Annotated in this window: 117 protein-coding genes, 1 tRNA gene and 1 pseudogene (2 of these 119 cut by a window edge); 45 read left to right on the top strand and 74 right to left on the bottom strand. The window is 57.6% G+C overall.

Going from position 1 to position 112259, the window contains the following annotated elements; translation table 11 throughout:
* The 3 genes from QZW03_RS06555 to QZW03_RS06565 form a co-directional block, all read right to left on the bottom strand.
* Positions 1–75, bottom strand: partial view of a PEP-CTERM sorting domain-containing protein gene (locus QZW03_RS06555; protein ID WP_296509174.1) — the beginning only. 513 nt of this gene lie to the left of the window's left edge; only the first 75 of its 588 coding nucleotides appear in the window; it begins with the start codon at positions 73–75; its stop codon lies off the left edge, out of view.
* Between the two features lie 155 nt (positions 76–230).
* Positions 231–1679, bottom strand: a complete 1449-nt coding sequence (locus QZW03_RS06560; protein WP_296509175.1) for a mannose-1-phosphate guanylyltransferase/mannose-6-phosphate isomerase — start codon at positions 1677–1679, stop codon at positions 231–233.
* 24 nt (positions 1680–1703) lie between these two features.
* Complete coding sequence (locus tag QZW03_RS06565) at positions 1704–2807, bottom strand: NDP-sugar synthase (RefSeq protein WP_296509176.1); 1104 nt, start codon at positions 2805–2807, stop codon at positions 1704–1706.
* Between the two features lie 318 nt (positions 2808–3125).
* Between QZW03_RS06565 and epsA the strand changes: the two genes are divergently transcribed.
* From epsA to QZW03_RS06675, 22 genes are all read left to right on the top strand, one after another.
* On the top strand, positions 3126–3929 hold the full coding sequence (epsA, locus tag QZW03_RS06570; protein ID WP_296509177.1) for an XrtB/PEP-CTERM-associated transcriptional regulator EpsA: 804 nt from the start codon (positions 3126–3128) through the stop codon (positions 3927–3929).
* The gene (locus tag QZW03_RS06575; RefSeq protein WP_296509178.1) at positions 3922–5343 is read left to right on the top strand and encodes an undecaprenyl-phosphate glucose phosphotransferase; all 1422 of its coding nucleotides are present in this window, start codon (positions 3922–3924) and stop codon (positions 5341–5343) included. The genes epsA and QZW03_RS06575 overlap by 8 nt, the downstream gene beginning before the upstream one ends.
* 3 nt (positions 5344–5346) lie before the next feature.
* Entirely contained in the window at positions 5347–6546 is a 1200-nt protein-coding gene (epsL, locus tag QZW03_RS06580; protein ID WP_296509179.1) for an XrtB/PEP-CTERM-associated polysaccharide biosynthesis outer membrane protein EpsL, read from the top strand.
* Positions 6547–6558: 12 nt separating this feature from the next.
* Positions 6559–7512 (top strand): EpsD family peptidyl-prolyl cis-trans isomerase, encoded by a 954-nt coding sequence (locus tag QZW03_RS06585; RefSeq protein WP_296509180.1) that lies wholly within the window; start codon positions 6559–6561, stop codon positions 7510–7512.
* 35 nt (positions 7513–7547) lie between these two features.
* Positions 7548–8351: a polysaccharide export protein EpsE gene (epsE, locus tag QZW03_RS06590; protein ID WP_296509181.1), complete on the top strand. Its 804-nt coding sequence runs from the start codon at positions 7548–7550 to the stop codon at positions 8349–8351.
* 16 nt (positions 8352–8367) lie between these two features.
* Positions 8368–9744, top strand: coding sequence for a chain length determinant protein EpsF (gene epsF / locus QZW03_RS06595; protein ID WP_296509182.1), 1377 nt, complete (start codon positions 8368–8370; stop codon positions 9742–9744).
* Complete coding sequence (gene epsG / locus QZW03_RS06600) at positions 9741–10592, top strand: chain length determinant protein tyrosine kinase EpsG (protein WP_296509183.1); 852 nt, start codon at positions 9741–9743, stop codon at positions 10590–10592. The genes epsF and epsG overlap by 4 nt, the downstream gene beginning before the upstream one ends.
* Positions 10589–11497 carry an exosortase B gene (gene xrtB / locus QZW03_RS06605; RefSeq protein WP_296509184.1) on the top strand — a complete coding sequence of 303 codons (909 nt, stop codon included), beginning with the start codon at positions 10589–10591 and terminating at the stop codon, positions 11495–11497. The genes epsG and xrtB overlap by 4 nt, the downstream gene beginning before the upstream one ends.
* Complete coding sequence (gene epsI, locus QZW03_RS06610; RefSeq protein ID WP_296509185.1) at positions 11494–12171, top strand: exosortase-associated protein EpsI, B-type; 678 nt, start codon at positions 11494–11496, stop codon at positions 12169–12171. The genes xrtB and epsI overlap by 4 nt, the downstream gene beginning before the upstream one ends.
* A 9-nt stretch (positions 12172–12180) precedes the next feature.
* The gene (gmd, locus tag QZW03_RS06615) at positions 12181–13296 is read left to right on the top strand and encodes a GDP-mannose 4,6-dehydratase (protein WP_296509186.1); all 1116 of its coding nucleotides are present in this window, start codon (positions 12181–12183) and stop codon (positions 13294–13296) included.
* Between the two features lie 11 nt (positions 13297–13307).
* Positions 13308–14291 carry a GDP-L-fucose synthase gene (locus QZW03_RS06620; RefSeq protein ID WP_296509187.1) on the top strand — a complete coding sequence of 328 codons (984 nt, stop codon included), beginning with the start codon at positions 13308–13310 and terminating at the stop codon, positions 14289–14291.
* On the top strand, positions 14242–15825 hold the full coding sequence (locus QZW03_RS06625; RefSeq protein ID WP_296509188.1) for a lipopolysaccharide biosynthesis protein: 1584 nt from the start codon (positions 14242–14244) through the stop codon (positions 15823–15825). Before QZW03_RS06620 ends, QZW03_RS06625 begins: the two co-directional genes overlap by 50 nt.
* Positions 15826–15840: 15 nt before the next feature.
* Positions 15841–17253: an O-antigen ligase family protein gene (locus tag QZW03_RS06630; protein WP_296509189.1), complete on the top strand. Its 1413-nt coding sequence runs from the start codon at positions 15841–15843 to the stop codon at positions 17251–17253.
* A gap of 9 nt (positions 17254–17262) precedes the next feature.
* Positions 17263–18009 carry a glycosyltransferase family 2 protein gene (locus tag QZW03_RS06635; protein WP_296509190.1) on the top strand — a complete coding sequence of 249 codons (747 nt, stop codon included), beginning with the start codon at positions 17263–17265 and terminating at the stop codon, positions 18007–18009.
* Between the two features lie 25 nt (positions 18010–18034).
* A complete protein-coding gene (locus tag QZW03_RS06640) occupies positions 18035–18892 on the top strand; it encodes a glycosyltransferase family A protein (protein ID WP_296509191.1) in 858 nt (285 codons plus the stop codon).
* Complete coding sequence (locus QZW03_RS06645) at positions 18889–20037, top strand: glycosyl hydrolase (RefSeq protein ID WP_296509192.1); 1149 nt, start codon at positions 18889–18891, stop codon at positions 20035–20037. The genes QZW03_RS06640 and QZW03_RS06645 overlap by 4 nt, the downstream gene beginning before the upstream one ends.
* 71 nt (positions 20038–20108) lie before the next feature.
* A complete protein-coding gene (locus tag QZW03_RS06650) occupies positions 20109–21239 on the top strand; it encodes a glycosyltransferase family 4 protein (protein ID WP_296509193.1) in 1131 nt (376 codons plus the stop codon).
* Positions 21240–21276: 37 nt separating this feature from the next.
* Complete coding sequence (locus QZW03_RS06655; RefSeq protein WP_296509194.1) at positions 21277–21990, top strand: WecB/TagA/CpsF family glycosyltransferase; 714 nt, start codon at positions 21277–21279, stop codon at positions 21988–21990.
* Positions 21980–22459: an NUDIX domain-containing protein gene (locus QZW03_RS06660; RefSeq protein ID WP_296509195.1), complete on the top strand. Its 480-nt coding sequence runs from the start codon at positions 21980–21982 to the stop codon at positions 22457–22459. Before QZW03_RS06655 ends, QZW03_RS06660 begins: the two co-directional genes overlap by 11 nt.
* 64 nt (positions 22460–22523) lie before the next feature.
* Positions 22524–23846 (top strand): UDP-glucose/GDP-mannose dehydrogenase family protein, encoded by a 1323-nt coding sequence (locus tag QZW03_RS06665; RefSeq protein ID WP_296509196.1) that lies wholly within the window; start codon positions 22524–22526, stop codon positions 23844–23846.
* Positions 23847–23850: 4 nt separating this feature from the next.
* Entirely contained in the window at positions 23851–25293 is a 1443-nt protein-coding gene (locus tag QZW03_RS06670) for a phosphomannomutase (RefSeq protein ID WP_296509197.1), read from the top strand.
* 109 nt (positions 25294–25402) lie between these two features.
* Positions 25403–25888 carry an FxDxF family PEP-CTERM protein gene (locus tag QZW03_RS06675; protein ID WP_296509198.1) on the top strand — a complete coding sequence of 162 codons (486 nt, stop codon included), beginning with the start codon at positions 25403–25405 and terminating at the stop codon, positions 25886–25888.
* Positions 25889–25967: 79 nt separating this feature from the next.
* Here QZW03_RS06675 and QZW03_RS06680 read toward each other — a convergent pair whose 3' ends face one another.
* On the bottom strand, positions 25968–26612 hold the full coding sequence (locus QZW03_RS06680) for an FxDxF family PEP-CTERM protein (RefSeq protein WP_296509199.1): 645 nt from the start codon (positions 26610–26612) through the stop codon (positions 25968–25970).
* 23 nt (positions 26613–26635) lie between these two features.
* Positions 26636–27031 (bottom strand): type IV pilin protein, encoded by a 396-nt coding sequence (locus tag QZW03_RS06685; RefSeq protein ID WP_296509200.1) that lies wholly within the window; start codon positions 27029–27031, stop codon positions 26636–26638.
* A gap of 160 nt (positions 27032–27191) precedes the next feature.
* On the opposite strand from QZW03_RS06685, the gene rfbB reads away from it, so the two are divergent.
* From rfbB to QZW03_RS06735, 10 genes are all read left to right on the top strand, one after another.
* Positions 27192–28286: a dTDP-glucose 4,6-dehydratase gene (gene rfbB / locus QZW03_RS06690; RefSeq protein WP_296509201.1), complete on the top strand. Its 1095-nt coding sequence runs from the start codon at positions 27192–27194 to the stop codon at positions 28284–28286.
* A complete protein-coding gene (rfbD, locus tag QZW03_RS06695; protein ID WP_296509202.1) occupies positions 28283–29191 on the top strand; it encodes a dTDP-4-dehydrorhamnose reductase in 909 nt (302 codons plus the stop codon). Before rfbB ends, rfbD begins: the two co-directional genes overlap by 4 nt.
* A complete protein-coding gene (gene rfbA / locus QZW03_RS06700) occupies positions 29191–30102 on the top strand; it encodes a glucose-1-phosphate thymidylyltransferase RfbA (protein ID WP_296509203.1) in 912 nt (303 codons plus the stop codon). Before rfbD ends, rfbA begins: the two co-directional genes overlap by 1 nt.
* Positions 30102–30653, top strand: a complete 552-nt coding sequence (gene rfbC / locus QZW03_RS06705; protein ID WP_296509204.1) for a dTDP-4-dehydrorhamnose 3,5-epimerase — start codon at positions 30102–30104, stop codon at positions 30651–30653. Before rfbA ends, rfbC begins: the two co-directional genes overlap by 1 nt.
* Before the next feature lie 103 nt (positions 30654–30756).
* Positions 30757–32490: a type IV-A pilus assembly ATPase PilB gene (gene pilB, locus QZW03_RS06710; protein WP_296509205.1), complete on the top strand. Its 1734-nt coding sequence runs from the start codon at positions 30757–30759 to the stop codon at positions 32488–32490.
* Between the two features lie 20 nt (positions 32491–32510).
* On the top strand, positions 32511–33728 hold the full coding sequence (locus QZW03_RS06715) for a type II secretion system F family protein (protein ID WP_296509206.1): 1218 nt from the start codon (positions 32511–32513) through the stop codon (positions 33726–33728).
* Positions 33728–34576 carry an A24 family peptidase gene (locus QZW03_RS06720; RefSeq protein ID WP_296509207.1) on the top strand — a complete coding sequence of 283 codons (849 nt, stop codon included), beginning with the start codon at positions 33728–33730 and terminating at the stop codon, positions 34574–34576. Before QZW03_RS06715 ends, QZW03_RS06720 begins: the two co-directional genes overlap by 1 nt.
* A 14-nt stretch (positions 34577–34590) precedes the next feature.
* Positions 34591–35187, top strand: coding sequence for a dephospho-CoA kinase (coaE, locus tag QZW03_RS06725; RefSeq protein WP_296509208.1), 597 nt, complete (start codon positions 34591–34593; stop codon positions 35185–35187).
* A gap of 22 nt (positions 35188–35209) precedes the next feature.
* Complete coding sequence (gene zapD, locus QZW03_RS06730; protein ID WP_296509308.1) at positions 35210–35965, top strand: cell division protein ZapD; 756 nt, start codon at positions 35210–35212, stop codon at positions 35963–35965.
* 19 nt (positions 35966–35984) lie between these two features.
* Positions 35985–36188: a DNA gyrase inhibitor YacG gene (locus tag QZW03_RS06735; RefSeq protein ID WP_296509209.1), complete on the top strand. Its 204-nt coding sequence runs from the start codon at positions 35985–35987 to the stop codon at positions 36186–36188.
* Between the two features lie 32 nt (positions 36189–36220).
* Here the strand turns inward: QZW03_RS06735 and QZW03_RS06740 are convergent, their stop codons facing one another.
* The 5 genes from QZW03_RS06740 to QZW03_RS06760 form a co-directional block, all read right to left on the bottom strand.
* Complete coding sequence (locus tag QZW03_RS06740) at positions 36221–36694, bottom strand: NUDIX domain-containing protein (protein WP_296509210.1); 474 nt, start codon at positions 36692–36694, stop codon at positions 36221–36223.
* Positions 36691–37569, bottom strand: a complete 879-nt coding sequence (locus QZW03_RS06745; RefSeq protein WP_296509211.1) for an ATP-binding protein — start codon at positions 37567–37569, stop codon at positions 36691–36693. Before QZW03_RS06745 ends, QZW03_RS06740 begins: the two co-directional genes overlap by 4 nt.
* A 12-nt stretch (positions 37570–37581) precedes the next feature.
* A complete protein-coding gene (gene argJ, locus QZW03_RS06750; protein ID WP_296509212.1) occupies positions 37582–38808 on the bottom strand; it encodes a bifunctional glutamate N-acetyltransferase/amino-acid acetyltransferase ArgJ in 1227 nt (408 codons plus the stop codon).
* Between the two features lie 10 nt (positions 38809–38818).
* Positions 38819–41572, bottom strand: a complete 2754-nt coding sequence (secA, locus tag QZW03_RS06755; RefSeq protein WP_296509213.1) for a preprotein translocase subunit SecA — start codon at positions 41570–41572, stop codon at positions 38819–38821.
* 142 nt (positions 41573–41714) lie between these two features.
* The gene (locus QZW03_RS06760) at positions 41715–42671 is read right to left on the bottom strand and encodes a M23 family metallopeptidase (RefSeq protein WP_296509214.1); all 957 of its coding nucleotides are present in this window, start codon (positions 42669–42671) and stop codon (positions 41715–41717) included.
* Between the two features lie 30 nt (positions 42672–42701).
* Here QZW03_RS06760 and QZW03_RS06765 point away from each other — a divergent pair, with 30 nt between their 5' ends.
* The gene (locus QZW03_RS06765) at positions 42702–43022 is read left to right on the top strand and encodes a DciA family protein (RefSeq protein ID WP_296509215.1); all 321 of its coding nucleotides are present in this window, start codon (positions 42702–42704) and stop codon (positions 43020–43022) included.
* A 12-nt stretch (positions 43023–43034) separates the two neighbouring features.
* Here the strand turns inward: QZW03_RS06765 and QZW03_RS06770 are convergent.
* The 6 genes from QZW03_RS06770 to petA form a co-directional block, all read right to left on the bottom strand.
* Positions 43035–43110 (bottom strand) — tRNA-Thr (locus QZW03_RS06770).
* 48 nt (positions 43111–43158) lie between these two features.
* Positions 43159–43623 carry a ClpXP protease specificity-enhancing factor gene (locus tag QZW03_RS06775; RefSeq protein ID WP_296509216.1) on the bottom strand — a complete coding sequence of 155 codons (465 nt, stop codon included), beginning with the start codon at positions 43621–43623 and terminating at the stop codon, positions 43159–43161.
* 13 nt (positions 43624–43636) lie between these two features.
* Positions 43637–44248, bottom strand: a complete 612-nt coding sequence (locus tag QZW03_RS06780; RefSeq protein WP_296509217.1) for a glutathione S-transferase N-terminal domain-containing protein — start codon at positions 44246–44248, stop codon at positions 43637–43639.
* A gap of 102 nt (positions 44249–44350) precedes the next feature.
* The gene (locus QZW03_RS06785) at positions 44351–45106 is read right to left on the bottom strand and encodes a cytochrome c1 (protein WP_296509218.1); all 756 of its coding nucleotides are present in this window, start codon (positions 45104–45106) and stop codon (positions 44351–44353) included.
* Between the two features lie 18 nt (positions 45107–45124).
* Positions 45125–46540 (bottom strand): cytochrome bc complex cytochrome b subunit, encoded by a 1416-nt coding sequence (locus tag QZW03_RS06790; protein ID WP_296509219.1) that lies wholly within the window; start codon positions 46538–46540, stop codon positions 45125–45127.
* Between the two features lie 10 nt (positions 46541–46550).
* Positions 46551–47165: a ubiquinol-cytochrome c reductase iron-sulfur subunit gene (petA, locus tag QZW03_RS06795; protein WP_296509220.1), complete on the bottom strand. Its 615-nt coding sequence runs from the start codon at positions 47163–47165 to the stop codon at positions 46551–46553.
* 154 nt (positions 47166–47319) lie between these two features.
* On the opposite strand from petA, the gene mscL reads away from it, so the two are divergent.
* Positions 47320–47754, top strand: coding sequence for a large conductance mechanosensitive channel protein MscL (gene mscL / locus QZW03_RS06800; RefSeq protein ID WP_296509221.1), 435 nt, complete (start codon positions 47320–47322; stop codon positions 47752–47754).
* 66 nt (positions 47755–47820) lie between these two features.
* On the opposite strand, the gene pdxA is transcribed toward mscL, so the two are convergent.
* Positions 47821–48867 carry a 4-hydroxythreonine-4-phosphate dehydrogenase PdxA gene (gene pdxA / locus QZW03_RS06805; RefSeq protein WP_296509222.1) on the bottom strand — a complete coding sequence of 349 codons (1047 nt, stop codon included), beginning with the start codon at positions 48865–48867 and terminating at the stop codon, positions 47821–47823.
* Positions 48864–49616, bottom strand: a complete 753-nt coding sequence (locus QZW03_RS06810; protein ID WP_296509223.1) for a Nif3-like dinuclear metal center hexameric protein — start codon at positions 49614–49616, stop codon at positions 48864–48866. The genes pdxA and QZW03_RS06810 overlap by 4 nt, the downstream gene beginning before the upstream one ends.
* 471 nt (positions 49617–50087) lie before the next feature.
* Here QZW03_RS06810 and QZW03_RS06820 point away from each other — a divergent pair, with 471 nt between their 5' ends.
* Positions 50088–51230: a trypsin-like peptidase domain-containing protein gene (locus tag QZW03_RS06820; protein ID WP_296509225.1), complete on the top strand. Its 1143-nt coding sequence runs from the start codon at positions 50088–50090 to the stop codon at positions 51228–51230.
* Between the two features lie 52 nt (positions 51231–51282).
* Here QZW03_RS06820 and tatC read toward each other — a convergent pair whose 3' ends face one another.
* From tatC to QZW03_RS07025, 41 genes are all read right to left on the bottom strand, one after another.
* Entirely contained in the window at positions 51283–52068 is a 786-nt protein-coding gene (gene tatC, locus QZW03_RS06825; protein WP_296509226.1) for a twin-arginine translocase subunit TatC, read from the bottom strand.
* Positions 52069–52089: 21 nt separating this feature from the next.
* Positions 52090–52533, bottom strand: coding sequence for a Sec-independent protein translocase protein TatB (tatB, locus tag QZW03_RS06830; RefSeq protein WP_296509227.1), 444 nt, complete (start codon positions 52531–52533; stop codon positions 52090–52092).
* An 11-nt stretch (positions 52534–52544) separates the two neighbouring features.
* Entirely contained in the window at positions 52545–52781 is a 237-nt protein-coding gene (gene tatA / locus QZW03_RS06835; RefSeq protein ID WP_296509228.1) for a Sec-independent protein translocase subunit TatA, read from the bottom strand.
* A gap of 48 nt (positions 52782–52829) precedes the next feature.
* Entirely contained in the window at positions 52830–53207 is a 378-nt protein-coding gene (locus QZW03_RS06840; protein ID WP_296509229.1) for a histidine triad nucleotide-binding protein, read from the bottom strand.
* A complete protein-coding gene (locus QZW03_RS06845) occupies positions 53204–53605 on the bottom strand; it encodes a hypothetical protein (RefSeq protein WP_296509230.1) in 402 nt (133 codons plus the stop codon). Before QZW03_RS06845 ends, QZW03_RS06840 begins: the two co-directional genes overlap by 4 nt.
* Before the next feature lie 11 nt (positions 53606–53616).
* The gene (locus QZW03_RS06850) at positions 53617–53997 is read right to left on the bottom strand and encodes a phosphoribosyl-ATP diphosphatase (protein ID WP_296509231.1); all 381 of its coding nucleotides are present in this window, start codon (positions 53995–53997) and stop codon (positions 53617–53619) included.
* Between the two features lie 16 nt (positions 53998–54013).
* Positions 54014–54427 (bottom strand): phosphoribosyl-AMP cyclohydrolase, encoded by a 414-nt coding sequence (hisI, locus tag QZW03_RS06855; protein ID WP_296509232.1) that lies wholly within the window; start codon positions 54425–54427, stop codon positions 54014–54016.
* 59 nt (positions 54428–54486) lie between these two features.
* Positions 54487–55266, bottom strand: a complete 780-nt coding sequence (hisF, locus tag QZW03_RS06860; RefSeq protein WP_296509233.1) for an imidazole glycerol phosphate synthase subunit HisF — start codon at positions 55264–55266, stop codon at positions 54487–54489.
* Positions 55266–56006 (bottom strand): 1-(5-phosphoribosyl)-5-[(5-phosphoribosylamino)methylideneamino]imidazole-4-carboxamide isomerase, encoded by a 741-nt coding sequence (gene hisA, locus QZW03_RS06865; RefSeq protein ID WP_296509234.1) that lies wholly within the window; start codon positions 56004–56006, stop codon positions 55266–55268. The genes hisF and hisA overlap by 1 nt, the downstream gene beginning before the upstream one ends.
* A 68-nt stretch (positions 56007–56074) precedes the next feature.
* The gene (gene hisH / locus QZW03_RS06870; protein WP_296509235.1) at positions 56075–56737 is read right to left on the bottom strand and encodes an imidazole glycerol phosphate synthase subunit HisH; all 663 of its coding nucleotides are present in this window, start codon (positions 56735–56737) and stop codon (positions 56075–56077) included.
* Complete coding sequence (gene hisB / locus QZW03_RS06875) at positions 56737–57351, bottom strand: imidazoleglycerol-phosphate dehydratase HisB (protein ID WP_296509309.1); 615 nt, start codon at positions 57349–57351, stop codon at positions 56737–56739. The genes hisH and hisB overlap by 1 nt, the downstream gene beginning before the upstream one ends.
* A gap of 91 nt (positions 57352–57442) precedes the next feature.
* Positions 57443–58603 (bottom strand): histidinol-phosphate transaminase, encoded by a 1161-nt coding sequence (hisC, locus tag QZW03_RS06880; protein ID WP_296509236.1) that lies wholly within the window; start codon positions 58601–58603, stop codon positions 57443–57445.
* 19 nt (positions 58604–58622) lie between these two features.
* A complete protein-coding gene (locus tag QZW03_RS06885) occupies positions 58623–59087 on the bottom strand; it encodes a PIN domain-containing protein (protein ID WP_296509237.1) in 465 nt (154 codons plus the stop codon).
* Positions 59080–59304, bottom strand: coding sequence for a CopG family transcriptional regulator (locus QZW03_RS06890; protein WP_296509238.1), 225 nt, complete (start codon positions 59302–59304; stop codon positions 59080–59082). Before QZW03_RS06890 ends, QZW03_RS06885 begins: the two co-directional genes overlap by 8 nt.
* A gap of 1020 nt (positions 59305–60324) precedes the next feature.
* Positions 60325–60711, bottom strand: coding sequence for a Rap1a/Tai family immunity protein (locus QZW03_RS06895; protein WP_296509239.1), 387 nt, complete (start codon positions 60709–60711; stop codon positions 60325–60327).
* Between the two features lie 29 nt (positions 60712–60740).
* Entirely contained in the window at positions 60741–62057 is a 1317-nt protein-coding gene (gene hisD, locus QZW03_RS06900; RefSeq protein ID WP_296509240.1) for a histidinol dehydrogenase, read from the bottom strand.
* 19 nt (positions 62058–62076) lie between these two features.
* Positions 62077–62715: an ATP phosphoribosyltransferase gene (hisG, locus tag QZW03_RS06905; protein WP_296509310.1), complete on the bottom strand. Its 639-nt coding sequence runs from the start codon at positions 62713–62715 to the stop codon at positions 62077–62079.
* Positions 62716–62753: 38 nt separating this feature from the next.
* On the bottom strand, positions 62754–62996 hold the full coding sequence (locus QZW03_RS06910) for a BolA family protein (protein WP_296509241.1): 243 nt from the start codon (positions 62994–62996) through the stop codon (positions 62754–62756).
* A gap of 7 nt (positions 62997–63003) precedes the next feature.
* Positions 63004–63759, bottom strand: coding sequence for an ABC transporter permease (locus QZW03_RS06915; protein WP_296509242.1), 756 nt, complete (start codon positions 63757–63759; stop codon positions 63004–63006).
* Positions 63756–64682 carry an ABC transporter ATP-binding protein gene (locus QZW03_RS06920; RefSeq protein WP_296509243.1) on the bottom strand — a complete coding sequence of 309 codons (927 nt, stop codon included), beginning with the start codon at positions 64680–64682 and terminating at the stop codon, positions 63756–63758. The genes QZW03_RS06915 and QZW03_RS06920 overlap by 4 nt, the downstream gene beginning before the upstream one ends.
* Positions 64683–64711: 29 nt before the next feature.
* Complete coding sequence (locus QZW03_RS06925; RefSeq protein ID WP_296509244.1) at positions 64712–64978, bottom strand: STAS domain-containing protein; 267 nt, start codon at positions 64976–64978, stop codon at positions 64712–64714.
* Position 64979: 1 nt separating this feature from the next.
* Positions 64980–65564: a phospholipid-binding protein MlaC gene (locus tag QZW03_RS06930; RefSeq protein WP_296509311.1), complete on the bottom strand. Its 585-nt coding sequence runs from the start codon at positions 65562–65564 to the stop codon at positions 64980–64982.
* A gap of 125 nt (positions 65565–65689) precedes the next feature.
* Positions 65690–66403 (bottom strand): VacJ family lipoprotein, encoded by a 714-nt coding sequence (locus QZW03_RS06935; RefSeq protein ID WP_296509245.1) that lies wholly within the window; start codon positions 66401–66403, stop codon positions 65690–65692.
* On the bottom strand, positions 66400–66879 hold the full coding sequence (mlaD, locus tag QZW03_RS06940) for an outer membrane lipid asymmetry maintenance protein MlaD (protein ID WP_296509246.1): 480 nt from the start codon (positions 66877–66879) through the stop codon (positions 66400–66402). The genes QZW03_RS06935 and mlaD overlap by 4 nt, the downstream gene beginning before the upstream one ends.
* A gap of 10 nt (positions 66880–66889) precedes the next feature.
* Positions 66890–67672, bottom strand: coding sequence for a lipid asymmetry maintenance ABC transporter permease subunit MlaE (gene mlaE / locus QZW03_RS06945; protein WP_296509247.1), 783 nt, complete (start codon positions 67670–67672; stop codon positions 66890–66892).
* Positions 67669–68508, bottom strand: a complete 840-nt coding sequence (locus QZW03_RS06950; protein ID WP_296509248.1) for an ABC transporter ATP-binding protein — start codon at positions 68506–68508, stop codon at positions 67669–67671. The genes mlaE and QZW03_RS06950 overlap by 4 nt, the downstream gene beginning before the upstream one ends.
* Positions 68509–68564: 56 nt before the next feature.
* Complete coding sequence (locus tag QZW03_RS06955; protein ID WP_296509249.1) at positions 68565–70031, bottom strand: glutamate synthase subunit beta; 1467 nt, start codon at positions 70029–70031, stop codon at positions 68565–68567.
* Positions 70032–70065: 34 nt separating this feature from the next.
* Entirely contained in the window at positions 70066–74838 is a 4773-nt protein-coding gene (locus tag QZW03_RS06960; protein WP_296509250.1) for a glutamate synthase-related protein, read from the bottom strand.
* 179 nt (positions 74839–75017) lie between these two features.
* Positions 75018–75674, bottom strand: a complete 657-nt coding sequence (locus QZW03_RS06965) for a transposase (RefSeq protein ID WP_366481432.1) — start codon at positions 75672–75674, stop codon at positions 75018–75020.
* A gap of 73 nt (positions 75675–75747) precedes the next feature.
* Positions 75748–76524 (bottom strand): MBL fold metallo-hydrolase, encoded by a 777-nt coding sequence (locus QZW03_RS06970; protein ID WP_296509252.1) that lies wholly within the window; start codon positions 76522–76524, stop codon positions 75748–75750.
* An 87-nt stretch (positions 76525–76611) separates the two neighbouring features.
* On the bottom strand, positions 76612–77082 hold the full coding sequence (locus tag QZW03_RS06975) for a hypothetical protein (RefSeq protein WP_296509253.1): 471 nt from the start codon (positions 77080–77082) through the stop codon (positions 76612–76614).
* A gap of 46 nt (positions 77083–77128) precedes the next feature.
* The gene (locus QZW03_RS06980; RefSeq protein ID WP_296509254.1) at positions 77129–78043 is read right to left on the bottom strand and encodes an SAM-dependent methyltransferase; all 915 of its coding nucleotides are present in this window, start codon (positions 78041–78043) and stop codon (positions 77129–77131) included.
* A gap of 5 nt (positions 78044–78048) precedes the next feature.
* Complete coding sequence (locus tag QZW03_RS06985; protein WP_296509255.1) at positions 78049–78648, bottom strand: DUF1415 domain-containing protein; 600 nt, start codon at positions 78646–78648, stop codon at positions 78049–78051.
* Entirely contained in the window at positions 78641–79813 is a 1173-nt protein-coding gene (locus QZW03_RS06990) for a deoxyguanosinetriphosphate triphosphohydrolase (protein WP_296509256.1), read from the bottom strand. The genes QZW03_RS06985 and QZW03_RS06990 overlap by 8 nt, the downstream gene beginning before the upstream one ends.
* Before the next feature lie 71 nt (positions 79814–79884).
* A complete protein-coding gene (aroB, locus tag QZW03_RS06995) occupies positions 79885–80982 on the bottom strand; it encodes a 3-dehydroquinate synthase (RefSeq protein ID WP_296509312.1) in 1098 nt (365 codons plus the stop codon).
* 53 nt (positions 80983–81035) lie between these two features.
* Positions 81036–81563 carry a shikimate kinase gene (locus QZW03_RS07000; protein ID WP_296509257.1) on the bottom strand — a complete coding sequence of 176 codons (528 nt, stop codon included), beginning with the start codon at positions 81561–81563 and terminating at the stop codon, positions 81036–81038.
* Between the two features lie 22 nt (positions 81564–81585).
* Positions 81586–83643 carry a type IV pilus secretin PilQ gene (locus QZW03_RS07005; RefSeq protein WP_296509258.1) on the bottom strand — a complete coding sequence of 686 codons (2058 nt, stop codon included), beginning with the start codon at positions 83641–83643 and terminating at the stop codon, positions 81586–81588.
* A gap of 29 nt (positions 83644–83672) precedes the next feature.
* Positions 83673–84215 (bottom strand): pilus assembly protein PilP, encoded by a 543-nt coding sequence (locus QZW03_RS07010; protein WP_296509259.1) that lies wholly within the window; start codon positions 84213–84215, stop codon positions 83673–83675.
* Entirely contained in the window at positions 84212–84877 is a 666-nt protein-coding gene (locus QZW03_RS07015; protein ID WP_296509260.1) for a type 4a pilus biogenesis protein PilO, read from the bottom strand. Before QZW03_RS07015 ends, QZW03_RS07010 begins: the two co-directional genes overlap by 4 nt.
* 11 nt (positions 84878–84888) lie before the next feature.
* Positions 84889–85545 carry a PilN domain-containing protein gene (locus tag QZW03_RS07020; protein WP_296509261.1) on the bottom strand — a complete coding sequence of 219 codons (657 nt, stop codon included), beginning with the start codon at positions 85543–85545 and terminating at the stop codon, positions 84889–84891.
* The gene (locus tag QZW03_RS07025; protein WP_296509262.1) at positions 85542–86621 is read right to left on the bottom strand and encodes a pilus assembly protein PilM; all 1080 of its coding nucleotides are present in this window, start codon (positions 86619–86621) and stop codon (positions 85542–85544) included. The genes QZW03_RS07020 and QZW03_RS07025 overlap by 4 nt, the downstream gene beginning before the upstream one ends.
* A 273-nt stretch (positions 86622–86894) precedes the next feature.
* Here QZW03_RS07025 and QZW03_RS07030 point away from each other — a divergent pair, with 273 nt between their 5' ends.
* Positions 86895–89255, top strand: coding sequence for a penicillin-binding protein 1A (locus QZW03_RS07030; protein ID WP_296509263.1), 2361 nt, complete (start codon positions 86895–86897; stop codon positions 89253–89255).
* Here QZW03_RS07030 and cyaY read toward each other — a convergent pair.
* On the bottom strand, positions 89252–89584 hold the full coding sequence (gene cyaY / locus QZW03_RS07035; protein ID WP_296509264.1) for an iron donor protein CyaY: 333 nt from the start codon (positions 89582–89584) through the stop codon (positions 89252–89254). The two genes, QZW03_RS07030 and cyaY, sit on opposite strands and share 4 nt — an antisense overlap.
* 12 nt (positions 89585–89596) lie before the next feature.
* Between cyaY and QZW03_RS17440 the strand changes: the two genes are divergently transcribed.
* Positions 89597–89779, top strand: a complete 183-nt coding sequence (locus tag QZW03_RS17440) for a lipoprotein (protein ID WP_366481435.1) — start codon at positions 89597–89599, stop codon at positions 89777–89779.
* Complete coding sequence (lysA, locus tag QZW03_RS07040; protein ID WP_296509265.1) at positions 89776–91056, top strand: diaminopimelate decarboxylase; 1281 nt, start codon at positions 89776–89778, stop codon at positions 91054–91056. Before QZW03_RS17440 ends, lysA begins: the two co-directional genes overlap by 4 nt.
* 51 nt (positions 91057–91107) lie before the next feature.
* Here the strand turns inward: lysA and QZW03_RS07045 are convergent, their stop codons facing one another.
* From QZW03_RS07045 to QZW03_RS07065, 5 genes are all read right to left on the bottom strand, one after another.
* On the bottom strand, positions 91108–91704 hold the full coding sequence (locus QZW03_RS07045; RefSeq protein ID WP_296509266.1) for a protein-methionine-sulfoxide reductase heme-binding subunit MsrQ: 597 nt from the start codon (positions 91702–91704) through the stop codon (positions 91108–91110).
* A gap of 17 nt (positions 91705–91721) precedes the next feature.
* The gene (gene msrP / locus QZW03_RS07050) at positions 91722–92729 is read right to left on the bottom strand and encodes a protein-methionine-sulfoxide reductase catalytic subunit MsrP (protein WP_296509267.1); all 1008 of its coding nucleotides are present in this window, start codon (positions 92727–92729) and stop codon (positions 91722–91724) included.
* 46 nt (positions 92730–92775) lie between these two features.
* Positions 92776–94125 carry a c-type cytochrome biogenesis protein CcsB gene (ccsB, locus tag QZW03_RS07055; protein ID WP_296509268.1) on the bottom strand — a complete coding sequence of 450 codons (1350 nt, stop codon included), beginning with the start codon at positions 94123–94125 and terminating at the stop codon, positions 92776–92778.
* Positions 94126–94127: 2 nt separating this feature from the next.
* Positions 94128–96251: a cytochrome c biogenesis protein ResB gene (locus QZW03_RS07060; protein WP_296509269.1), complete on the bottom strand. Its 2124-nt coding sequence runs from the start codon at positions 96249–96251 to the stop codon at positions 94128–94130.
* 101 nt (positions 96252–96352) lie between these two features.
* Positions 96353–96991 carry a c-type cytochrome gene (locus QZW03_RS07065; RefSeq protein WP_296509270.1) on the bottom strand — a complete coding sequence of 213 codons (639 nt, stop codon included), beginning with the start codon at positions 96989–96991 and terminating at the stop codon, positions 96353–96355.
* 70 nt (positions 96992–97061) lie between these two features.
* Between QZW03_RS07065 and yihA the strand changes: the two genes are divergently transcribed.
* Positions 97062–97796, top strand: coding sequence for a ribosome biogenesis GTP-binding protein YihA/YsxC (gene yihA / locus QZW03_RS07070; RefSeq protein ID WP_296509271.1), 735 nt, complete (start codon positions 97062–97064; stop codon positions 97794–97796).
* Here the strand turns inward: yihA and QZW03_RS07075 are convergent.
* Positions 97790–98650, bottom strand: coding sequence for a lipid A biosynthesis acyltransferase (locus tag QZW03_RS07075; RefSeq protein ID WP_296509272.1), 861 nt, complete (start codon positions 98648–98650; stop codon positions 97790–97792). The genes yihA and QZW03_RS07075 overlap by 7 nt on opposite strands.
* Positions 98651–98654: 4 nt before the next feature.
* On the bottom strand, positions 98655–99506 hold the full coding sequence (locus QZW03_RS07080; protein ID WP_296509273.1) for a lysophospholipid acyltransferase family protein: 852 nt from the start codon (positions 99504–99506) through the stop codon (positions 98655–98657).
* Between the two features lie 182 nt (positions 99507–99688).
* Between QZW03_RS07080 and metK the strand changes: the two genes are divergently transcribed.
* The 4 genes from metK to QZW03_RS07100 are packed head-to-tail and all read left to right on the top strand — an operon-like array spanning position 99689 to position 104419.
* Positions 99689–100873 carry a methionine adenosyltransferase gene (metK, locus tag QZW03_RS07085; RefSeq protein WP_296509274.1) on the top strand — a complete coding sequence of 395 codons (1185 nt, stop codon included), beginning with the start codon at positions 99689–99691 and terminating at the stop codon, positions 100871–100873.
* 18 nt (positions 100874–100891) lie between these two features.
* Positions 100892–102133, top strand: a complete 1242-nt coding sequence (locus QZW03_RS07090) for a glycosyltransferase family 9 protein (RefSeq protein ID WP_296509275.1) — start codon at positions 100892–100894, stop codon at positions 102131–102133.
* Entirely contained in the window at positions 102130–102612 is a 483-nt protein-coding gene (locus tag QZW03_RS07095) for a GtrA family protein (protein WP_296509276.1), read from the top strand. The genes QZW03_RS07090 and QZW03_RS07095 overlap by 4 nt, the downstream gene beginning before the upstream one ends.
* Positions 102613–102652: 40 nt before the next feature.
* Positions 102653–104419: a hypothetical protein gene (locus QZW03_RS07100; RefSeq protein WP_296509277.1), complete on the top strand. Its 1767-nt coding sequence runs from the start codon at positions 102653–102655 to the stop codon at positions 104417–104419.
* 40 nt (positions 104420–104459) lie between these two features.
* On the opposite strand, the pseudogene QZW03_RS07105 reads toward QZW03_RS07100, so the two are convergent.
* The 6 genes and pseudogenes from QZW03_RS07105 to QZW03_RS07130 all read right to left on the bottom strand — a co-directional run bounded on the left by QZW03_RS07105 (position 104460) and on the right by QZW03_RS07130 (position 109911).
* Positions 104460–105043: pseudogene (locus tag QZW03_RS07105) on the bottom strand (hypothetical protein).
* A complete protein-coding gene (aroQ, locus tag QZW03_RS07110) occupies positions 105040–105486 on the bottom strand; it encodes a type II 3-dehydroquinate dehydratase (protein ID WP_296509278.1) in 447 nt (148 codons plus the stop codon). Before aroQ ends, QZW03_RS07105 begins: the two are co-directional and overlap by 4 nt.
* 97 nt (positions 105487–105583) lie before the next feature.
* A complete protein-coding gene (ygiD, locus tag QZW03_RS07115) occupies positions 105584–106489 on the bottom strand; it encodes a 4,5-DOPA dioxygenase extradiol (protein WP_296509279.1) in 906 nt (301 codons plus the stop codon).
* Positions 106490–106613: 124 nt separating this feature from the next.
* Positions 106614–107960 (bottom strand): dicarboxylate/amino acid:cation symporter, encoded by a 1347-nt coding sequence (locus QZW03_RS07120; RefSeq protein WP_296509280.1) that lies wholly within the window; start codon positions 107958–107960, stop codon positions 106614–106616.
* A gap of 143 nt (positions 107961–108103) precedes the next feature.
* Entirely contained in the window at positions 108104–108745 is a 642-nt protein-coding gene (locus QZW03_RS07125) for a hypothetical protein (protein WP_296509281.1), read from the bottom strand.
* Positions 108742–109911: a sialidase family protein gene (locus QZW03_RS07130; protein ID WP_296509282.1), complete on the bottom strand. Its 1170-nt coding sequence runs from the start codon at positions 109909–109911 to the stop codon at positions 108742–108744. The genes QZW03_RS07125 and QZW03_RS07130 overlap by 4 nt, the downstream gene beginning before the upstream one ends.
* Positions 109912–109968: 57 nt before the next feature.
* On the opposite strand from QZW03_RS07130, the gene QZW03_RS07135 reads away from it, so the two are divergent.
* Positions 109969–110988, top strand: coding sequence for a pirin family protein (locus tag QZW03_RS07135; RefSeq protein ID WP_296509283.1), 1020 nt, complete (start codon positions 109969–109971; stop codon positions 110986–110988).
* Between the two features lie 23 nt (positions 110989–111011).
* Here the strand turns inward: QZW03_RS07135 and QZW03_RS07140 are convergent, their stop codons facing one another.
* Positions 111012–111758 (bottom strand): ABC transporter substrate-binding protein, encoded by a 747-nt coding sequence (locus tag QZW03_RS07140; protein WP_296509284.1) that lies wholly within the window; start codon positions 111756–111758, stop codon positions 111012–111014.
* A gap of 254 nt (positions 111759–112012) precedes the next feature.
* On the opposite strand from QZW03_RS07140, the gene QZW03_RS07145 reads away from it, so the two are divergent.
* A protein-coding gene (locus QZW03_RS07145) for a fasciclin domain-containing protein (RefSeq protein WP_296509285.1) crosses the window boundary here: on the top strand, positions 112013–112259 show its 5' portion. Its footprint extends 209 nt past the window's final position; the window shows 247 of its 456 coding nt (coding positions 1–247); it begins with the start codon at positions 112013–112015; its stop codon lies beyond the right edge, outside the window.

Genomic DNA, 112259 nt, shown 5'->3' on the forward strand with positions numbered 1-112259 from the left:
GGTGTAAGTTGCAGCATTTGCACCGAAACCAGCCAAAGCGACTGTCGCCGCCAGCAGTGTTTTCTTAAAGATCATGATTTTTCCCTTGAGTTAAAGCGGCCGAGTCTTCAATAAACCCTGCCGCTGTTCTCATTATCAAATTTAGCCCTTCCGACTGGCGATAGTCCGATCTGACTATGAGGCGATCGAAAACGTGAAAAAAGTCACACTTTCTTTGGCCTGCTAAATCATTAACGGCCGTACACATCCTCAAAACGCACGATGTCGTCCTCGCCGAGATAGCTACCCGACTGCACCTCAATCATCTCCAGCGCCAGCTTGCCGGGGTTTTCCAAGCGGTGGGTAGTGCCCAGCGGGATATAGGTTGACTCGTTCTCAGACAGCAATAGCGTTTTCTCACCCACCGTTACCTTGGCAGTGCCGCTCACCACAATCCAATGCTCCGCACGATGGTGGTGCATTTGCAGCGACAACGCGGCCCCTGGCTTGACCACGATGCGCTTCACCTGGAAGCGGTCGCCATGGTCAATGCTGTCGTACCAGCCCCATGGGCGGAACACCTTGCGGTGCGCCTGACCTTCACTGCGGCCTGCCTGCTTGAGGCGGTCCACAATTTTCTTCACGTCTTGGGTTTTGTTTTTATGGGCAACCAGAATCGCATCGGCCGTCTCCACCACAATCAAATCATCCACGCCCACACACGCAATGAGGCGGCCTTCCGAGAGGGCCAAGGTATTGCGACTGTCCTGCATCAACACATCGCCCTGCGCCACATTGCCGTCAGAGTCCTTGGGCAGCACGTTCCACAAAGCCTCCCAAGCACCCACATCCGACCAACCTGCAGACAGGGGAATTACCACACCTGTGGGCAACCCCGCCACCGCAGCCCCACCTTGGCCCGCCAGGCGCTCCATCACGGCATAGTCGATCGAGTCGCTGGGGCAGGCACTGAAAGCCTCCTTGCCCACCCGCACAAACTCAGCATCAGTGCTGCCCTGGCTCCAGGCCGTGTCACAGGCCTTGGCAATGTCAGGACGGCAGCGCTCCATGGCCGCCAGCCACACCGAAGCCTTCATCATGAACAAGCCGCTGTTCCATGAGTAAGTGCCTTCTGCCAGGTACGCCTGTGCGGTCTGCAAATCAGGCTTCTCCACAAAACGGGCAATCTGCTTGGCACCCTCGGCGTCAAACGCATCGCCGGACTGGATGTAGCCATAGCCTGTTTCGGGCGCATCCGGCGTAATGCCAAAAGTCACCACCGCACCCTCGTGCGCCAGGCGGGCACCCTTCACCACCGCAGCGCGGAACGCGGCGCCGTCCATGATCACATGGTCGGCCGGCATCACCAGCAGCACAGGATCTGCTCCGTTTTTAATAGCGGCTCGCGCAGCAATCGTCAGGGCTGGAGCCGTATTTCTCCCCAAAGGCTCTAACACAACCGTGCCCGGCTTGCCCATCAAGCGCATCTGCTCCGCAATCACAAAGCGGTACTCTTCGTTGCACACCACCATGGGCGGCGCTAACTCCACACCCGCAATACCTTCCACACGGCGCACGGTGGCCTGCAGCAAAGAGTCTTCGCCAATCAAAGGCAGCAACTGCTTGGGGTACTTTTCCCGCGACAAAGGCCACAAACGGGTGCCGGAGCCACCGGACAAAACAACAGGTTGAATCAACATAATTGAACTTTCTAAATTAAAAAATCAGGCCCGGGCATCGCCCCAGCGCATGCGGGAGGTGTCATCCCCTGCGTACAGCGTTTCGCCATGCCGATTCACGCAATAGTGACGCGACACAATCATTTCGTGAAAATGCATATCCGGCGCAATGCGGGTGTACTCAAACAAAATGCCGCGGGTAATGCGTGCGCCCGAGCGGATCACGCTCCCATGCCCGATCCAAGCCGGACCAATGATGGTGGCGCCCTCTTCAATCTTTACACTCGAGCCGATGTACACCGGCCCCTCAATCCGCACCTTGTCCCAGGGAATATTAGTGTTGAGCCCCACCCACACACCGGGTTTGACCTCTTTACCGGGCATGGGCATGTTTTCGACCTCGCCCTTGAGCACCCGCTGCAACACAGTCCAGTAGTCGCTCACGCGGCCGATATCAATCCAATTGAAAGGCCGGTTCTGCACAAAAAACGGCGACCCGTCTTCCGCCAGTTGTGGAAACAACTCAGAACCAATGTCGTACACACTCCCCTTGGGCACCTTCTCCAAAATTTCGGGCTCAAAAATGTAAATGCCCGTGCTGGCCAGTGTGGACTTGGCATCCTCCGGCTTGGGCTTTTCTTGAAAAGAGCGAATCCGCCCATCTTCGTCAGCCACCACCATGCCGTAGTTTTGCACCTCTTGGAGGGGCACTTCCAGCGCCACCACACTGGCCAAAGCCCCTTTGGCTTTGTGTTCGGCAATCGCCGCAGTAACGTCCAGGTCGATCAAGGCATCGCCACAAAGCACCAAGGTGGTCTCATCGAAAAAACCGCTGAAATCCTGAATGCGCCGCATGCCACCGGCCGAACCCATAGGCCGCGGCAAAATGTCGCCGTGCTCCCGCACACCTTCATAAGAATAGGCAATCTCCACGCCCCAGCGGCTGCCATCTCCAAAGTACTGCTCAATCCGCTGGTGGTGGTACGCCACGTTGACGATGATCTCGCGGATACCGTGCCGCGCTAGATGCTCAATCAGGTACTCCATGACCGGCTTGCCCAAAATGGGCACCATCGGCTTGGGCAAGTCTTTGGTCAGTGGTCGAACCCGTGTCCCTTGGCCTGCGGCCAAGATCATTCCTTTTGCCATTTTTCCTCCCTTTCCCCTCAATGCCCGGTCATCGCGAGCAAGTTTCAGACAACAAAAGTGTACGCGCACAGGGCATAGCTCCTTGAAACTACGGTTTGTACAAAAACACCCTTGGTGGCACCGGACGTGTCGGCAACACGCCGAATTTGCCTGACAAAAAACGCCTTCAAGTGTGAATTAATTCACACTCCCCACAACGAGTAGTCCAAACGGGCTCAGATTCACCCGTTTGGGGGATGTGCTTGGCTAAATAGACTGTTTACCATCGCGCACTTGTTCAAACACTAGCAGTAACCCTCGGTTATTTTGTTACCCGCCATGCCCCTTCTGCCCTCGCTTTCCATCGAGGATCTCCATCACTACCACCGCGTGGTTACCCACTCGGTGGAAGTGCGCAGCCATTTCGACATGCTGATCTGGTTGCAAGGGGACATGCAAAAGTACCTGCCGCACGACATTCTCATCGCCGCCTGGGGCGACTTCGCCACCGGTCCTGTGCAGCACGACATTATTTCGGCCATGTCCGGCGTGCGCTCCCATGCCGCAGAGGCCGAGTCTGTATCCCCGCTGATGATGAGCCTCTTCAAGCGCTGGGCCGAATTCGGCAAAAAACCCTTCAGCCTGAATGCAGGGCAAACCGGCTTCTCCCTCGACGAACTTGGCCTGAAAAGTGCTTTAAGTGGTGCATTGCTCAAAATGCGCAGCGCCACCATCCACGGGATTTCCGACGAACGCGGCAGCCACGACTGTGTGTATGTCGTATTCAGCGCACGGCAGCAGTACACCGACCGGGAGCGAAACGCCATGGCCATGGTTATGCCTTACATCGACACCGCACTGCGCCAAGTCGAGCACCTGCCCCACCAGGCAGGCACCACAACGCCTCCGCCAGCCCTGACAACAACAGAAACAAAGTTACCGGAACCTGATGTCCTCACCGAGCGTGAGTCCGAAATCCTGAAGTGGGTCGCCCTGGGCAAAACCAACCCCGAAATCGGCAGCATCCTCGACATTAGCGCCTTCACCGTCAAAAACCACATGCAGCGCGTCTTTAAAAAGTTGGATGTCTCCAACCGCGCCCAAGCCGTCGGCAAGTTCAGGGCGTGGGTGAACCATGTCTAAAGCCCACGTCACCTTTTCCGCTGCCGAATTCAACCGCGGCAACGAACATGTCACGCTCGGGCGCGACAACCTGCTGGGCATTTTGGAAACCTGCCTGTGCCCCGCCGCGCTGGTGGGCTCGCTGTGGGTGCTGGCCTATTGGTTCGAAGGCGATATTCCTCCCGCCTATCTGCTGCTGGCTGTGCTGACCTTTGCTCTCACCTTCCCCGGTGAGCCCCGGCTTCAAGCCTCCAAAGCCGGCAGCCTGCTCGATATTTGCCTCAACTGGATCTGGATCTCCGGGCTACTCGGCCTTACCGGCTACGCCACTGGCTATATCAAGCAGTTTGATCTGCAAGCCCTCACCGCTTGGCTATGGGTGGCCCCTGCCACCGAAGTCGCCCTCACACTGGGCTTGCGCCTAGCGGCTCCCGTCATCATCAGCCTGCAAGGCCCCAAGCAGCGCGCCCTGATCGTCGGCATGAACGAGCAAGGCCTGGCCCTGGCCGACAAACTCAAAGACTCTCCGTACTCCCGCCTAGAGCTTGCCGGTTTTGTAGACAGCCGCAGCACCGAGCGCCTGAGCGCCAGCGCCCCCTACCCGCTGCTGGGCAAGCTCGACCAGTTGGCCACGATTGCCAAGCACGACCGCATTCAGGTCATTTACCTGTCGTTGCCCATGGCGTCGCAGCCCCGCATCCTGCACATCCTGGACGAACTCAAAGACACCACCGCATCTATTTACTTTGTGCCCGACATGTTCGTGACCGACCTCATCCAAGGTCAACCCAGCGCGGTGTGCGGCATGCCGGTTATCTCGGTGTGCGAAACCCCGTTCCGTGGCGCCAATGGCGTAGTCAAACGCCTGAGTGACATTGTGTTTTCGCTCGGCATCCTCACGCTCATTGCCCCTGTGCTGCTGGCCATTGCCGCAGCCGTCAAATACACCTCGCCGGGTCCGGTGATCTTCAAGCAACGGCGCTATGGCCTCGATGGCGAAGAAATTCTGGTCTACAAATTCCGCTCCATGAGCGTCACCGAAGACGGCGGTACCGTAACCCAAGCCACCAAAAACGACAGCCGCATCACCCCGCTGGGCGCGTTTTTGCGCAAAACGTCGCTCGACGAGCTCCCCCAGTTCATCAACGTGCTTCAGGGTCGCATGAGCATCGTGGGCCCACGCCCGCACGCCGTTGCCCACAATGAGCTGTATCGCAAGCTCATTAAGGGCTACATGGTGCGCCACAAGGTCAAACCGGGCATTACCGGCTGGGCGCAAGTCAACGGCTACCGCGGCGAAACCGACACACTCGAAAAAATGCAAGGCCGTATCGACTACGACCTGGACTACCTGCGCAACTGGACCCTGCGGCTGGACATTCACATCATCCTGCGCACCGTGCGCCTGGTGGCCAAAGACCAACAGGCCTACTGAAACATGCGCACACTCCATACCCTCTTGCCGGCAGGTCTGGCATTTCTGGCCACGTCTGCCGCACTGGCGCAGCAAGACCCGCTCACCCTGAGCGCCGGCTACACCCTGCAATCGGACAGCAACCTGTTCCGCCTGCCGGCTACCGCCAACGTGCAGGCACTCACCGGGCAAAGCAGCGCTGCAGAAACCATTGGCGTCACCACTTTAGGCCTGGGCTTCAACACCCGCCAAAGCCTGCAGACGCTGGCAGTCAACCTCAACCTGGTGGACTACCGCTACCTGAACTTCAGCTACCTCAGCTTCACTGCCAACAACTACAACGCCGCTTGGCAATGGGCCGTCACCCCACGGGTGACCGGCACTTTCAGCACCGACCGCAAAGAAACGCTCAATAGCTTTTCCGACTTCACAGGCTACCGCCAACGCAACCAACGGCTCGACACCACCACCCGCTTCGACGCCGCCTACCAGCTCGACGGCCCCTGGCGCCTGATTGCCGGCACCAGCACCACCCGCCAAGAAAACCAGCTCACGCAGGTCACAGGTAGCGACTTCACTACCAACGCCGCAGACGCTGGTGTGCGCTACCTGTTTGCCTCCGGCAGCACCCTGAGTTACCAACTGCGCACCAACAACGGCAGCTACTTGAACCGCACTGTGCCCAACACCAGTGCGCTAGACGACCAATTCACCCAACTCGACAACGACCTGCGCCTACGCTGGGCCCTCGGTGGCGGCAGCGCGGTCAACGCCCACCTGACCCACATCAACCGCACCCACCCCCGCTACGGCGAGCGTGACTACAACGGGTTTAACTTCGGCGCCGGTGTCGACTGGGCCCTGAGCGGCAAAACCAGCCTCAGCACCAGCTTCAGCCACACGCTCGATGCCTACGCCGCCAACAACAGCAACTACAGCAGCACCGACAAAATCAGCGTGTCTGCCGGCTGGCAAATCAGCCCCAAAGTTGGTTTGCGCCTGAAAAACGACTGGGCCCAGCGCAGCTACCTGGGCAGCCCCAACACCGCTGTGAGCAGCAACCGTCAAGACATCACCCGCGACACCACCCTCACCATCAACTGGCAGGCCCACGACCAACTGGCCTTGAGCGCCTCGCTACAAAAAGCCAACCGCGGCGTGAACCAAGCCAACCTCGATTACGACAGCACCATGCTGTTCTTTACCGCTCAACTCACTTACTAGCCCCTCATTACCATGAACACCACACGCTTTACCGTCACCCTGCTGGCTGCTGCCATCACCCTGACCCTGGTCGCCTGCGGCGACAAAGAGGGCAAAAAAGTCGCCACCCAAGTTGCAGCCAAAGTCGGCAGTGAAGAAATTTCGGTGCACCAGATCAACCAAGTCCTCAGCCGCACCAACACCGGTGGAGCCAACGCCGAGCAAGTGCAAGCCATGAGCCGCGAAGTGCTGGAAAAACTGATCGACCAGCAACTCGCCGTGGAGCAAGCCACCGAAAACAAGCTCCACCGCTCACCCGACGTCGTGTCCCAAATTGAAGCAGCCCGCCGCGACATTCTGGCCCGCGCCTACATTCAGCAAGTAAGCGCCGGCATTGCCAAGCCCACTGTCGAAGACGCTAAAAAATACTATGCCGAGCACCCCCAGTTGTTCAGCGAGCGCCGCATCTTCAATGTGCAAGAAATCGTGACCCCCAACGTCGCAGGCGTCGCCAACACCCTCAAGGGCCTGGTCGCAGCCGGCAAAAGCGCAGAAGACATCGCCGCTGCGCTCAAGGCCCAAAACATCCAGTTCAACGGCGGCAGCGCCACGCGTGCCGCAGAGCAAATTCCGCTGGACGTGTTGCCCAAAATTCATGCCCTGAAAGACGGCCAGGCCACCGTCATTGAAGCCCCCCAAGCCATCACCATGGTGCGCGTGGTGTCCTCGCAGCAAGCAGCAGTGCCAGAAGCTTCTGCCCTGCCCCGTATTGAGCAGTTTTTGACCAACCAGCGCGCAGGCGAAGCCGTGGCCACCAACCTCAAGCAGCTGCGCAGCAACACCAAAATCAGCTACATGGGCGAATTTGACAAAGGTACCGCCCCCGCAACGGCAGCTGCTGCGGCCCCTGCCGAACCCGTATTGGCCCCAGCAGTCGAAGACAAAACCAAGTCCGTCATCGACAAAGGCGTATCCGGCCTGAAGTGAGCGCCCTTACCGCCCGCCCCAACCAGCACCACACCATGCACAAGTTTTTTCAACTCCTGACCGCCGGCCTGCTCGCCCTAGGCGCACTGACCGCCCACGCTCAAGACGGCAAAGCCGACTACCCCTTGGGCGCGGGCGACACCATCCGCGTGCAGGTTTTCCAGAACCCCGACCTCACCATCGAAACCCGGGTCTCTGAGAGCGGCATCATCACCTACCCGCTGATCGGTGCGGTACCACTGGGCGGGCTGTCTGTAGCCGCCGCCGAAAAGAAAATTGCCGATGCGTTGCAGACCGGCGGCTTTATCCAAAAGCCCCAAGTCAACATTGCACTCATCCAGATCCGCGGCAACCAAGTGTCGGTGCTGGGCCAAGTGGCGCGCCCCGGCCGCTTTCCGCTGGAAACGGTCAACACCCGCCTGAGCGACATGCTGGCTAACGCCGGTGGCGCCACCAACGCGGGCGACGACGTCGTGGTCGTCACCGGCCTGCGCGATGGCAAGCCCTTCCGCAAAGAGATCGATATTCCCTCGATCTTTTTGGCCGACAACGCCAAAGACAACCTGCTGCTCCAAGGCGGCGACACCATTTATGTGCACCGCGCACCGGTGTTCTTTATTTATGGTGAAGTGCAGCGCCCCGGCTCGTTTCGGGTAGAGCGCGACATGACCATCATGCAAGCCCTGGCCCAAGGCGGTGGGCCCAACGCCCGTGGCTCTGAGAAACGCCTGCGCCTGCACCGCAAGCTGCCCAACGGCGGTTTGCAACAAATCGAGCCCCAGCTGACCGACGCTGTGCAAGCCAATGACGTGCTCTACGTCAAAGAAAGCATCTTCTAAACCGGGCCCCCAGACCATGACACTGCAACAATTTCTGCTGATACTGCGCGCCCGCTGGAAGATCGCCCTACTGGCCTTTGCCCTCACCGTGGCCACCACCGTGGCCGTTAGCCTCTACCTGCCCAAGCAATACACCGCCAGCGCTGCGGTGGTGGTGGATGTGAGGTCGCCCGACCCGGTCAGCGGCCTCATGCTGCAAGGCATGATGGCCCCTGGCTACATGGCCACCCAAGTCGACATCATCAATAGCGACCGTGTCGCACAAGCGGTGGTGAAAAACCTGCGCATGGAAAGCAGCCCCGCAGTGCAAGCCCAATGGCAAGAAGCCACCAAAGGCAAAGGCCAGCTGCGCGACTGGCTGGCTACCGCTCTGCAACGCAACCTGGACGTGAAGCCCAGCCGCGAGAGCAACGTCATCAACATCAACTACTCCGGCGCCGACCCCGAGTTTGCCGCTGCGGTAGCCAATGCCTTTGCCCAAGGGTATATGGATGTGAACCTCGACTTGCGCGTCGCCCCCGCCCGCCAGTTTGCAGCGTTTTTTGAAGAGCAAACCAAAACCGCTCGTGGCCGCCTGGAGGCCGCGCAACAAGCCCTGTCTGACTACCAGCAGGCCAACGGCATTACCTCTGCCGACGAGCGCATGGACTTTGAAACCGCCAAGCTCAACGAAACCAGCAGCCAGCTCACCGGTGTGCAAGCCCAGACCACCGACAGCCAAAGCAAACGCCAAAGCGGCAAAGCCGACACCGTGGCAGAGGTCATGCAAAGCCCGCTGCTCAACGGCCTGAAGGCCGATATTGCCCGCCTGGAAGCCCGCATTACCGAGACCAGCGGCAACCTCGGCAAAAACCACCCGCAAATTCAGCGCAGCGAAGCCGAGCTGGCCACCCTCAAGGCCCAGCTCGAGGCCGAGACCCGCAAAATCACCACCTCTATCGACACCACCTACCAGGTGGGCAAGCAGCGCGAGGCGCAATTGCAAGGCGCGCTGGCCGCGCAAAAAGCGCGGGTGTTGCAGCTCAACAAACAGCGCGATGAGCTCAATGTGCTGCGCCGCGACATTGAGTCCGCGCAGCGCGCATTCGAGATCGTGAGCCAACGCGCCTCGCAAACCAACATTGAGAGCCAAACCAACCAAACCAATATTGCGGTGCTCAACCCCGCCAGCCCACCGCAAGACCCCTCCAAGCCTCGAGTGTTTATCAATGTGCTGGTATCCGTGTTTTTGGGCACGCTGCTGGGCGTTGGCTTGGCTTTGTTGCTGGAGCTGATGAACCGCAAGGTTCGCTCCACGGATGACCTGGTAGAGGCCCTCGAGCTACCAGTGCTGGGCGCCATTAGCTCGGCATCGGGCATGTTTAAACGCACGGCCATTGGAGTCCGGGCATGAGCAACAGCACCAAAACCATTGGCGATATTTTGGTGGCCACCGGCCGCCTGAGCGCAGAAGACGCCGCCCGCATTGTGGAGCGCCAGCGCCAAGACCAAGTGCAGTTTGGCGACGCCGCCTTGGCCCTGAAGGTGCTCAGCAAAGACGACATCGACTTTGCCCTGAGCAAACAGTTTGACTACTCGTACCTCAGCGACCAGGACCAAAGCGTCAGCGCCGAGCTGGTAGCAGCCTACAAGCCCTTTAGCCGCGTGGGCGAAAACCTGCGCGCTGTGCGCAGCCAGCTCATGCTGCGCTGGTTTAACACCGACCCCGCCCGCAAGGTTATGGCGATTGTGAGCCCCGGCAACGGAGAAGGCCGCAGCTTTGTGGCCGCCAACTTGGCCATTGTGTTTGCACAGCAAGGCGAGCGCACCCTGCTCATAGACGCCGACATGCGCGCCCAACCCGAGCGGGGCCAACACGCCCTGTTCAAGCTGGGCAAGAGTGCAGGCCTGTCTGCCATCTTGGCCAACCGCGCCGGGCTGGAAGTTGCTCAACTCATCCCAGGCCTGCCCGGCCTGGCCGTGCTGCCCGCAGGCGCCATGCCCCCCAACCCGCAAGAGCTGCTGGGCCGGCCCGCCTTTGGCGACCTGCTGCGCGTGGCCAGCCAGCAGTTTGATGTGATCATCATCGACACCCCCGCAGGCAGCGAGTTTGCCGATGCCGAAATCACCGCCGCCCGCGCAGGCGCGGCCCTGCTGGTAGCCCGCCAAAACGTGAGCCTGGTACCCCGCGCCACCCAGCTGGCCCGCCGACTGCAAGACAGTGGCGTAGCACTGGTCGGCTCCGTGCTGAACGACGCATGAGCACGCCCATGCCCCGCGTCTACCTCGGCAAACCAAGCTGGCTACAGGCAGCCCTGCCGTGGCTGCCTGTCATGCTCGGCTTGGCCGTGTTGTACCTGCCCAGCCTCTACGACTTGTTTACAGGCATCTGGGCTAAAGACGAGCAAATGCACGGCCCCATCGTGCTGGGCATTTCGTGCTGGCTGATTTACCGCAACTGGCCCGCCATGCTGGAGGCCAGCCACGGCGAGCAGCCCAGCCCCTGGGGTTGGCCCGTGTTTGTGTTCGGGCTGCTGCTCTACGCGCTGGGCCGCTCGCAAGACATTTTGATTTTTGAAATCGGCTCGGTCATTTGGCTGCTGATTGCGCTGGCCCTGCTCAACTTCGGGCCCAAAGCGCTCAAGGCCCAATGGTTTGCGCTGTTTTTTATGCTGTTTATGGTGCCCCTACCCGGCGCTGTGGTCGACACCGTCACCATGCCCATGAAGATGGCTGTGTCTTATGTGGCCGAACATGTGCTGTTTTGGGTGGGCTACCCCATTGGCCGCAGTGGCGTTATTTTGCAAATCGGGCAATACATGCTGCTGGTGGCAGACGCTTGCGCGGGACTACACACCTTGCTGACTTTGGAGGCGCTGGGCCTGTTGTACCTGAACCTGGTGCGCCGCGATTCACTGTTTCGTAACGTGGGCTTGGCAATATTGATCGTGCCTATTTCATTCACCGCCAACGTAATCCGTGTCATGGCGCTGAGCCTTATCACCTACCACTTTGGCGACGAAGCGGGCCAAGGCTTTTTGCACGGCTTTGCAGGCATGGTGCTGTTTTTAAGTGCGCTCATGTTGATTATTGGTTTTGACAGCCTGCTGGTTACCTTTGAGCAGCTCAAAAGCAAGCGACTCGCTACTGCAAAGGGCATGGCATGAAACTCCAACTCAAGAGCGTACTCATGTTGGCACTGATGGTATGCGCCGCTTGGATTGCGCACGCCAGCAAGCCCACCGAGCTCATGGCAAAAAACCGTGGCAACCCCAAGCTTGAAGCTATCGTGCCTGCCACCTTCGGACCATGGCGGCAACTGCAGCAGTCTGCGGGGCAAGTGATCAACCCACAGCAAACAGAACTGCTAGAGAGTCTTTACTCTCAAATTTTGACCCGCACCTATGTCAATGCGGATGGCGGAGTCGTCATGTTGTCGATTGCCTATGGTGAAAACCAAAGCGACGGCCTAGCGCTGCACTACCCCGATGTGTGCTACCCCGCCCAGGGCTTCAAGCTCAGTGGCGGCGCCAACAGCGTCATCAACACCAAATATGGCGATATACCCGTGCGGCGCCTGCAAACCGAGCTGGGCCAGCGCAAAGAGCCGCTCACTTATTGGTCCACCATCGGCAATAGAGCGGTGCAGGGTGGAACGGCCCGAAAGCTGGAGCAATTGCGCTATGGCTTCCATGGTCAAATCCCCGACGGTTTAATTTTCAGAGTCTCCAGCATCACGGGCAACACGCCTCTGGCCTATGAATTGCAAGCGCAATTTATCAGCGACCTGCTGGACGCCATTCAACCCCCACAACGTCAATTTTTATCTGGCCTTTTGTAAGCAAACACTATGAAAAAAGTAGCACTCATCACCGGCGTAACCGGCCAAGACGGTTCTTATTTGGCAGAGCTTTTGCTCAAAAAAGGCTACGAAGTGCATGGCATCAAACGCCGGGCATCGAGCTTCAACACCGACCGCATTGACCACCTGTACCAAGACCCCCATGTCTCGGCACGCAACTTCACCCTGCACTACGGCGACCTGACCGACAGCAGTAACCTGATTCGCATCATTCAACAGGTGCAGCCCGACGAGATTTACAACCTGGGCGCCATGAGCCACGTGGCCGTGAGCTTTGAGAGCCCCGAGTACACCGCCGACGCCGATGGCATGGGCACCCTGCGTATTTTGGAAGCCATTCGCATTTTGGGCTTAGAGAAGAAGACCCGGTTTTACCAAGCGTCTACCTCTGAGCTGTATGGCCTGGTGCAAGAAATCCCCCAAAAGGAAACCACTCCCTTTTACCCCCGCAGCCCCTACGCCGTGGCCAAGATGTACGCCTACTGGATCACGGTGAACTACCGCGAGGCCTATGGCATGTATGCCTGCAACGGCATCTTGTTTAACCACGAGAGCCCCCTGCGCGGCGAGACCTTTGTCACCCGCAAAATCACCCGCGCCATCAGCCGCATTGCGCTGGGCCTGCAAGACTGCCTGCACCTGGGCAACATGAGCGCCCTGCGCGACTGGGGCCATGCGCGTGACTATGTAGAAATGCAATGGCTCATGCTGCAGCAAGACAAGGCCGAAGACTTTGTTATTGCCACCGGCGTGCAATACAGCGTGCGCCAGTTTGTGGAGTTTGCCGCTGCCGAGTTGGGTATTCAGCTGGCTTGGACTGGCGAAGCTGAAAACGAAATCGGCACCGTAGTGGCCGTGACCGGCACTGACGCCAAGTGCAAGGTGGGCGATGTGATTGTGAAGGTAGACCCCCGCTACTACCGCCCCACCGAAGTGGAAACCCTGCTGGGCGACCCCACCAAGGCCAAAGAAAAGCTGGGCTGGGTGCCCACCACCAGCCTGCAAGAGCTGGTGTCCGAAATGGTGCAAGCCGACTTTACGGCCGCCAAGCGCGATGCGCTGGTCAAGCTGGCCGGTTTCCAGACCTACGACCACCACGAGTAAGCCACGCCGCCATGGACAAAAACGCAAAAATCTATGTGGCAGGACACCGTGGCTTGGTGGGCTCGGCCATTGTGCGCAACCTGCAAGCTGCGGGTTACACCAACTTGCTGCTGCGCACCCACGCCGAGCTGGACCTGACTAACCAGGTCGCCACCGCCGCTTTCTTTGAAGCCGAGAAACCCGACTACGTCTTTTTGGCAGCCGCCAAGGTGGGCGGCATTGTGGCCAACAACACCTACCCGGCAGAGTTCATTCGCGATAACTTGCTCATTCAGAGCAACATCATCCACGCGGCATATGTGAACCAGGTCAAGCGGCTGCTGTTTTTAGGCTCCAGCTGCATTTACCCCAAGCTGGCGCCCCAGCCCATGCGCGAAGAGCACTTGTTGACCGGCCCCTTGGAGCCCACCAACCGCCCCTACGCCTTGGCCAAAATCGCCGGTGTAGAAATGTGCTGGAGCTACAACCGCCAGTACGGCACCCAATACTTGGCCGCCATGCCTACCAACCTGTATGGCCCGGGCGACAACTACCACCCCGAAAACAGCCACGTGATCCCGGCACTGATCCGTAAGTTTCATGAAGCCAAGGTCAGTGGTGCGCCCACTGTCACGGTGTGGGGTAGCGGCTCACCCAAACGGGAGTTCATGTACAGCGAGGACATGGCTGCCGCATGTCTACACATCATGAATTTTTCCGATGCCGTTTACACAAAACTGCTCGGAAGCGATGAGAGCGTAACCGGCAAATTCGAACCACCGCTGGTCAATATTGGTGTGGGTGAAGACGTCACCATCAAAGAGTTGGCAGAGACAGTGCAAGCTGTGGTGGGGTATCAAGGCAAGATTGTGTTTGACGCTACAAAACCTGACGGGACTCCGCGCAAATTAATGGATGTGACTACATTGCGACGTCATGGATTTGAAGCCACGACAACTCTCTTTGATGGCCTGGAAGCTGCGTACACAGCGTTCAAAAGCGCAATTGATTACTAATGCTCAAGATGGCAATTGTTGCGAGCAAACTGCAGTGAAAGACATTGGCTCTCGTAGTGTAGTGGCGGTGTTCTGGGGCGGTGGGGGTGCAATCGCACGCATCGTATTGCAGTTTGGCACGCAAGTTGTTCTGGCACGCCTACTCGGGCCTGAGCAATATGGCCTCTTCGCTATCGGTGCGATTGTGGTTAGTTTCAGCAATTTCTTTGCTGATATTGGTATTGCTTATGGGTTAATTCAGAAGAGTGAATTAGCGGACGAAGATTTGCGATTCGTCTCTACATGGCAATTTTTGATTGGCGGCACTGTCTCGCTGGTAATTGCCCTGGCGAGCACACATATAGCCACTTTCTTTGGCGACCCGCGTTCCGGCCCAATAGTTCAAGGACTTGCAATCATTTGCCTTGTCAATGCAATGGCTGCACCGTCACTGAATATGCTGAAGCGAAAGCTAGACTTCAAAGCCATACAGGTTGCACAACTCACCGCATACGTAGTGGGATATATGGCAATCGGCATCCCCCTTGCTTTGGTTGGTTGGCAGGTGTGGGCACTTGTAATTGCATGGCTAGCTCAGAGCACTGTACTTCTTGTACTTTTATATGCTTTTGTAAAGCATCCGATTCGGCCATTAATCTGGTTTGCAGATGCGGGCCAGCTTGCAAAATATGGCGCGACAGTTTTGACAACCAACCTTGTGAACTGGCTTATCAACAACGTTGACAAAGTTGTCGTCGGGCGAGTTTTTAACAGTAAAGACATTGGCCTCTACGCAACGTCGTACAACATGCTTTACAACCCGACTTCATCGCTGCTTGGCGTCCTGCAACCAGTTTTTTTCTCTGCATCAGCGAGGCTAAGCGATGAGCAAGCCCGTATCGCCGCAGGTTACCGCTCGTTGGTAGGCGCAATTACTTTGTTTATCTTGCCTGCCTTTGTTGGGCTGGCTGTCGTATCTGAAACTTTTGCGCTGGCTCTTTATGGCAACGCTTGGCAGGACTTGGGACATACGCTTCGACCGTTGGCATTAGCCATGCCGCTTTTTCTGCTTTGGGGCATGACAACGCCGTTGCTATGGGCGGGTGGTGGTGCATCTAGCGAATTCAAATCACAGTTACCACTAGCAATCGTTTGGCTGGGGGTAGCGTGGCTGACGGCCAAAGTCTCGGTGTTGGCTGTTGCTTGGTCAGTATTCGGACTCTTCGCCTGTAGGTTTTTCGTCATCTTGCGCAGCGCCATTCGATTGCTAGATATATCCGGACGTTCCCTTTGGCTGACCGCGCGCGGGGGGGTGCTACTCTCGATACTGGCTGGTGCGGTGCTGTGGGTAGCGGATCAGGTTCAGCGCTTTTTGCTCTGGCCATCAATGGCGCAACTGGCATTCAATGTTGTAGTCGGAGTGATTACGGTTATTGGCACTTTATGGCTTATACCGGCCCTAATTAGTCCAGACCTTCAACCGCTAATCGAAAAAATTGCGGCCAAACTTCCACATCCCATTGCATCACGCTTGCAACGGCTACATAAAAGGTAATTCGCTGTGTCGGGAATGGAAGCTTTTGTAGGTACAGCCTACTTTTCTGTCGTAATTTTTTTAGCGCTCATCTTGGTGATTTTCTTCGGAGCCCTACTGCAACTGGAAAGAAAGCGCGGGCATTGGATGCAAATGGCGCTCTTCCCAATAATTGCAATGGGTATTACTGCCGCCACACTACTCTCTGGAAGGAGTCTGCGAAACGCAGCCTTTGACCTCAGCCTTGGAGTCGACGCCGGTGAATCGGTAGCAGCAAGTGCAACCATCCTGCGCCTGTTGACTTTTGCCTTATTGAGCTTATGCGCAGCCCGCATTGCTGGCCAGTGGCTTAAAAAAAATCATGGCGCCCCAGAAGGTGGAATGAGTCTATTTGTAGCGTTGTTAACCTTGTTCCTTTCTCACAATGTACTGAGCAGTATGTTCGGCACACAACCGGTCTTTATTCATAACCTGTTTTATACGATATTCGCATTTGCTGCCCTCTATGCCGCGCGCAGGGACCCTTTGGAGCCCGTGATCACGACCGTCAAGGTTACGCTCTACGCTTTGATGCTGTTAAGCCTGGTTTTGTGCGTTACGAATCCGGATATGGCACTCCAGCCGGGCTACAAAGGCTGGATCCCAGTTGTCACCGTGCGTTTATGGGGGGTTGGCTCCAATGCAAACAGTATTGGACCGCTTGCACTGCTTGCCTTGCTAATGGAATACATGCAACCCACAAAAATGAGAAGCTGGCGATGGATTTGTATTTCCATGACGCTCGTCGTATTTCTGCTTGCCCAGTCAAAAACAGTATGGTTTGTAAGCATTCTGCTAATCCCTGTGCTTGCGTGGTACCGCGCGCCTCGTCTTGCCCGTGGTATTGATATGCGGTTAGCGCTGGCCATTGTTGTAACCTTAAGTGCAGCTTGTCTGCTCGTTCTAGTTGTTGATCCAATCAGTATTTGGGACAAGCTTTCTACTACTCGGGCAGGATCCGAAGCGATGACGCTTACTGGTCGCAGTCAAATTTGGGCCGTTGCTATAGACGAATGGTCACGCAATCCACTGTTTGGCTACGGTCCGGCGATTTGGGGGCCGGCCTATCGAATGAATATTGGAATGCAATTCGCCTTTAGCGCTCACAACCAATTTCTTCAAAGCTTGAGTGCTGCTGGCGTTATAGGTCTGTTTTCTTTAATGACTTATTTGGGGATCTTAGGACTAGCAGCCTATCGCGGCGCTCCAAAAACACGTGGGGTATCGATGGCGTTTTTCTTAATCATATTGTTCAGATGTCTATCTGAAACCCCGTTAAACCTGAACACTTTATTTAACGGGGACACGTTAGCCCATCTGGTACTGTTTGCAATTGCATTGCGTTCCAATCGCAATAACGATGATCCAAAATATGAACCCATACGAAATTTTTCGCTCAACAAAAAGTAAATTTAGTTAATGAAAATATCTGTCATAACCTGTACCTGGAACAGTGAACCTTTTCTTAAAGAATCTATTGGATCAGTGTTGATGCAGGACTATCCGAATATTGAATATATTTTTGTTGATGGCGGCTCTACGGATGGCACCCTCGAGCGCATAGCAAAAATCCCTCGCTCAGTCGTCGTCATTCCAAATGTTCGCGGAGGGATTTCTCACGCCATGAATGAGGGCTGGAGAGCGGCCTCGGGCGATATTATTGCGCACCTGCATTCAGACGACTACTACCTTGATCCAAAGGTCATTTCGCGAGTAGCTAGGGCCATGTCTAAGGGCGCTGGATGGTCATTTGGTCGTATTGTTCGAGATATCAAGGGACAGAGGAAGCCAGAAAATTTTGTGGCACCCAAGTATTCAAAAAATAAGCTTTTACGCGGTAATTTTATTCCTCACCCTGCAACCTTTGTACGACGAGAGTGGATGGAATTAGCAGGAGGATTCGACGAGTCACTCAAATATGCAATGGACTATGACCTATGGCTTCGGCTGGCAGAGATGGGTGATCCGGCAGTCCTGGACGTACCACTCGCGGCCTTTCGGGAGCACTCAGGCAGCGTGTCCACAAACAATCGTTTGGCCGCTATGGAGGAGGACTACGCTATCCGCAGACAACGGGCGGGCAAAAATCCACTTCTAAAGTTGGAAAACTATGCGCGCTATCTTGTGAGGCGGCGTCGAATAGTTGAGCAATTGGCTACGAGCTGAGACTAAACCGACAAAAGGTCCAATAGTGAATATTTCTTTCATCCTCGCCACTGTTGGCCGGGCAGACGAAGTTGGAAGGTGCCTGCGATCCTTGTCTGCTCAAACTGATAGCAACTTCGAGGTCTTGCTTGTTGACCAGAACAACGACGATCGGCTGCTACCTCATATTCAGCAAGGATTAGCTGATGGCTTAGTCATCAACCACATGCGGATGGCGAAACCAAGCCTCTCTGCCGCTCGGAACTTAGGTATCGCCTCGGCAAAAGGCCAAATCATTGGTTTAACAGATGACGACTGCTGGTACGAACCAAATGCCGTTGCTGGCATCAGGCAAGCGTTTCATGCAGACAAAGACATAGAGGGCATCGTGGCCTGTTGGGTTGAGCAGTCGCTTTTCAGGGGCCAAAAGCAAGCGCACGGTCTATTGCGTAACGAATCGTGGCGCCGCTTCCGAGGTGGTGATGCCAGCTCAATATCACTCTTTTTCAAGAAATCACTATTTGACCAGCTGGGTGGTTTCGATGCCAGATTTGGCGTAGGTCAATGGTATGGCGCTGCTGAAGAAACAGACTTTGTCCTTAGGGCGCTTGCAGCTGGCGCTTTGCTTAAGCATTGTTCGGATGTACGAGTGCATCATCACTTTGGCAACCAACCAGCAACTCCGCTTGCTATTGCCTGCAAACACGCCAGAAACCGCGCGCGCGGTACGGGCGGTATTTATCGGAAGCACAACTTAGATTTACAAGTTGTGCTTCGTGGGTTGATAGCGCCTTTTCTTAACGCCCTAGTTAAATTCAACCTCAAAGACGCAGTTGTGGGTATTTATGTATCACTTGGGCGCCTGGAGGGGTTCATCCGCTGGAAGGACGAGGGTAAGCAATGAAATACTTCGTGGTATTCCTTTGCGCACTTTTTATCAGCACAGTCTCGGCTTCTCCTTTAAAGCCTGATGGCGATAAGGCCCAAAGACAAACTACTGCTGCACTTCCAATTCCACTGCAATATTTTGGTCTCCACATACATCGTGCAGACGCAGGTACTGCATGGCCAAACGTGCCTTTTGGTAGTTGGCGACTCTGGGACGCCTATGTTGGTTGGGCGCAATTAGAACCAAAGCAAGGTGCATGGGACTTCGCCCGCCTTGATCGCTATGTAGCTATCGCAAAACTCACTAAGGTTGATATTCTCTTGCCGCTGGCCATGACCCCAAATTGGGCTTCTGCCCGGCCGGATGAGCCAAGCCCATATAAACCAGGAAATGCTGCCGAACCGCTACGTCTTGATGACTGGACTAACTACGTCGCAACTGTAGGGCTGCGCTACAAAGGGAAGATCACTCACTTTGAGGTGTGGAACGAACCCAGCGACAAATCGCACTATTCGGGAAGCATAGAGGCGTTAGTGCGAATGGCTTGCGAAGCCAAGCGTGTATTGAAAGGCATTGATCCCAGCATTCAGATAGTGTCGCCTGCCTCAGCTGGCGGCGGTAAGCACATTGAGTACTTGGATCGTTTTCTTGCAGCTGGCGGTAAGGACTGCGTTGACGTCGTAGCGCATCACTTTTACGTGTTTAAAACGTCGCCAGAAACACTTGTGCCTCTCATAAGGCAAGTACGTGAGGTGATGAAAAAGAACGGCGTCGCAGATAAGCCACTATGGAATACTGAGACAGGCTGGTGGATTGCCAATGGAGACGGAACACCAGACCACCCAATGGTTGCTAAAGGCGGTTGGAAGAAATTAGCGTTAGAAAAAGAGTCGGGAGACTATTTGGAGCGGGCATTTGTCTTGGCGAGAGCGGAAGGAGTTGAACGTTTCTACTGGTACGCCTGGGATAACCGTTACGGACTCGGCATGATTGAACCAACGAGCGGTGCGCCGAAGCCGATGGTGGAGAGTTGGAGAAAATTGGTCGAAACTTTGCGTGGTGCAACGCAACTCCAATGTTTCAACAAGGATAGAAACTGGCGGTGCACTTTTGTTCGATCAGATGGAACACCCGATCTATTGGATTGGGTCGCGAATTAAATAACTTCAGTTGGCATGTGAGAGCAGATGCTACCGACCGCGAGCCTACAACTTATAGAAACTAGATTTTCATGAAAAAAGTAGTGATATTCCAATACCGCTTGCTGCACTACAGAACCAAGCTTTTTGACATGTTGCGCAGCGCCTGCGAAACAAAAGGTATACAGCTTGAACTAGTGCATGGGCATGCATCCCGCCGGGAGTCTGTCAAAAAGGATGAAGGCTCGCTATCTTGGGCCCACAAAGTAGTCAATAGTTTTTGGGAGGTCGGTCCGCGTGACTTGGTTTGGCAACCGTTTCCAAAGCAGCTCAAGGACGCTGATTTGGTCGTGGTGATGCAAGAGAGCCGCATCCTCTCCAACTACCCGCTGTTGTTGAGCAGGCTGTGGTCCAAGCGCAAAGTGGGCTATTGGGGCCATGGCAAAAACTTTCAGAGCGACGCACCCACAGGTTTGCGCGAGCAGTGGAAAAACTTTTTGATCCGCCGGGTGGACTGGTGGTTTGCCTACACCGGTATGACGGTAGACATATTGGCCAAGGCGGGCTACCCGTCTGCACAAATTACATGCCTGGACAACGCCATTGACACCAGCAGCTTTAAAGCGGACTTGGCTTCTTGGTCCGACTCAGAGGTAAAGGAGGCAAAGCAGGAGCTGGGCATTGCACCCGATGCAGCTGTGGGCGTGTTTTGCGGATCGCTCTACCCCGACAAAAAACTGGGCTTGCTGGTGGCGGCGGCCGATTTGATTCGCCAGCGTATGCCGGACTTTGCGCTGGTAGTGATTGGGGACGGCCCCTCCATGCCCGAAATGCGCGATGCCGCAGCTACCCGCCCTTGGATGCACCTGCTGGGGGTGCGCAAGGGGCGCGAAAAGGCGCTCTACTTCCGCATGGGCGATGTAATGCTGAACCCTGGCTTGGTGGGGTTACACATCGTGGATGCGTTTTGCGCCGGCATGGTGATGATGACGACCCGCACAGCCCGCCACTCCCCCGAAGTGGCCTACCTGCGCGACGGCGATAACGGCGTTTACAGCGACGACACGCCGGCTGCCTACAGCAAAGCGGTGCTGAATGTGATTCAAGACAAAGATCGCTTGGCGCGCATGAAAGCCGCTGCACTGGCGGATAGTGAGCATTACACGCTAGAAAATATGGTGCAACGGTTTGCAGATGGCATTGAGGCTGCAGTCAATGAATGAGCTAAAACTTAGGGTACTAGGCGTTCCTGTAGACACAGTGACTTTTGGCACGGCACAAGACCGCGTAATTGCCTGGGGCCACGCCCGGGAGAGCCGATATGTGGTGCTGGCGAACGTGCATGTGGTGGTTACTGCGTCGCGCGAGTCAGCCTTTGGTGCTGTGGTGGCCGCTGCCGACATGGCCACGCCTGATGGCGCACCTGTGGCCTGGATGCTAGGAAAGGTAGGAAACAAGCCGCAAGAGCGAGTAAGTGGCCCAGACTTGACTTGGGCACTGCTAGGGCGGTGCGAGCGCGAGGCATTGCCTGTCTACTTTTTTGGCAGTTCGAGAGAAACGCTTTCGTTACTGGCTGAGCGCATTACTGCCACCTTTCCAAACCTGCTGGTGGTAGGTTTTGAAGCGCCACCCTTTAGGCCAATTTCAGAACAAGAAGCTAATGAATCCGTTGAGCGCATTAACGCCAGCGGTGCGGGCTTAGTGTTTGTGGGGCTGGGTTGCCCGAAGCAAGAGCATTGGATGCTTGCGCACAGGGGCAGAGTCAATGCGGTCATGCTGGGTGTAGGCGCGGCCTTTGATTTTCATGCTGGCACCGTGTCGCGCGCGCCTGAATGGATGCGCGAGCATGGCTTGGAGTGGCTACACCGCCTGGCATCAGAACCACGCCGCCTCTGGAAGCGCTACTTGGTAACCAACACTTTATTTATTGCGGGCGCTGCCCGCCAACTGCTAACGCGCCGCCATGCTGAGTAAAGACGTTTTTTTGGGCGTGGTAGATGCCGCGCCCCTGGTCGCCATGGACCTGGTGGTGGTGCGCGGCGGCACCGAGATATTGCTAGGCCTGCGCAACAACCGCCCCGCCCAAGGCTTTTGGTTTGTGCCGGGGGGGCGCATTCGTAAAAACGAAACCATGCAGGCCGCCATGGCGCGCGTTGCCCACGACGAGCTGGGCTTGGCGCTGGCCGATTTGCTGGTGCAGCCGCGTCATATGGGTGCCTTTGAGCACTTTTACACTGACTGTTTTGCGGGGGAGGTGGGCGTGTCCACCCACTATGTGGTAATGGGCAACCTGGTTACATTGCCCGCTAGCACCGAGCTTGCTGCGGCCGATGCACAGCACAGCGCCCTGCGCTGGTGGCCGCTGGCCGAGGCACAAGCCGCCGCCGAGGTGCACCGCTTTACCAAAGACTATGTGGATGTCATTTTGCTATCAAAAGAGTAGCTGTTTGCGAAGACTCTACTTGGGCTAGAGGCATATTTTGTTTATATTTGAGAGGGAGTGAGTTATGAAAATTACGGTTATCGGCACTGGCTATGTGGGCTTGGTGTCTGGCGCTTGTTTTGCCGATGTGGGCAACGACGTGCTGTGCCTGGATGTAGACCCCGCCAAGATCAAGATCTTGGAGGATGGCGGCATTCCTATCTATGAGCCGGGCCTGCAAGAGATGGTCAAGCGCAATGTGGCCGCTGGCCGCCTGCACTTCACCACCGATGTAGAAAAAGCTGCCCACTTTGGCACGGTGCAGTTCATTGCGGTGGGCACGCCACCCGATGAAGACGGCTCGGCCGACATGAAATATGTGATTGCCGCCGCCCGCAACATCGGCAAATACATGACCGACTACAAGGTGGTAGTGGACAAGAGCACGGTGCCGGTGGGCACCGCCGACCGCGTGAAGGCCGCTATTGCCGACGAGTTGGCCAAGCGCGGTGTGACCACGCCGTTTAGCGTGGTGAGCAATCCCGAGTTTTTGAAAGAGGGCGCCGCCATTGACGACTTTATGCGGCCCGACCGCATTGTGGTGGGCTGTGAGGACGAGCAAGCCGCACTCAACATGCGCGCGCTGTACGCGCCCATTCAGCGCAACCATGACCGCCTGATCGTGATGGATATTCGCAGCGCCGAGCTGACCAAATACGCCGCCAACGCCATGCTGGCCACCCGCATCAGCTTTATGAACGAGCTGGCCAACCTAGCCGAGAAGCTGGGCGCTGATATTGAAAACGTGCGCAAGGGCATTGGCTCCGACCCACGCATTGGCTACGACTTTTTGTACGCCGGTGCGGGCTACGGCGGCTCGTGCTTTCCCAAAGACGTGCAGGCGCTGGTGAAGACTGCGCAAGACGACGCGGGAATCAACCTGCAGGTGCTGACCGCCGTAGAAGCGGCCAACGATGCCCAAAAGCGGGTGCTGGGCGGCAAGGTAATCAAGCGCTTTGGGGCAGACCTGAAGGGCAAGCACTTTGCACTGTGGGGCCTGGCCTTCAAGGCCAACACCGACGACATGCGCAAAGCCACCAGCCGCGACGTGATTCAAGACCTGCTGGATGCGGGCGCCACGGTCACGGCCTATGACCCAGTGGCCATGAAAGAAGCGCAGCACTGTTTCCCCGACGAGCCGCGCCTGACCTATGCTGATAGCCAAACCGCGGCGCTGGAGGGGGCGGATGCACTCATCATCGTGACCGAGTGGCGCGAGTTCCGCAGCCCGGACTTTGACAACATCAAGGCCAAGCTCAAGCAGCCGGTGATTTTTGATGGCCGCAATCTCTACGACCCCAAGCTAGTGCGCAGCATGGGCATTGAGTACCAGGCGATCGGGCGCTAACGCCATGACAGTCTTAACCCTTCAAGATATGGCCACCCAGTCGGGCGTGGCCTTTGGCACCAGCGGCGCGCGCGGCAAGGTAGCCGACATGACGCCCGGCTTGTGCCACGCCTACACCACTGCCTTTTTGAATGCGGTGGTACCCAAGGCCACCCGCATTGTGCTGGGCCACGATTTGCGCCCCAGCAGCCCCGACATTGCGGCGGCCTGTGCGGCGGCCATTGAGAGCTTGGGCATGGAGGTGGTGTATGGCGGCGCCCTGCCCACTCCGGCCTTGGCTTTGTATGCGGCGCAAATTGGCTCGCCGGCGATTGTGGTCACGGGCAGCCACATTCCGTTTGACCGCAACGGCATCAAGTTTTACCGCGAAGATGGCGAGATCACCAAGGTGGACGAGCAGGCCATGCTCAACTTTTTGGTGGGGCTGCCCAAAAACCTCAAGCTACCCACCCTGCCCGCCCCGGATGCGCGGGTGCTGCAGGCCTACCTGAGCCGCTATATCGACTTTTTTGGCGCCGACGCTTTGGCCGGTGAAACGATTGCCGTGTACGAGCACAGCAGCGTGGCGCGCGATGTGTTGCGCAGTATTTTGGAGGCGCTGGGGGCGGAAGTGATTTCGCTGGGGCGCACCGATGTGTTTGTGCCCATAGACACCGAGGCGGTGCGCCATGAAGACATTGAGCAGGCGCGCGAGTGGGCCGAGTTGCACGATTTTGATGCCCTGGTGTCTACCGACGGCGATGCCGACCGCCCTTTGATTGGCGATGAAAAAGGCGAGTGGTTGCGGGGTGATGTAGTGGGCATTTTGACGGCCCAGTACCTGCACGCCACCGCGGTGGTGACCCCTGTGAGCAGCAACAGTGCGCTGGAGCGCACCCAGAGTTTTGCGCAGGTGGTGCGCACCCGCATTGGCTCGCCTTATGTGATTGAGGGCATGCAGCAGGCCGCCCGTGGCGGTGCGGACTTGGTGGTGGGCTTTGAGGCGAATGGCGGCTTTTTGCTGGGTAGCCAGGTGCTGCGCAATGGCAAACGCTTAGGGCCTTTGCCCACCCGCGATGCCGTGCTGCCCATGCTGGCGCTGTTGTGTGGCGCCAAGGCGCAGGGGCTGAAGATGTCGGAAGTGGGCTACCGCCTACCCAAGCGGTTTACTGCGAGCGACCGGATTCAAAACTTTGCCACGGCCAGCAGCCGCGAACTGATTGCCCGCTTGCGCAACGACCACATAGCCTTGCGCAACCTGATGGCGCCCCAGGCCGGCCCGGTGGAGGGCATTGACGAGACCGATGGGCTGCGGGTGCAGTTTGCGTCGGGCGATATCGTGCACTTGCGCCCCAGCGGCAATGCCCCCGAACTGCGCTGCTACGCCGAGAGCACCAGTGTGCGCAGTGCCAAGCGTTTGTGTGACGACTGTTTGCTACAGGTCTTGAAAACTGCAGCCCCTGTGTAACGATTGAGCGACAACCGGCCCGAACGGACTATGTACAGAGCCGAGGGCTAACCCTAGCATGGAACCAGCTGAAGTGGTTTCAGCTCACAACTGAAATTAAGGGATGTATATGAAAATGAAAACCGCAATCGCGGCCGCCACTTTGGCGTTGTTTGGTGCTGCTGCAAATGCAACTGATGTAGCTTTTGTGGATGGTTTGGCTAACGTTGCCAGCGGCTCGATCACCGGTGCCAAAGGCGTCTCATTCAGCCAAAGCTGGACTTTCAGTGGCCTCACAAGCGGTACCTACAATGTTGAAGGCAGTTTGGCCGGCAATAACATTTCGTTCACCTCCGTGCTCCTGAATGGTGTGGCGTGGGACCTGAGCGGCACCGCAAAAGCGCCAACAGTGTTCAAGTTTGCTGACATCAGCTACACCGGCACCGGACCTTGGACTTTGGTGGCCACTGGCACCAAAACTACTGCTTCAGCAGGTAACTTTTCTGGTTCTTTGAATGTGACCCCCGTGCCTGAACCAGAAACCTACGCCATGCTGCTGGCTGGTTTGGGTGTGATGGGTGCAATCGCCCGCCGCCGCAACAAAACTGCTGCCTGATCCGCAAGGTTTGCTGCAACGGAAAAGGGACTGCAATTGCAGTCCCTTTCTTTATGGGCTTTTCAAGCAGGCGGGGCAATCAGCTCGCTTGGCGTTTGCGGGCTGCAAACCCTAGCAGCCCCAAACCGGCCAACAAGAGTGCGTAGGTTTCAGGCTCTGGCACGGGTGCCATGACGAGGGCTATGTTGTCGACCCCCACATAGCGCGCGTTGTTGGTGCCTGTGCCGCTGAGCTGAATGGACCTGAGGCCGGTAAAGCCATTGAAGAATGATGCGCCATAGGCCGTAAAGCTACCCGGTGTCAGGCTAAAGGCTTGGCTGGCAGTGACGGTGCCGCCAGCTGCTTTGGTGCCGGTAATGCGAACCGACAGCTTGTCGCCAGGCTGAAAACTCCCGCCGCCAATGAGACCTGCAAGGCTGAGGCCAGAGAGACTGAAGGTGTAGCCCGAGGCCGGCGCGAGGCTGATGGTTTCAGTTTGGGCCTCTAGCGCGTAGTAGGCCAGCAGCTTGTTGCCTGGCATCGGAGCGCTGAGGTAGCCGGTATCGCTCAGCACAAAGTGGGTGTTGGTGGAGTGCCGCAACTGGATGCCGTAGGGCAAGGCGCTGGCGGGGCTGCTCATGTCGTCAAAACTGAGCGTGAAGGCTTGAGCCCGGGCTTGGCCCAAAGCACAAGCGCTTAAGGCAAGGGCGCTGAGGGCGAAGCGGGCAAGGTGGCGAGTGGTCAAGGTGGTTCTCCCAGGCTTTTGTTTTAAAGAATGCCGATCAGGGTGGCGGTGGCTACGCTGCCATTGGGGCCGTTGAGCGTGCAGTTGACGACAGCGCCCTCAGGCACCGGCAGGGGCAGGCTGCCGCCCAGGCTGTAGTTGGCAGGTAGGCCGCCCTGCAGCAATTGGGCGCCGTGTGAACAGTCGGTGACCGGCACACCCTTGGTGCCATTGACTTTGCGGGTGGCTATGTTGATGGCTGAGCCGCTGGAAATAGCGCCGGCCACGGCTTGGGTGGCGGCGGTTTGGGCATCGCTGCGCAAATCCACAAACTTAGGAATGGCCACCGCCGACAGAATGCCCAGAATCACGATGACCATAACGAGCTCAATCAGGGTAAAGCCGGTTTGCAAGGTGCGTGAGGGGTAGGAGGAGCGCATGCGGAGTCTGTAACGAGTTGTTACCCAATGGTATTCAAACTCGGCGGGGTTGGGAATAGTCCGGATGACTGATCCGAATGGACTATGGACGTGCCTGCCGACAACCCGGTTTCAGGGAGAAAGATAATCAGCGTAATGCATTCACCTACAAGATGACACCATGACGATTCTGGTGACCGGCGGCGCCGGCTTTATTGGCAGCAACTTTGTGCTGGACTGGCTGGCCGCCTCGGCTGAAACCGTAGTCAACCTGGACAAGCTCACCTACGCCGGCAACTTGCAAAACCTAGCCTCGCTGGCGGGCAACCCCGCCCATGTGTTTGTGCAGGGCGATATTGGTGATGCCGAGCTCATGACCCGCCTGCTGCAGGAGCACCGGCCCCGCGCGTTGCTGAACTTTGCGGCAGAGAGCCATGTAGACCGCAGCATCCAAGGGCCGGGCGAGTTTATTCAGACCAATATTGTGGGCATCTTCCATTTGCTGGAGAGTGTGCGGGCCTACTGGGGCGCACTGGCCGCCGACGACAAGGCAGCGTTCCGGTTTCTGCATGTTTCGACCGACGAGGTGTATGGCTCACTCGCGAAAGACGATCCGGCCTTCACCGAAACCCACCAGTACGAACCCAACAGCCCTTACAGTGCCAGCAAGGCCGCCAGCGACCACTTGGTGCGCGCCTACCACCACACCTACGGCCTGCCGGTGCTGACCACCAACTGCAGCAACAACTACGGCCCCTACCATTTCCCCGAAAAGCTCATTCCGCTGATGATCGTCAACGCGCAGGCCGGCAAGCCCTTGCCGGTGTATGGCGATGGCCAGCAGATCCGCGATTGGCTCTACGTCAAAGACCACTGCAGCGCCATCCGCCGGGTGCTGGAAGCCGGTGTGCTGGGCGAGACCTATAACGTGGGCGGATGGAACGAGAAGCCTAACCTGGACATCGTGCACACCGTGTGCGCCCTGCTCGACGAGCTCAAGCCCCGTGCGGACGGCAAGCCTTACCAAGCGCAGATCACGTACGTTACCGACCGCCCCGGCCATGACCGCCGCTACGCCATTGATGCCCGCAAGATAGAGCAGCAACTGGGCTGGAAGCCGGCCGAGACCTTTGAGACCGGCATCCGCAAAACCGTGCAGTGGTACTTGGACCACCCCGAGTGGGTAGACAACGTGCTGAGCGGCGGCTACCGCGACTGGGTGAGCAAGCAATATGGCAGCACCAGCGCGCAGCAACCCACGCAGGCTGCAGCATGAAGGTCTTGCTGTTCGGCCGTGATGGCCAGGTAGGCTGGGAGCTGCAGCGCGCTTTGAGCGTGCTGGGCGAGGTCGTGGCGCTGGACTTTGATGCCAGCCAGAACCCACAAGGTTTGTGCGGTGACTTTACCGACCTCGCAGGCTTGGAGCGCACCGTAGAAGCGGTGCAGCCGGATGTGATCGTCAATGCCGCCGCCCACACCGCGGTGGACAAAGCCGAGAGCGAGCCCGAGCTTGCACGCCTGATTAATGCTCTAGCACCCGCTACTCTTGCGCAAGCAGCTATTAAATCAGGAGCGCTATTGGTGCATTACAGCACCGACTATGTGTTTGACGGCAGCGGCGACACGCCGTGGACAGAAACGGACACCACCGGCCCTTTGAGCGTGTATGGCCAGACCAAGTTGGAAGGTGAACAGGCCGTGGCTGCCTGCCCTCAGCACCTGATATTGCGCACCAGCTGGGTGTACGCCACCCGGTGTGGCAACTTTGCCAAAGCCATGCTGCGCCTGGCGGGTGAGCGGGATTCACTCACGGTAATTAACGACCAGTTTGGCGCCCCGACTTCGGCGGAGCTGCTGGCCGATGTGACGGCCCACGCCATCTGCCGCCTGCAAACCCAACCCCAACTCGCCGGGCTGTACCACTGCATTGCGGCAGGCGAGACCACCTGGCATGGTTATGCCCAATTTGTCTTGCAACAAGCCGCCTCTCTGGGCCTGCCGCTCAAGGCCACCGCTGACAAGGTGGCGCCCGCGCCCACCAGCAGCTACCCCACACCGGCCCGCCGCCCACTGAACTCAAGGCTAGACACCCGCAAACTGCAGGTGGCCTTTGGCCTGACGCTGCCCCCTTGGCAGCACGGGGTGCAGCGCATGTTGACCGAAATAGCCGGGGAACGATGATGAAAACCAAGATGCAAATCACAGGTGCTAAGCCGCGTAAAGGCATTGTTTTGGCGGGCGGCTCCAGCATTCGCCTGTACCCGGCCACACTGGCAGTCAGCAAGCAATTGCTGCCTATCTATGACAAGCCGATGATTTATTACCCCTTGAGTGTGCTGCTGTTGGCAGGCATTAAGGAGGTGCTGGTGATCAGCACACCGCAAGACACCCCGCGCTTTGAGCAGCTGCTGGGCAACGGTAGCCAATGGGGTGTACATATTGAATACGCGGTGCAGCCCTCGCCGGATGGCTTGGCGCAGGCGTTTTTGATTGGCGAAACGTTTCTGGATGGCGCGCCTAGCGCGCTCGTGCTGGGCGACAACATTTTTTATGGTCACGATCTCACTGGTCTGCTGGAGAGCGCCACGGCGCAAACCAGCGGCGCTACCGTGTTTGCCTATGCGGTGAACGACCCCGAGCGCTACGGCGTGGTGGAGTTTGATGCAGCGGGCAAGGCCATCAGCCTGGAAGAAAAGCCCAAAGCCCCCAAGTCGCGCTATGCGGTGACCGGCCTGTATTTCTACGACGACCGGGTGGTGGAGATGGCCAAGCAGGTCAAACCCTCTGCACGCGGGGAGCTGGAGATTACCGACCTGAACCGCATGTACCTGGAGCGCGGCGCGCTGGATGTGCAAACTATGGGCCGGGGCTATGCGTGGCTGGACACCGGCACCCACGAGTCGATGCTGGAGGCGAGCCAGTTCATTCACACCATTGAGAACCGCCAGGGCCTGAAGGTGGCCTGCCCGGAAGAAATCGCCTGGCGCAGCGGCTGGATTGACGACACCCAGTTACAAGCCTTGGCACAGCCACTGGCCAAATCCGGCTATGGCCAGTACTTGTTGCGCTTGCTGAAAGAGAAGGTGTACTGATGCAAGTTACCCGAACCGCGATTTCGGATGTGCTGCTGCTGGAGCCCAAGGTGTTTGGCGACGAGCGTGGCTTCTTTTTTGAGAGTTTTAATGAGCGGGTGTTTCGCCAGGCCACGGGTGTCACATGGCCTTTTGTGCAGGACAACCATTCCAAATCTGGCTACGGCGTGTTGCGCGGCCTGCACTACCAGACCCGCAACCCCCAGGGTAAGCTGGTGCGGGTAGCGCAAGGAGAGGTGTTTGACGTGGCAGTTGATATCCGCCCTGAGTCTCCCACCTATGGCAAATGGGTGGGCGAGATACTGTCGGCTAACAACAAGCGCCAACTTTGGGTGCCACCGGGCTTGGCCCACGGGTTTGTAGTGCTCTCAGAGACTGCTGAGTTTTTGTACAAAACCACCGACTACTACGCACCGGAATTCGAACGCTGCATTGCCTGGAATGACCCGACTCTGGGAATTGCGTGGCCGGCGCTGTCGGTTGCGCCCAAGCTGTCGGCCAAGGACATGGCGGGGGAATCCTTTCAGAATGCGCTGAAAAGTTCTGAATAGGGGTGTGGTGGTGTGAAAATCACCACGTTCTGTTTGTGAAAATTCGTAACCGCCTCATTCCTGTGCCCTGAAGGGGTATGGCTTAGGCTATCCTTCACGGCTTATGGCATCCGCAGACACTACCACCCGCGACCCCGCCGCTGTAGCCCTGCCAGGCATCGGCCGGGCGCTGGTAGCGGCCGGCAAAATTCAGCAGAAGACGGCTGAAGACATTTACCGGAAAGCGGTTTCCGGCAAAAACAGTTTCATGGCGGAGTTGGTGGGTTCGGCGGCCGTGTCGTCGCTCGATTTGGCCCAAACGCTGTCCTCGGCCTTTGCAGCGCCTCTGGTGGATTTGGACGCTGTCGATATTCAGCGCTTGCCCAAGGGCTTGCTGGACGCCAAGATTTGTACCGAGTTCCGCGTGCTGGTTTTGAGCAAACGGGGCAACCGGCTGATTATTGCCACCGCTGACCCGTCGGACCAACAGGCTGCAGAGCGAATCAAGTTTTCAACCCAGATGGGGTTTGACTGGATCATTGCAGAGTACGACAAGCTCTCCAAGATTGTGGATGCCAACACGGTCACTGCGACCGAAGCGATGGAAGAGATCATCGGCGGGGACTTTGAGTTTGACGAAGCGGCTGCCGAGTCCGCTGTCGAAACCACCCAAGCTGCCACCGCCGACGTAGAAGACGCGCCCGTGGTGCGCTTTTTGCACAAAATGCTGATGGATGCGTTCAGCATGCGGGCCTCGGACCTGCACTTTGAACCCTACGAACACCAGTACCGGGTGCGTTTCCGGATCGACGGGGAACTGCGCGAAATTGCCAGCCCGCCGATTGCCATCAAGGACAAGTTGGCCTCGCGGATCAAGGTGATCTCGCGCATGGACATCTCGGAAAAGCGGGTACCTCAAGACGGCCGCATGAAACTCAAGGTGGGTGCCGACCGCGTGATCGACTTCCGGGTCAGCACCTTGCCCACGCTGTTTGGCGAAAAAATTGTGATCCGGATTCTCGACCCGAGCAGTGCCAAACTCGGGATTGACGCGCTGGGCTATGAGGCCGAGGAGAAGGAGCGCCTGGTGAAGGCGATCGGTCGGCCTTACGGCATGATTCTGGTGACGGGGCCCACGGGCTCCGGGAAGACGGTCTCGCTGTACACCTGCCTGAATATGCTGAACCAGCCGGGCGTGAACATCGCTACGGCGGAGGATCCGTCTGAAATCAACCTGCCTGGCGTTAATCAGGTGAACGTGAACGAGAAGGCAGGCCTGACTTTTGCTGCAGCGCTGAAGTCGTTTTTGCGTCAGGATCCGGACATCATCATGGTGGGTGAAATCCGCGATTTGGAGACCGCCGACATTTCGATCAAGGCGGCGCAAACCGGCCACTTGGTGCTGTCAACCCTGCACACCAATGACGCGCCAACGACGCTCACGCGGATGCGCAACATGGGCATCCAGCCGTTCAACATCGCATCCAGTGTGATTCTTATTACCGCGCAGCGCTTGGCGCGGCGCTTGTGCGTGCAGTGCAAGCAGCCGGCCGACGTGCCCGAGAAGGCTTTGCTGGATGCAGGCTTTAAGGCGTCGGAACTGGACGGTAGCTGGAAGCCTTACCGTGCGGTAGGTTGCTCGGCATGCAACAACGGCTACAAAGGCCGCGTGGGCATCTATCAAGTGATGCCGATCAGCGATGAGATCCAACGCATCATTTTGCGGGACGGCAGTGCCATGGATATTGCAGCGCAGTCAGAGCTGGAGGGTGTGCGCTCCTTGCGGCAATCCGGCCTGCATAAAGTGAAACAAGGGCTGACTTCGTTGGAAGAAGTGCTTGCAGTGACCAACGAATAGAAGAACAACCCGGGGGAACTATGGCAACAGGAAAATCCGCGCCCACCAAAGACGTCGTCTTTGAATGGGAAGGCAAAGATCGCAACGGAAAGCAAGTCCGGGGCGAAACGCGGGCCGCCGGCGAGAACCAAGTGAAGTCGATGTTGCGCCGCCAGGGCGTGACCCCCACCAAGATCAAAAAACGCCGCATGAGCTCGGGCAAGTCGATCAAGCCCAAGGACATGGCGATCTTCACCCGGCAGTTGGCCACCATGATGAAGGCGGGCGTGCCCTTGTTGCAGGCCTTTGACATTGTGGGCCGCGGCAACCCGAACCCGAGTGTGACCAAGCTCCTGAGCGACATCCGCTCCGACGTGGAGACCGGTACCTCGCTAAGTGCCGCTTTCCGCAAGTACCCGCTCTACTTTGACAACCTGTATTGCAACTTGGTCGAGGCCGGTGAGTCGGCAGGTATTCTGGACCAATTGCTGGACCGCTTGGCGGTCTATATGGAGAAGACTGAGGCCATTAAGTCGAAGATCAAAGCGGCACTGATGTACCCGATTGCCGTGCTCGTGGTTGCGTTTGTGGTGGTCTCTGTGATCATGATTTTTGTGATCCCGTCATTCAAGCAAGTGTTCAGCTCCTTCGGCGGCGAGTTGCCGGCTCCCACCTTGTTTGTGATTGCCTTGAGTGAAATTTTTATTGATTACTGGTGGCTGATCTTCGGGGGCATCGGTGGCGGACTGTACTTTTTCATGCAGGCGTGGAAGCGCAATGAAAAGGTACAAGCCTTCATGGACCGCGTAATGCTGAAGTTACCTGTGTTCGGGGTAATGGTCGAAAAAAGTTGTATCGCGCGCTGGACGCGTACCTTGTCGACCATGTTTGCCGCAGGTGTGCCACTCGTAGAGGCGCTGGACTCCGTGGGCGGAGCCTCGGGAAATATCGTTTTCCAGACCGCGACCCAAAAAATCCAACAAGAAGTGTCTACCGGCACCTCCTTGACCGCCGCCATGACCAACGCAAATATTTTCCCCTCCATGGTCCTGCAGATGTGTGCAATTGGAGAGGAGTCGGGCTCCATTGACCACATGTTGGGCAAGGCGGCAGACTTCTTTGAGTCTGAGGTGGACGATATGGTGGCCGGTATTTCCAGCTTGATGGAACCAATCATCATTGTGGTGCTAGGCACCTTGATCGGCGGGATTGTGGTGTCCATGTACCTCCCGATCTTTAAACTGGGACAAGTGGTCTGATGGGGTCCGGTGTGCAGTGGTTGGACTGCGGTCTATTGGCTTTGCTGGGCCTTTTGATCGGTAGTTTTTTGAATGTGGTGATTCATAGACTCCCGAAAATGATGGAGCGCCAATGGGCTGCCGAATGCGCGGAGATGTCTGGCACCGAACCTGCCCCTGAACAGGCTCCCTTCAACTTGATGGTGCCGCGATCGCGTTGCCCGCACTGCGGTCATTTGATCGCTTGGTATGAAAACATTCCGGTCGTGAGTTACGTAGCGTTGCGCGGGCGTTGCTCAGACTGCAAAAAGTCCATCACCTTGCGATACCCACTAGTTGAGCTGGTGACTGGTGCATTGTTTGGCTTTTGCGCTTGGCAGTGGGGCCTCACTGCAACCGGTCTGGCGTGGTGTGCTTTTAGTGCGGCCTTGGTGGCATTGGCGCTGATTGACTGGGACACGACACTCCTGCCGGATGACATCACCCTGCCCTTGCTCTGGTTGGGCTTGGTGGCCTCTGCGCTGCAATGGACGCCCGTACCGCTGAGTACTTCTCTTTGGGGCGCTGTAGCGGGATACCTCTCTTTGTGGTCGGTGTATTGGCTCTTCAAGCTGGTAACCGGCAAAGAAGGAATGGGCTACGGGGACTTCAAGCTGTTTGCTGCCCTAGGTGCATGGTTTGGCTGGCCGGTATTGATTCCCATGATTTTGATGGCCTCGATCATTGGTGCGATTGTGGGGATCGCCATGAAATTCACCACCGGCTTGCGCGAAGGTGGCTATGTGCCATTCGGTCCGTTTTTGGCTGGCGCCGGCTTTGCAGCCTTGTTACTGGGGCCGGACACCTTGCGCCAAATGGTGAACTTGTAGGGATGGCGGTTGGAATGCGAGTCGGTCTGACGGGTGGTATCGGCAGCGGTAAAAGTACGGTGGCCGCGCTTCTCGCAGCCAAAGGAGCCGTCGTCGTCGATGCCGACGCAGTCTCTAGAGCATGCACAGCACCAGGCGGTGCGGCAATCGCTTTCATCCGCGACACATTCGGTGATGATTTGATAGACGCAAAGGGGGCATTGGACCGCCAAAAGATGCGGGAACTGGTGTTTCAAGACAGCACAGCCCGAAAGCGCTTGGAGGCCATCATTCACCCCTTAGTTGCCCACGAGATGGAGCGGGATGTGGCCGTGCAACTAGCCGCTGGTGCTTCCTGTGTGGTGTTCGATATTCCGCTGCTGGTGGAGTCGGCACATTGGCGCTCACGATTGGATTTCATCCTGGTCGTAGACTGTGAAGCACAAACCCAAATTGCACGCGTTGTGCGTCGTAGTGGCCTGACTGAGAGCGAGGTACGTGGTGTGATGGCGACTCAGGCTTCCCGTGCGAAGCGACTGTCTGCGGCTGACCATGTGCTCTATAACGATGGCCTGACTTTGGATCAACTTGAAGTGCTGACAGCGCAAATTTATGCGCGCTTCGGGCTATGATCGGCGGACCGGAAATATCAGCGTGATCCTTTACGAATACCCCTTCAACGAACGCATTCGCACTTACCTGCGACTTGAGCATTTGTTCTTGCGTCTGGCTGAATTGATGGGCCGCCAGGATCCGCTGGATCACCACTTTGCGCTGGCGACAATTTTTGAGGTGATGGATGTCGGTGCCCGCGCTGACTTGAAATCCGACGTTCTCAAAGACCTCGACAAACAAAAGCAGATTCTCAATGCTTACCGCGGTAACCCCGCGATTTCTGAAGCGGTACTGGACAAAGTGATCGCCCAGCTCGACGGCTGTTTTTCCGCGTTGAATGCACTGACCGGTAAGGCAGGGCAGTCTCTGACGGAAAATGATTGGCTAATGAGCATTCGAAGCCGGGTGGGCATTCCCGGGGGAACATGCGAGTTTGATTTACCGGCCTACTTTGCATGGCAGCACCGTGACCCTCAGTCCCGACAGCAGGATTTGCAGCGCTGGGCCTCGACGATTGCACCATTGGCAGAATCGATTCACTTGCTTTTGAAGATGCTTCGGGACTCTGGCGCTCCGCAAAAAGTCATGGCAGTGGGCGGGCAGTTCCAGCAAAACCTGCCGCAAGGGCGCACATTTCAGCTGTTGCGGCTCTCATTAGACCCGAGCTTGGCCGTCATTCCAGAGATCAGTGGCAACCGGTTGATGGTGTCTATTCGGTTGATGCGCCATGAGGCCGATGACAAATTGCACGCTTGCGCAGAAGACGTTGGTTTTGAACTGACGCTCTGCTCCTGACCTGCGGGGAGAGTTGTCGATGAGTCAAAGCGCTGTAGAAAAATTGGTGCGTTGCCCCGGGTGTGGAGGCGATAGCGTCTACGGCCCCGCTAATCTTTACCGCCCGTTTTGCAGCGAGCGCTGCAAAAATTTAGACCTAGGCGCGTGGGCGAGCGAGTCTTTCAGGGTGCCGACAGAGGCGCCCCCCGAAGATGCCCAGTTCGGCGATCCAAAACTTCAATAAATTACGGTACTAGCCCGCACAGTGTCTGCGGTTTATGCTCCTGAAATAGTAGCAGCCTGATATCCGCGTTCTTCGGCGAACCAATCCAACACGGGAACGGTGCCTGGAAGAATGGGCGCCACGTTCACAGGCAGCTGCTGCCAGGCGAACTTTTGGGACTCCCGCATTTCGAGCTCGCCCACCCAATCAAATACTTTGCAGAAATTCAGGCGCACCAGCGCATGTGGGTAGTCAACAAGCTCAGTTCGCCAAGCTTGTGCATCACCGATACGGATGCCTATTTCCTCGATGAGCTCACGCCGTAGCGCCTGCTCTACCGTCTCCCCGGGCTCCACCTTGCCACCGGGGAACTCCCAATAACCAGCGTAGGCCTTGCCTTCGGGTCGAGACGTCAATAGGAATGCGCCATCGGGCCGGAGTAAAACGCCTACTGCGACCTCGACGACAGGACGATCGCTTCCTCCCGTACGGTGCAGATCCGGGTCGGCAATCAGGGGTGATGTCATGGAAGTACAGCCCGACCAGAATAGTCCCGCGCAAACTGGTAGGCCACTCGGCCGCTACGAGCTCCACGCTCAAGTGCCCACAGGAGCGCTTCAGCACGCGCAGCCTCGATGGCAGCGGCAGAAAACCCCAAATGTGCAAGCCACTGGTTCACGATGGTCAGATATTCGTCTTGGCTAAACGGGTAAAAGCTGATCCATAAGCCGAATCGTTCGGAGAGAGATATCTTCTCCTCCACTCCCTCGCCCGGGTGCACTTCTCCATCGGCCGTGTGCTTGTAGGTCTGATTCTCAGACATGTACTCCGGCAACAGGTGCCGGCGATTGCTGGTGGCGTAGATCAACACATTGGGCGTGGACGCTGCGACAGAACCATCCAGCACTGACTTGAGGGCCTTGTATCCGGGTTCGCCGTCGTCGAAGCTCAAATCGTCGCAAAACACGATGAATTTCTCCGGACGAGAAGCAACGAGCTCAATGATGTCTTGCAGATCAATCAAGTCTGCTTTGTCGACCTCAATCAAACGCAAGCCCTCGGGGGCAAAGGTCTGCAAACAAGCACGGATCAGGGAGGACTTGCCGGTACCTCGCGCACCCGTCAGGAGCACATTGTTGGCCAAACCACCGCGTACGAACTGCGCCGTATTGCGGTGGATCTTTTCCTTTTGGTCATCAATCTCGCGCAGAGTATCAAGCGCCATGACACCGACATGCTGCACCGGGGAGATGACGCCCTGTCCGGTCGATCGACGACGGTAACGGAATGCAATCGATGCATTCCAGTCCGGCGCGGTCAGGATGTGCGGCAAAGATGCCTCCACACGCTGCATGAACAACTCCGCACGCGCGAAGAAGCGCTCCAAAGCATCAGCAGACATCTGGGAGTCTCCTCAGGAGCGGTAGTCGGCGTTAATCGTCACGTAGTCGTAACTGAAATCGCATGTCCAGACAGTTTGAGTTGCGCTACCACGACCCAGATTCACCCGCACCGTGATCTCGCTTTGCTTCATCACGCGCTGCCCGTCTTCTTCGCGATAGGCCGGATTGCGACCGCCCTGTGTAGCCACATGTACGTCGTCAAGGTAGAGCTCTATCAGACCCTGGTCCAAATCAGTGACTCCGGCATAGCCAACTGCCGCCAAGATGCGACCCAAGTTCGGGTCACTGGCGAAAAAGGCTGTTTTCACGAGGGGTGAGTGGGCGATAGCGTAGGCAACCAGACGACACTCCGCCTCCGTCTGTCCACCTTCTACCTGAACAGCAATGAACTTGGTGGCACCCTCTCCATCGCGCACGATGGCTTGTGCCAACTGTCGAGCCACCGACAACATGGCTTGCTTGAGGGGAGCCGCAGAAGCCGCATTCAGATCAGTAACTGGGGTATTGCCAGCTTTGTTGGTTGCAATCACCAGCAGCGAGTCATTGGTGGACGTGTCGCCGTCGACGGTGACCCGATTGAATGATCCTTCGGCCAACTCGAGAGATAGCGCCGCCATTACCGACTTGTCGATACACGCATCGGTGGCAATAAAGCCCAGCATGGTGGCCATATTAGGCCGGATCATGCCCGCGCCTTTGCTGATACCGGTTACCGTGACCTTGCGTCCATCCACTAGCGCAGAAGCACTAAAGGCCTTCGGCTGCGTGTCAGTCGTCATGATGCCTTCAGCTGCCCGCAACCAATGGGTTTCGCGGGCGTCTGCAATCGCAGCATCCATGCCGGCAACGATGCGGTCCACCGGCAGAGGCTCCATGATCACGCCAGTCGAGAAGGGCAATACCTGCTGTGGCGTGAGGCCCAAACGGCTGGACAACGCACTGCAGGTTTCACGTGCCCTTGCAAGCCCGTCAGCCCCGGTACCGGCATTGGCATTGCCCGTATTGATAATGACCGCGCGGATATCGCTCTGCAAAAGGTGTTCGCGACAGATTTGCACAGGCGCCGCGCAAAAACGATTGGTCGTAAACACGCCGCCGACGCTGCATCCCGGGTCCAACAGCATGACGGTGACGTCTTTGCGTCCGGCCTTACGGACTCCGGCCTCCGTCACACCAATGCGAAGCCCTGCAACAGGGGACAGATCAGCCTCGACAGGCAGTGGGAGGTTTACTGGCATCCGGTTGCTTTCAAGAGAGTTTGCCGTGGCACTGTTTGTATTTCTTGCCACTGCCGCACGGGCAAGGCTCATTGCGACCTACGCGAGGAACTTCAGCGGCCTCGGTGACCCCCTTAGCTGCAGCAGGCACGGTCTCAGCCTCACCGGACTCAGTAGGAGCGGTGTAGGTGACGTTGGCAATGCTTTCTCCACGGGTTTCAATCGCTTCAGCAGCTTCTTCAAGCTGCTCGTTGGATTGGATCTTGACGGTCATCAGTACCTTGGTAACGTCGTTTTTAACGGAGTCCAGTAACTGCCCGAACAGCTCAAAGGCCTCGCGTTTGTATTCTTGCTTGGGTTGCTTTTGTGCATAGCCACGCAGATGGATGCCTTGGCGCAAGTAGTCCAGTGCGCTCAGGTGGTCGCGCCAATGGCTGTCAATGCTTTGCAGCAGTACCATCCGCTCGAACTGGGTGAAGTTGTCCTTGCCCACCAAGGTGACCTTGCTCTCGAAAGCCTCATTGGCTCTAGCTGTCACTGTGGATACGATTTCTTCGTCCGTGATGGAACTCGCTTCAGAGACTTGCTTTTGCAAATCAAGTTGCAACTGCCATTCATCCGATAGCATTTTTTGCAGCGCGGGAATGTCCCACTGCTCTTCGACAGACTCCGCCGGCACGAACTGGCGCACCATGTCCTCGAACGCTCCTTCGCGCAAGCCGGTGATTTGCGCAGTGAGGTCTGCAGCATCCAGAATGGCATTGCGTTGCTGGTAGATGACCTTACGCTGGTCGTTGGAGACATCGTCGTACTCCAACAATTGTTTGCGCATGTCAAAGTTGCGGGCCTCCACCTTGCGCTGCGCGCTTTCAATACTGCGGGTGACGATACCGGCCTCGATAGCCTCACCCTCGGGCATCTTCAGCCGGTCCATGATGGATTTGACGCGATCACCCGCAAATATCCGCATCAAGGAGTCGTCCAGGCTCAGGTAAAAGCGGGAAGAGCCCGGGTCGCCCTGGCGACCGGACCGGCCGCGCAACTGGTTGTCAATGCGGCGGGATTCATGCCGTTCGGTGGCAATGATGCGCAAACCACCGAGTGCTTTGATCGCCTCGTGATCTGTTTGCCATTGGCTGCGGATCTCAAGGATGCGGGCTTGTTTCGCATCCGCATCCAAAGCCTCATCCGACTCAACGGCTTCAATGGCTTTGTCCATGTTGCCACCCAACACAATGTCGGTTCCACGACCAGCCATATTGGTGGCAATAGTGATCATTTTTGCCCGACCTGCCTGGGCCACGATATCGGCTTCGCGCGCATGTTGCTTCGCATTCAGCACCTGATGTGGGAGTTTTTCTTTCTCCAACAATTCGGCAATGATTTCAGAGTTTTCGATGGAAGTTGTCCCCACCAAAACCGGCTGACCACGCTCGTAGCACTCGCGAATGTCCTTGATCGCAGCGTCGTACTTTTCTCGAGTTGTTTTGTAAACCCGGTCCAGCTGGTCGTCACGACGACTAATGCGGTTCGGCGGAATAACCATGGTCTCCAGACCATAGATTTCCTGAAACTCATAGGCCTCGGTGTCCGCAGTACCGGTCATGCCGGCCAGCTTGTTGTACAGACGGAAGTAGTTCTGGAAAGTGATAGAAGCTAGTGTCTGATTTTCAGCCTGGATTTGCACACCCTCTTTGGCCTCGACTGCCTGGTGAAGTCCATCGCTCCAACGGCGCCCGGTCATCAAGCGCCCGGTGAATTCGTCGACGATAACAATCTCGCCGCTCTGCACCACATAGTGTTGATCACGGTGGTAAAGATGGTTAGCGCGCAGAGCTGCATACAGGTGATGCATCAAGGTGATGTTGGCGGGGTCGTACAACGAGGATCCTGCCGGAATAAGTCCTAGCTCCGCAAAAATCGTCTCGGCAGCTTCGTGGCCTTGTTCTGTCAAAAAGACCTGGTGGCTTTTCTCATCGAGCGTAAAGTCGCCCGGCTTGGTGATACCTTGGCCCGTGATGGGATCCGCTTCTCCTTCTTGCTTAACCAAGCGAGGAATTGCTTTGTTAATCGCCAGATAGAGCTCGGTGTGGTCCTCAGCCTGACCACTGATGATCAGTGGCGTGCGGGCTTCATCAATCAGGATCGAATCCACCTCATCCACGATTGCGAAGTTGAGACCACGCTGAACCCGGTCGTTGGCTTCGTAGACCATGTTGTCGCGCAAGTAGTCAAAGCCATACTCATTGTTGGTACCGTACGTAATGTCGGATTGGTAGGCTTGCTGTTTTTCTTCACGCGGGGCTTGCGGCAGGTTAATGCCGACGGTCAATCCCAGAAAGTTATACAGGCGGCCCATCCAACGGGCATCGCGACTGGCGAGGTAGTCATTGACGGTCACTACGTGCACGCCTTTGCCACTCAATGCATTCAAGTAGACGGGCAACGTCGCGGTCAGGGTTTTACCTTCGCCTGTACGCATTTCGGAAATCTTGCCGTAGTGCAATGCCATACCGCCCAGCATCTGGACATCGAAATGGCGCATTTTCATGATGCGCTTGGAACCTTCGCGAACTACTGCGAAGGCCTCAGGAAGAATCGCGTCAAGAGACTCACCTTTGGACACGCGGTCTTTGAACTCTTGCGTCTTGGCACGGAGGCCGTCATCCGTCAGTGTCTCGAACTGGGTTTCAAGGGCATTGATTCGGGTGACAACGGCCCGGTACTGCTTCAGCAAGCGGTCGTTGCGGCTGCCAAAAATTTTGGTAAGGATGTTAATGGCCATCAATGCGAGCGCCGTTTGGAGAATCCACCATGGACTCACCACGCAGCACAGTCCTTTTAGAGTCTGAGTGAGATAGTGGCTCTTTGCGGGAAGTCAAGCCCTTGAGAGGGCCCCCGCTCTACGATGAGCTTAGCCCGACATTTTAGCGTTGCGGAACAGGCACTTTTCCGGCAGCCACCTGTGGCGCGGCAAGTCCCTTACCAGCGCTTAAAAACTTCTGTGGATCTTGCGGGATTCCTTGAACCAAGACTTCAAAATGTAGGTGAGAACCTGTTGAGCGACCGGTGCTGCCGACCTCTGCTATTCGTTGACCGCGCTTGATAAGGTCACCTTTCTTGACACTCACCTTAGAGGCGTGGGCGTAGCGTGTGATGAGATCATTTCCATGATCCACTTCTAGCATGTTGCCGTATTGGGGGTGAAATTCCTGGGTAACCACTACGCCACCTGCAGCAGCGTAGATCGGAGTGCCATTAGCCGCAGGGAAGTCCAGACCAGTGTGCAACGCAGAACGGCCGGTGATCGGGTCAATACGCCAGCCAAAACTTGAGCCGAGATTGGCATCCGGCACCGGAATCTGTGTGGGCACCATCATTTTTTTGATTTTTTGCTCAAACAGGCGAGACTCGATGACGGTCATAACGTCTGCATTCTGGGCTGCTGCTGCATCAAGGGCTGCCAAGGTGGCGTCCAGCTCTTCCATCGAGAGATCCCTACCGCCCACCATCAGCCCACCCCTGCCGGGAGGAACCGTGATATCGGCCGGATTAATACCAGCCAGTCCGGACACCCGCTCACCCAAAGACTCCAGCTGCAACATTTTGGCCTGCATCTCCCCCAAGCGCTTCGCCAAGACTTCGATGTTTTCTTTTACGTAGCGGTCGCGCTGGGCAAACTCATCTTTCACCACGATACGCACCAAGGTTCCAATAATCGGCCAGCCCTCTCTCGCACCCTTCATGAAAACCCAGTGATACAAGCCGACCGACACCAACATCAGGAGCACTGAGGCCAGCAGCATGGAGGCAATCAACTTGATGCCGTTGAGATGAAAGGCGCGGGTTTTTGCCATCCACGCATCCGTGATAATCACTTGCATCCAGCGCTTCCTTAAGTTAGAACTCCGTACATGATCAGAAATCACCGCTCGATAACAGCTTTGCAGGCAGCCCATGAGTCGCCTACTCTCTCGCATCTTGCGGCGCTTGCAAAAGAGTCGTCGGCTCGCCTTCAGAGTCTTCAGGGAGTGATCCCTAGCCCCCTGTTGAGGTACATCAAGGCCGGACCGATCGAGGGGTCAACGTGGTGCTTGCTGCTAGAAAACAACGCAGTGGCCGCAAAGCTCCGCCAACTTATGCCGGCGCTGCAAGCGCACCTGAGATCAAAGGGGTGGGAGGTTACCTCAATTCGACTCAAGGTACAAATGTCGTCGCAAGCAAACTACCGCTAGCGAGAAATGAAATGGTGCCGATTATCGGATTCGAACTGATGACCTACCGCTTACAAGGCGGTTGCTCTACCAACTGAGCTAAATCGGCACGGGCTGAATTCTACATCAGCAAATTAGGCGTTCCCGGAAAGAAGTACTATTTAATTCTTGTTAACGCTGGGCGTGTTCCGGTCGCTGGCGTTTTGGGTGGGACGGGATCGGGCTCCGCGTCGGAAACAGAGGCCAAGCCCTTCTGTGGGGACTTAGAGGCCTCTTCCAGATGAGCCGAGTTGCTCTTGGGGGCAATCGAAAAGGCCATACCTTGCCCGTTCTCACGCGCGTAGATGGCCAAAACCTGATCGACAGGCACCAGAATATCGCGAGCAACTCCGCCGAAGCGCCCTTTGAACTCAATGTACTCATTGCCAAGTTTGAGCGCACTGGTGGCATCAAAGCTCACGTTCAGCACGATCTCCCCATCCTTTACAAACTCCATGGGCACCCGCACCGACTCATTCACCTGCACCGCAATAAAAGGCGTAAAGCCGTTATCGGTGCACCACTCGTAAAGTGCACGAATCAGATACGGTCGAGTCGAAGGGGCGTCCAAGGAATCCAGCATGTGTACCGTCCGGTTATTTACGCATTACTTTCTCAGAGGGCGTCAGCGCCTCAATGTAAGCAGGACGGGAGAATATACGCTCGGCATATTTCAACAAAGGAGCCGCGTTCTTGCTCAGGTCAATGCCGTAATAGTCAAGGCGCCAAAGCAATGGCGCAATCGCTACGTCCAACATTGAGAAGCTTTCACCCAGCATGTACTTGTTCTTCAAGAACACGGGGGCGAGCTGTGTCAAACGGTCGCGGATATGAGCACGCGCTTTTTCAAGCGCCTTCTCATTGCCTTTTGAGGCACGGGCTTCCAGCGTGTTGACATGTACGAACAACTCTTTTTCGAAATTCAGCAAGAAGAGACGGACACGAGCCCGATCTACGGGATCGCCGGGCATCAACTGAGGGTGTGGGAAACGCTCATCAATATATTCATTGATGATGTTCGACTCATACAAAATCAGGTCTCGCTCCACCAGGATGGGCACCTGACCATAGGGATTCATGACACTGATGTCTTCCGGCTTGTTGTACAGGTCCACATCGCGGATTTCAAAGTCCATTCCCTTTTCGAACAACACGAAACGGCAACGATGGGAAAAAGGGCAGGTCGTTCCTGAATACAGCACCATCATGGCGAGAGACTCCTAAAAAATGAAAAAGAGTGGGACGCGTCAGCGGACCCACTCTGAACCTGTCGCTGGCCGCCAGTCAAGGCAGCAGGACAGCATAAAGCGTTATTTCACGTCTTTCCAGAATGCTGCGTTCAATCGCCATGCAAATAAGGTCAGTACAGACAAGAACAACAACACCCAAACTCCGACACGCACACGGGTATTTTGAGCCGGCTCGCCCATCCACTGGAGATAGTTCACCAGATCACCCACGGTTTGATCATACTGGGCAGGAGTCATCGTGCCGGGAGTTACCTGTTGCCAACCCTTGAAAACTTGAACTTCATGACCGTGCTCGGTAACCGTGTCATACACAGGTACGCGCTTACCTTGCAATTCCCACAAAGCATGCGGCATGCCGACGCTCGGGAAAACCAGGTTGTTCCAGCCCGTTGCCTTGGTGTCGTCAGGATAGTAAGTACGCAGATAGGTGTAAAGGTAATCTGCACCAGTTCCGCCTGCGCCAGCGCGTGAGCGGGCGATAACAGTGAGGTCAGGCGGATTTGCTCCGAACCAGTCTTTGGCCTGCTTGGGGTCGATTGCCGCTTTCATGGTCTCGCCCACTTTTTCTGTGGTGAACAGCAGGTTGTCTTTGATTTGCTGCTCAGTCAGACCAATGTCCTTCAGCCGATTGAAACGCATAAAGGCCGCGGAGTGGCAATTCAGGCAATAGTTCACGAACACCTTTGCACCATTTTGCAAAGAGGCCAAGTCGTTGGTCTTGGAAGGCGCTTTGTCGAGCGCAATACCACCGCCAGAGGCATGTGCACCGACCACAAAACCCAATGCCGCTACCCAGGAAATGATGATTTTTTTCATGTCAGTTATCCCCGGCGCTCAGTGAGCCACAAAGTTAACACGGCTCGGTACCGGCTTGCTCTCGCCAACGGTGCTCCACCATGGCATCAACAAGAAGAACCCGAAGTAGAACAAGGTACCGACCTGCGACACCCGCTCGCCAATTGGGGATGGAGGTTGCACACCCAGGTAAGCTAAGACGACAAAGTTAATAACGAAAATGCCGTAGAGATATTTGTGCCAATCTGGGCGATACCGGATCGACTTGACCGGGCTGTTGTCAAGCCAAGGCAAGAAGAACAAGATAACTACGGCTCCGCCCATCACTACTACACCCCAGAACTTAGCGTCGATAGACAGCATGGCAGCAGAAACCACCACAGCTGCACCGACCATCGCCCCCTTGAAGAGGGTTGGCAGCTTAGCCTTTGCGACTCCGAATGCGGCAGCACCCAATACGCAGGCAATCAGTGCGTACATCATCTCGCTGGTGATTGCACGCAACATCGAATAGAAAGGTGTGAAGTACCAGACAGGCGCAATGTGCGCTGGTGTTTTCAACGGATCCGCTGGAATAAAGTTGTTGTATTCCAAAAAGTAGCCGCCGAACTCGGGAGCAAAGAAGATGATGGCGGTGAAAACCATCAGAAAGGTACTAACAGCAAAAATGTCATGCACTGTGTAGTAGGGGTGGAAAGGCACACCATCCAAAGGATGCCCTTGAGCATCTCTAGGTGCATCCGGACCTTTGATCTCAACGCCGTCGGGGTTGTTGGAGCCCACGTCATGGAGAGCCAACAAGTGCGCGACAACCAAGCCCAGCAGAACCAGGGGCACCGCGATCACGTGGAAGCTGAAGAAACGGTTCAAAGTGGCGTCGCCCACCACGAAGTCACCACGAATCAACAATGCCAGGTCAGGGCCAACCAATGGCACTGCAGCAAACAGGTTCACGATCACCTGTGCACCCCAGTAGGACATTTGGCCCCATGGAAGCAGGTAACCCATGAATGCTTCGGCCATCAAACACAAGAAGATGGCGCAACCGAAAATCCATACCAATTCACGTGGCTTGCGATAGCTACCGTAGATCAGTCCACGGAACATGTGCAGATAAACGACCACAAAGAATGCAGAGGCGCCGGTCGAGTGCATGTAACGAATCAGCCAGCCCCAAGGCACATCACGCATGATGTACTCCACCGAACCAAACGCCAAGTTGGCATCCGGCTTGTAGTGCATCACCAAAAAGATGCCAGTCACGATTTGGATCACCAGCACCAGCAGGGCGAGTGATCCGAAGATGTACCAGAAATTGAAGTTTTTCGGAGCGTAGTACTCCGACATGTGAACTTTGTAAGCGTCGAACGCGGTAGGGAAGCGGTTCTCAAACCAGTTCGTCACCTTTTCGCCCGCTGAGGCGTTGGGAGAGATGTCCTTGAATGCACGGGCCATGTCTTAATCCTCAGGCTTTCTTGTCTTCACCGATCAGCAGCTTGCTGTCGGACAGGAACATATGGGGCGGGACTTCGAGGTTGTCCGGCGCGGGCTTGTTTTTAAACACCCGACCCGCCATGTCGAAGGTCGAACCGTGGCAAGGGCACAAAAAGCCGCCAGCCCAGTTGTCCGGCAAGGAAGGTTGGGCGCCGGTTTGAAACTTGTCGGAGGGCGAGCAGCCGAGGTGGGAACATATTCCCACGGCAACAAAAAGTTCAGGCTTGATCGAACGACCTTCATTGCGCGCGTATTCGGGCGTCAACTCTGAGGGCTTGCGTTCCGACTTAGGGTCTGCAAGCGTTGAGTCGTTGCCAGCCAATGCTGCAACTTGCTCCGGGGTCCGGCGCACAATCCAGACCGGTTTGCCACGCCACTCCACAGTGATTTTTTCACCGGGCTTCAAATCAGCGATGTCCACCTCAACCGCTGCACCGGCGGCTTTGGCTCGCTCGGATGGCTGAAATGTGCTCACAAACGGAATGGCGGTAGCAACACCACCTACCGCACCAGCACAACCTGAGGCGATAAGCCATGTCCGTTTGCTGGCGTCGATCTTTTTGCTGTCGACAGTTGTTTCACTCATGAGAATCCTCAATGAACATCGCTAGTAGATTAGGAAAGAATTGTAGCTGACGGTTGTAGGGTTATTCAACGCGACCAAAGCCCCATAACCCCAGTCATCGCCTTGGGCATTTGAGGGATACTGTTGTTTTCAACAATTTAAGGAGTCCTGAGTCATGGGTATGTTGCAAGAGTTCAAAGAGTTTGCAGTTAAAGGCAACGTGGTGGATTTGGCTGTAGGTGTGATCATTGGCGGGGCTTTCGGCAAGATCGTCGACTCTGTCGTGGGTGACTTGATCATGCCTTTGGTGGGTGCCGTGGTCGGAAAATTGGACTTTTCCAACTTGTTCTTGGTGCTCGGAAACGTGCCCGAAGGCACCGCAATGACACTGGATGCACTCAAAAAAGCGGGTGTGCCGGTCTTTGCATATGGCAACTTTGTCACAGTTGCTGTGAATTTTGCAATCTTGGCCTTCATCATCTTTTTGATGATCAAGCAGATCAATCGCATGAAGAAAGAAGCGCCGGTAGCGCCGGCAGAACCAGCACCGGTGGTCACACCGGAAGATGTGATTTTGTTGCGCGAAATTCGCGACAGCCTGAAAAAATAAGTCGATCAGCAGGGTTTGCTGCTTCGGGTAGCAAACCCTTTTTGATGCGTAAATGCAGTGCCCTAGTTAGGTCACACGGACAAGACGCTTGGCCATCTCTACCGCCTCCATCAGGCTGCTGCAATCAGCAACACCGCGCCCGGCAATATCGAACGCGGTACCGTGGTCTGGGCTGGTACGAACCAGCGGCAGCCCCAAAGTCACATTTACCCCTTGCTCTACCCCGAGGTACTTGACGGGGATGAGCCCTTGGTCGTGGTACATCGCAACCACCACGTCAAATTCACCGGGATGGTCATCGCTGTCCCTTGCGCGCATGAACACGGTATCCGGTGCAATGGGGCCGTAAACATCAGCACCTTCTGATCGCACCGCGTTAATGGCCGGGGCAATGATCTCAATTTCTTCGCGCCCGAACAAACCGCCCTCACCCGCATGGGGGTTCAGACCTGCCACCGCAATCCGGGGCTCACGGTTCAATGCACTGCGCAGTGCCATCCTAGTTATCCGGATCGTGGAGGCCACATTATCAAAAGTCACGGCGTCCAAGGCCTCCCGCAACGACACATGAATGCTGACCAAAACCGTTCTCAGCGCGTGGTTGGCCAGCATCATCCGCACCGGCATTTCTGCGAGCGTGAAACCACGCGCCTTGGCGGCACGCGCTTGCAGTAGCTCCGTGTGACCCGGAAAAGCGTTGTAGGGTGCGCCGGCAGCACTCATGGCCTCTTTGTGCAAAGGAGCCGTCACCAAGGCTGCAATGTCGCCGCGCAGGGCACTGTCTGCCGCCCAAACGACGCAACGCCCCGCAAACTCACCGGCAGCTGCACTCACCTGGCCATACGCCACCTCCGCCAGTGGCGCGCCGATTTGCAGCACCGGGATGCAACCGGTTGGCACATGGGCCAAATCCCCCAGCGCAGCCAATACCGCCACGGGCAAAGGCAGACCGGCCCCACCCACTAGTTGACTGGCACGTCGCATGGCGCCCACATCGCCGGCTACAAAACAATCCCGCATAAGAACCGGTGCCCGCTGGTAGCAGCGAGCAATGATTTCAGGCCCGATTCCGGCTGCGTCGCCGAGTGTGATGGCTATCGGTGGGTGTGTCATGCGGGGTTCGGGATATCGATAAAACTGTGGGTCAAGCCATGCTGGGCAGCCACCCAAGTCGCAACCGCGGCAGAACCATAACGCTCGCTCGCATGGTGCCCACACGCAATGTAGGAGACACCGCATTCACGAGCGTAATGAGCCTGCGGCTCCGAGATTTCACCCGTGATAAACACCTGCGCACCTGCGGCAATCGCCGCCTCGAAATACCCCTGTGCGCCTCCGGTGCACCAAGCCACCCGGCGTACAGGCCCCGCAAAGCCCTCCACACAAGTCACGTTGCGCCCCAGCACGGACTCCACATGGGCTGCCAACAGCAAATCACTCTGCCACTCGGTTGCTGACACGCCCAAGTGTCCCAGGCCTTGTTCCCCAAAGTTCGAGAGTGTTTCCAGACCCAGCAGCTTTCCAAGCTGTGCGTTGTTACCAAACTCTGGGTGAGCGTCTAATGGCAAGTGGTACGCGAGCAAGTTGATGTCATGGGAGAGCAACAAGCCCAAGCGTTTGCGCATCCAGCCACTGACCTGCCCATCAAAACCTTTCCAGAACAAGCCGTGGTGTACCAAAATCGCATCCGCTTTCTGGTCGATAGCTGCTTGTATCAGGGCCTCACTGGCTGTCACCCCGCTCACCACATGCCCGACGCGGCTCCGCCCCTCGACTTGCAGACCGTTATGACAAAAGTCTTTGAAACGCTCAGGCTGCAGCAGGATGTTGAGCGTCTGAAGGAGTTGCTGGCGGTCAATCATGGTGTTTCGGAATCTTGGTTCTGGAAAGGTATTGTCCCCGAGGGGCGGGCTGTTTCAAGCGTGCTGTCGCACCCCTGCCCCGCTGCGATCCAACGCGGAGCCGATTTCTTCAGCAAGGCCGCGAGGGCCTTGCGCAGTGGCTCCCAAATGCCCGGCCACTGGCGCAACAACACCTCACCAGGGTCTGACATGGCCCCGCAGCGGTATTGACGCGCCGTATATTCCCACCGAAGTGCCACACAAGCGCCCCGTCGACGCCGACTCAGGACCACACCGATAGGGCATGGCTCCACCAGACAACAAACACCGCAGCCGTTGCAGGCAGCACCTGTAGGCGGCTTATTTGGCGCCTCCGGCTCGATCATGATGGTGCGATAGGGGTCAGTCATAGGTCATGCAGCTACTCGCAGCTTAGCAGCCTACAATTTGCCGGTGGCATCCGCTGTTGTGTGCCTTTTGCTGAGTGATTTCATGAAAAGACTTTGGTTGCTGTTCTCTCAAACGTGCACCGTACTTCTGGCGACTTACTTTGTAGTGGCCACTCTCAAACCGCAATGGGTGAACCCTGGCAGTAGCTCCCGCGGTGTCATCTCCATGTTTGAATCTCCGGCGCCTGCAGTCGGGGAAATCCCGCCGGGGAGCCTGCGCAACGCGGCACAGATCGCCTCGTCGGCAGTGGTGAGCATTGCCACCAGCAAAGCCGCCGCACAGCACCCCAACGCCAACGACCCTTGGTTCAAATTCTTCTACGGTGACCAAAGTGAGGACCCTCAAGGTGGTCTCGGGAGTGGTGTGATCGTCAGCCCCCAAGGCTACATACTGACCAACAATCATGTGATTGAAGAGGCCGATGAAATTGAAGTGTTCTTCAACGACGGGCGCAAATCCATTGCCAAGGTGATCGGCACCGACCCCGACAGCGATCTCGCTGTTTTGAAGGTCGAGCTCGACAAATTGCCCGCCATCGTGCTCGGCAATGCTGATGCATTGCGGGTGGGCGACCAAGTCTTGGCCATCGGCAACCCCTTTGGCGTAGGCCAGACGGTTACCAGCGGGATTGTGAGCGCACTGGGCAGAAACCAGTTGGGCATCAACACGTTTGAGAACTTTATCCAAACGGACGCCGCCATCAACCCCGGCAACTCAGGCGGCGCACTGGTGGACACCAACGGCAACTTGCTCGGCATCAACACCGCCATCTACTCCCGCTCCGGCGGCAGTATGGGCATCGGTTTTGCCATACCGGTGACTACGGCCAAGCAAGTGCTCGAAGACATTGTGAAAGACGGCAAAGTCACGCGCGGCTGGATCGGGGTGGAACCCAATGACCTTTCGCCTGAATTGGCGGAGACATTTGATGTCAAGGCCCAAGAAGGAGTCATCATCACCGGCGTCTTGCAAAACGGCCCGGCCTCCCAAGCGGGGATCCGCCCGGGTGATGTCATTTTGAGCATCAACGGCAAACCGGTGAAGGACGTCACGCAGCTTTTAGCGCTGGTGTCTTCCCTGAAGCCCGGTGTTGAATCCGCCTTTACGGTCCAGCGCAAAGATGCGGACGTGAACTTGAAACTCACCCCAGGCGTACGGCCCAAGCCCAAAGCTGTTAAGCGCTGAAAGCAAAACCCCCGCACGGAGGCGGGGGTTGCAGATCTAGGCAGTTGCGCGCTTAGGCGGAACTGGACTCTTCGGCCGGAGCCTGCGTGTGTTTGATGAAAATCTGCGCTGCCCAAATGCCGATCTCGTACAAGATACACATCGGAATTGCTAGCGCCAGTTGCGACACCACATCGGGCGGCGTCACGATAGCAGCCACCACAAACGCCAGCACTATGAAATAGCTACGAAAGGCCTTGAGTTTTTCGACAGAGACGATGCCCATTCGGGCGAGCACCACCACAACGATGGGCACTTCAAACGCCAGGCCGAATGCCAGGAACATGGACAACACAAAGTCCAGATACGCCTCGATATCCGGCGTCGCGGCAATGCTTTTGGGTGCGAAGCTCTGGATGAACTTGAAAACCTGCCCGAAGACGAAAAAGTAGCAAAACGCCACGCCAATGAAGAACAGCACTGTGCTGGACACCACCAGCGGCAAGACCAGTTTCTTCTCATGGCTGTAGAGGCCGGGCGCCACAAATGCCCACATCTGCCACAGCACCACCGGTAGCGCAATCAGGAATGCTGTCATCAGCATGATCTTGAGCGGCACCAGGAATGGCGAAATCACCGAGGTCGCAATCAGCTTGCCGCCCTCCGGCAAAGAGGCAATCAAAGGCTGGGCCAAGAAGTCATACAGCGCGGCCGGGCCCGGGTACAGCGCCAACACCGCCATAGCGATGCCCACTGCAATCGCGGCTTTGACCAAGCGGTCGCGCAACTCCATCAAATGCTGGACGAACGGCTGCTCGGTTCCGGCAAGCTCGTCTTGCGGTTGATTTTCAGTAGACATGGCGAAATTGTTGTGCTCCGTTTAACGGACGCGTGGAGGACGGAAGCGGGCCACCCTTGCGGCGCCCGAGAGAGCACGTGTGCGCACCCCGTTGCGGGCCTTGTACCACTGCGGCATGGCACCCTGCTTCAGGCGCCAATTCTTGTTGGGATGCTTGTAGCTCGGAGGCTCAGACTCCAGCGCCGCATCCGTGGTGGCCGACCAGGTGTTTTCAAAGTCAGACGCAGTGGTTTGGATGGAGTTTTCAACATCACGCGCAGCACCTTCTACGGTTTCACGCATTTTCTTCAACTCGTCCAAGTCCATCGACCGGTTGACCTCAGCTTTGACGTCCGCCACGTATCGCTGCGCCTTGCCCAGCAAGGCACCCACCGTGCGGGCTACCCGAGGCAGCTTCTCCGGCCCGATGACGATCAACGCCACCGCGCCGATCAGCGCCATTTTGGAAATTCCGAGATCAATCACGCAGGACTAGCTCAGTTTTTTTGCTTGGCTTCCACGTCGATCGTGGTTTTTTCAGAAGCGTTGGCCACTTGCTGTGCAGGAGCGGCTTTGTCGTCGGCCGCGGGAGCGGTGCCGTCTTTCATGCCGTCCTTAAAGCCCTTTACGGCTCCACCCAGATCGGAGCCGATGTTCTTGAGCTTTTTGGTGCCGAACACCATCACCACGATCAGCAGAACGATTAACCAGTGCCAGATAGAAAAAGAACCCATGATGTACTCCTAACGATAAATTGAATTCTAGTCGCCCACCCGGAGCAACTAACCTCTCAGCCAAGGGCGCGGACCACCCATGACATGAAAATGCAAGTGATGGACCTCTTGGCCCCCTTCCACCCCGGTGTTGGTCACCAAACGGTAGCCGCCTTCCGGATAGGGGTTGCAGCCCTCCTTCAATGCCAACTGCGGCACCAAGGACATCATGTGCGCCATCAGAGCGCCATGCTCCGCCGTAATGTGGGCCATGCTGGGAATATGGGCTTTGGGAATCAGCAAAAAGTGCACCGGCGCCCACGGGTTGATGTCGTGAAAGGCGTACACCAGCTCGTCCTCAAAGACCACCTTGGACGGAATCTGCTTGGCCACGATCTTGCAAAAAATGCAATTCGGATCGTGGGCGCTGTGGGTGTGCTCGCTCATGCACCAATCTCCTGACCTTTGTTCATAGCCATAAAGCCCGTCACGATACGGTAGAGAAACCACACCGATATGACAGCCCAGGCAATAGCCCCGGGAAAGTAGAACAAGAAGAACAAGGGGAAGGTCAGTGCATAGGCCAGCCCCGCAAAAATAACGGAACGGATGCGCCACCGGAAATGCGATGCATGCCAGGTGCCGACTGCGTCATCGCGCTTGACCAAGTCCAGTATCAAGGCCACGACCAGCAGCGTCATGCCGAACTGCCCACCGGGAATAAATGCCGCCACCGCCACAATGAGGTGCAGCACATAGCTGATCGTCCCCACCGTGTTGAGCCCTTGCAGCTTGAGCAACAGGGTTTGGTCTGGCGTGGCAGGCGTCGTAAAGTCTTGGCTCATGGCTTGGCTCCTTATTTCGACTCGGCTTCGCGGGCCACGGCCTTGCGCAAGGCTTTTTCTTCCAAGCCGCTGGTGCCCAAGCGGCGCTCCAGCTCGGCAATGACGTCGGCAGGGCTCAGCCCGTAGTGGGCCAATGCCACCATGCTGTGGAACCACAGGTCCGCCATTTCGTAGACGATCTTGTTTTTGTCGCCGCCGTAGTCGGCGTCTTTGGCGGCGAGCACCACTTCGGTGGCCTCTTCGCCGATTTTCTTCAAAAAGGCGTCAGGGCCTTTGTGCAGCAGGCGAGCCACATAGCTGGCCTCGGGGTCACCCCCGTTGGCGGCTTTGCGGCTTTCAATGACCGCGGCCAAATGGGCCAGCGCGTCTTGGGAAGTGATTGTGTCCTGCATGGTGTGAATACGCGCTTTACTTGTAAATGGATTCAGGGTCTTTCAGCACCGGGTCCACCGCCGCCCACACGCCGTCCTTCAGCACACTGAAGAAGCAGCTGTGGCGACCGGTGTGGCAGGCAATCCCCGGCTCGTGGCCCAACTGGGTCACTTTGAGCAAGATAACGTCACTGTCGCAGTCCATGCGAATCTCATGGACTTTCTGCACATGGCCCGACTCCTCGCCCTTGAACCAGAGCTTGTCACGCGAGCGGCTGAAATACACCGCCTGCCCGAGCTCCACCGTTTTTTGCAACGCTTCGCGGTTCATCCAGGCAAACATCAGCACATCGCCGGTGGTTTGCTCTTGCGCAATCACCGGCACCAGGCCTTTGGAGTCCCAGCGAATGTGCTTGATCCAGCTGACGGGAGGGGTAGTGGGAGTGTCCATTTGCTACTTTTTTAATAGCTACTCGCGCAATATTAGCGAGGGCTAGAGGCCAAAAAGGCTTAAATCCGGACGGGAATTCCCCGCTCGGCCATACGGGCCTTGGCTTGGCCCACGGTGTATTCACCGTAGTGGAAGATGCTGGCCGCCAACACGGCGTCCGCCCCACCCTGCTGCACACCATCGGCCAGATGGTCGAGGTTGCCTACGCCACCGCTAGCAATCACCGGCACACTGATGGCGTCTGCCACCGCGCGGGTCAGCGCCAGGTCAAAACCGCTCTTGGTGCCGTCGCGGTCCATGCTGGTGAGCAAAATCTCACCAGCCCCACGCCGGGCCATTTCGGTCGCCCACACCACGGCATCGAGACCGGTGTTTTTACGCCCACCGTGGCTGTAGACATCCCAGCCGGCGCCACGGGTGGCGGCGTCTTCAGCCGAGCGCCGCTTGGCGTCGATGGCGACCACAATGGCCTGCGAACCATACTTGTGCGAAGCGTCTTCAATCACTTGCGGGTTGGCCAATGCAGCGGAGTTGAAGCTGACCTTGTCGGCACCGGCATTGAGCAGGCGGCGCACATCTTCGACCACCCGCACGCCACCACCCACGGTGAGCGGAATAAACACCTGGGATGCCACGGCTTCGATGATGTGCAGGATCAGGTCGCGCCCATCGCTGGTGGCCGTGATGTCGAGGAAGGTGAGCTCGTCGGCGCCCTGGTCGTTGTAGCGGGCGGCAATCTCCACCGGGTCACCGGCATCGCGCAGCTCGACAAAATTGACGCCTTTGACGACGCGACCACCGGTCACGTCCAGGCACGGAATGATGCGTTTAGCGAGCATCAGCCGTTCAACTCATCAGCGCGGAGCTGGGCTTTTTCAAAGTCGAGATCGCCGCTGTAGATGGCGCGGCCGCAGATCACACCTTCTACGCCTTCACTCTCTACTTCGCACAATGCCTCAATGTCTGCCATGTTGGACAAGCCACCCGAGGCGATCACGGGAATGGTCAGCGCCTGGGCGAGCTTGACGGTGGCGTCGATGTTGATGCCCGAGAGCATGCCGTCGCGGCCGATGTCGGTGTAGATGATGGATTCGACGCCGTAGTCTTCAAACTTCTTGCCCAGGTCCACCACGTCGTGGCGGGTGAGCTTGCTCCAGCCGTCGGTGGCTACCTTGCCGTCGCGCGCGTCCAGGCCCACGATGATGTGGCCGCCAAATGCGGTGCAGGCGTCCTGCAAAAAGCCGGGGTTTTTAACCGCTGCGGTGCCGATGATCACGTAGCGCAAGCCCGCATCCAGATAGCGCTCGATGGTGTCCAGGTCGCGGATACCGCCACCCAGCTGCACATCAATCTCGCCGCCCACTTCTTTCAAAATCTTGCGGATGGCCACCTCGTTCTTTGGATGGCCGGCAAACGCGCCATTCAGGTCTACCAGGTGCAGGCGGCGCGCGCCTTTGTCAACCCAGCTTCGGGCCATGACCGCAGGGTCTTCGCCGAAAGTGGTGGATTGGTCCATATCGCCTTGTTTGAGGCGAACGCAGTGGCCGTCTTTGAGGTCAATCGCAGGAATTAAAAGCATGGTGCTTCAGGGTTGGAGGAAAAAAGAGGTCGCTTTGCCAAATGCAGAGGTGCGGCAAGGAAAAAGAATCAAGGGTTCCAGTGCAGGAAATTTCGGTACAGGGCTAAACCATGTTCGGCGCTCTTCTCGGGGTGGAATTGCGTCGCGAAAATATTATCGCGCGCAATGGCGCAAGAGAAGCGCTGGCCGTATTCGGTCTCGCCCACGCTGTGGCGCGCATCCGACGGTTGGGCGTAGTAGCTGTGCACAAAGTAAAAGTAAGCGCCGTCCGGCACATCGCCCCACACCGGGTGCCGCAGTGCAGCATCGGCGGCGCCGGTTTGCCACACGCGGTTCCAGCCCATTTGGGGCACTTTGTAGCGGCTGCCATCGGGCTGAATTTGCCCTGCCAGCTCAAACTTGACCACCTCGCCAGGAATCAGGCCCAGCGAGGGCGTGTCTTGCTCTTGCGAGTGGTCGAGCAGCATTTGCATGCCCACACACACGCCCATGAGCGGCTTGTGGGCAGCGGCATGCATGACGGCATCGAACATGCCGGAGTCGTGCAACTCGCGCATGCAGTCGCGCATGGCGCCCTGGCCCGGCAGCACCACGCGTTCGGCGTCCATTACCTCTTGCGCAGTGCGGGCCCACACGACTTCGACACCTGCATCGGCTGCGACATGCATCACCGCCTGGGTGACCGAGCGCAAATTTCCCATGCCGTAATCGACGACTGCCACTTTTTTCATCAGAGCGATCCTTTGGTGGAGGGAATCACGCCCAGTGCGCGCGGGTCGAACTCCAGGGCGGAGCGCAGTGCGCGGGCAAAGGCCTTGAATACGGTTTCGGCCTGGTGGTGGGCGTTTTCGCCCTTGAGGTTGTCAATGTGCAGGGTCACCAGCGCGTGGTTCACAAAACCCTGAAAAAACTCGTGCGTGAGCTGGGTGTCAAACGCGCCGATCATGCCGCTCTTGAAGGGCACATCCATCTCCAGCTGCGGGCGGCCCGAAAAGTCGATCACCACGCGGCTCAAGGCTTCGTCCAGCGGCACATAGGCGTGTCCGTAGCGGCGAATACCTTTTTTGTCGCCCACCGCTTTGGCAAACGCCTGCCCGAGGGTGATGCCCACGTCTTCCACGGTGTGGTGGCCGTCAATGTGCAAGTCGCCTTCGGCCTCGATGTCGAGGTCGATCAGCCCGTGGCGGGCAATCTGGTCGAGCATGTGGTCAAAAAAGCCGATGCCGGTGGACAAGCGGCTCACGCCGGTGCCATCGATATTGATGCGCACGCGGATTTTGGTCTCGGCCGTGTTGCGCGACACCTCGGCAACGCGGGCCGGCATGGCGGTGGAAACTTCAGTCAGTGGGTAATTGCTCATAGCGACTCCTGCCGAGCCGCCTCCAAGGAGGCGACGGCCCCCTTGGGGGGCAGCGAACGAATGTAAGCGTGGGGGTTCATAGTATTTCCTGCAGGGCCTGAATCAGTCGGGCGTTTTCGTCGGCGGTGCCAACCGTCAAACGCAAACAACGGGCCAGCAATGGGTGCATTTTAGAAACGTTCTTGACCAGCACCCCGCGCGCCTTCAAACCATCGAAGACTTTTTGGGCTGCATCGTCGGCACCGGCAAAGCGGACCAGCACCATATTGGCATCGCTGTCCCAGGCTTTCACGCCGGGCATGGCGCGCAATGCTCCTAAAAGCATAGCGCGTTGCGCACATATCTCTTGGGCTTGCGCCGCAAAAGCCTCTTGATGCTCCAAGGCAAACAGCGCGCACTCGTAGTTGAGCACGCTGATGTTGTAGGGCGGGCGCACCTTGTCAATCTGGCCGATCAGGGCGGCCGGGCCAGTCATGTAGCCCAGGCGCACACCGGCCAAGCCGAACTTGCTCAGGGTGCGCATCAGCACCACATGGCTGTGGGCGGCGGGGTTGGCGCGAATCACGTCCATGAAGGTGCGGCTGGAGAACGGCTGGTAGGCCTCGTCCACCGCCACGATGCTGCCGGCCTGCTTGGCTGCGGCGATGACCGTGGCCATGTCGGCCTCGTCCCACAGGTTGGCGGTGGGGTTGTTGGGGTAAGCCAGGTAGACGATGGCGGGCTGCCGCTCGGTGATGGCCTGCACCATGGCGGGCACATCGAGGGCAAAGTCTTCGGTGAGCGGCACGCCCACAAAGTCCAGCCCCTGCAGCTGCGCGCTCATGGCGTACATCACAAAACCCGGCGTGGGCGCCAGCACCACAGGGCGGGCTTCGCCCGGCTGGGCGGGCACATCGCAGGCCATGGAGAGCAGGCTGATCAGCTCGTCCGAGCCATTGCCCAGCATGATGTCGTGGCCGGCCGGCATGCCGGCATAGGCGGCGAGTGCGGTGCGCAAATCATCCACACGGCCATCGGGGTAGCGGTTCAGCGCCAGCGCGCCCAGGCGTTGGCCCAACTCGGCTTGCAGGTGGGCGGGCAGCGAAAACGGGTTCTCCATGGCATCGAGCTTGACCATGCCTTTGGAGTCTTGGATGGCGTAGGCGTGCATGCTCTGCACATCCTGGCGGATGCGGCGCGCAATCAGCGCCTGAACGTCAGCGGCTATGTCGGCAGAAGTATCAGCTGAAGAAGTCATGCAGTGGCTTTCAAAAAAACTAGTCGGCCAGCGCCAGGTCGGCGGGCGTGGCTTGCAAAGGGTTCAGGATGGTGATGCCGTCCATCTGCTGGCCGTGCTGCAGGTCGAACGACAGCACATGGCTGGCCCCGCTCTGCGCGGCGGCGGCCACCACCAGTGCGTCCCAATACGGCAGGCCGAAGCGGGCTTCCACGCCCCAGGCGGTTTCTACCGTCTGGTGGTCAATCTGCCAAGGCTGCCAGAGCTGGTAGCGGCGCAGCTTGGCGCGCGCATCGCCCTGCGGCATGGCGAAGTGGCGGGTGGCCCCCACGTAATAGGCGTTGAGCACCTGGGTGCTGATGCGCCCTGCCCGGCGCTGCCACAGCGCCTGCAGCCATTCGCGCACACGGGCTTGGCGGGCGGCGTCAAACGCGTCGTCGGCGGCCAGCAGCACATTGGTGTCTACAAACACAATGGCGCCGGAGGTGTCGAGCGGGCTAGCCATTGTGGAGATCCCGAGCTGGGTACGCCTTGCCACCCGAGCTGAAGCTGGACGTATCCGCCACCCAATCGCGCTGGGCGCGGGCGTAGGCGTCGTCGTGCTGCATCTTGTCGGTGAGCATCTCACCCACCAAGCGCGACACGCTGGTGTTACGCCGCGCCGCCTCGATCCGCACCCACTCCAGGGTGGCGTCTTCAACGGTGATGGTGACGTTTTTCATTTGAAGGCAGTTTACACGAAATTCGTGTTGCACGAAATTCGTGTGAATTTTCTAGGGTTTATGGATAGGGCCAACGAGCATCGCGCACGTGCCTCGGGCTATAGTGCGACGAAAGCAAAAAACGGGAGGGGTGAACGATGATGGCTGCTCAAGCTAAAAAGAGCACATGGAGGCTGGCGGGTTTACCGCTATCTTTATATGAGCAGCTTGCGCTTATTCCGCGAGGGCTGGAGGCCAATTAGGCTGGTAAATCTGCCGGAATATCCGACTCAGATACATCACGTTAAACAGCGAGAGCCTATGAGATCCATTGCCTACTTTTTGTGCACTGTATTGGTCGCACTCCCGACTTTGCATTGGCTTGTCGTGTCCTTATTGACGCTGCTGAAAGTTCAAGTTCCATACAACTCGCTTCTTTCACTTCTTTTTTCGTTTGGATCTTTGCTTCCTTTTACGTTTGCTTGGGCCCCTCCACGCGCGCTTACGATGCTTCTGGGATATGCAATGATGTTTTTGGTCCTGCGACGGATTTGGTTATTCGTAGTGAAGAAGGAGCGAACACCGGCTTCATTTGTGGGGCTTCAAAAGGCGCTTGGCTACGTCGGATTCTGGTCTCTCTCGCTTAGTGTTCTGGTGTTGATACTCAGCATAGCGCTGAGCGCCGGTTCGGGTGTTCCAGCGGGCCTGCTAATGATGCCCGCGATGTTCTGCGTGCCTTGGGCGTTTTTCATAACCGAGGTCACTAGCTTCACGCGGAAGGCTGCTGCTCGTGCGACTGTTTAACTGGTCGCCCAAGTCGGACGCCTTCGGCGCCCCTTGGCTTCGGCGTTGCTCAAAACCCTAGCCTGCATACCCCAATTGCCTCACTGTGCGCTCACACACAACGTCACACTGCTACAGACCGGATTCAAAACAAACCGAACCGCCAACTCCCGCCGAATTCTTAGGCTTTTCGGACCCTAGCCCTTACGAAATATGCGCAAGCAGCTATCGAATAGATAGCAAAAAAACCTAACGGATTCACAAACAGGGATAAACCGTCCCCAGCGCGTTCACCACCACCAGTTGCACCGGGAAGTCGGCCTCGTAGAGGTCGGCGTTGCGCTTGAGTTCGGATGTGTAGATGTTTTTGGCCATGCTGGGCTCCAGCCTGCGGCCGTTGAGACAGATGCTGGCGGGGGCTCCGGCGCGCACTGCTTGGGCGTGGGCCTCTAGCGCCCCCTCCATAACGCCGACGAGGTAGTAGTCGGTGTAGGTGCTGCCTTGTTTCTCGGTCTTCTCCAAGGCCCGCATTTCGCGGATGGTCATGGCCTGGGCGGTGGAGGCCGCAGCAAGACACAGGGCGAACATGGCTGCCGCTTGCCGCAGCAGGGAGAGATTGTTAGGGGTGTGAGGTGTGGTGCGCATAGGGCTTGGTCGTCCTGATGCGCGCAACCTTACTTCAATCGCATTTCCGCCGCACGCGCATGGGCTTGCAGGCCCTCGCCGTGGGCCAGCACCGAGGCGATCTGCCCCAGCGCCTGCGCGCCCTGCTCGCTCACCTCGATCAGGCTGCTGCGCTTCTGGAAATCGTACACGCCCAGCGGGCTGCTAAACCGTGCGGTGCCGCTGGTGGGCAGCACGTGATTGGGGCCAGCGCAGTAGTCGCCTAGGCTCTCGGAGGTGTAGGCGCCCAAAAAGATGGCACCGGCGTGCTTGAGCAGCGACTCCCAGCGGTGCGGGTCATTGCTGCTTACTTCCAAGTGCTCGGGCGCGATGCGGTTGCTGATGTCGCAGGCTTCTTCCATGCTGCGGGTCCGGATCAGTGCGCCACGGCCGGTAAGGCTCTTGGCAATGATCTCGGCGCGCGGCATTTCGGGCAGCAGGCGGTTGATGCTTTGCTGCACTTGCTCGATGTAAGCCGCGTCGGGGCACAGCAAAATGCTTTGCGCCAGCTCGTCGTGCTCGGCCTGGCTGAACAAGTCCATGGCCACCCAGTCGGGCGGCGTGGTGCCGTCGGCCAGCACCAAAATTTCGCTGGGGCCGGCAATCATGTCGATGCCCACCGTGCCAAACACGCGGCGCTTGGCGGCGGCCACATAGGCGTTGCCGGGGCCGGTGATTTTGTGCACCGCGGGAATGGTGGCAGTGCCATAGGCCAATGCAGCCACGGCTTGCGCGCCACCGATGGTGAAGGCGCGGGTGACGCCGGCCACATAGGCGGCAGCCAGCACCAGTGCGTTCTTCTCGCCCTTGGGCGTAGGCACCACCATGATGATTTCGTCCACTCCGGCCACGTGGGCGGGGATGGCGTTCATCAACACGCTGCTGGGGTACGCCGCTTTGCCGCCGGGCACATAAATGCCCACGCGGTCCAGCGGCGTGACCTTTTGGCCCAAGAGCGTGCCGTCTTCGTCGCGGTAGGTCCAGCTCTCGCCGGAGGCCTTCTTTTGTGCTTCGTGGTAGCTGCGTACGCGCTTTGCGGCGGCCTCCAGCGCAGAGCGCTGGTCTGCGGGAATGCTGTCAAACGCGGCTTTGAGCTCGGCCTGGGTCAGCTCCAGCGCTTTCATGTCGGGGGCGCTCAGGCCGTCGAAACGGGCGGTGTACTCCAGCACGGCGGCATCACCACGCAGCTGCACGTCGGCCAGGATGTCGGCCACGCGCTGCTCGATGGCGGCGTCGGTGTCCGCAGACCAATGCAGGCGCGCCTTGAAATCAGCCTCAAAAGTGGCGCTAGCTGTCGAAAGACGTGCGGGAGCAGCTACAAAATTCATAGCAAAATAGTTTCCGGAGTTACTTGCCGACGGCACCGGCAAAGGCGTCGATGATTTTGCGGATGGGTTCTTGCTTGAGCTTGAGCGCGGCTTGGTTGACCACCAGGCGGGAGCTGATGTCCATGATGCGCTCCACCTCGACGAGATGGTTGGCCTTGAGCGTGTTGCCGGTGGAGACCAAGTCCACAATCGCGTCGGCCAAGCCCACCAAGGGTGCGAGCTCCATGCTGCCGTAGAGCTTGATCAGGTCCACGTGCACGCCCTTGCTGGCGAAAAACTCGCGCGCAATGGCTACGTATTTGGTAGCCACTTTCAGGCGGGAGCCTTGCTTGACGGCCGAGGCGTAGTCAAAGTCGGCACGCACCGCCACGCTGATACGGCACTTGGCAATTTGCAAGTCCAGCGGCTGGTAGAGGCCTTGGCTGCCGTGCTCCAGGAGCGTGTCTTTGCCGGTAATGCCCAGGTCGGCACCGCCGTATTGCACATAGGTGGGCACGTCGGTGGCGCGCACCACCAGCACACGAACGTTGGGCTGGTTGGTGTCGAGAATCAGCTTGCGCGATTTTTCGGGGTCGTCCAGCACCTCAATGCCTGCGGCTTTGAGCAGGGGCACGGTTTCTTCAAAGATGCGGCCTTTGGACAGGGCCAGGGTAATCATGTCTGCGCTCATGGCGGGCTCTCGGGGTTGCGTGCGCCTCAGGCGGACTGGGCTGCCCACTCAGCGGGCGAAAAAGTCTTCATGGACAAGGCGTGTACCTCGTCGGTTTGCATGCGGTTGCCCAAGGTGGCGTACACCAAGCGCTGGCGCTGCACGAGGCGTTTGCCCTCGAATTCGGGCGACACGATGGTGGCGTACCAGTGACGGCCATCGCCTTCGAGTGCGCAATGGTCGCAGGCGAGGCCGGCGGTAATGAGGGCTTGGAGTTGGTCTGCGGTCATAAAAGGTTCAGCTGCGGATTTTGTAGCCGCTGCGCAGCAATTGAAGGGCGATCAGGCTCACCAGCACCGTGGCGCCACCGACCACCGAGAGGCTCAGCCACGGCGACACATCGCTGATGCCGAAGAAGCCGTAGCGGAAGCCGTCGATCATGTAGAAAAACGGGTTGAAGTGGCTCACCCCTTGCCAGAACGCGGGCAGGGAATGGATGGAGTAAAACACCCCGCTCAAAAACGTCATGGGCATGACCACAAAGTTCTGGAAGGCGGCCAGCTGGTCAAACTTTTCAGCCCACAGACCGGCAATGAGGCCGAGCGCTGCCATCAGGGTCGCGCCCAGCACCGCGAAAACCAGAATCCACACCGGTGCGGCGTAGCTCATGGGGGCAAAAAAAGCAGCCACCACAAACACTCCCAGCGCCACCACCAAACCGCGGATGACGGCTGCGCCCACGTAGGCCACGAACCAGTTCCAGTACGACAAGGGGGTGAGCAACAAAAACACCAGGTTGCCCATGACCTTGCTCATGATGAGCGAAGACGAACTGTTGGCAAAAGCGTTTTGCAGCAAGCTCATCATGGCCAGGCCAGGCACCAGAAAGGCGGTGTAGCTGACCTGGTCGTACACCTTCACATGGCTCTCCAGAGCGTGGCCGAAGATCAGCAGGTAGAGCATGGCCGTGAGCACGGGGCCGGCGATGGTTTGCGCGGCGACCTTCCAGAAACGCAGCGTTTCTTTGTAGAGCAGGGTTTGCCAGCCGTTCATGCTTGTGCTCCTTGCTGGTTCATGACGTCGAGGAACACGTCCTCCAGATCGGCTTTGCGGATTTCCACGTCTTCCACCGTGACACCGGCTTGGCGCACTGCGGCCAGGTAGTTTTCAATCTCCAGCGCGCTGTTGGCGGGCAGCTGGACAATGCGGCCGGTAATGCGGGCGCGCGCAGCCAGGTCGGCGGGCAAGGCGTCTGCAGTTTTGAACCGCAACACGTTGCTGCTGGCGGCTTTAAGCAGGTCGCTGGTTTTGTCCAAGGCCACAATGCGGCCGGTCTTGAGCATGGCAATGCGCCCACACAGGGCTTCGGCTTCTTCGAGGTAGTGGGTGGTCAGCAGCACGGTGCTGCCTTGCTTGTTGAGGTTGGCGACAAACTGCCAAAGGGTCTGGCGCAGCTCGACATCCACCCCGGCGGTGGGCTCGTCCAGCACGATGACGGGGGGTTTGTGCACCAGCGCTTGCGCCACCAGCACGCGGCGCTTCATGCCGCCGGAGAGTTGGCGCATGTTGGCATTGGCTTTGTCGGCCAGGCCCAGGCCTTCCAGCAACTCGTCCACCCAGGCTTCGTTGTTGCGCAGGCCGAAGTAACCGGACTGGATGCGCAGCATCTCGCGCACATTGAAAAAGGGGTCAAACACCAGCTCCTGCGGCACGACGCCGAGCTTGCGGCGCGCATCGGCATAGTCGGCCTGCACATCGCTGCCCAACACGCTCACGCTGCCGCTGGTGGGCCGCGACAGCCCTGCGAGCATGCTGATCATGGTGGTTTTGCCCGCTCCGTTGGGGCCAAGGAGACCGAAGAATTCGCCCTGCTCGATGTTGAGACTGACGTTATCGACTGCCTTGAAGGTTGAGCCTTTCGGCCCCTTGGGCGAGGGATACGTCTTGGAGATGGATTGGAAGGAGATGGCGGGCATAAAGAACCCGCGATTTTACGCTGCCGCGCTTATGCGGGCTTGAGGAGTGCGTCAATCCCATACAGCGCAGCGAGGTCGCGCAAACGAGCCGGGAGCTTTTGCACTGCAAACAACTTGCCGGCCTTGGCGCATTCGCGCCGCAGCTCCAACAACACTGCCAAAGCCGAGGAGTCGAAGCGCTGCAAACGCTCACCATCAATCACCACGGTGCCGGCTTCGTGCTGCAGTCCGTCGCGCAGTTCGGACAAGCAGGCGGGTGCGACCTCGTGGGTCATGGTGGCGGGCAGTTTCAGCACATCAGCCTTTCTTGGCGTTGGCCTTGTTTTGTTCAGCCAAGGCGTCGATCAGTCCATCGACACCCTTGGCATTGATCTGCTGGGCAAACTGGCTGCGGTAGGTTTCCACCAGCCACACGCCCAACACGTTCAGGTTGTAGATCTTCCAGCCTGCGCCCACGCCCGGGGTTTTTTCCAAGCGGTAGTCGAGCTGGATGGGATCACCCTTCCCTTTGATTTCGGTACGAACCACCACTTCTTTATCCTCCGGCGCTGCGCGCAGGGGCTTCATGGCAATGGTCTGGTCGCTCACCTGCGCCAAAGCGCCGGCATAGGTGCGAACCAGCAGGGTCTTGAACTCGTCTTGCAAGCGCTTTTGTTGCTCCGGGCTGGCCTGGCGCCAGCCGGGGCCCACGGCAGACGCTGTCATGCGCTGGAAATTCACGTTGGGCATGATGCGGCTGTCCACCAACGCAATGATTTTGGTGAGCTCGCCTGTGCGAAGGGTTTTGTCCGCCTTGATGGTGTCGAGCACATCGACCGACAAGCGCTTGATCAGCACATCGGGGGCCTCGTCGTCGGCCAAAACAGTCAGCGGCGCCCACATGGCACCCAGCACCAACGCACTGAACACACCACCCAAAAATCCACGTTTCTTTAACATTCATCGTCCCTCAAACAGGCCCAGATTATCCACTTCGGCGATGGTTAGTCGCGCCACCCGCTTCAGCCTTACGGCTCAGAGGGTTCTTCGTCCGGCGGATTGCCGTCATACACCTGATAACGCTGGCGCTGCAAATACGCATCGCGGGTAAACGAGTAGCGATCGAGCGCTGCGCCATTCACCACCCCTTCCGCTGCCAGATAGGTGGAGCGGGTATCCACCACATTCACCACCGTGAGCCCGGTGCGGGTGCCCTCGTCGGCAACTTGGTTGACCAGATTGCCTTGGCGGTCAATGGGCAATGCTGCGACCTCACGCAATGTAAATGGGCCGAGCAGCGGCAGCACCACATAGGGCCCGGCACCTACCCCCCAGTGGCCCAGGGTAATGTTGAAGTTGGAGGGGTGCTTTTCGATATTCAAATCGCTGGCCACATCGATCAAACCGCCCAACCCGATGGTGCTGTTAACCATGACACGGCCCACGCTGTCGCCGAAGGCCTGGCCGCGCAACTGCAGTCCGTTGTTCACGGCAGACCACAGGTCACTGAGGTTGCCGAAAAAGTTGTTGATGCCTTTGCGGCCCCAGGAAGGAACTGTATCGACGTAGGCAGTCGCCACCGGTTTGAGGACCGCGCGGTCCACCGCATCATTGAAGCCGAACATGGTGCGGTTGATGGACTCCAGCGGATCCCGTGGATCGGGGTTGGCCACCGTGGCGCACCCCTGGAGGCACACCACCGCCGCAACAGCGAACCAGCGCATAACTGCAAGGCGTTTCATGGTGACTCTTTCCCGGATGGGCCGTCCGCCGCTTTGCTGTACAGGAACTGGCTGATCAGGTTTTCTAACACCACCGCGCTTTGGGTGGTGCTGATGACATCGCCGGCCGCGAGGTTGGCGCTGTCGGCACCGGCTTCAATACCGATGTACTGCTCGCCCAACAAGCCACTGGTCAAAATTTTGAGCGAGCTGTCTTTGGGGAACGCAAAGCGCTTGTCCATCGACAAGTTCACCTTGGCTTGGAAAGTTTTGTCGTCAAAGCCAATGGACTCCACCCGGCCGACCACGACACCCGCACTTTTGACGGCCGCCTTGGGCTTGAGTCCGCCGATGTTGTCGAACTTGGCCGTGACTGCGTAACCCTTGTCCACGCTGAAGCTCAACAGATTGGCGGACTGCAGTGCCAGGAACGCTAGCGCCAAAGCACCGAGCAACACAAACACGCCCACCCACAGATCATTTTTTGAACGCTGCATTTTTCTACCCTCAAATACTAAACATCATGGCGGTCAGGACAAAGTCCAGTGCCAACACGGTGAGCGATGCTACGACCACCGTGCGGGTTGTGGCGCGGGCCACACCTTCGGGGGTGGGCTGGGCCTCAAAACCCTGCAACAGGGCGATAAAACTCACCGCAAACCCGAACACTACGCTTTTGATAACGCCATTGCCCACGTCAACCCACGCATCCACCCCGCTCTGCATCTGGCTCCAGAAAGCACCGGAATCAATACCGATCATGGGCACACTCACCACCCAGCCCCCCAGCACACCGACGGCACTGAAAATAGCGGCGAGGATGGGCATGGCAATGATGGCCGCCCAGAAACGCGGCGCCAGGATGCGCGAGACCGGATCAACAGCCATCATCTCCATGGCACTGAGTTGCTCACCGGCCTTCATGAGACCGATTTCAGCGGTCAGCGACGTTCCGGCGCGCCCGGCAAACAGCAAGGCTGTCAGCACGGGGCCAAACTCCCGCACCAGGCTCAGGCTGATCAACATGCCCACCGAATCCGCAGCACCAAAGCGCTGCAGCCCGTAGTAGTACTGCAGGCCCATCACGAAGCCGACGAACACCCCTGACACCGCAATGATGGCGAGGGAGTAATTCCCCATGAAGTGAATCTGATCACGCAACAAGGCAGGACGGCGCAACACCGCCCCGATTGACGCCACAAGACGGAAAAACAATCGGGCACCGGCACCCGCATCCGCCAGTTTGCTACGGACGGCGAAGCCGAGTTCAGCCGGGTGAAGGAACTTCATGGGTGGAGTCCGGCAGAAAAGTCCGCATCCACGGGGGCTGCGGGGTAATGGAAACGCACCGGACCTTCCGGCAGTGCATTGACGAATTGGTGCACCAAGGGGTCTACGCTGTCGCGCACCTCTTGCGGTGTTCCCTGGGCTGCAATTTTCCCGTTGGCCAGGACGATGACCTGGTCTGCAATATGAAAAGTTTCTTCCAGGTCGTGGGACACCACGATGCTGGTCAGGCCCATGGCATCGTTAAGCTGGCGGATCAGGCGGGCTGCGGTGCCCAATGAAATCGGGTCGAGGCCTGCAAAGGGCTCGTCGTACATGACCAACTCTGGGTCCAGGGCAATCGCCCGCGCCAGTGCTACGCGACGGGCCATGCCCCCTGACACTTCCGAGGGCATCAAGTCCCGGGCTCCCCGCAGGCCCACGGCGTTAAGCTTCATCAGCACGATGTCACGGATCAGCGCTTCGGGCAGGCCGGTGTGCTCGCGCAGGGGAAAGGCTACGTTGTCAAACACGCTCAGATCTGTGAACAGGGCCCCGAACTGAAACAGCATGCCCATGCGGCGGCGGACCGCATACAGGCTTTTAGCGCCGAGCTGAGACACATCCTGCGAAGCCTCGCCGTCCTGCGCGCCGTGCAGCAGAACCTGACCGCTTTGCACGCGGTTCTGCCCGCCGATGAGGCGCAGCACGGTCGTTTTACCGCCGCCTGAGGCTCCCATGAGGGCTGTGACTTTGCCGCGAGGTACGGTGAGGCTGACGCCATCCAGAATGCGACGCTCCCCGTAGCCGAAGGAGACGTTCTTGAGTTCAACCAGTGCAGTAGAAGATGTTGGAGCCATAAAGCAAGAAGGCCGGGATGTGCCCGGCCTTGGAATGATAAGGGGGAAAACCCTTATTAGCGCGGCAGCTCGGTAAAGCCCATCAGGAACTCATCGACCGCACGGGCAGCCTGGCGGCCTTCACGGATGGCCCACACCACCAGCGACTGGCCGCGACGGATGTCGCCTGCGGCAAAAACCTTGGGCACATTGGTGGCGTAGCCACCGGTGAAGTCGGTCGTTGCCTTGGCGTTTCCACGAGCGTCCTTGTCAATACCGAAGGACTCCAGCACGGTCGCCACCGGGTTCACAAAGCCCATGGCCAGCAACACGAGGTCGGCCTTGAGAACTTTTTCAGTGCCGGGCACATCGACCAGCTTGCCGTCTTTGAACTCGACTTGCACGGTCTTGAGGCCGGTGACCTTGCCTTTTTCGCCGATGAACTCTTTGGTAGAGATGGAAAACACACGTTCGCAACCCTCTTCATGGCTGGAGCTGGTACGCAGCTTCAGGGGCCAGTAAGGCCAAGTCATGGGGCGGTTTTCTTCTTCAGGGGGCTGCGGCATCACCTCGAACTGGGTCACGCTGACCGCGCCATGGCGGTTAGAGGTACCCACGCAATCGGAGCCGGTGTCGCCACCGCCGATGACGATGACATGCTTGCCATCGGCACGCAGCTGGCCCTTGAGCTTGTCGCCCGCATTGACCTTGTTCTGCTGAGGCAGGAACTCCATGGCGAAGTGGATGCCGTCGAGGTCGCGGCCGGGCACGGGCAGGTCACGCGATTGCTCGGAGCCACCGGTCAACAGCACGGCGTCAAAGTCTTTCTTGAGCTGCTCGGGGGAAATGGTTTCCTTGGCCCAGTTGGTGACCTTGGAATCTTTAGGCATTTCGCCGACCAATACGCTGGTGCGGATAGTGACGCCCTCAGCGACCAGCTGCTCTGCGCGGCGGTCGATGTGGGACTTCTCCATCTTGAAGTCAGGAATGCCGTAGCGCAGCAGGCCGCCAATGCGATCGTTCTTTTCGAACAAGGTCACGTCGTGACCGACGCGGGCCAGCTGCTGAGCTGCCGCCATACCGGCCGGGCCGGAACCGACGACTGCGACCTTTTTGCCGGTCTTCACGGTCGAGGGCTGGGGAGTCACCCAGCCTTCGTGCCATGCGCGGTCGATGATGGCGTGCTCGATCGACTTGATGCCCACCGCTTCTTCGTTGACGTTCAAGGTGCAGGCTGCTTCGCATGGTGCGGGGCAGATGCGACCGGTGAACTCGGGGAAGTTGTTGGTGCTGTGCAGCGTGTCGATTGCGGCCTTCCAGTCCTTGCGGAACACGAGGTCGTTGAAGTCCGGAATGATGTTGTTGACCGGGCAGCCGTTGTTGCAAAACGGTGTGCCGCAGTCCATGCAGCGGGCTGCTTGTTTGTTGGCTTGTGCGTCGTCCAAGCCGATCACAAACTCTTTGTAATTCTTCAAGCGCTCGGTGACGGGCTTGTAGCCCTCTTCGATGCGCTCAAACTCCATGAAGCCAGTGACTTTTCCCATGATGTAGGTCCTTGTGCGTTAGATCAAGCCAGCCTTACTTGGCTGCGGCTGCTTCTTTTTTTGTAGCAGCCACCGCAGTCTTTGCGGGGGCTGGAGCCGATTTGCGTGCATTAATTTCACCCAGAGCACGTTTGTACTCATTGGGAAATACCTTCACGAACTTGGCACGGGATACATCCCAGTTGTCCAGCAATTCACGCGCGCGCTTGCTGCCAGTCCAACGGTTGTGGTCTTCCAGCAGTTTCTTGAGTTGGGCTTCGTCCGACTCACCGCGGTGCCACACAGCCTTGTCGACCGCAGTAGCTTGCTCAGCAGCAGTCAGCACCTTCTCCAGGCTGACCATAGCGGTGTTGCAGCGCTTGGCGAACTGGCCGTCTTCGTCATACACGTAGGCGATACCGCCGCTCATACCCGCTGCGAAGTTGCGGCCGGTTTTGCCCAGAACGGCCACGGTGCCGCCGGTCATGTACTCGCAACCGTGGTCGCCGGTACCTTCGACAACTGCCGTAGCGCCAGACAGACGCACCGCAAAGCGCTCGCCTGCCACACCACTCAGGAAGGCTTCACCGGTTGTGGCACCGTACATCACGGTGTTGCCCACGATGGTGTTGCGAATGGCTTCGCCACGGAAGTCGATGCTAGGACGCACCACCACGCGGCCGCCGGAGAGGCCCTTGCCGGTGTAGTCGTTGGCATCACCAATCAAGTACAAGGTAATGCCCTTGGCCAGGAATGCGCCGAAAGACTGGCCGCCTGTGCCTTCGAGCTGGATGCGGATGGTGTCATCCGGCAAGCCCTCAGGGTGCACTTTGGTCACCGCACCGGAGAGCATGGCGCCCACCGAACGGTTGACGTTACGGGCGCGCTCCATGAACTGGACCTTTTCACCCTTGTCGATAGCGGCGCGGCTCTTGGCGATCAGCACATTGTCCAAAGCCTTCTCCAAGCCGTGGTCTTGCTCCAGCACCTGGAAGCGCGGCACGTCGGCAGGAACGTTGGGCTGGGCAAAGAGACGGCTGAAATCCAGGCCCTGCGCCTTCCAGTGCTCGATGCTCTTGCGGGTGTCGAGCAGGTCGGAACGGCCGATCATGTCGTCGAACTTGCGGATACCCAGCTGGGCCATGATCTGGCGCACTTCTTCAGCGATGAAGAAGAAATAGTTCACCACGTGCTCAGGCTTGCCGGAGAACTTGGCGCGCAGCACGGGGTCTTGGGTCGCCACGCCCACGGGGCAGGTGTTGAGGTGGCACTTGCGCATCATGATGCAGCCTTCCACCACCAGCGGTGCGGTGGCAAAGCCGAACTCATCAGCACCCAACAAGGCACCGATCGCGACGTCGCGGCCGGTTTTCATCTGGCCGTCAGCCTGCACGCGGATGCGGCTACGCAAGCGGTTGAGCACCAAAGTCTGCTGGGTTTCGGCCAGTCCGATTTCCCATGGGCTGCCGCAATGCTTGATAGAAGACCAAGGGGACGCGCCGGTGCCGCCGTCGTGCCCGGCGATCACCACGTGGTCAGCCTTGCACTTGGCAACGCCGGCCGCAATGGTGCCCACACCGATTTCGGACACCAGCTTCACGCTGATACCGGAGTGCGGAGCCACGTTTTTCAAGTCGTGGATCAGCTGGGCCAAATCTTCGATCGAGTAAATGTCGTGGTGTGGAGGAGGCGAAATCAGGCCCACGCCGGGTACCGAGTGACGCAGCTTGCCGATGTACTCAGAGACCTTGCCACCAGGCAACTGACCGCCTTCGCCGGGCTTGGCGCCTTGGGCCATCTTGATCTGGATCTGGTCTGCACTGGACAGGTACTCGGCGGTCACACCGAAACGGCCGGACGCGACTTGCTTGATGCGGCTGCGCAGGGAGTCGCCCGCCAGCAAGGGCAGATCCACTTCCACGTTCTCAGCACCGATCACGCTCTTGAGGCTGTCGCCCTGCTTGATCGGGATGCCTTTGAGTTCGTTGCGGTAACGCGCTGCGTCTTCACCACCTTCGCCGGTGTTGCTCTTGCCGCCGATACGGTTCATGGCCACGGCCAAAGTGGCGTGCGCCTCGGTAGAAATGGAGCCCAAGGACATGGCGCCAGTTGCAAAGCGCTTGACGATTTCCTTGGCGGACTCAACCTCTTCCAGTGGAATGGCCTTGGTGGGGTCCACCTTGAACTCAAACAGGCCGCGCAAAGTCAGGTGACGCTTGGACTGGTCGTTGATGATCTGGGCGTACTCTTTGTAGGTGTTCCAGTTGTTGGCACGGGTGGAGTGCTGCAGCTTGGCAATGGCATCGGGTGTCCACATGTGGTCTTCACCGCGGGTGCGCCATGCGTATTCGCCACCGGCGTCCAAGGCGTTGGCCAGCACAGGGCTGTCGCCGAAAGCGAGCTTGTGCATGCGGATTGCCTCTTCCGCGATCTCGAACACACCAATGCCTTCCACCTTGCTCGGGGTGCGGGTGAAGTACTTGTCGATGGTTTCGGTGTTCAGGCCGATGGCTTCGAACAACTGCGCACCGCAGTACGACATATAGGTCGACACGCCCATCTTGGACATGATCTTGGACAGGCCCTTGCCGATCGCCTTGATGTAGTTGTAGATGGCTTTCTCGGCGCTCAGGTCGCCCGGCAGCTCCTTGTGGATGCTTTGCAGGGTTTCCATGGCGAGGTAGGGGTGCACGGCTTCTGCGCCGTAGCCGGCCAACACGGCAAAGTGGTGCACTTCGCGGGCAGTACCAGTTTCGACCACCAGACCGGCAGTGGTGCGCAGGCCTTCACGCACCAGATGCTGGTGGATGGAGGACAGAGCCAACAGGGCCGGAATAGCCACTTGGGTGGCGCTGATGTTGCGGTCGCTGATGATCAGAATGTTGTTGCCACTCTTGATGGCATCAACAGCCTCTGCACACAACGATGCCAGCTTGGCTTCGACGCCCTCATGGCCCCATGCCAGGGGGTACGTAATGTCCAGCGTGTAGCTGCGGAACTTGCCTTGGGTGTGGTGCTCGATGTTGCGCACCTTGGCCATGTCGGCGAAGTCCAGCACGGGCTGGCTCACCTCTAGACGCATGGGTGGGTTGACCTGGTTGATGTCCAACAGGTTGGGCTTGGGTCCGATGAAGGACACCAGCGACATGACGATGGCTTCGCGGATCGGGTCGATCGGCGGGTTGGTCACCTGTGCAAACAGCTGCTTGAAGTAGCTGTAGAGCGGCTTGTTTTTGTCAGACAACACGGCCAAGGGACTGTCGTTGCCCATGGAGCCGATAGCCTCTTCGCCGGCGGTCGCCATGGGGGCGATCAGGAATTTCAAGTCTTCTTGGGTGAAACCAAACGCTTGCTGGCGATCCAGCAAACTCACCTGATCAGTTATGCGCTTGGGCTCTACGCCGGCCACCACGGCCGACAGGGCGCTGTCAGTGCGGCGCTCGTCGAAGGAGACGTTGTCGAGTTTGATGCGCAGGTTCTCGATCCACTGCTTGTAGGGCTTGCTGTTGGCGAGGCTGGCTTTGAGCTCTTCGTCATCAATCATGCGGCCTTGCTCCAGATCGATCAGGAACATCTTGCCGGGCTGCAGGCGCCACTTGCGCACTATTTTGTTTTCAGGCACCGGCAACACGCCGGACTCGGAGCCCATGATGACGAGGTCGTCATCGGTGATGCAGTAGCGGGAAGGACGCAGGCCGTTGCGGTCCAGAGTGGCGCCGATCTGGCGACCATCGGTGAACACGATGGAGGCGGGGCCGTCCCATGGCTCCATCATCGCGGCGTGGTATTCATAGAAGGCCTTGCGGCGCTCGTCCATGGTGGTGTGCTGCTCCCAGGGTTCTGGGATCATCATCATCACGGCTTGGCTGATGGGGTAACCCGCCATGGTCAGCAACTCGAGGCAGTTGTCGAAGGTGGCGGTGTCGGACTGGTCGGCAAAGCTGATGGGGTACAGCTTTTGCAAGTCGGCCGCCAGCACGGGGGAGGACATCACGCCCTCGCGTGCTTTCATCCAGTTGTAGTTGCCCTTGACGGTGTTGATTTCACCGTTGTGCGCCACATAGCGGTACGGATGCGCCAGCGGCCACTCGGGGAAGGTGTTGGTGGAGAAGCGCTGGTGCACTAGGCCGAGGGCGGACACGCAACGGGCGTCTTCCAAGTCCTTGAAGTACACACCCACCTGGTCAGCCAGCAGCAGGCCTTTGTAGACCACGGTGCGGCTGGACATGCTGGGCACGTAATACTCTTTAGAGTGGGTCAAGCCCAGGGCCTGAATGTTCGCACTGGCGGTCTTACGGATTACATACAGCTTGCGCTCCAGCGCGTCTTGGACGATCACGTCGTTGCCGCGGCCGATGAACACTTGGCGCAAGATGGGTTCTTTTTCGCGCACGGTGGGCGACATGGGCATGTCGCGGTTCACCGGCACATCACGCCAGCCCAGCAGCACCTGGCCTTCGGCCTTGATGGCGCGTTCCATTTCCTGCTCGCAAGCTAGGCGCGAGGCGTGCTCTTTGGGCAAGAAGATCATGCCAACGCCGTACTCGCCCTGGGGCGGCAAGGTCACACCCTGCTTCGCCATTTCTTCGCGGTACAGCGCGTCAGGCAACTGGATCAAGATACCGGCGCCATCCCCCATCAACGCATCAGCACCCACGGCTCCGCGGTGGTCGAGGTTTTCGAGGATCTTGAGTGCGTTCTTGACGATGTCGTGGCTTTTCTCGCCCCGGATGTGCGCCACAAAGCCGACGCCGCAGGCATCGTGCTCGTTAGCGTTGGAATACAAACCGTGGTCTTTAAGGTGTTGGATTTCGGCTGCCGTGGTCATGGCGCACTCCTGAAAATTGCAGTGGGTTGGAGAATACTGCAATGCAACAAAAGTGCCAAGAATTTTAAATAGGGTCTGACCCTATTTAATTTCAAGTCAGATGAGCGAGATATTTAATGGGGACATATTAAATTCATAGCATGGAGCGCACGTGAAATAAGCGCTTACACGGGAAAACACTAGTCTTCGAGCGCGTTCCTAGGTCGCCCCGGTGCTTTTTTACTCAGTCTGCGGGGTGTGCTTTTTTGCAAATTTGCGACAAACTCAAGGTCACCCAGTACCCAGCCGCCGGTCACCGACGCTGTGATCTCTTGCAGTTGCACTGAATTGAGGCCCTCCCTGACTGCGGCCTGGTAACGCGCCTCCCGGGCAAATGGGGTATTGCCGAGCCCCCAATATTCGGAGTGGCTCGCCATGCGCCTGTCTGATCGGGCGCCGCTGTAATGGGGAAAGCTAGACCAGGGGTAATCCTCGGGCGCCACCTTGTTGCCAAGCCTGAGTGCATGGGTGTCGAAAAAAATCAACACGGGCATAAACCATAAGGGTTGCAGCACCGCAGATTTGAACCGCCCTTCCCACAAGGTGCCTCGTCGGCTGTATTTGCGGTTGAAGTATCGGACATAGCTTCGGCCGAGTGACTGCATCAGCGCCGGAAGGCCCTCCGCGGTGGCCGGAGTCACCAGCAAGTGGAAGTGATCTTCAAGGATCACGTAACCATGGACCTCTACGTTCAGTGCGTCAGCATTCGAATGCAGAGCAGTCAAAAAGGTCTCAAAGTCCTCACTGTCCTTGCACAGCATTTGCCCCGATGCAGCGCGCTGCAGTACGTGATGCAAATGCCCTGCTATCGCTAATCGGGGAAGTCGTGCCATGGACGGCGATGGTAGCGGAAGCCCACCCTCTGCCCCGCTACAAACTGCGGACAGGCAATTGGTATTGCGGCGCACCCATCAAATCGATGCCACACGACAAAGAGTCCAGCCAGTTCAGCAACTGGGGAATGGCCTCACCAACCAAAGGCGCGCCATGCTGCGGGACGATCATGTGGATATCCAACCTTCGTACCATCTGGACCCATAACTTCAAAATTTTGTTGCTCACCATGTATCGACGGTGAAAAGGCTCCATACCTGGCGGCATCGGCTGCAAACTGGTGATGGCTTGCTGAGCATCCTGACCCGAGACCATGGAAACTCCCAGATCACCCGAAAACAGAATTTTGCTTATCGGATCGTAGAACTGGAAGTTACCCTCGGCATGCATAAAGTGTGCGGGCAACAGCCACAGTTCAGACTTGCCCAATTTCAGGATGCCTCCTTCGTCGGGTATGGCGGTAATCCGATCTTCAGTTTTTCCCACCTTACAAAAATGGGGGGCAAAGCGCGCCCAGAGCTGGGAGATCAGCAGCTTTGCGGAGGTAGACGTCATCCAACGGTCCAAAGACGCAATGATGTCCGGATCCGCGTGCGATGCAATGATGTAGTCGAGATGCTGCGGCGCCATGTATTTGCGCATGGTCAGGTTCAGCTCGTTGTAGGTCATGTTGCCACCCGGATCGAGGATGACCCCTTGGCCGTGGTCCACGATCAAAAACTGGTTGGCCTGGACTGCCTCGGCCTCATCAGAGACCAGATCGCTGAACATCACGCAGCTATGGTGCGCATCTTTATAGAGTTCTACCGCCATGTCAGGGCCCTTATGCAAAGTGGGCGCCTATGCGCCCACATGAACCCCGATTGTTAAATCAACTCCCCTAAAGGGCATTGACACACATCAATTTTTAGGTGCCTTGGTCACGCGAACTTTGCCGCCTGTAGTCACGATGATTACAGGGTCACCGGCGGCCAATTGCTCGCCGCCTTTAGCCTGCACGATGGCGCGGCGGTCTCCGCCCTTCAGCTGCACCAGGATTTCTACAGCTTCTTCTTTCGTTGAAAACCGCTCGATGGCATTGCCCGCCGCCGCACCGGCGACGCCCGCCAAAACGCCGAGAACCTGGGCCTCACGCTGTACGCCACTGCCGCCATAACCACCAATAGCGCCAACCACTCCGCCCACCGCAGCACCAACACCGGACTGGTTGCCGTCAACAACCACGTTGCGGATGGACAGCACCACACCGTCCTGCACCTGTGCCATGCGCTGGGTATCTCCGCGCTGAATCACGTCCGGGCTGCTGCTTGCGCATGCGCCCAACAAGGTGACGACTACACCGACACCCAACCATTTCATCCAATTTTTCATATCTTTCTCCAATGTGGAAATACGCCTGCGTTGAACAGCTAACGCTTCAGACAGCAATTCCGTTGTCTCGCGTATTGTCGGCCGGCAATGTAAACCGCGTGTCAAGCAGGGGCAGTAGTCCGAATTCCTCCAGAATGGCTTTCAACCGCTCCGCTGACTGGCGCTTTTTTTGGCCGGTGTACCGCGCGAGGATGAGCTCGTTCTTCATGCTGTGCTCCCAACCGACCAATTCGGTGACCGTGACCTGATAACCGTGTGCCTCGAGGTACAGGCAACGCAGCACATTGGTGAGCTGACTCCCCATTTCTCGCGTGTGCAATGGGTGCCGCCACAACTCCGCCAACGGTGTGCGAGTGAGGTTGAGCGCTTTACTTTGGTTCAGGTGGCGCGCCAGCTCAGCTTGACAGCACGGAACCAACACAAATGCCTTGACCCGTTTTTCAAGTCCAAAGGCGATAGCGTCATCCGTTGCGGTGTCGCAGGCATGTAGCGCGGTAACGACGTCAAACTGTTTAGGCAGCTCCTCTAGCTGGGTTGAGGCCTCGACGCTCACATTGAGAAAACTCATCCGCTCGAAATGAAGCTTTTCAGCCAGCTGGCGGGACTTTTCTACCAGCTCGGCGCGGGTTTCGATGCCATAGAGATGGCTATGTTGCAGGTGCTTGAAATAAAGATCGTAAAGAATGAACCCCAAATACGACTTGCCTGCGCCATGGTCCGCCAGAGTGAAACTACGGTCCGGGTTTTGCGGCAGTTCGTTCATCAACTTCTCAATGAACTGGTACAAGTGATAGACCTGCTTGAGCTTGCGGCGGGAGTCCTGATTAAGTTTGCCCTCTCGGGTCAGAATGTGAAGCTCTTTCAAGAGCTCCAGGGATTGCCCGTCGCGAATTTCCGGGATAAGGGGCTCTTGAGCGATAGAACCTTTGCTGTGACCCGCTGTTGCTTTTTGTTTTTTCATGTCTTTTACTTCGAGGGCGCGGAATCCGCCAACGGATTAGCGGATACATCCAGTGCCAGCCAACCATCAGCGCCAAGGTCTTTCAGGGTTGCAATATTGCGAGCATAGATTTGCTCTGCCTCTGGGAATGCCTCCACCGCCTTATCGATACTGGACTCACGCAACAAATGCAGCACCGGGTATGGGGCACGATTGGTGAAGTTGCTTATATCGTCGGCACTCACATCTGCAAACTGAAAGTCCGGATGAAAGCTTGCAATTTGGAGCTCGCCTGACAGTTTCAGTTTTCGCAAGCACTTCTCCGCGGCATACAGAAAGTCATTGAAGTCCACAAACTCAGACAAGGCCTCCGGCAGTATCAGCAGCGTGGTGTCACGGAGCTCGGGCGAGGTGGCTTGGAGGTCCAGCAGCTCTTTGTGCAAAATATCCAACACGTCAGCGCGCTCGGTGGCACGGCAGACCACATAGTGGATCTGATTTTTGACGTAGACCGCTTTCGCAAAAGGGCATAAGTTGAGGCCGATGACGGCGCGCTGCAGCCATTGCCGCATGCGGGCAATCACGACCGCGTCTGTTTGCGCAGGGTGAGGATTCGCTTCAAACATGAAACAAGGCCTTTCCAGTTAATCGGGCGTGTTCACGCATGGCGAACCGGTCCGTCATACCCGCAACGTGGTCACACACTAGCCTCGGGAGAGGGCCATCGGGCGCACTGTCCTGGCCGTGGTGCATTTCGGAAGGATCGTGGAGGTAGGCCGCAAAGAGATCGCTCACCACTTGTTTGGCCTTGTTCATGGTGTCCATCACTCTGGTGTGGCGATACAGTCGATCAAATAAAAATTTCTTGAGTTCACGTGTTTCGGCGCGCATCGCCGGGCTGAACAAGACCATCGCTTTAGCAGCACGGACATCCTCAACACTCACAGGCGCTGTGGTGGTGAGTTGGGCTTGGGTGGTGTGGAGCACGTCGTAAACCATGTCACTCAGCATCAGGCGATTCGTCTCGTACAACCATCGTCGTTGCTGCTTGGGCTGCGCAAGTGCCACATGCTGACCTGTCGCAAGGTTGGCATAGCGAGAAAAAAGCGGCACCTCCATCATTTGTTCCATCGAAAGCAAGCCGGAGCGGACACCGTCGTCGATGTCGTGGCAGTTGTACGCAATTTCATCGGCTAAGTTGCAAAGTTGTGCCTCTAGGCTTGGTTGTCCGCCATGCAGAAACCTTCGGGCTACCCCTGCGGCACTTGAAGGGAATTCCGCCTCAGACTGCTCGATGGCTTGTGCGTTTGTCCGGGAACAATGTTTCAAAATACCTTCGCGGGACTCGAAACACAGATTCAGTCCGTTGAATTGAGGGTAGCGCTCTTCTAAGTGATCAACCACCCTCAAGCTCTGCAAATTGTGTTCAAAGCCACCGAAGTCGGCCATGCATTCGTTCAGGGCATCTTGACCCGCGTGCCCGAAAGGTGTGTGCCCGAGGTCATGGGCCAGTGCAATAGTTTCTACCAAATCCTCATTCAAACCCAGCGTGCGGGCCATGGAACGGCCAAGTTGGGCCACCTCCAGTGAATGCGTAAGGCGGGTACGAAATAGGTCACCTTCGTGGTTGATGAACACTTGGGTTTTGTATACCAGTCGCCTGAAGGCAGTGGAGTGAACGATCCGATCGCGATCACGCTGAAACGGTGTGCGCGTGGGTGCAGCTTGCTCAGGAAAACGTCGCCCACGACTCTGAGTCGGGTCGCATGCATAGGATTTTGTTTGGCCCATATCAGGAGCAACCTGCCCTCATATTTAAAGCGACTATTGCTATATTTTTTATAGCAACTTCATCCGAAAAGTTAACAACAGGCGTCAATAACCTCACGCACAATCGCATCAGACGCAGTGCGTAGAACAGCGCGCCCGGGTCCGTCTAAGAGCACAAAGCGAATCTCGCCAGCCTCCGACTTCTTGTCGTGCCGCATCAGGTCCAGATAACGCCCCGCGTTGTCAGCCGCATCAATGCGCGGTCCTTGGGTCGGCAAGCCTGCCGCGGCGATCAACATTTTCAGTCGTTGCACGTATGCGGCATCAATCAACCCTAAGCGCTCGGATAGGGTCGCAGCCATCACCATGCCGCAACCCACGGCTTCGCCGTGCAGCCACTCGCCGTATCCAAGCCCCGCCTCAATGGCATGGCCGAACGTGTGCCCAAAGTTGAGAATGGCTCTGAGTCCGGACTCTCGCTCATCCTGACCGACTACCCAAGCCTTGATCTCACAACTACGCTTGACTGCATGGGCCAATGCCGCGCCATCAAGTCGGACCAACTTATGAATGTGAAGTTCAATCCAATCGAGGAACTCCATGTCCGCTATAGGTCCGTATTTAATGATTTCCGCCAACCCAGCGGCGACCTCCCTTTGAGGGAGTGTTGTTAGGGTACTAAGATCGCAAACCACCATCTGAGGCTGATAGAACGCGCCCACCATGTTTTTGCCCAGTGGGTGATTGATTCCGGTTTTCCCCCCCACGGAAGAATCCACTTGGGATAACAAAGTTGTGGGCACCTGGACAAAGGGCACTCCGCGCATATAACTTGCAGCGGCGAACCCGGTCATGTCTCCCACGACACCCCCGCCCAAGGCAAACAAAGTCGTTTTGCGGTCTGCCGTGTGGGTCAACAACACATCGAAAATCAGATTCAGTGTTTCCCAATGCTTGTGCGATTCGCCATCCGGGAGCTCGATGAGCAGCACGCGCGAATACTTCGCCTGAAGTGCGGCTCTCAGCTTGTCCGCATACAAAGGAGCGACCGTGGTGTTGCTGACAATTAGCGCAGTGTGGCCGCCTGGGAGTGTGGCAAAAGTGTCCGCCCCGTCGATTAAGCCGCTGCCGATATGTATGGGATAGCTCCGCTCTTCGAGCGAAATGTTTACGGTGTGTAGCGGATGCATAGTCATAAGCCCGATAGTTTAGGGCCTACTTGCAAGGCTCGGCCCGCCAGAGTTCACTCGGTCGTTGGTAACGCACCGGCGAGTTCGAGCTGCATCACAATCATGTTGACCAGTGTCGCAACCGAAGGTCGTCCCGTTTCGAGCACGAAGTGCGCAGTGTCGCGATAGAGTGGGTCTCTTACGGAGAAGAGTTCTCGCATGCGCGTCAGCGGATCCGCCACCTGCAATAAAGGGCGGCTGACATCATGTCGGAGACGCCTGAACAGCTCCTCTGGTGTTGACTTCAAGTAGACGACTTTTCCACGACCGTGCAAGTGAACACGATTGTTCACTCGCAGCACAGCGCCACCACCGGTTGACAACACAGAGTCCGGGTTAAGGGAGAGTTCATCCAGGACCTCTTCCTCAATATCGCGAAATCGTTCTTCGCCTTCACGATCAAAAAACTCGCGGATCGAACACCCGATCCTGCTTTCAATCGCATGATCGGAGTCTACAAAGGGAAGGCGCAGGCGTCGCGCCAACTGACGCCCGACGGTAGTCTTCCCAGAGCCGGGAAGACCGACAAGACTGATGCTCAAGTGCTCACTACCGCGGGAACCATCAGCGACCCACAACTTTGTCGGCAATCACCTTTGGCGTGATGAAAACGAGCATTTCCCGCTTGGTGATTTCCTTAGCGCGATTTCTGAACAGCACACCAAGGCCAGGCAGATCGCCAAAGAATGGCACCTTAGTCTCAGTGTCGGTGGAGCTCTCTGTGAAGATGCCACCGATCACCACAGTGCCACCGTTCTCCACGAGAACCTGCGTTTGGACATGCTTCGTATCAATAGCAAAACCTGCAGGGGTAGACTGTCCCACCGTATCCTTTGTCACATCCAATGTCAGGATGATGTTGCCCTCAGGCGTGATTTGAGGCAGTACTTCTAATTTCAGATTTGCTTTTCGGAAGGCAATCGATGTTGCGCCGCTAGACGAAGCCACCTGGTAAGGCAACTCAGTTCCTTGCTCTATCAGTGCCTTGATTTGATCGGCTGTCACCACACGAGGGCTGGATACGACTTTACCTTTGCCTTCTGCCTCCAACGCAGAAATTTCAAGGTTCAAAAATCTATCCGCGCCGGCTCCGAAAATCGACACAGCGAACTGGCCGGGTGTATTGGATCCCAAGGCGCCAGAAGACGGCAGGTTCACGAAGTTGCCGGACGTGGTGGCAGCGGAACCCACTACATAGCTTGAACCGAGTGCCAACCCTGGTTTGTCGCCCGAGGCTGCTGCAGTTCCCCCTCCGCCCAGTTTGACGCCCAGCGATTTTCCAAAGCTATCCGACGCTTCCACAATTCGAGCCTCAATCAAAACTTGGCGAACCGCAATATCGATCTTTGCAATAAGCTGTTGCACCTGTTCCAGCTTGCTGGGGATGTCTGTTACAAAAAGTTGATTTGTCCGGTTCTCAAAAATCACGCTTCCACGGGAGCTGAGAATTCGACTGGCGGTAACTCCCTGGCCAGCTCCGGAGCTAGATGCAATCAATCCCGCCGCGATGTCAGATGCTTTGCCGTAGTTGATCTGGAAAGATTGCGTACGTAAAGGCTCGAGATTTTGGACAGCAACTACCGTCTCCAAATCAAGCTTTTCTTTCGCTGCAATCTCATCTTTCGGTGCAACCCACAGCACATTCCCTGTTTTCCGCATGCCGAGGCCCTTGGCCTGCAGAATAATGTCCAAAGCTTGATCCCAAGGCACATCCTGCAAGCGCAGGGTAACGGATCCGGACACCGAGTCAGAAGTCACAATATTGAAGTTAGTGAAGTCTGCAATGACTTGGAGCAAGGACCGGACCTCGATATTCTGGAAATTCAAAGAGAGCTTTTGGCCGTTATAACCAACACCTTGGGTGAGCTTTTTGGGGTCAACTTTTGTTTCTTTGACCTCGACGACAAACTGCTCGTCGCTCTGGTAGGCACTGTGCTCCCATTGCCCTTGAGGCTCAATCACCATGCGGACACGATCACCCGACTGCGTAGTAGTCACTGTTTTCACCGGCGTACCGAAGTCGGCGACATCCAGTTTCCGGCGCAAGCCCTCTGGCAGGCTGGCCTTCATGAACTCCACAACCAATCCCTGGCCTTGCTGACGGATATCCACGCCAACCTGGCTGTTAGGTAAGGTCACGACAATGCGGCCAGCCCCATCAGCAGCACGTCGGAAGTCAACATCCTTCAACGGTGCCGACACCCGGCTGGTGGTTTCTGCAAACGCATTCCCCGGCTTCGCGTTAGCAATCTCCGCAGCTCCCAATGAGACCAACAGAGACTTACCTTGGATTTCCGCCTTGTATGCGGCGGCTTGTTTCAAGTTCAATACGACACGCGTACGCTCTCCGGCCTGCACCACACTCACCGATTTCAAATTTCCTTGGTTAATCTCCACAGTCGACCGCCCCATGGCGTTGGCGACTCCCGGGAAATCCAGTGCAATCCTCGCAGGCGACTGAATTGCAAACCCGGTCGGAAGCGCGGTTAGCGTCTGTGACAAATCGATACGGACCACCTCATTCCCGCCCTGCATAGAACCTGACACGGCTTCGATTGCACCCTGAGCGTAGACGATCTGGCAGAGCAGCAGACTCGCACCCAGCACGATTTTTTTAAACATGCGCATTCCCATTAATTCGTTCCGATGTGTCATTTCGCCCTCTCTTGCAACTCTAAAGTTGCGGCCCGCTCGATCCATTCGCCGGCTGCATCTTGGACAATTTCGCGGAGGGTCACTTGGGTTTCGCTGATTTTGGTGACCTTCCCATAGTTCTGGCCCAGATAGTTACCGAGCTTGACTTGATAAAGAAGATTCTCGACCCTGACCAACGCAACTGGCTGCCCTGCCTTGGTCAAATTCCCCACCATGGCCATCGTGTCCAGCGGGAATGATTCCAGCGCCTCCTTGCGCCGCGCCAATTCCGGGGCTACCAATGCACCATTGGTCACCGCCTGTGAGGATTCACGCTTCAAAGCTTGCGTCAATTTGAGACTACTGAAGGGCTCGATGGACGCAGAACTCGCATAGGACTCCGGCACAAACTGCTTTGGCGCTGGAATTGGCGCAACCCTGGGGCGGGTTTGGTTGCGCTCTTCAACGATCCAGCTCCGCAAATCACCTTCAGCGTTAGAACCGCACCCAGTCAGAAACACGATGAGCGAGCTTGACGCCAAAATAAAAGGCAGCTTCATTTTTTCGCTCCCGTCGCGGCACGCTGGGCCTGCACTTCTTCAGGGTCCAGATACCGGAATGTCTTAGCGGTCGCGTCTAAGGTCAACATGGCATCCTGGCGCGGCATCAACGTCAAGTTATTCAACGTCACGATTCGCGATAGGTTGGCGATATCCGATGCGAAGCTACCGATGTCATGGTACTTCCCTGTCACCTTGATGGTAATCGGGAGTTCGGCGTAGTACTCTTTGACCGCAATTTGCCCAGGGCGAAACAACTCGAATTGAAGGCTACGCCCCAGTCCAGCCTGGTTGATATCCGACAACAAAGCGTCCATCTCTGCCTTGCTCGGCAACTGCTTTTCCAACTGGGTTACGTACTGCTGGACTTGTTCTCGTTGTTTTTTGAGAACATCCAGATTAACAGCTTTGGTTAGTTTCTTTTTATAGTCCTCTCGCAGAACCACCTCTTTGTCCTGCTCGACTTGCAGCGCTTCTTGGGAGCCCGTTAACCAAACGAACCAGAGTACGACGACGATTCCGATAGCAGTCGCCACAAACAAGAGAAATCGTGGCACAGATGGCCAAAGGGAAGGATCCTTCGGATCCAGATCCCGAAACTGGGAAATGACCTTCTCTTGCAATGCAGCAAAGTCAACGGACGCATTCAAACTTTTTGCCATATTCGCTTTGATTAAAGTTTGGGCTGGGCCGTAGAGGCTGCGGTCTGCGGTGCACTCGCAGCTAATGCCGCCGCCTCTGCCTGCTTCGCCGCAAGTTTCTCGGCCTCGGACGCCCTCATCAGTTTTACTTTGATGTTGAAATTGAACACACGTCGTTGCTCCTTTGCGGAGATAGATGCCGAGCCCGCAGTAATTTCAATCAGCTCAGGCTTGCTAAACCATGGCGTGTTGTTGGCTAAGTTGCGCAGCAACTCTGAAACACGCTCGTTCGACTGGGCGACTCCAGAAATTGAAACCACCTGTTCCTGCTGGCTCATCTTGTTGATGTACACCCCGTCCGGAAGCTGGTTCACTAACTCGGTCAGCAAGTGGACTGGTAGATTGCGGTCCGATTGCAAGTCCTCTACAGCTTGTTGACGTGCCCGCAAAGCTGCAATTTCGGCTTCCAAACCAGCAATGTCTTTAATTTGACCTTCGAGCTTCTTGATTTCAGTTTCCAGCACCAAGTTGCTCCCCTGCTGCTGGGAAATGGCTGCTTGGTACCAAAGGTAAATGGTCCCGGCGATCAAACCTCCCAAAATAGCAGAGATAGCCAAGGCCAAATTGAAGAGATCTTTGCGTCGCTTGCGGGCCGCCTCTCTATGAGGCAACAAGTTGATCAAAATCATTGCGAAAACCTCCGCAATGCCAAGCCACAGGAAGTCAAATAAGACGGCGCTTCACGGGTCATGCGCTTCAACCGAACGCTGTCTCCGATTTCCATTCCATCAAAAGGATTCAACAAACTACAAGGAAACGTTGTGTGCTGGGTCACTGCAGTCGTTAACCCCGGCAAAGCCGCCGAGCCCCCTGCCAACATGATGTAGTCCACTTTGTTGTGTGGAGTGCTGGTAAAAAAGAACTGCAGCGCACGGCCCAACTCTTGAACCATGGTGTCAATAAACGGTTTCAAAACCGTCGATTCATAGTCGTCCGGCAGTTCACCGCTTCGCTTTTTACTCTCGGCCTCTTCCTGAGAAAAGCCATACTGACGAACGATCAACTGGGTAAGCTGCGCTCCGCCAAAGGCCTGGTCTCGGTCATACAGCACCTCGTCATCTCTCATTACTTGCATGCTGGTGGTCATGGCACCGACCTCAAACAAAGCAACGATCAGTCCGGCACCTTTGCTAGGAAGGTTTTCGATCAGTCGTCCGGCGGCAAGGCGCGCCGCATAAGACTCAACATCCACAATTACCGGAGTCAATCCTGCCGCCTCTGCAAGTCCTTGGATGTCCTGCACTTTTTCCTTCCGGGAAGCAGCAATCAGGACCTCGATGTCTCCTGCACTTGCGGCACTAGGCCCCACCACACAGAAGTCTAGGCTCACCTCATCCAACGGAAATGGGATGTACTGGTTGGCTTCGGACTCCACTTGCTGCTCCAGCTCCAAATCAGACATTCCGCCGGGCAAAATAATCTTCTTGGTAATGACCGCAGAAGGCGGTAGCGCCATGGCAACGTTTTTTGTTTTGGTTCCGCTTTTTTTCACCAATTTGCGAACGGCTTCTGCAACTTCATCAAATTTTTCGACGTTGCCATCCGTAAACCACCCCCGCTCGAGCGGCTCAATCGCGCAGCGTTCGAGGACCAAGTTTCCGGCTTTGTCGCGCCCCAACTCCACCAACTTAACGCTGGAAGAGCTAATGTCCAACCCGAGCATCGGAGCGGGCTGGCGGCTAAATAAAGACCCCAATGAGATCAAAATGGTCCCCTGAAACGGACTGGCATGAGGCCAGTCAAACTTAAGAATTCACTTCAATGCTATCAGCAAGAGTATTGAGCGGCAAAGGTTTTTTCACTTTCTGACAATTTATAACGTTGCCAAAAGCCGACGCCAAACCCATGGTTTCCGCTAACATTTCCACCAATGAGTGCGACTTTGCATCCACCAAGTTCGCTACTCAACTGCTCGGCGTGACATCCCAAGCGACACGATTCGCCCATTTTTATAATGGGATGCAACACAAGACCCTATATGCCTACTTCCAAAGACACCCCACAAAAAGAAGACCTTCATCACTGGCATTGGTTGGTCTACGTTTTACTTTGGATCGTAGGACTAGCGGTAGCTGGTGCGTTTTCTGTCATAGCGCTGGTCGCGCTGGCGTTAGCTATGGCCTACCCCAACCTTCCCGATATCAGCGACTTGTCTGACTACCGCCCGAAGCTGCCGTTGAGGGTATTTTCGTCGGAAGGTGATCTCATTGGGGAGTTCGGCGAAGAACGCAGAAAACTCACACCCATTAAGGAAATACCTAAAGTCATGACCGATGCCATCCTTGCGGTGGAGGACGCGCGGTTTTATCAACATGGCGGGGTTGACTACATCGGTGTTATCCGCGCCGGATTGGCTAACGTGGGCAGGGTAAAGAGCCAAGGAGCATCAACCATCACGATGCAGGTGGCCCGCAATGTTTACCTTACCTCCGAGAAAACCTTTACCCGCAAGATTTATGAGATTTTGCTGACCTTCAAGCTGGAACACATGCTCTCCAAAGACCAGATTTTGGAGATCTATATGAACCAGATCTTTCTTGGCAACCGGGCCTATGGATTCGCAGCAGCATCCGAAATCTATTTTGGAAAACCACTGAAAGATATCTCTGTGGCGGAAGCGGCTATGTTGGCGGGCCTACCCAAGGCACCATCAGCCTACAACCCCATCAGCAACCCGAAGCGTGCAAAAGTCCGGCAGCAGTACATCATTAACCGTATGCTGGAGAACGGGTTCATCACTGAAGACGAGGCTGAAACCGCACGGAACGAGGAGCTGAAAGTCCGAACCGGCCCCAGCTCAAACCCCATCCATGCAGAATATGTGGCAGAAATGGTTCGCCAGCTCATGTTCAGCCAATACGGCGACGAGACCTACACCCGAGGTCTGAATGTCCACACCACACTGAATTCGAGTCAACAAGTTGCTGCGTACCAAGCACTTCGCCGTGGAATCATGGACTTCGAGCGCCGGCAGTTTTATCGTGGACCTGAAAAGTTTATAGCGCTACCGGCGAAATCCCAGGATCTTGAAGATGCCATTGACGAAGCGCTTGACGAGCACCCAGACAACGGTGACGTCATGGCCGCAGTGGTCTTGGAGGCGGACAGCAAGCACATTAAGGCCCAACGGCAGGGTGGGGAGATAGTTGACATTGCTGGAGACGGCCTGAAGCCAGCGCAATCAGGACTTTCTGAGAAAGCTGCTCCAAACATCAAAATTCGCCGAGGAGCGCTCATCCGCGTTTCGAAGACTTCCAAAGGCACTTGGGAGATCACCCAATTGCCGGAAGTTGAGGGTGCGTTTGTAGCCCTAGACCCGCGAGACGGGTCGATTAAGGCACTGGTTGGAGGCTTTGACTTCGCCAAAAACAAATTCAATCACGTCACTCAAGCTTGGCGTCAACCCGGGTCCAGCTTCAAACCTTTTATCTACTCGGCCGCGCTTGAGAAAGGCTTCGGGCCTGCCACCGTGGTGAACGATGCGCCTCTGTTTTTTAATGCCGGTGTAACCGGGGGCCAGCCGTGGGAGCCCAAAAACTATGACGGAACATTTGATGGACCCATGACACTGAGGCGGGGCCTGGCAAAGTCCAAAAACATGATCTCCATCCGGGTACTCAACTCGATTGGTGCGCCCTATGCCCAGGAATGGGTCACCCGATTTGGCTTCGAGGCTGAAAAACACCCCGCCTACCTGACTATGGCACTCGGCGCGGGGACTGTCACGCCGCTGCAAATGGCAAGCGCTTATTCCGTATTTGCCAATGGTGGATACCGGGTCAACCCATGGATCATCTCTAAGGTGAGCGAACAACGTGGCAAGGTGCTGGTCGAAACCACGGCCCCGACTCTGGAGAATAGTGAGCGAGCCATCGATGAGCGCAACGCTTTCATGATGAGCAGTTTGCTTCAAGAAATCACACGGTCAGGCACTGCCGCACGGGCGCAAGCCACTTTAAAAAGACCCGACTTGTATGGCAAAACAGGTACTACCAACGACTCCATGGATGCCTGGTTCGCGGGCTACCAGCCCAGTATTGCTGCCGTTACCTGGATAGGCTACGACACACCGCGCAAATTGGGCGACCGGGAAACCGGGGGCGGACTGAGCCTCCCCGTTTGGATCAGTTTTATGGAAACCGCCCTGAAAGGCGTCCCGGTGAGCGAGCCGACTGCACCGGAAGGCGTAGTGCGGCTGAACAACGAGTGGTTCTATGAAGAATTTACCCACGGAGCCGGCGTGAGCAATTTAGGCCTGACAGACCCGCCCGAGGCAACGCCAGAAGCGGCCGGCTCTGCCGACGAAAAGAAAAAAATACTGGATCTCTTCAAGAACTAATCAGGTGAAAACACCAGGGGCTCACCGGCTTGAAGACTCGCATTGGCACTCAAGGCAGCGTAGAACTCTCCGCCACCCTTGGTGTCTTGCCATAACCCGTCTGCCCAGCGATAGTGATACCCACCGGATTTGGCAGCCAGCCAAATCTCATGAAGCGGTTTTTGTAAATTCACGATGATCTGGGAACGGTTTGCAAAGGTCAACGTAATCATGCTTCCGACCCGCTGGTTGTCGACATCCGCGTCCGATTCGTCGTTGATGCGGTCGCAAGCCAGCTCGATGGTCTTCAACAAAGACTCTGCCAAGCTCATGAATTCAGGGTCGGTCATTACAATTTACACATGTTCAATAGAACCCGAATTCTAGTCAGCAGCTTAAGTCCGCTTTGCCTTTGCGTGTTACTGACCGCCTGTGGCCAAACCGGGCCGCTTGTTTTGCCGAAGCGCCCGCCTATTCCTTCGGCCAGCTCAGCCGGACCAGCGACTCTCTCTCCTACCGTCAGCCCCAACTCCAACAATCCATGAGCGCTCTCCAACTCCCCGGCCACCCCCATGTTCATTACCAACATGAACAGTTACACGTTGAAGGGTGCAACCTGAAGGCGCTTGTAGCTGCCCACGGGACACCTTTGTTTGTGTATTCGAAAGCCTCCATGCTGGAAGCTCTGGCGGCCTACCAACGAGGTTTTGCCGGCCGCAATGCCCGCGTCTGCTATGCAATGAAAGCGAATTCGACGCTTGCAGTCTTGCAACTTTTTGCCAAAGCCGGATGCGGATTTGACATTGTTTCCGGCGGAGAGCTCGCAAGGGTGTTGGCGGCGGGTGCGCAAGCTGACAAAGTCATTTTCTCAGGCGTGGGGAAAACTCGAGATGAGATGCGTGTGGCCCTGAAAGCAGGCATAGGCTGCTTCAACGTCGAAAGCGAGGCTGAAATCGATGTGCTGAACGAAGTTGCAGTTGGCCTCGGCGTGCAGGCGCCTATCAGCATCCGGGTCAATCCCAATGTTGACCCTAAAACGCACCCCTATATCTCAACCGGACTCAAAGGCAACAAGTTTGGTATTGCGCACGAACGCACACTGCTAACCTACCAGCGAGCTGCAGCGTTTGCAGGGCTGAAGGTCGTGGGCATTGACTGTCATATCGGATCGCAAATTACCGAAGAGACCCCTTACCTGGATGCGATGGATCGGATGCTGGATATAGTGGAATCCATCGAAGCGGCAGGTATTCCTATCCACCACATCGACTTCGGCGGAGGCTTGGGCATTAACTACAACGGGGACACGCCCCCCGCGGCAGATGCGTTGTGGCAAAAACTGCTAGCCAAACTCGATGCGCGGGGCTTCGGCCAACGCCAGCTGATGATAGAGCCCGGCCGCTCCTTGGTTGGCAACGCAGGCGTCTGCGTGACGGAGGTGTTGTACATGAAGCCCGGCGAGCAAAAGAATTTTTGCATTGTCGATGCCGCCATGAATGACCTTCCACGCCCCGCTATGTACCAAGCGTTTCATGCCATTGTTCCGCTCCAACAGACAAGTGGCAATGCAGCGACAACGGTCGTCGACGTCGTAGGACCCGTCTGCGAAAGCGGTGACTGGATTGGGCACGACCGAAACCTAGCGGTTCAGTCGGGCGACCACTTGGCAGTGTTGTCGGCTGGTGCGTATTGCATGAGCATGTCGAGCAACTACAACTCCCGCCCCAAAGCTGCGGAGGTTTTGGTGGACGGAGCGCAAAGCCATTTGATTCGTCAGCGGGACAGCTTTGCAGATCAGGTCCGGGGTGAATCTCTTCTCTAATTCACTATGATATTTGTAGCAGCCTCCGCTTATTTAGCGAGGGCCAGCTCACTATTTGGCATAAAAACGCCGAATTCGCCACCCCAACAGAGCACCTAGGATGGCTGCGTACAAGGCTACTTCTGCGAAGTCGTTTTTCCCGGCCTTCATCCAGAAAAAATGCAACACAGCCAGCAAAGCAATGGCGTACACGGCACGGTGAAGTGCCTTCCAGCGCTGGGCTCCCATGGCTTTGATCACGGCATTGAAAGAGGTCGCAGCCAACGCAGTTAACAAAAGTAAGGCGGTGAACCCCACCAAAATGAAGGGGCGCTTGACGATATCGGCTGCAATATCAGCGGGTTCCAAACCCATGTCGAGCCAGCTGTACGCCAGCATGTGCAGCAGGCCGTAGGCAAATGTGGACACCCCCACCATTCGCCTGAAACGGGCCAATGCCGACCATTTGAAGAACTCCCTCAAAGGGCTGATGGCGAGGGTGATGCATAAACAACGCAAGGTCCAATCGCCTGTGGAACGTATCAGCGCTTCGGCAGGGTTGGCGCCAAGTCGGTCCGAAACAGCGGCCCAGACCAGCCAGACGAGGGGCAAGCACAGCAATACCAACAGGCACGGCTTAGCCCGGCGGTGCAACAGCCAAGTGTTCATAAAAGAGCGTTGGGCGATTAAAAGAACTTCTTGAGGTCCATGCCGGCATAGAGCTGACCGACCTGGGCCTCATAGCCATTGAACATCAGAGTTTTCCGCTTTTTCGCGAACAATCCATCTTCTCCAATGCGCCGCTCCGTGGCCTGACTCCAGCGTGGATGGTCAACATTCGGGTTCACGTTGGAGTAAAACCCGTATTCGTTGGCAGCCGCCTTGTTCCAAGCGGTTGCAGGCGGTTTTTCAGTAAAGCGGATTTTCACTATGCTCTTGCCACTCTTGAAACCGTACTTCCACGGCACGACCAATCGCACGGGTGCTCCGCTCTGGTTGGGCAATACTTCGCCGTACATGCCAAAAGTCAGCAAGGTGAGCGGGTGCTGCGCCTCATCCAAACGCAGTGCTTCTACATAGGGCCAGTCCAAGACACGTGAACCTACGAAAGGCATAGTTTTCGGGTCCGCCAAAGTGATGAACTCCACGTACTTGGCGCTACCTTGAGGTTCTACCCGCTTAATCAACTCCGACAAGGAGTAACCCACCCAGGGAATTACCATCGACCACCCCTCTACGCATCGCAGCCGGTAGACCCGCTCTTCCATAGGGCTCAGCTTGAGCAGGTCCTCCAACGCGTATCTGCCGGGTTTCTTAATCAGCCCTTCGACCTCGACCGTCCAAGGCGTCGTCTTGAGGGTGTGGGCGTTGATGGCAGGGTCCGCCTTGTCGGTGCCGAATTCGTAAAAGTTGTTGTAGGTGCTGGCTTCTTTGTAAGGCGTTACTTTCTCGGCGGTAGCTGCGCCATCGACGCTGGTAGCCTTGGTATTCAGGACTGCTAATTTCCCGGGACGACTGCCCCACCCTGCGCCTTGCGCCCTAGCGCTGCGGGAGGCCCACGTAGCCAACCCAGCACCGACCACACCAGTGGCTACCGTTTGCAGCAACTTACGGCGGTTCTGATAAACCACCTGTGGGGTGATCTCGCTGGCGACCGGATGATGGAAACCTTGGGACTTGGAGTGAAAGTGCATAAGAGTATTCCTTGTTTCCGGTTTGGTCGTTGGAGTCCTTGCTTTCTTACAAGGTTCCGTAACTATGAAGCCCACTGAGAAACATATTCACACCAATGAACGCAAAGGTCGTGATGGCCAAGCCCACTAGCGCCCACCATGCGGCTACGGTGCCACGTAGGCCCTTCATCAAACGCATGTGCAACCAGGCAGCGTAGTTGAGCCACACAATCAACGCCCAGGTTTCCTTCGGGTCCCAGCTCCAATAACCACCCCAAGCCTCCGCCGCCCACAACGCGCCCAACACGGTCGCAATGGTGAAAAAAGCAAACCCGACGGCGATGGACTTGTACATCACATCATCCAGCACCTCTAGGCTCGGCAGCTTTTCTGCAATCGCGCGCCGCCCGAGGAGAATGCCGGCCACGATCAAGGCAGAGATCCCGAAGTACATCGCCCAGTAATCGTTCAGACCTGCGGCAGAGGACTTGCGGAACACAATGGGCTCAAAACACAACACGATACCCAGCAACCAGAGCGGTGCCAGGCGGTACCACTTCGCCTCTGCCGCTTGTTGTTTGATCAAATAAGCGAAAGCCACCATGGCTGCTAATGCAAACGTTCCATAGCCAATAAAGTTGGCCGGCACATGAAGCTTCATCCACCAGCTCTTGAGCGCGGGTACCAGCGGCTGAATCTCCTGAGCCTGCCGTGCCACGGTGTACCACAGCAGAAAGCCCACCGCTGCGCTCACAATCAACATGACAAAAGCCCCTAGGGCCCGGGTTTTGTACTGTGCCTCGAAGTAAAGGTAGAACAGTGCCGTCATCCAACAAAACATGATGAAGACTTCATACAGGTTGCTGACCGGGATGTGCCCGATATCGGCCCCCAGAAGGTAGCTTTCAAACCACCGCACCATGGTGCCGGTCAGCGCCATCGTGACAGCCACCCACACCAAGCGGGAAGCTATTGTTTCGAGGCCTGAAGCACGCTCTTTCGCGAACACGCCTATCCAGTAGAAGCCAGTCGCCATGAAAAACAACATGCTCATCCAGAGGATGGCCGACTGACTGGAAAGAAAATACTTCAAGCCGAAAACCGTTTCGGCACGAGCGAGGTCACCTTGATAGGCAGCTATACCCGTCAAAGACAACACCGCAACAGCCAGCATCAAGCGCTGAAGTGGAGCCCATAGCCAGCCCAGCCAGATAGCCGCCGGTATGGCCGCCAACATGATGCCTTTTTCGTAAACATCCATGGCCGAGTGATACCGGAAGAAGGCAAAAAGCCCTCCGGCGACAACGAGCAGAGCGAAAAACCACTCCCACCCGGAACGACGGAAATAGCTGTCATGCAATGCAAGCGTGACAGTCTCGGGCGATGCAGAAGGCGATCCAGCTGGTACAGCGTTCATTTTTATTGTTCCTCAATGGCTAAGAGTCGGCGTTTTAAATGGGCGAACTCGTGGTCACCATCCATTGTTTTCCGATTGGTCGACAGGGCCATCGTTGCATGGGAGCCGCTATCGGCCCCTGGTGCGGGCTCCAGCCAGATCCACAAACGACGTTCCCGAACATACAACATTGCAAAAACCCCCAAAATGAGCAAGGCACAGCCCAAATACACAATCGTCTTACCCGGGGCGCGTGCAACTTGGAAAACACTCGCCTGCACTTGGGTGAAATCACTCAGCGTCAGTACAAACGGGGCAGGATACAGAGGCAGATCACTCAGGGCCAGCACCGACTGCGTCATAAACTGCTGGGTGACCGCATCGGCCGGGAGCAGCTTCAGACCAGCTTGCTCACGCGTCATTTGCATTAACTCGAACAAGACACCATTCAGGATACGAACCAGCACCTCACCTGCTTTGTTGCGCTCCGCCTCCGGTACGTTGGCCTCGATAAAGTCTGAAATCGCTTGAAGGCCTGCGCCCCGCCCCTCGGCTCCCGCAAAAAGGGTCAGAGCCCGGTTAGCGGACCCTGCAAGTTGACTCACCAGATCATCCCGCTTGGAGTCAATCGCCTTGATGGCGTAGCGTCGGACAGCCTCTTGTCGCATTGCAGGATCTGACAATGCCCGACTGGCACGCAAGAAACCATCGAGGCTGCCCTCTGCGTCTGCAGGAATTCTCAGGTAGCGAAATGAGTCCGCTGGACTCTCCCGCATTCCCAACAGAAACACCATCTGCCCGTCACCCAGGTCCACGGGGAGCATGTAGTTATTGAACTCACGGGCCTGCCCAGCTTGGTCACGCAGCTTGTAGCTGTAGCTGGGCCCGATGTTCCGGAGAGTTTTTCCATCTTTGGGCTTGTTGGCAGCGCCCAATTGAGCATCCAGCGACGCCCGTAAATCAACGCCACGCACATCCGTCTTGCCAGCGACATCGGCCGAGAGATTCTCCACATTAATGCCCCGCAGCCCGGTGAACTCTACCGTCAGCGCCTCCGACAGGCCACCCACTGTGCCACCCAGGGTCTGGCTACCACCCACGGTGCCGTCCAAGGCAAATTCCTTGCCCCCGTTGCGCAGCGGCTCGCCTTTAAATTTGAGCGTAGAGCCGCCATCGTCAAAGCTGGACTGATAAATTTCTATCCCTTTGAAACTAGCCGGGTGATTCACTTCCACCCGCGCTGGTGTTTGCTCACCGGTGGCTTTGTCATGAATCACGATTTCGCTGGCAAACAGCTTGGGCATCCCTGTTGAGTAGTACTCCACGATGAACTTCTTAAGTTCAATCGCGAACGGTAGCTCCTGCAAGAGGATGCCATCTGACTGGTTCAAGATTGCCGTGCTGGACTGTGTGCCCTCCGAGACCATCACATTGCCCCGGAAGGTCGGATTGCGCTCACTCAATCGATGCTGCGCAGGTACATCCGCAATCAAGCCGCCTCCCTTGAAAGGAGTCTTGTCGGCAAACAGCATTTGCGCTCGCACCACGAGATCGCCATCCAGCAAACCGCCAAGGCACACCAAGACGATGGCACTGTGCGCTGCAATGTAGCCCAGCTTGTTGCTGGCGCCGGCCTTGGCAGCCAACATCCAGCCGGTGCCATGGGGTGTCTCCCGAGCTTGCAATTTAACCTTCCAACCGCCACCAACCAGCAAGCCACCAAGACGCCGGGCTGCAGCTTCAGGAGGCTCCCTCAATTCAGCCTGTGCTTTGTGGCCGAAGGCGCGCAAGCTTTGTTCACGGATGTTCTCTTTATAAGAACGCAAATCCACCAAAATTTTTGGTGTGTTGCGGGCGACACATAGAGAGGTGCTCAAAACCAAGAACGCCAGAATCAGCAAGAACCACCAGGCGCTGTACACATTAAACAGGCTGGCTCGCTGAAACACTTCGGCCCAGAAAGGACCGAACTGGTTGACATAGTTCCCCACCGGCTCGTGCTGTTTGAGCACGGTACCGATAACGGAAGCAATACAAATCACCGTCAGCAACGAAATTGCGAATCGCATCGAGGAAAACAGCTCGACAGCCGCACGCCATGCGCGGGAGCCTGCCTTGATCTCGATACCTTGGGTGGAAACAGTCATGAAAAACACTCGAAAAAAAAGCGGGCCATCTGATGGATGGTCCCGCCTATTGGGGTGTCAGCGCTCTCTTTGGTTCCCCGGAACCCTAGAAAGCTGACAAATCAGCGCAGCCCGGCGATGTAATCCGACACCGCTTTGATTTCACGGTCATTGAGTTTGGCCGCCACTTGCGACATTTGCAGGCTGTTTTTACGGACACCGTCACGGAATGCAACCAACTGAGCGACAGAGTAGTCAGCATGCTGGCCGCTCAAACGGGGATACTGGGCAGGAATACCAGCGCCATTGGGGCTATGACAGCCGGCACAAGCGGGAACCTGGCGGTCTGCAATTCCACCGCGGTAAATACGCTCTCCCAAACTCACCAGCTCTTTGTCCTTGGCAAAGCCCGGCTTGCCGGCTTTGGAGGCCAACCAGAACGAGATGTTTTTCATGTCATCGTCGCTGAGTGCCGAGGCAAATCCCTTCATGACGGCATTGTTGCGCTTGTCAGACTTAAACTCTTGAAGCTGTTTGACCAAATACTCGGGGTGTTGCTGCGCCAACTTGGGGTTTCCTGCGATCGCAGAATTGCCGTCCGCTCCGTGACACGCAGCGCAGACAGCCCCAAAGCTCGCTTCCCCTTTGGCGAGATCAGGTTTTGCAACCTTGGCCGCCTCTTTTTTAGGCTCTTCCGAATAGGAAGAAACAGCGAGCGTAGCCATGGAGGCTGCGATGATCAATTGAGCAATCAACTTCATAGGGATGTTGTGTCTGGTGGCCATAACCGTGCCATTCTACAATGCGGCTCTGGGTTTACCTCTAATTTCAATGACCAACACACAAAACCCAAAGGCGGCCACTCCGTCAACCAAGCCAATCACTCCAACCGAAAAAAGTGCCGCCGTGGTGGCGCTGGGCTGGTTGCACACTGCGCGCTTCTTGACCACCGCACCCCAACTCCATTTCTTGCCGGAACTGGACGTGCCGGAGATCGCCTTCGTGGGACGGTCTAATGCAGGCAAGTCCACCTGCATCAACATACTGACGCAGCAAAAGCAACTAGCTTTCGCATCCAAAAAACCGGGACGCACGCAACACATCAACCTTTTTGCCTTGGGCAAGCAAGGTGCCACTGATGCAGTGCTGACCGACCTGCCGGGCTATGGCTACGCCGCCGTTCCTAAACAAGACAAAATCCGCTGGCAGCAGGTGATGGCCAACTACCTGGTCACCCGCAAAAACCTGAAAGCAATTGTGCTGATGTGCGACCCACGCCATGGCATGACGGAGCTGGATGAAATTTTGCTGGATGTGATCCGCCCGCGGGTTGAAGAAGGTCTGAAGTTTCTTATCGTCCTCACCAAGGCCGACAAACTCACGCGCACCGAAGGCGCCAAAGTGCTGTCGATCACCAAACTGCAAGCCGGTGGCGGAGAGGTGCGCCTCTTTTCAGCAACTAAACGCACCGGTATCGACGAAGTTGCCACCCTGCTGTGGGATTGGGCTCACCCCAAAACTGCAGCACCCAGCGCTAAGCCTGACGCCGCTCCTCAGCCTCAGTAAGGCGGCGTCCAGCCTTCGGGTTGGTCTTTGAATCGCTTGTGCACCCAGAAATACTGGTCCGGCATGGTGCTGATATAGGTTTGTAGTGTCTGATTCATGCGGGCGGTATCCGCTTGCATGTCGGCACTCGGGAAATCCGTCCAAGCAGGCAAGACCGCAATCTCATAGCCCTGCGGCACCAGCTTGCAAAGTATGGGAACCACTTTGGCGCGCGACAGGCGGGCAAAGCGGGAAAGGGAGGGAACCGTGGCTGCCGGACGTCCGTAAAACGGGACATACACCGACTCCTCCGGGCCGAAGTTCATGTCCGGTAGCAAATACAGGGGAGCACCTGACTTTAAGCCTGCAATGATGGGCTTTACGCCCTCTATGCGTCCGAACAATCGCCCGCCCATGCGTTGGCGCCCGGCCAGAATCCAAGCATCCGCTACTTTATTGGCCTGGTCGGTGTAAATGGTGGTGAATGACCGCGGGACCTGCTGGGTCAGCGCGGTCCACCCTGCGTCCAGCCCCACGAAATGCGGCGCGAACAGTACGGTCGGCGCATCACCCGCCAACTCGTCGAGGGCGCCCTTCAGCAGTAGGCGATTCCGCAAAACTTCCGGCGAGGCACGCCAAAGCCACCCGCGGTCGAGCCACGCCTGGGCGAAGGCTACAAAAGTCCGCAACGCAAGTCGGCGCCGCTCGGCGGGCGTTTGGTCCGGGAAGCAAATTTCCAAATTCGTCAAAACCACACGTCGCCGCGAGCCCACCAAGATAAACAGGGCAAGCCCGAGCAGTGCGCCTACGGCACGCAGCCAAGACAAGGGCAAATGCCCCAGCCATTCAATCATCCGCAATATCCAACGACTCATCCACTCAGCCTTTTTTGTCCACGGCGCCTTCGGGCTGCCGGGGTTGTTTATACCGTGCGTAACCCCACAAATATTGCCCCGGCAGGGCAAGAATTACCCGCTCCATAGCCTCGTTGATCTGGCGGGTAGCTTCCGCAAGGTCAGCTGACAACTCCACCTCAAACGGGCGCACACACACCCGAAAGCCCGCACCGGAAGGCAATCGCTCGCCCCAGGCAAGCACTATCTGAGCGCCCGTTTGCTGCGCCAATCTCGCCGCCAAGGTCATGGTGTAGGCCGGCTGACCGAAGAAGGGCGCCCAAACCCCTTGCCCGGCTGGTGGCACTTGATCCGGCAGCAAGCCCACACATTGCCCGGCCCGCAATGCCTTGATCAGCTGCTTGACACCCGCCAGATTGGCTGGCGCAGTCGCCAGCCCCGGACGTCGGCGGCTTGCTTCGATGATGCTCCTCAGCCACTTTTGCCGTGCCGGCCGGTACAACACGGTCATGGGTGCGTCATGCACGCCGAAACGCTGCGCGTACGCTTGGGCGGTGACTTCAAAGCTGCCAAGGTGGGGGGTGAGAAACACCACCCCACGCCCGGCTTGCACCGCCGCCTCTACCAACTCTGCACCATCCCACTGAACGGGAACCGGCGGGCCGGCCCAAAGACGGGGCAACTCCATCACCATTTCGCCCGCGGCCGCTACCGAGGCACGGACGCCTGCGCTTCCCACCTTGGCCGCCAAGGCATGCGAACGCAGCCGCGTGCGATAGGTGGCGGACATGCCATAGACCAACCAGCCGCACACCCAGCCGATGCGGTGCAACCAGTTCAAAGGCAGTCGGGACAGGAATCGAAATACAAAGGCCATGCGTGGGCTAAAATCTGCAGCGTCACCGAGTTATAGAACTACTTGCAGGGTGACTTCACAGGGGCAACTGATTAAAAAGAAGCCATTGTGCCTCGCCGATTCCGGCGGATCTGCTAAAGCGTTCGCTGAAAGCTCCAAAGCTCAAGCAACGCGTCTTGATGTTTATTTTTTGGAGAACTACTATGGCGAACGACTTCCTCTTTACCTCTGAATCCGTATCCGAAGGCCACCCCGACAAGGTCGCCGACCAGATTTCCGATGCGATTCTGGATGCAATCTTCAAGCAAGACCCCCGCTCCCGCGTCGCGGCCGAAACCCTGACCAACACCGGTCTGGTGGTGCTGGCGGGTGAAATCACCACCAACGCACACGTGGACTACATCCAGGTAGCGCGCGACACCATCAAGCGTATCGGCTACGACAACACCGACTACGGCATCGACTACAAAGGTTGCGCCGTGTTGGTGGCCTACGACAAGCAGTCGAATGACATCGCCCAAGGCGTGGACCACGCCAGTGATGACCACCTCAACATCGGTGCCGGTGACCAAGGCCTGATGTTCGGCTACGCCTGCGACGAAACACCTGAGCTCATGCCCGCTCCCATTTACTACGCGCACCGCTTGGTGGAGCGCCAGGCGCAGCTGCGCAAGGACGGCCGCCTGCCCTTCCTGCGCCCTGACGCTAAGAGCCAGGTGACCATGCGCTATGTGGACGGCAAGCCCCACAGCATCGACACCGTGGTGTTGTCCACCCAGCACCATCCCGACCAGTCGGAGACCCAGCACAAGATGAAGGCCTCGTTCACCGAAGCCATCATTGAAGAAATCATCAAGCCGGTGCTGCCCAAAGAGTGGCTGCAGAACACCCGCTACCTGATCAACCCCACCGGCCGCTTTGTGATCGGTGGCCCCCAAGGCGACTGCGGCCTGACCGGTCGCAAAATCATTGTGGACACCTACGGTGGCGCCTGCCCCCACGGCGGTGGTGCGTTCTCGGGCAAAGACCCGTCCAAGGTGGACCGCTCTGCCGCGTATGCTGCCCGCTATGTCGCCAAAAACATCGTCAAGGCCGGCTTGGCTAAGCAGTGCCAGATTCAGGTGGCCTATGCGATTGGCGTCGCCAAGCCGATGAACGTGACCGTGTACACCGAAGGCACCGGCGTCATTCCAGACGACCAGATTGCCGCCTTGGTGAACGAGCACTTCGACCTGCGCCCCAAGGGCATCATCCAGATGCTGGACCTGCTGCGCCCCATCTACGAAAAAACTGCGGCGTATGGCCACTTCGGCCGCGAAGAGCCCGAGTTCACGTGGGAGCGCACTGATAAAGCCGCTGCTTTGCGCGCTGCTGCCGGACTGAAGTAAACAGGAACCGCCAGACCCATGAATATCCAGACACAACGCTTCATTGACCGCTGGGCCGGCCAGCTCCTGTGCAGTGCGGTGTCCGGATGGGTCAAGCTCACCAGCCTGTTCAGTGCGCCGGCCCGGATGCCGGCCGCACCGAAAAACATTCTGGTGATTCTGCTGTCGGAAATGGGTAGCATCGTGCTCGCCGGCCCCATGTTTGCGGCATTGCGCCGCCAATACCCCGGGGCTGCTATCCACATCCTGCAGCTGAAAAAGAACCAGGAAGTCTCCAAGCTCCTGTCATTGACAGAGGTGGAGCACATGCACACGCTGGACGACAGCTCCGGCGGCTCGCTGATTTCGGATATTTTGAAAGTCAGCCTTAAGTTCCGGAGCATCGGGCTGGATGCAGTGATCGACTGCGAGCTGTTTTCGCGGGTGAGCGCCCTGCTGTCCTTCAGCACCGGCGCCCCTGTGCGGGTGGGCTTTACGCCGCACACCCAAGAGGGCCTGTACCGCGGCAGTTTCATCAACCACAGCATTCCCTACAACCCCTACCAGCACATCAGCAAGCAGTTTTTGTCGCTGGTAGATGCACTGCAGTCGCCCGAAGGCATGCCGCGCAACCGGGCCGGCGTGATCCGGGAGATTCCGGCCGAGCCGGAGTTGTCGGTGGCGTTCAACCCCGGCGAGCTGCAGGCCTACCGCAACAAAGTCGCGTCGGACCACCCCGCAACCGCCGATCGCGGTTTGGTGCTGGTTTATGCGGGTGGCGGCATCCTGCCGGAGCGGGCCTGGCCTGCCAGCCACTACGCCCGCGTGGTGCAGGGCCTGTGCAACGCCGGGTACGCCGTGGGCCTGATCGGCTTGAAAGACGATGCGGTGCTGGCGCGTGACCTCAAGACCCAAGTCGGTAGCGAGGCCTGTATTGACCTGACCGGTTACACCAAAAGCATCCGCGAGCTGCTGATGCTGATGCATGCCAGCCGCCTGCTCATCACCAACGACGGCGGCCCCAGCCACTTTGCCACGGTCACCCCTATCCAGACCATGGTGTTTTTCGGCCCCGAGACCGGCAAACTCTATGGGCCATTGGGCAAGCGGACCATCATGCTGGAGAGCGGCATTGCCTGCTCGCCGTGCTTGACGGCCTACAACCACCGCCTCACCTTTTGCGATGGCGACAACCAGTGCCTCAAGCGCATTGCACCCGATCCGGTGCTTGAGCAGGCCCTGCAATTCCTGAGCGCGCCGGGCGAGGGCCCTCGCGCATGAGCGGGCTGCAACGCGCGGTCCTGTGGGCCTTGGGTTTGCTGGAGCGCTACCGCTACATCAAGTTCGGCATTGTGGGCGCTAGTGGCACGGTGGTGAATCTGGCGGTGCTGCATTTCGGGCATGAGTTTTTGTTCAACGAGATTGAGTCGGGCTACAACAAACCCTACTTCTCCTTGGTGCTGGCGATTGCGCTGGCAACGCTGAACAACTTCACCTGGAACCGCCTGTGGACTTGGTCCGACCGAGTCAAGACCCTGGAAGCCGGCGAGGTGCAGCCCGTAAGCCTGCGCCTGCTGGGCATGGAGTTCGGTCAGTACGTCACGGCCTCGGCGTTCGGCAGTGGCATGCAATACGTGCTGACCCTGCTGCTGTCGGGCAGCATGGATTACCGCTTGGCCAACATCATTGCCATTGTGGCGGCCAGCGTAAGCAACTTTCTGGCGAACGACCGGTGGACCTTCAAGCGCCACCGCGACTAGGCAGCCGGGGTGTCTGCGATTCACCTCATCACACACTTTTATGCCAAATAAGTCTTTAGCCCCCGTAGATATTGCGTGGCTAGCTCTTGTTTTTATAGCAAGCACCCTGTACCTTTTAGGTCTGGGCGGCGGCTACGCTCCGACCAACGGGGATGAGATGGTCTACATCCATATTGCCCGCATGACTGCGGAAAGTGGCCAATGGCTTCCCTTGCAGTCCGAACTGGTGGGCACCCGCAACACCAAGCCGCCCTTGCTCATTTGGCAAGCCATGGTGGCGGGGAACTGGGGCCAGACCTGGAGTCTGTTTGCGCTGCGGCTCCCCAGTGTGGCTTACACCTTCTGCACCACGGCGTTGCTCGCTTTTTTTGCCTACCGGCTGGCCGATGACCGCCGCAAACTGCGCACCGCCTGCATCGCCGCTGCGCTGTATTTGCTTTTCTTTTCGACCTTCCGCTACGGGCGGGTGTACCTCACCTCTGCACCCGAAACCTTTTGGCTGGCGCTGCCCATGTGGTGGCTGCTCTGGCTGCGGCTGCCCTCCACCGGCTCGCTCACGCCCGCCACCGGGCCTACCCCCGGGCCGCTGGCCTACACACTGTTCGGCATAGCCATGGGTCTGGGCGCTGCCTACAAGTCGTTTGCCCTGGTAGCTCCCGCGGCTGCGGCGCTGTGGTGTGCCGTGCTCTTGAGCACGCCGTGGAGTTGGCGCACCGCCGTCCGCACCACCCTCGGCGCAGGCTGGAGCACCTTGCTGGGCGTGGGCATTTTTGCCCTGTGGTTTGTGCTGGACCCGGACCCTGCCAGCGTGTGGCAAGAATTCGTGGTGGCCGAGAACGCAGGCAAGATGTCCAGCAGCATGGGCTACTGGCAGGCCGCCCTCTCCGGCCCCTACCCCATGTGGACCCAGTTGCTGGCTTACCCGTCCAACGGCGGCTTGCTGGCGCTACCGGTGTTGGGTTTTTGCCTACTGGCACTGCGCCACACCGGCACGTTGCTGCAACCCGCCCGCCTCAGCCCGGCGCTTTGGATCTTGTTGGCCTGGGTAGTGGTGTGGCTGGTGGTGTTCACCATCCCCAACCAGCGCTCGGAACGCTATGTCATTCCCGCCATGCCGGCAGTGGCCATCGCCATGGCACTGGTGTGGGACCGGCTACCGCGACTCTGGTTCTGGTTGACTCTGCTGATCACCGTGCCGGCACTCGTGATGCTGGGCCGCATCAGCTGGGTGATGGGCACCCTTCAGATGGCGTCGCCCACCGAAGTTGCTATTACTTTAATAGCGGCTTGCGCAGGTACTGCCGGGGCTATCGCCGGTTTTTGTCGCAAATCATGGGCTGCCTACGCCAGCCTGGTGGCGGTGCTGGCGGTGTATGGCTGCTTCACGCTCATGGTCCAGCCCATCTCCAAGGACGAGGCGGGCTACAGCCCGGCCATCGAAGCGCAGATGACGGGCCAACGAGTTGCCGTGCCCAACGGCTTTACCGGGCAGTACGAGCGCTACCACTTCCAACTCCATGGCGCGCGCATCACACCCTACGACGCCGAAGGCCGCAACACCGGGGCGCTCTACCCGGAAATGCCGCCCAAGGAACGGCTGGCGCGCTTGCTGAATGAATTTGATGCCGTGATCTGGCTGCAGGAGGACTTGAAGGAGCCTCCGTCGTGCCTGCCCCAGTGCACCCTGCTGGCGCAGCGCTGGCACGTGAAAAGCCGGCACAAGGACGGCGAAGTCACGCTGGACAACCTCTGGCAGGTGCAGGACTGGCTGTTCCGCCGTGAGTGGCTGCTCACAGCCGCCCGATAGACACCTGAAACAAGACCCGGGGCAAGGCCAGCTCGCAGAACTACTGGTATTGCAAGGTTGCCAGCGAACGATGCTCATCCGCGCTGGTACTGGGCCGGCCGAAAAACTCCAGATATGCCGGAGTCTGCTCAAACAGCATGTCTGAGCCCACCCGCACGTTGCACCCGCGCAGTATTGCTTCAGCAAGGAGCGCCGTAGTTTCGGTTTTCATGACCAACTTAACCACAAAAGTACGGGCCGACAGGCGTGACACCTCCAGGGGCATGGGATAGCCCTCCTTCATGCCCAGGGGCGTGGCATTCACGACCAAGTCAAAACCCAACGGGTCAGTAGAACCGGTGGTGACTTCGATCTCTGGGTAGTGCTGGCGCAAACGCGCTGCCAGCCGTTTGCGGAGCACCCCGCGCACGAAGCCGGCACCATCGAACATGTCGCCCTGCAAATCAGCGCGCCCCGGATGTTGGAGAGCCTGAACACGCTGCGCAAGAAGGCGGAGAAGTATTCGGGCTTGGAACCCTTGGGCACTACCGCCACATTGTCCCCGGCTTTTTTAACCCGGGGGTGTAGATCATGGGTGGGGTAACCGAGATGAATAATGAGCTCTGTATTGCCGTTGCTGATCATTTTTTCGCAGCGTTCGCTGCCGACACCCCGGCGCGCAGGGCCAGCAGATAGCTATCCACGCCGAAGCCTGCGATCTGGCCCTTGACGATTTCCGCGAATACTGATTTGTGGCGGAATTCCTCACGGGCATGAATATTGGACATGTGCAATTCCACGATAGGGCAGGTCAGGATGGCCAGCGCGTCGCGGATGCCGTAGCTGTAGTGCGTCCAGGCACCGGCATTGATGAGAACCGCGTCCACACCCTCCGTGAACCCCTGGTGAATGCGCTCGCACATGGCACCTTCATGGTTGGTTTGAAAGGTCTCCACGTCCACACCCAATTCGCGGCCCAAGGCAGTCAGGTCGGCGTTGATCTCATCGAGCGTGATGGTGCCGTACTGCACCGGGTCACGCTTGCCGAACATGTTGTGGTTAATGCCGTGGAGCATCAGGACTTTCATTTCGTTTCCTTTGGTCGAATATCGAAGCATCACAAGTCCCTGAAGTCTGCCATGTCTTTGAGGCACCTGATCGAACAGGCGTTTATCGAGACATCCATCAGCCCCAGATCACCGAGCGCATCGAAATGGAGGCCGACTGAAAGCCTGTGTTGAAAAAGCGCGGCATTTCGTCCGGCTTAACGGCCCCCGCGGCCAGCAGCAAAGGCAGATAGTGCTCATGCGAAGGGTGCGCCTGTTGGGCCACGGCGCCCAGCGATTGGAACGCGGCCAACTGGTCGAGCTGGCCTTTTTTGATCTGGTCCTGCACCACGGTGTCGAACTCGCGGGCCCAATCGTAAGTCTCGTTCGGGCCACTGCCGTTGCGGGTCGCGCGCAGGTTGTGGACGATATTGCCACTCCCCACCACCAGCACCCCGCGGCTGCGCAGCGCGTGCAGCTGGCGACCCAACGCAAAGTGCTCGGCCGGCGGGCGGCTGTAGTCCATGCTGAGCTGCAGCACAGGAATGTGTGCTTTTGGAAACATGGGTTTGAGTACCGACCAGGCCCCATGATCCAAGCCCCATTGCCCCGTATCCACCACCAAGCGCTCAGCCGAGGGAACCTTGATCTCCTGCGCTAGGCTGCGGGCCACGGCTGGTGCACCCGGAGCCGGGTATTGCACGTCGTGCAAAGCCTGAGGAAAACCACCGAAATCATGGATCGTCTGGGGCTGCGCCACTCCGGTCACCTGCCAACCCTGCGTCAGCCAATGGGCAGAGATACACAACACCAACTGCGGCTGCGCCTGCCGTGCCAACAACTCCTTGCCCATGGCCTGCCAGCCCCGGCGCCAGGCGTTGTCTTCAATGGCGTTCATCGGACTGCCATGCCCCATAAACAGCACCGGCATGCGGGGCGACGGCTTGAGTGACTGCAAGAGTGCTTGGGTGGATGCGCCTGCAAGGCTGCTGTTGAACAGGGCCGGGAGCGCGGCGAGCGTTGCGAGTGCGGATCTTCTTTGCATACGTACAGGTTTGAGAATGAAAGTCAGCGCCCGCTGGCCCACCGTAGTTCCTTGCTCCGTCCTTCAAAAAACAAAAAGGGCCCGCAGGCCCTTTTCAATTGGGTGGTGGAGTCGCCTCCCCGCCTCAGCGCACGTTGGCGGGCACGGCCATGGTGGCCACTTTTTCGTCCAACAGCAGTTCGGGCTCCTGGGCTTCCACTTGGGTGGGGTTCTTCAGGCCCTCGGTCAGGCGTTGCATGTCGAGGTCGCCGGTCCACTTGGCCACCACCAAGGTGGCCACACCGTTGCCCACCAGATTGGTCAGGGCGCGGGCTTCGGACATGAAGCGGTCAATACCCAGAATCAGCGCGAGGCCGGCCACCGGCACATGGCCCACGGCAGACAAGGTGGCCGCCAGCACAATGAAACCGCTACCGGTAATACCGGCGGCGCCCTTGGAGGTGAGCAACAACACGGCCAGCAAAGTGAACTGCTGGGTCAGGTCCATCGGGGTGTCGGTCGCCTGGGCAATAAACACCGCCGCCATGGTCAGGTAGATGGACGTGCCGTCGAGGTTGAAGGAGTAACCGGTAGGAATCACCAGACCGACCACCGACTTGCGGGCGCCCAGGTTCTCCATTTTTTCCATCATGCGGGGCAGCACCGATTCAGACGACGAGGTGCCCAACACAATCAGCAACTCTTCTTTGATGTAGCGCACAAAGCGCACGATGCTGAAGCCGTGCAAACGGCTGATGAGACCCAGCACGCCGAACACAAAAAGCAAGCAGGTCACGTAGAACGCACCCATCAGCTTACCCAGCGAAAAGAGCGAATCCACGCCGTATTTGCCGATGGTGAACGCCATGGCACCGAAGGCGCCGATGGGGGCCACCTTCATGATGATGCCGACGATGTCGAACAGCACATGCGAGGTTTTTTCGATCAGGTCAAACACCATGGTGCCGCGGCCGCCGAACTTGTGCAGCGCAAAGCCGAACAGCACCGAAAACAGCAGCACTTGCAGAATTTCGCCCTTGGCGAACGCATCGATCACCGAGGATGGAATGACATTGAGCAAGAAGTCCACGGTTCCCTGCATCTTGCCGGGCGCGGTGTAGGCCGCAATGGCCTTGGTGTCCAGCGTGGCGGCATCCACATGCATACCTGCACCGGGCTGCAGCAGGTTGACCACCACCAGGCCGATGATGAGCGCCAGGGTAGACACCACCTCAAAGTACAAAAGTGCGAGGCCACCGGTTTTGCCGACCTTTTTCATGTCTTCCATGCCGGCAATCCCCACCACCACCGTGCAGAAGATGATGGGGGCAATGATCATCTTGATCAGCTTGATGAAGGCATCGCCCAGCGGTTTCATGTCTGCGCCGGTCTGCGGGAAAAAGTGGCCGAGAAATACGCCCAGCACCACCGCAGTGATCACTTGGACGTAGAGAGATTTGTAGAGCGGCTTGCGCTCGGTAGTGGATGACATGAGGGGTCTTCAGGAGAGAGGTTGAAATGCCAATGCGATGAGCCCGACGCAGGGACACGCACAGGCGCGCCGCAGGCTTCAAAACAGGGCGCAACGATACGGCGCACACCCCTCTGCGCCTACTGTGGCGTTCAACAGTAGGGTTAACCCTTAATCTTCCGGTGGTCAATCAAGTGGCGCAAAGCCACCGCATGCAGCGCGACCCAGAGCCAAGGGTCCAGCACCGCATCCAACGCATTGCCGGTGGGCAGGCGCAGCAACACAAACAGCGCCAAGGCCGCAGGCGCCAACCACGCACTCACCCGCCGCACTGCACCCGCCTGCAACAGCGGCAGCATGGCCAACACCGACAAACCGAGCAATACCGGCGGCTCGAAACCCAGTGGATACAAAGCTGATGGCAACTGCGCAAAGGTGTCGAGGAGCAAAGCCCAGCCCAGCGCAATGCCCACCCACACCAGGCCGGCTTCCCAACGGCGCGGGCCGGGTGGGGTGTCCGCGGCGCGGACGGCCGGGGGACGCAATGCCACCCAGCCCAAATACCCACACGCCAGCGGCCCCAACACACTGGGCGCCTGAAAGGCCAAGCCCAGCCAATAGGCCGCAGACAGATTGCCAGGCATCAGCACCCAGAGGCACAGCACCACTGCGAGTGCACGCCTCTGCAACATGGGAACGCCTAGCCGCTGAAACACGGCGGCACCGCCACCGGCCAGCACCAGCGCCCAGCCCCCATGCAGCCACAGCTGCATGACTACCAGATCAGGCAAAGCGGGCGAGCTCATGGCGTGCCTCCGGGCGCGAACCGCTGCCACGACAAGGTGGCCCGGTCCACGGTGTAGGCGATCCACAGCGTGTCATCGGCCCACGCCATAGCGGGGTAGGAAAACTCAGCATCGGGGCCACCCTGGCGCAGGGTTTGCTGCGGGGTCCATTGCAGGCCCTCCTGGCTACGGCTCAGCTCTAATTTGGCACGCCCCTCCGGCGTAGGGTTGTGGGCCAGCAGCATTTGTTGCGGGCCGAGGCCGAACGCTGCCACCGCTGAGTCCGGGTTGCCGAGCGGCAGGTCCGGCAGGTTCTGCCAGCTGGCGCCACCATCTTCGGTGCGCACAGCGGTTACTTTGCCGTTGTGACGTTCATCACGCATCAAAGCAATCCACTCGGTCGGGCTACGGGCCAGCAAGCTAGGCTGCAGCTGGTAAGCCAACTGCGACATGCGCGTGAGCCCGGCAAACTCGCCTTGCGCATCCAGTCGCACCGCGCTGGGGTACTTGAGCCCCAGCTCAAAGTGCACCGGCAGCACTGCGCCGCCATCCTGCAGAGGCATGACTGCGTTGCGCACGAGAAAACTGGTGTTCCACAGCCACGACAGGGGCAGCACCCGCACCGGCTCAAACGCCAGGTCCTTCAGGTCTTGCGAGTCACTGCTCTGGCGCAGGTGCAACACGCGGCTGGCAGCCCAGCCACCCCAGCCGGTCGCCACCACAAACAGGTGCATGCGGCCTTGCCCGTCCATCCATGCCACCGGGTTACCCAAGCGCCGCAAGCCGTGGCCCAACACATCCCCCATGGTGTGGCGGTTGACCACAAAGCGCGGCTCGCGCCAGCGGCCGTTCGCCCGGTCCCACTGGGTGGCGGCAATCTGCACCAGAGGGCCGCTTTCGCGCTCACCCGAAAACCAGAACAGGCTCAGGGCCGAATTGCTGCCCGCCGGCATGGGCAGCAGACTGCTGGCGTGCGCCGCCATGGTGCCCGGTGGCATGGGCACATCGCCCATCGCCACCCGCCGCAATGGGGCCGCCTCGACCGGCTGACCCTGCACGCTGATGGCCGTCATGAGCGCCTGGGCCGGCGGCATCGAGGCCGGTCGCATGCGCGCATCCGCCGCCCAAAGGCCAGCGACCAAGGCAGCTGCCAGCCCAACGCGCGCAGTGAAAGAAGAAAACAACATGGGGGGTGATCTTAGTGGCCGCCGGCAAGGCCTTGAAACAGCTAAGACAATGGGGGCATGAAAACCTTGCTCTCCATCGCCCCCTTGGGTTTCCCCTGGCAAACCATGGACCCCTTCCTGTTTTGCGTGCACCACAACGACGCCTACCCGGCCGGCAACGCGCAGATGGCCCCGGTCCCCGCCCTGCTAGCAGGCCGCAACATCGGCCAGGACTTTGCAGGCAAGGACGGGTGGAGCATGTACCACGGCGACACCGTGCCGGGCTTTCCCTCGCACCCCCACCGGGGGTTTGAGACGGTGACCATCGTGCGCAATGGCCGTATTGACCACTCCGACTCGCTGGGCGCCACCGCCCGCTTTGGCGGTGGCGATGTGCAGTGGCTCACCGCGGGCAAAGGCATCGTGCACTGCGAGATGTTTCCACTTCTGCACACCGACGCGCCCAACCCCACCGAGCTGTTCCAGATCTGGGTGAACCTGCCGGCCAAAAACAAGATGGCCGAGCCGCACTTCACCATGTTCTGGCATGAAGACATTCCCCGCATCACCGCCACCGACACGCAAGGCAAGACCACCGAAGTGGTTTGCATCGCCGGCAAGCTCAATGACAAGCAGGGCCTACCCCCCCCGCCCGACTCCTGGGCCAGCGAGCCTGGCAGCGACCTCGGTATCTACACCATCCAACTCAGCCCCGGCGCGCAGTGGACGCTGCCCGCGGCGCAGAGCGCGGACACCCGGCGGGTGCTGTATTTCTTCAAGGGTGGTGCTCTGCAAGTCGCGGGAGAGGATGTGCCTGTGAAGTCCGTGATGGTGGTGCAAGCCGACCACGACTGCACTTTGGTGAATGGCGATACCGAGAGCGAACTGCTGGTGCTGCAGGCCCGCCCCATCGGCGAGCCGGTGGCGCAGTACGGCCCGTTTGTCATGAACACCCAAGCCGAGATCCACCAGGCTTTTGCCGACTACCGTCGTACCGAATTCGGCGGCTGGCCCTGGGGCGCCAACGACCCCGTGCACCCACGCGACAAAGGCCGCTTTGCCAAGCACGCGGATGGGAAGGTTGAAGATCGGGGCTAAAGTCGACTGGGCGCCAAGCGACGTCAGTTCTTCATGTATGACTTGCTGATTTTTTTGAGGGTACCGTCCTGCTTCAAGGCTTGGACAGAAGAACGCAGGCGCTTGACGACGTCGGCATCGCAGTCCAGCGAACAAGCGAGATACAAGTCCACGCTGTGTAGCACGCGGCTCATTTTGAGCTTCTCAGCGACCGCCCGCACTTCGCGGTTGGGCCAGGCATATTGCCCCTCGGGCACCCCCGTAAACCAAGCATCGACCCGACCCAGCTGAAGCATGCGCACGGGGCTGTCACCCAACTTCAAAATGTGAATTTGCTTGTCATCAAACCCTTGCTGTTTGAGGATTTCAAGCTGCGCGGTTCCGGCACCGACTGCAATAGCACGGTACCGTGTCTTGGCCTCTTGAAAGCTGGCAACCGGCGTGTCGAGGGAAAAAAATGCCCGTTCCATCGGCATCACCGGCGCTATCCAGGTGAACTTCTCTTCACGCTCAGGCGTTCGGGACAAAGGAATGATCAATTGGTCGATGCCAGCGCTCACCTGTAGCTGCGAGCGCATCCATGGCAGGTTGTGTATTCGAGGCGCATAACCGGCTTTCTCTATCGCCAACACGACCAGATCGCCCACGATTCCGCGCTCTTTGTCGCTGGCGATCATCGTGACCGGCGGTGCGTCAGCAACAAACAGTTCCAGTGACCGTCCGCTGGCAGCACTCAGCATCAAGCTCGTAAGAGCGCACACGACCACGCCTCGCAGGGGTTTTCCAATCATCACAACCAAGTCTCCAACATGTGTGGGGTTACAGCCTCTCGCACTCTTGGTGCGGGGGCGCTCGTACGGCGCCTGGCCACTATATCCGCCCTCGTCACAGCGGTTTGAGCATGAATCGTCACAATCGGCAAAAAAGATACCGGTCGGTATTATTTAAATACCGCACAGTGCAAAGGGATACTAATTAGGATATATTTCGTTCACGCCAGTATTTTCTGACGTAACACTTCGAATTCAACCTCTTGGAGATCCCCATGAAAAAACTGTTGATTGCTTCCGTTCTGGCACTGGGTGTGGCTGTTTCTGCTCAAGCCAAAGACATCGTGGACACCGCTGTGGGCGCAGGCAACTTCAAGACCCTGGCGACCGCTTTGGGCGCCGCTGGTCTGGTCGATACGCTCAAGGGCAAGGGCCCCTTCACCGTTTTCGCGCCCACAGACGAAGCCTTTGCCAAAGTACCTAAGGCCGACCTGGAAGCCCTGCTCAAGGACAAAGCCAAGC

The sequence above is a fragment of the Rhodoferax sp. genome (assembly GCF_013297935.1).
GTDB lineage: Bacteria > Pseudomonadota > Gammaproteobacteria > Burkholderiales > Burkholderiaceae_C > Allorhodoferax.

What these genes read in the sequence shown, in the direction of transcription:
- QZW03_RS07095 (WP_296509276.1), top strand. Translation starts at nt 102,130, where the DNA reads ATGAGCGGGCTGCAACGCGCGGTCCTGTGGGCCTTGGGTTTGCTGGAG.
- QZW03_RS06740 (WP_296509210.1), bottom strand. Translation starts at nt 36,694, where the DNA reads ATGACATCACCCCTGATTGCCGACCCGGATCTGCACCGTACGGGAGGA.
- QZW03_RS06765 (WP_296509215.1), top strand. Translation starts at nt 42,702, where the DNA reads ATGATCAGAAATCACCGCTCGATAACAGCTTTGCAGGCAGCCCATGAG.
- QZW03_RS06620 (WP_296509187.1), top strand. Translation starts at nt 13,308, where the DNA reads ATGGACAAAAACGCAAAAATCTATGTGGCAGGACACCGTGGCTTGGTG.
- QZW03_RS06720 (WP_296509207.1), top strand. Translation starts at nt 33,728, where the DNA reads ATGGGGTCCGGTGTGCAGTGGTTGGACTGCGGTCTATTGGCTTTGCTG.
- QZW03_RS06895 (WP_296509239.1), bottom strand. Translation starts at nt 60,711, where the DNA reads ATGCGCACCACACCTCACACCCCTAACAATCTCTCCCTGCTGCGGCAA.
- QZW03_RS06885 (WP_296509237.1), bottom strand. Translation starts at nt 59,087, where the DNA reads ATGGCTAGCCCGCTCGACACCTCCGGCGCCATTGTGTTTGTAGACACC.
- epsE (WP_296509181.1), top strand. Translation starts at nt 7,548, where the DNA reads ATGCACAAGTTTTTTCAACTCCTGACCGCCGGCCTGCTCGCCCTAGGC.
- hisD (WP_296509240.1), bottom strand. Translation starts at nt 62,057, where the DNA reads ATGAATTTTGTAGCTGCTCCCGCACGTCTTTCGACAGCTAGCGCCACT.
- QZW03_RS06715 (WP_296509206.1), top strand. Translation starts at nt 32,511, where the DNA reads ATGGCAACAGGAAAATCCGCGCCCACCAAAGACGTCGTCTTTGAATGG.
- QZW03_RS06685 (WP_296509200.1), bottom strand. Translation starts at nt 27,031, where the DNA reads ATGCGCTCCTCCTACCCCTCACGCACCTTGCAAACCGGCTTTACCCTG.
- QZW03_RS06660 (WP_296509195.1), top strand. Translation starts at nt 21,980, where the DNA reads ATGCTGAGTAAAGACGTTTTTTTGGGCGTGGTAGATGCCGCGCCCCTG.
- QZW03_RS06675 (WP_296509198.1), top strand. Translation starts at nt 25,403, where the DNA reads ATGAAAATGAAAACCGCAATCGCGGCCGCCACTTTGGCGTTGTTTGGT.
- QZW03_RS06565 (WP_296509176.1), bottom strand. Translation starts at nt 2,807, where the DNA reads ATGGCAAAAGGAATGATCTTGGCCGCAGGCCAAGGGACACGGGTTCGA.
- QZW03_RS06625 (WP_296509188.1), top strand. Translation starts at nt 14,242, where the DNA reads ATGGCCTGGAAGCTGCGTACACAGCGTTCAAAAGCGCAATTGATTACT.
- pdxA (WP_296509222.1), bottom strand. Translation starts at nt 48,867, where the DNA reads ATGACACACCCACCGATAGCCATCACACTCGGCGACGCAGCCGGAATC.
- QZW03_RS06630 (WP_296509189.1), top strand. Translation starts at nt 15,841, where the DNA reads ATGGAAGCTTTTGTAGGTACAGCCTACTTTTCTGTCGTAATTTTTTTA.
- QZW03_RS07045 (WP_296509266.1), bottom strand. Translation starts at nt 91,704, where the DNA reads ATGAACACTTGGCTGTTGCACCGCCGGGCTAAGCCGTGCCTGTTGGTA.
- rfbD (WP_296509202.1), top strand. Translation starts at nt 28,283, where the DNA reads ATGAAGGTCTTGCTGTTCGGCCGTGATGGCCAGGTAGGCTGGGAGCTG.
- hisG (WP_296509310.1), bottom strand. Translation starts at nt 62,715, where the DNA reads ATGATTACCCTGGCCCTGTCCAAAGGCCGCATCTTTGAAGAAACCGTG.
- QZW03_RS07065 (WP_296509270.1), bottom strand. Translation starts at nt 96,991, where the DNA reads ATGAAGTTGATTGCTCAATTGATCATCGCAGCCTCCATGGCTACGCTC.
- QZW03_RS06935 (WP_296509245.1), bottom strand. Translation starts at nt 66,403, where the DNA reads ATGAAACGCCTTGCAGTTATGCGCTGGTTCGCTGTTGCGGCGGTGGTG.
- epsA (WP_296509177.1), top strand. Translation starts at nt 3,126, where the DNA reads ATGCCCCTTCTGCCCTCGCTTTCCATCGAGGATCTCCATCACTACCAC.
- QZW03_RS06985 (WP_296509255.1), bottom strand. Translation starts at nt 78,648, where the DNA reads ATGTTTGAAGCGAATCCTCACCCTGCGCAAACAGACGCGGTCGTGATT.
- QZW03_RS06920 (WP_296509243.1), bottom strand. Translation starts at nt 64,682, where the DNA reads ATGCCCGCCATCTCCTTCCAATCCATCTCCAAGACGTATCCCTCGCCC.
- QZW03_RS06585 (WP_296509180.1), top strand. Translation starts at nt 6,559, where the DNA reads ATGAACACCACACGCTTTACCGTCACCCTGCTGGCTGCTGCCATCACC.
- epsF (WP_296509182.1), top strand. Translation starts at nt 8,368, where the DNA reads ATGACACTGCAACAATTTCTGCTGATACTGCGCGCCCGCTGGAAGATC.
- QZW03_RS06780 (WP_296509217.1), bottom strand. Translation starts at nt 44,248, where the DNA reads ATGATGGTGCTGTATTCAGGAACGACCTGCCCTTTTTCCCATCGTTGC.
- QZW03_RS06760 (WP_296509214.1), bottom strand. Translation starts at nt 42,671, where the DNA reads ATGCAAGTGATTATCACGGATGCGTGGATGGCAAAAACCCGCGCCTTT.
- QZW03_RS07015 (WP_296509260.1), bottom strand. Translation starts at nt 84,877, where the DNA reads ATGGCAAAAAGTTTGAATGCGTCCGTTGACTTTGCTGCATTGCAAGAG.
- QZW03_RS06955 (WP_296509249.1), bottom strand. Translation starts at nt 70,031, where the DNA reads ATGGGAAAAGTCACTGGCTTCATGGAGTTTGAGCGCATCGAAGAGGGC.
- QZW03_RS06665 (WP_296509196.1), top strand. Translation starts at nt 22,524, where the DNA reads ATGAAAATTACGGTTATCGGCACTGGCTATGTGGGCTTGGTGTCTGGC.
- QZW03_RS06735 (WP_296509209.1), top strand. Translation starts at nt 35,985, where the DNA reads ATGAGTCAAAGCGCTGTAGAAAAATTGGTGCGTTGCCCCGGGTGTGGA.
- QZW03_RS07135 (WP_296509283.1), top strand. Translation starts at nt 109,969, where the DNA reads ATGAAAACCTTGCTCTCCATCGCCCCCTTGGGTTTCCCCTGGCAAACC.
- QZW03_RS06845 (WP_296509230.1), bottom strand. Translation starts at nt 53,605, where the DNA reads ATGAGCCAAGACTTTACGACGCCTGCCACGCCAGACCAAACCCTGTTG.
- epsL (WP_296509179.1), top strand. Translation starts at nt 5,347, where the DNA reads ATGCGCACACTCCATACCCTCTTGCCGGCAGGTCTGGCATTTCTGGCC.
- QZW03_RS06745 (WP_296509211.1), bottom strand. Translation starts at nt 37,569, where the DNA reads ATGTCTGCTGATGCTTTGGAGCGCTTCTTCGCGCGTGCGGAGTTGTTC.
- lysA (WP_296509265.1), top strand. Translation starts at nt 89,776, where the DNA reads ATGAGCGCTCTCCAACTCCCCGGCCACCCCCATGTTCATTACCAACAT.
- QZW03_RS07080 (WP_296509273.1), bottom strand. Translation starts at nt 99,506, where the DNA reads ATGGCCTTTGTATTTCGATTCCTGTCCCGACTGCCTTTGAACTGGTTG.
- QZW03_RS07030 (WP_296509263.1), top strand. Translation starts at nt 86,895, where the DNA reads ATGCCTACTTCCAAAGACACCCCACAAAAAGAAGACCTTCATCACTGG.
- petA (WP_296509220.1), bottom strand. Translation starts at nt 47,165, where the DNA reads ATGAGTGAAACAACTGTCGACAGCAAAAAGATCGACGCCAGCAAACGG.
- QZW03_RS07130 (WP_296509282.1), bottom strand. Translation starts at nt 109,911, where the DNA reads ATGTTGTTTTCTTCTTTCACTGCGCGCGTTGGGCTGGCAGCTGCCTTG.
- rfbC (WP_296509204.1), top strand. Translation starts at nt 30,102, where the DNA reads ATGCAAGTTACCCGAACCGCGATTTCGGATGTGCTGCTGCTGGAGCCC.
- QZW03_RS06990 (WP_296509256.1), bottom strand. Translation starts at nt 79,813, where the DNA reads ATGGGCCAAACAAAATCCTATGCATGCGACCCGACTCAGAGTCGTGGG.
- QZW03_RS06930 (WP_296509311.1), bottom strand. Translation starts at nt 65,564, where the DNA reads ATGTGGGCGCCGCTGACTGTTTTGGCCGACGACGAGGCCCCCGATGTG.
- QZW03_RS07060 (WP_296509269.1), bottom strand. Translation starts at nt 96,251, where the DNA reads ATGACTGTTTCCACCCAAGGTATCGAGATCAAGGCAGGCTCCCGCGCA.
- QZW03_RS06560 (WP_296509175.1), bottom strand. Translation starts at nt 1,679, where the DNA reads ATGTTGATTCAACCTGTTGTTTTGTCCGGTGGCTCCGGCACCCGTTTG.
- hisF (WP_296509233.1), bottom strand. Translation starts at nt 55,266, where the DNA reads ATGCTCGCTAAACGCATCATTCCGTGCCTGGACGTGACCGGTGGTCGC.
- secA (WP_296509213.1), bottom strand. Translation starts at nt 41,572, where the DNA reads ATGGCCATTAACATCCTTACCAAAATTTTTGGCAGCCGCAACGACCGC.
- QZW03_RS06915 (WP_296509242.1), bottom strand. Translation starts at nt 63,759, where the DNA reads ATGAACGGCTGGCAAACCCTGCTCTACAAAGAAACGCTGCGTTTCTGG.
- pilB (WP_296509205.1), top strand. Translation starts at nt 30,757, where the DNA reads ATGGCATCCGCAGACACTACCACCCGCGACCCCGCCGCTGTAGCCCTG.
- QZW03_RS06790 (WP_296509219.1), bottom strand. Translation starts at nt 46,540, where the DNA reads ATGGCCCGTGCATTCAAGGACATCTCTCCCAACGCCTCAGCGGGCGAA.
- hisA (WP_296509234.1), bottom strand. Translation starts at nt 56,006, where the DNA reads ATGCTTTTAATTCCTGCGATTGACCTCAAAGACGGCCACTGCGTTCGC.
- QZW03_RS07140 (WP_296509284.1), bottom strand. Translation starts at nt 111,758, where the DNA reads ATGATTGGAAAACCCCTGCGAGGCGTGGTCGTGTGCGCTCTTACGAGC.
- mlaE (WP_296509247.1), bottom strand. Translation starts at nt 67,672, where the DNA reads ATGAAGTTCCTTCACCCGGCTGAACTCGGCTTCGCCGTCCGTAGCAAA.
- QZW03_RS06850 (WP_296509231.1), bottom strand. Translation starts at nt 53,997, where the DNA reads ATGCAGGACACAATCACTTCCCAAGACGCGCTGGCCCATTTGGCCGCG.
- QZW03_RS06980 (WP_296509254.1), bottom strand. Translation starts at nt 78,043, where the DNA reads ATGAAAAAACAAAAAGCAACAGCGGGTCACAGCAAAGGTTCTATCGCT.
- QZW03_RS06650 (WP_296509193.1), top strand. Translation starts at nt 20,109, where the DNA reads ATGAAAAAAGTAGTGATATTCCAATACCGCTTGCTGCACTACAGAACC.
- QZW03_RS06645 (WP_296509192.1), top strand. Translation starts at nt 18,889, where the DNA reads ATGAAATACTTCGTGGTATTCCTTTGCGCACTTTTTATCAGCACAGTC.
- QZW03_RS06635 (WP_296509190.1), top strand. Translation starts at nt 17,263, where the DNA reads ATGAAAATATCTGTCATAACCTGTACCTGGAACAGTGAACCTTTTCTT.
- xrtB (WP_296509184.1), top strand. Translation starts at nt 10,589, where the DNA reads ATGAGCACGCCCATGCCCCGCGTCTACCTCGGCAAACCAAGCTGGCTA.
- QZW03_RS07120 (WP_296509280.1), bottom strand. Translation starts at nt 107,960, where the DNA reads ATGTCATCCACTACCGAGCGCAAGCCGCTCTACAAATCTCTCTACGTC.
- mscL (WP_296509221.1), top strand. Translation starts at nt 47,320, where the DNA reads ATGGGTATGTTGCAAGAGTTCAAAGAGTTTGCAGTTAAAGGCAACGTG.
- ygiD (WP_296509279.1), bottom strand. Translation starts at nt 106,489, where the DNA reads ATGCAAAGAAGATCCGCACTCGCAACGCTCGCCGCGCTCCCGGCCCTG.
- aroQ (WP_296509278.1), bottom strand. Translation starts at nt 105,486, where the DNA reads ATGAAAGTCCTGATGCTCCACGGCATTAACCACAACATGTTCGGCAAG.
- tatA (WP_296509228.1), bottom strand. Translation starts at nt 52,781, where the DNA reads ATGGGTTCTTTTTCTATCTGGCACTGGTTAATCGTTCTGCTGATCGTG.
- yihA (WP_296509271.1), top strand. Translation starts at nt 97,062, where the DNA reads ATGACCAACACACAAAACCCAAAGGCGGCCACTCCGTCAACCAAGCCA.
- ccsB (WP_296509268.1), bottom strand. Translation starts at nt 94,125, where the DNA reads ATGAACGCTGTACCAGCTGGATCGCCTTCTGCATCGCCCGAGACTGTC.
- rfbB (WP_296509201.1), top strand. Translation starts at nt 27,192, where the DNA reads ATGACGATTCTGGTGACCGGCGGCGCCGGCTTTATTGGCAGCAACTTT.
- QZW03_RS06910 (WP_296509241.1), bottom strand. Translation starts at nt 62,996, where the DNA reads ATGACCGCAGACCAACTCCAAGCCCTCATTACCGCCGGCCTCGCCTGC.
- epsI (WP_296509185.1), top strand. Translation starts at nt 11,494, where the DNA reads ATGAAACTCCAACTCAAGAGCGTACTCATGTTGGCACTGATGGTATGC.
- QZW03_RS06670 (WP_296509197.1), top strand. Translation starts at nt 23,851, where the DNA reads ATGACAGTCTTAACCCTTCAAGATATGGCCACCCAGTCGGGCGTGGCC.
- QZW03_RS07020 (WP_296509261.1), bottom strand. Translation starts at nt 85,545, where the DNA reads ATGATTTTGATCAACTTGTTGCCTCATAGAGAGGCGGCCCGCAAGCGA.
- hisH (WP_296509235.1), bottom strand. Translation starts at nt 56,737, where the DNA reads ATGAAAAAAGTGGCAGTCGTCGATTACGGCATGGGAAATTTGCGCTCG.
- QZW03_RS06975 (WP_296509253.1), bottom strand. Translation starts at nt 77,082, where the DNA reads ATGAAAAATTGGATGAAATGGTTGGGTGTCGGTGTAGTCGTCACCTTG.
- QZW03_RS06970 (WP_296509252.1), bottom strand. Translation starts at nt 76,524, where the DNA reads ATGGCGGTAGAACTCTATAAAGATGCGCACCATAGCTGCGTGATGTTC.
- QZW03_RS06810 (WP_296509223.1), bottom strand. Translation starts at nt 49,616, where the DNA reads ATGATTGACCGCCAGCAACTCCTTCAGACGCTCAACATCCTGCTGCAG.
- coaE (WP_296509208.1), top strand. Translation starts at nt 34,591, where the DNA reads ATGCGAGTCGGTCTGACGGGTGGTATCGGCAGCGGTAAAAGTACGGTG.
- QZW03_RS17440 (WP_366481435.1), top strand. Translation starts at nt 89,597, where the DNA reads ATGTTCAATAGAACCCGAATTCTAGTCAGCAGCTTAAGTCCGCTTTGC.
- QZW03_RS06950 (WP_296509248.1), bottom strand. Translation starts at nt 68,508, where the DNA reads ATGGCTCCAACATCTTCTACTGCACTGGTTGAACTCAAGAACGTCTCC.
- hisC (WP_296509236.1), bottom strand. Translation starts at nt 58,603, where the DNA reads ATGACTTCTTCAGCTGATACTTCTGCCGACATAGCCGCTGACGTTCAG.
- aroB (WP_296509312.1), bottom strand. Translation starts at nt 80,982, where the DNA reads ATGCATCCGCTACACACCGTAAACATTTCGCTCGAAGAGCGGAGCTAT.
- QZW03_RS06785 (WP_296509218.1), bottom strand. Translation starts at nt 45,106, where the DNA reads ATGAAAAAAATCATCATTTCCTGGGTAGCGGCATTGGGTTTTGTGGTC.
- msrP (WP_296509267.1), bottom strand. Translation starts at nt 92,729, where the DNA reads ATGCACTTTCACTCCAAGTCCCAAGGTTTCCATCATCCGGTCGCCAGC.
- QZW03_RS06960 (WP_296509250.1), bottom strand. Translation starts at nt 74,838, where the DNA reads ATGACCACGGCAGCCGAAATCCAACACCTTAAAGACCACGGTTTGTAT.
- QZW03_RS07075 (WP_296509272.1), bottom strand. Translation starts at nt 98,650, where the DNA reads ATGAGTCGTTGGATATTGCGGATGATTGAATGGCTGGGGCATTTGCCC.
- QZW03_RS06840 (WP_296509229.1), bottom strand. Translation starts at nt 53,207, where the DNA reads ATGAGCGAGCACACCCACAGCGCCCACGATCCGAATTGCATTTTTTGC.
- rfbA (WP_296509203.1), top strand. Translation starts at nt 29,191, where the DNA reads ATGAAAACCAAGATGCAAATCACAGGTGCTAAGCCGCGTAAAGGCATT.
- tatC (WP_296509226.1), bottom strand. Translation starts at nt 52,068, where the DNA reads ATGTCTACTGAAAATCAACCGCAAGACGAGCTTGCCGGAACCGAGCAG.
- mlaD (WP_296509246.1), bottom strand. Translation starts at nt 66,879, where the DNA reads ATGCAGCGTTCAAAAAATGATCTGTGGGTGGGCGTGTTTGTGTTGCTC.
- QZW03_RS07100 (WP_296509277.1), top strand. Translation starts at nt 102,653, where the DNA reads ATGCCAAATAAGTCTTTAGCCCCCGTAGATATTGCGTGGCTAGCTCTT.
- QZW03_RS06820 (WP_296509225.1), top strand. Translation starts at nt 50,088, where the DNA reads ATGAAAAGACTTTGGTTGCTGTTCTCTCAAACGTGCACCGTACTTCTG.
- hisI (WP_296509232.1), bottom strand. Translation starts at nt 54,427, where the DNA reads ATGGACACTCCCACTACCCCTCCCGTCAGCTGGATCAAGCACATTCGC.
- argJ (WP_296509212.1), bottom strand. Translation starts at nt 38,808, where the DNA reads ATGCCAGTAAACCTCCCACTGCCTGTCGAGGCTGATCTGTCCCCTGTT.
- gmd (WP_296509186.1), top strand. Translation starts at nt 12,181, where the DNA reads ATGAAAAAAGTAGCACTCATCACCGGCGTAACCGGCCAAGACGGTTCT.
- QZW03_RS07005 (WP_296509258.1), bottom strand. Translation starts at nt 83,643, where the DNA reads ATGTTTAAAAAAATCGTGCTGGGTGCGAGTCTGCTGCTCTGCCAGATC.
- metK (WP_296509274.1), top strand. Translation starts at nt 99,689, where the DNA reads ATGGCGAACGACTTCCTCTTTACCTCTGAATCCGTATCCGAAGGCCAC.
- QZW03_RS06890 (WP_296509238.1), bottom strand. Translation starts at nt 59,304, where the DNA reads ATGAAAAACGTCACCATCACCGTTGAAGACGCCACCCTGGAGTGGGTG.
- cyaY (WP_296509264.1), bottom strand. Translation starts at nt 89,584, where the DNA reads ATGACCGACCCTGAATTCATGAGCTTGGCAGAGTCTTTGTTGAAGACC.
- QZW03_RS07125 (WP_296509281.1), bottom strand. Translation starts at nt 108,745, where the DNA reads ATGAGCTCGCCCGCTTTGCCTGATCTGGTAGTCATGCAGCTGTGGCTG.
- QZW03_RS07010 (WP_296509259.1), bottom strand. Translation starts at nt 84,215, where the DNA reads ATGAAGCTGCCTTTTATTTTGGCGTCAAGCTCGCTCATCGTGTTTCTG.
- QZW03_RS06575 (WP_296509178.1), top strand. Translation starts at nt 3,922, where the DNA reads ATGTCTAAAGCCCACGTCACCTTTTCCGCTGCCGAATTCAACCGCGGC.
- QZW03_RS06775 (WP_296509216.1), bottom strand. Translation starts at nt 43,623, where the DNA reads ATGCTGGATTCCTTGGACGCCCCTTCGACTCGACCGTATCTGATTCGT.
- epsG (WP_296509183.1), top strand. Translation starts at nt 9,741, where the DNA reads ATGAGCAACAGCACCAAAACCATTGGCGATATTTTGGTGGCCACCGGC.
- QZW03_RS07090 (WP_296509275.1), top strand. Translation starts at nt 100,892, where the DNA reads ATGAATATCCAGACACAACGCTTCATTGACCGCTGGGCCGGCCAGCTC.